General features: G+C 70.8%; 78 protein-coding genes. 47 read left to right on the top strand and 31 right to left on the bottom strand.

The genetic code is table 11. The annotated features are described in order from the left end of the window. The 3 genes from CcI49_RS35855 to CcI49_RS35845 form a co-directional block, all read left to right on the top strand. A partial coding sequence (locus CcI49_RS35855) for an SDR family oxidoreductase (RefSeq protein WP_116437590.1) occupies positions 1-507 on the top strand: 507 nt, incomplete at its 5' end. A gap of 176 nt (positions 508-683) precedes the next feature. Beyond that, a complete protein-coding gene (locus CcI49_RS35850) occupies positions 684-2,231 on the top strand; it encodes an MFS transporter (RefSeq protein ID WP_076833984.1) in 1,548 nt (515 codons plus the stop codon). Then, on the top strand, positions 2,215-2,817 hold the full coding sequence (locus tag CcI49_RS35845; RefSeq protein ID WP_076833982.1) for a TetR family transcriptional regulator: 603 nt from the start codon (positions 2,215-2,217) through the stop codon (positions 2,815-2,817). Before CcI49_RS35850 ends, CcI49_RS35845 begins: the two co-directional genes overlap by 17 nt. Positions 2,818-2,899: 82 nt before the next feature. Here the strand turns inward: CcI49_RS35845 and CcI49_RS35840 are convergent, their stop codons facing one another. Genes CcI49_RS35840 through CcI49_RS35830 form a run of 3 tightly spaced genes read right to left on the bottom strand, consistent with a single transcriptional unit; the run spans position 2,900 to position 6,803 of the window. Beyond that, a complete protein-coding gene (locus tag CcI49_RS35840; protein ID WP_076833994.1) occupies positions 2,900-4,486 on the bottom strand; it encodes an AMP-binding protein in 1,587 nt (528 codons plus the stop codon). A gap of 29 nt (positions 4,487-4,515) precedes the next feature. Further along, the gene (locus CcI49_RS35835) at positions 4,516-5,286 is read right to left on the bottom strand and encodes an SDR family NAD(P)-dependent oxidoreductase (RefSeq protein ID WP_054566411.1); all 771 of its coding nucleotides are present in this window, start codon (positions 5,284-5,286) and stop codon (positions 4,516-4,518) included. Beyond that, a complete protein-coding gene (locus tag CcI49_RS35830; RefSeq protein ID WP_076833980.1) occupies positions 5,283-6,803 on the bottom strand; it encodes an aldehyde dehydrogenase in 1,521 nt (506 codons plus the stop codon). Before CcI49_RS35830 ends, CcI49_RS35835 begins: the two co-directional genes overlap by 4 nt. Positions 6,804-6,978: 175 nt before the next feature. Between CcI49_RS35830 and CcI49_RS35825 the strand changes: the two genes are divergently transcribed. The 4 genes from CcI49_RS35825 to CcI49_RS35810 all read left to right on the top strand — a co-directional run bounded on the left by CcI49_RS35825 (position 6,979) and on the right by CcI49_RS35810 (position 10,573). Continuing rightward, a complete protein-coding gene (locus tag CcI49_RS35825; protein WP_054566413.1) occupies positions 6,979-7,626 on the top strand; it encodes a TetR/AcrR family transcriptional regulator in 648 nt (215 codons plus the stop codon). Positions 7,627-7,746: 120 nt separating this feature from the next. After that, the gene (locus CcI49_RS35820; RefSeq protein WP_076833978.1) at positions 7,747-8,862 is read left to right on the top strand and encodes an NDMA-dependent alcohol dehydrogenase; all 1,116 of its coding nucleotides are present in this window, start codon (positions 7,747-7,749) and stop codon (positions 8,860-8,862) included. A gap of 55 nt (positions 8,863-8,917) precedes the next feature. Continuing rightward, positions 8,918-9,334 (top strand): OB-fold domain-containing protein, encoded by a 417-nt coding sequence (locus tag CcI49_RS35815; RefSeq protein WP_054566415.1) that lies wholly within the window; start codon positions 8,918-8,920, stop codon positions 9,332-9,334. A gap of 36 nt (positions 9,335-9,370) precedes the next feature. Beyond that, positions 9,371-10,573 (top strand): thiolase family protein, encoded by a 1,203-nt coding sequence (locus CcI49_RS35810; RefSeq protein ID WP_076833976.1) that lies wholly within the window; start codon positions 9,371-9,373, stop codon positions 10,571-10,573. A gap of 80 nt (positions 10,574-10,653) precedes the next feature. On the opposite strand, the gene CcI49_RS43875 is transcribed toward CcI49_RS35810, so the two are convergent. Beyond that, a complete protein-coding gene (locus CcI49_RS43875) occupies positions 10,654-11,019 on the bottom strand; it encodes a roadblock/LC7 domain-containing protein (protein WP_006543903.1) in 366 nt (121 codons plus the stop codon). A 759-nt stretch (positions 11,020-11,778) separates the two neighbouring features. Between CcI49_RS43875 and CcI49_RS35800 the strand changes: the two genes are divergently transcribed. The 4 genes from CcI49_RS35800 (at position 11,779) to CcI49_RS35785 (ending at position 14,420) form a co-directional block, all read left to right on the top strand. Beyond that, entirely contained in the window at positions 11,779-12,141 is a 363-nt protein-coding gene (locus CcI49_RS35800; RefSeq protein WP_054566622.1) for a roadblock/LC7 domain-containing protein, read from the top strand. Between the two features lie 153 nt (positions 12,142-12,294). Beyond that, positions 12,295-13,116: a hypothetical protein gene (locus CcI49_RS35795; protein ID WP_076833974.1), complete on the top strand. Its 822-nt coding sequence runs from the start codon at positions 12,295-12,297 to the stop codon at positions 13,114-13,116. An 8-nt stretch (positions 13,117-13,124) separates the two neighbouring features. Beyond that, a complete protein-coding gene (locus tag CcI49_RS35790; RefSeq protein WP_054566417.1) occupies positions 13,125-13,721 on the top strand; it encodes an ATP/GTP-binding protein in 597 nt (198 codons plus the stop codon). Positions 13,722-13,862: 141 nt separating this feature from the next. Beyond that, positions 13,863-14,420, top strand: coding sequence for a hypothetical protein (locus CcI49_RS35785; protein ID WP_054566418.1), 558 nt, complete (start codon positions 13,863-13,865; stop codon positions 14,418-14,420). Between the two features lie 108 nt (positions 14,421-14,528). On the opposite strand, the gene CcI49_RS35780 is transcribed toward CcI49_RS35785, so the two are convergent. The 3 genes from CcI49_RS35780 to CcI49_RS35770 all read right to left on the bottom strand — a co-directional run bounded on the left by CcI49_RS35780 (position 14,529) and on the right by CcI49_RS35770 (position 17,417). After that, entirely contained in the window at positions 14,529-14,996 is a 468-nt protein-coding gene (locus CcI49_RS35780; RefSeq protein ID WP_054566419.1) for a 4-vinyl reductase, read from the bottom strand. A gap of 144 nt (positions 14,997-15,140) precedes the next feature. Beyond that, positions 15,141-16,340, bottom strand: a complete 1,200-nt coding sequence (locus CcI49_RS35775; protein ID WP_054566623.1) for a cytochrome P450 — start codon at positions 16,338-16,340, stop codon at positions 15,141-15,143. Between the two features lie 237 nt (positions 16,341-16,577). Continuing rightward, a complete protein-coding gene (locus CcI49_RS35770) occupies positions 16,578-17,417 on the bottom strand; it encodes a class I SAM-dependent methyltransferase (RefSeq protein WP_241840451.1) in 840 nt (279 codons plus the stop codon). Between the two features lie 239 nt (positions 17,418-17,656). Here CcI49_RS35770 and CcI49_RS35765 point away from each other — a divergent pair, with 239 nt between their 5' ends. From CcI49_RS35765 to CcI49_RS35740, 6 genes are all read left to right on the top strand, one after another. Next, the gene (locus tag CcI49_RS35765) at positions 17,657-19,282 is read left to right on the top strand and encodes a serine/threonine-protein kinase (RefSeq protein WP_076833970.1); all 1,626 of its coding nucleotides are present in this window, start codon (positions 17,657-17,659) and stop codon (positions 19,280-19,282) included. Positions 19,283-19,423: 141 nt separating this feature from the next. Next, positions 19,424-20,194, top strand: coding sequence for a phosphatase PAP2 family protein (locus CcI49_RS35760; protein ID WP_083749918.1), 771 nt, complete (start codon positions 19,424-19,426; stop codon positions 20,192-20,194). A gap of 70 nt (positions 20,195-20,264) precedes the next feature. Beyond that, complete coding sequence (locus tag CcI49_RS35755) at positions 20,265-21,017, top strand: hypothetical protein (protein WP_054566420.1); 753 nt, start codon at positions 20,265-20,267, stop codon at positions 21,015-21,017. 26 nt (positions 21,018-21,043) lie between these two features. After that, positions 21,044-21,499, top strand: coding sequence for a hypothetical protein (locus CcI49_RS35750; RefSeq protein ID WP_054566421.1), 456 nt, complete (start codon positions 21,044-21,046; stop codon positions 21,497-21,499). Between the two features lie 378 nt (positions 21,500-21,877). Beyond that, on the top strand, positions 21,878-22,267 hold the full coding sequence (locus CcI49_RS35745) for an adenine deaminase C-terminal domain-containing protein (protein WP_054566422.1): 390 nt from the start codon (positions 21,878-21,880) through the stop codon (positions 22,265-22,267). A gap of 37 nt (positions 22,268-22,304) precedes the next feature. Beyond that, a complete protein-coding gene (locus CcI49_RS35740; protein ID WP_076833966.1) occupies positions 22,305-23,279 on the top strand; it encodes a 2OG-Fe(II) oxygenase family protein in 975 nt (324 codons plus the stop codon). A 97-nt stretch (positions 23,280-23,376) separates the two neighbouring features. Here the strand turns inward: CcI49_RS35740 and CcI49_RS35735 are convergent, their stop codons facing one another. Then, positions 23,377-24,732, bottom strand: a complete 1,356-nt coding sequence (locus CcI49_RS35735; RefSeq protein WP_076833964.1) for an MFS transporter — start codon at positions 24,730-24,732, stop codon at positions 23,377-23,379. Positions 24,733-24,854: 122 nt separating this feature from the next. On the opposite strand from CcI49_RS35735, the gene CcI49_RS35730 reads away from it, so the two are divergent. Beyond that, entirely contained in the window at positions 24,855-25,784 is a 930-nt protein-coding gene (locus CcI49_RS35730; RefSeq protein ID WP_076833962.1) for a LysR family transcriptional regulator, read from the top strand. 116 nt (positions 25,785-25,900) lie between these two features. Here CcI49_RS35730 and CcI49_RS35725 read toward each other — a convergent pair whose 3' ends face one another. The 4 genes from CcI49_RS35725 to CcI49_RS35710 form a co-directional block, all read right to left on the bottom strand. Next, positions 25,901-26,467, bottom strand: coding sequence for a nuclear transport factor 2 family protein (locus CcI49_RS35725; RefSeq protein ID WP_235497864.1), 567 nt, complete (start codon positions 26,465-26,467; stop codon positions 25,901-25,903). After that, positions 26,458-27,390, bottom strand: a complete 933-nt coding sequence (locus CcI49_RS35720; RefSeq protein WP_076833960.1) for a TIGR03619 family F420-dependent LLM class oxidoreductase — start codon at positions 27,388-27,390, stop codon at positions 26,458-26,460. Before CcI49_RS35720 ends, CcI49_RS35725 begins: the two co-directional genes overlap by 10 nt. A gap of 387 nt (positions 27,391-27,777) precedes the next feature. Further along, positions 27,778-29,337, bottom strand: a complete 1,560-nt coding sequence (locus CcI49_RS35715; protein ID WP_076833958.1) for a flotillin family protein — start codon at positions 29,335-29,337, stop codon at positions 27,778-27,780. Between the two features lie 78 nt (positions 29,338-29,415). After that, the gene (locus CcI49_RS35710; protein WP_006541810.1) at positions 29,416-29,625 is read right to left on the bottom strand and encodes a hypothetical protein; all 210 of its coding nucleotides are present in this window, start codon (positions 29,623-29,625) and stop codon (positions 29,416-29,418) included. Positions 29,626-30,229: 604 nt separating this feature from the next. Between CcI49_RS35710 and CcI49_RS41205 the strand changes: the two genes are divergently transcribed. Together CcI49_RS41205 and CcI49_RS41805 are read left to right on the top strand one after the other, a co-directional pair. Further along, positions 30,230-30,601: a hypothetical protein gene (locus tag CcI49_RS41205; RefSeq protein WP_076833956.1), complete on the top strand. Its 372-nt coding sequence runs from the start codon at positions 30,230-30,232 to the stop codon at positions 30,599-30,601. A gap of 118 nt (positions 30,602-30,719) precedes the next feature. Further along, positions 30,720-31,220: a hypothetical protein gene (locus tag CcI49_RS41805; protein ID WP_131831273.1), complete on the top strand. Its 501-nt coding sequence runs from the start codon at positions 30,720-30,722 to the stop codon at positions 31,218-31,220. 11 nt (positions 31,221-31,231) lie between these two features. Here the strand turns inward: CcI49_RS41805 and CcI49_RS35700 are convergent, their stop codons facing one another. The 10 genes from CcI49_RS35700 to CcI49_RS35655 form a co-directional block, all read right to left on the bottom strand. Further along, positions 31,232-32,062, bottom strand: a complete 831-nt coding sequence (locus tag CcI49_RS35700) for an MBL fold metallo-hydrolase (protein ID WP_076833954.1) — start codon at positions 32,060-32,062, stop codon at positions 31,232-31,234. 137 nt (positions 32,063-32,199) lie between these two features. Continuing rightward, complete coding sequence (locus tag CcI49_RS35695) at positions 32,200-33,489, bottom strand: NtaA/DmoA family FMN-dependent monooxygenase (RefSeq protein ID WP_076833952.1); 1,290 nt, start codon at positions 33,487-33,489, stop codon at positions 32,200-32,202. After that, entirely contained in the window at positions 33,489-34,802 is a 1,314-nt protein-coding gene (locus tag CcI49_RS35690) for an NtaA/DmoA family FMN-dependent monooxygenase (protein ID WP_054566627.1), read from the bottom strand. Before CcI49_RS35690 ends, CcI49_RS35695 begins: the two co-directional genes overlap by 1 nt. A 231-nt stretch (positions 34,803-35,033) precedes the next feature. Next, a complete protein-coding gene (locus tag CcI49_RS35685; RefSeq protein WP_083749915.1) occupies positions 35,034-36,770 on the bottom strand; it encodes an ABC transporter substrate-binding protein in 1,737 nt (578 codons plus the stop codon). Positions 36,771-36,913: 143 nt separating this feature from the next. Continuing rightward, positions 36,914-37,837, bottom strand: a complete 924-nt coding sequence (locus tag CcI49_RS35680; RefSeq protein WP_054566433.1) for an ABC transporter permease — start codon at positions 37,835-37,837, stop codon at positions 36,914-36,916. Between the two features lie 2 nt (positions 37,838-37,839). Beyond that, the gene (locus CcI49_RS35675) at positions 37,840-38,877 is read right to left on the bottom strand and encodes an ABC transporter permease (protein WP_076833950.1); all 1,038 of its coding nucleotides are present in this window, start codon (positions 38,875-38,877) and stop codon (positions 37,840-37,842) included. 125 nt (positions 38,878-39,002) lie between these two features. Beyond that, positions 39,003-39,797, bottom strand: a complete 795-nt coding sequence (locus tag CcI49_RS35670; protein WP_083473194.1) for an ATP-binding cassette domain-containing protein — start codon at positions 39,795-39,797, stop codon at positions 39,003-39,005. 2 nt (positions 39,798-39,799) lie between these two features. Beyond that, a complete protein-coding gene (locus tag CcI49_RS35665) occupies positions 39,800-40,954 on the bottom strand; it encodes an ABC transporter ATP-binding protein (RefSeq protein WP_076833948.1) in 1,155 nt (384 codons plus the stop codon). Between the two features lie 379 nt (positions 40,955-41,333). After that, positions 41,334-42,569 carry a Bcr/CflA family efflux MFS transporter gene (locus tag CcI49_RS35660; protein WP_076833946.1) on the bottom strand — a complete coding sequence of 412 codons (1,236 nt, stop codon included), beginning with the start codon at positions 42,567-42,569 and terminating at the stop codon, positions 41,334-41,336. A gap of 142 nt (positions 42,570-42,711) precedes the next feature. Further along, positions 42,712-43,620: a GntR family transcriptional regulator gene (locus CcI49_RS35655; RefSeq protein ID WP_076833944.1), complete on the bottom strand. Its 909-nt coding sequence runs from the start codon at positions 43,618-43,620 to the stop codon at positions 42,712-42,714. Positions 43,621-43,909: 289 nt separating this feature from the next. Between CcI49_RS35655 and CcI49_RS35650 the strand changes: the two genes are divergently transcribed. Beyond that, complete coding sequence (locus CcI49_RS35650) at positions 43,910-44,362, top strand: VOC family protein (RefSeq protein ID WP_054566629.1); 453 nt, start codon at positions 43,910-43,912, stop codon at positions 44,360-44,362. Further along, positions 44,356-45,780 (top strand): amidase, encoded by a 1,425-nt coding sequence (locus CcI49_RS35645; protein ID WP_054566438.1) that lies wholly within the window; start codon positions 44,356-44,358, stop codon positions 45,778-45,780. The genes CcI49_RS35650 and CcI49_RS35645 overlap by 7 nt, the downstream gene beginning before the upstream one ends. Positions 45,781-45,923: 143 nt before the next feature. On the opposite strand, the gene CcI49_RS35640 is transcribed toward CcI49_RS35645, so the two are convergent. Beyond that, positions 45,924-46,583 (bottom strand): GntR family transcriptional regulator, encoded by a 660-nt coding sequence (locus CcI49_RS35640; RefSeq protein ID WP_076833942.1) that lies wholly within the window; start codon positions 46,581-46,583, stop codon positions 45,924-45,926. 253 nt (positions 46,584-46,836) lie between these two features. On the opposite strand from CcI49_RS35640, the gene CcI49_RS35635 reads away from it, so the two are divergent. The 13 genes from CcI49_RS35635 (at position 46,837) to CcI49_RS35575 (ending at position 61,789) form a co-directional block, all read left to right on the top strand. Then, entirely contained in the window at positions 46,837-47,973 is a 1,137-nt protein-coding gene (locus CcI49_RS35635; protein ID WP_054566630.1) for an LLM class flavin-dependent oxidoreductase, read from the top strand. Positions 47,974-48,101: 128 nt separating this feature from the next. Further along, positions 48,102-48,929, top strand: a complete 828-nt coding sequence (locus CcI49_RS35630) for a fumarylacetoacetate hydrolase family protein (protein ID WP_076833940.1) — start codon at positions 48,102-48,104, stop codon at positions 48,927-48,929. A 455-nt stretch (positions 48,930-49,384) separates the two neighbouring features. Then, the gene (locus CcI49_RS35625) at positions 49,385-50,494 is read left to right on the top strand and encodes a hypothetical protein (protein ID WP_076833938.1); all 1,110 of its coding nucleotides are present in this window, start codon (positions 49,385-49,387) and stop codon (positions 50,492-50,494) included. 99 nt (positions 50,495-50,593) lie between these two features. Next, entirely contained in the window at positions 50,594-51,049 is a 456-nt protein-coding gene (locus CcI49_RS35620) for a VOC family protein (protein ID WP_054566442.1), read from the top strand. Positions 51,050-51,150: 101 nt separating this feature from the next. Continuing rightward, positions 51,151-52,521 (top strand): Rieske 2Fe-2S domain-containing protein, encoded by a 1,371-nt coding sequence (locus tag CcI49_RS35615; RefSeq protein ID WP_076833937.1) that lies wholly within the window; start codon positions 51,151-51,153, stop codon positions 52,519-52,521. Beyond that, on the top strand, positions 52,521-53,318 hold the full coding sequence (locus CcI49_RS35610) for an SDR family oxidoreductase (RefSeq protein ID WP_054566444.1): 798 nt from the start codon (positions 52,521-52,523) through the stop codon (positions 53,316-53,318). The genes CcI49_RS35615 and CcI49_RS35610 overlap by 1 nt, the downstream gene beginning before the upstream one ends. A gap of 123 nt (positions 53,319-53,441) precedes the next feature. Continuing rightward, positions 53,442-53,861, top strand: a complete 420-nt coding sequence (locus tag CcI49_RS35605; protein ID WP_076833935.1) for a VOC family protein — start codon at positions 53,442-53,444, stop codon at positions 53,859-53,861. Positions 53,862-53,889: 28 nt separating this feature from the next. After that, entirely contained in the window at positions 53,890-54,615 is a 726-nt protein-coding gene (locus CcI49_RS35600; RefSeq protein WP_241840449.1) for an isochorismatase family protein, read from the top strand. After that, positions 54,612-55,466, top strand: coding sequence for a class II aldolase/adducin family protein (locus CcI49_RS35595; RefSeq protein WP_076833932.1), 855 nt, complete (start codon positions 54,612-54,614; stop codon positions 55,464-55,466). The genes CcI49_RS35600 and CcI49_RS35595 overlap by 4 nt, the downstream gene beginning before the upstream one ends. Next, a complete protein-coding gene (locus CcI49_RS35590) occupies positions 55,463-56,455 on the top strand; it encodes an FAD binding domain-containing protein (RefSeq protein ID WP_076833930.1) in 993 nt (330 codons plus the stop codon). The genes CcI49_RS35595 and CcI49_RS35590 overlap by 4 nt, the downstream gene beginning before the upstream one ends. Further along, entirely contained in the window at positions 56,452-58,797 is a 2,346-nt protein-coding gene (locus CcI49_RS35585; RefSeq protein WP_054566447.1) for a xanthine dehydrogenase family protein molybdopterin-binding subunit, read from the top strand. Before CcI49_RS35590 ends, CcI49_RS35585 begins: the two co-directional genes overlap by 4 nt. Beyond that, positions 58,794-59,396 carry a (2Fe-2S)-binding protein gene (locus CcI49_RS35580; RefSeq protein ID WP_076833928.1) on the top strand — a complete coding sequence of 201 codons (603 nt, stop codon included), beginning with the start codon at positions 58,794-58,796 and terminating at the stop codon, positions 59,394-59,396. The genes CcI49_RS35585 and CcI49_RS35580 overlap by 4 nt, the downstream gene beginning before the upstream one ends. After that, entirely contained in the window at positions 59,393-61,789 is a 2,397-nt protein-coding gene (locus tag CcI49_RS35575; protein WP_083749914.1) for a xanthine dehydrogenase family protein molybdopterin-binding subunit, read from the top strand. The genes CcI49_RS35580 and CcI49_RS35575 overlap by 4 nt, the downstream gene beginning before the upstream one ends. 153 nt (positions 61,790-61,942) lie before the next feature. Here the strand turns inward: CcI49_RS35575 and CcI49_RS35570 are convergent, their stop codons facing one another. Next, a complete protein-coding gene (locus CcI49_RS35570; protein ID WP_054566450.1) occupies positions 61,943-62,551 on the bottom strand; it encodes a DUF4190 domain-containing protein in 609 nt (202 codons plus the stop codon). Positions 62,552-62,826: 275 nt separating this feature from the next. On the opposite strand from CcI49_RS35570, the gene CcI49_RS40225 reads away from it, so the two are divergent. Further along, complete coding sequence (locus CcI49_RS40225; protein WP_241840447.1) at positions 62,827-63,654, top strand: TetR/AcrR family transcriptional regulator; 828 nt, start codon at positions 62,827-62,829, stop codon at positions 63,652-63,654. Positions 63,655-63,843: 189 nt separating this feature from the next. Here CcI49_RS40225 and CcI49_RS35560 read toward each other — a convergent pair whose 3' ends face one another. The 3 genes from CcI49_RS35560 to CcI49_RS35550 form a co-directional block, all read right to left on the bottom strand. Continuing rightward, positions 63,844-65,100: an ABC transporter substrate-binding protein gene (locus CcI49_RS35560; protein ID WP_076833923.1), complete on the bottom strand. Its 1,257-nt coding sequence runs from the start codon at positions 65,098-65,100 to the stop codon at positions 63,844-63,846. A gap of 103 nt (positions 65,101-65,203) precedes the next feature. After that, complete coding sequence (locus CcI49_RS35555; protein ID WP_076833921.1) at positions 65,204-66,433, bottom strand: CoA transferase; 1,230 nt, start codon at positions 66,431-66,433, stop codon at positions 65,204-65,206. Continuing rightward, positions 66,430-67,764, bottom strand: coding sequence for a CoA transferase (locus tag CcI49_RS35550; RefSeq protein ID WP_076833919.1), 1,335 nt, complete (start codon positions 67,762-67,764; stop codon positions 66,430-66,432). The genes CcI49_RS35555 and CcI49_RS35550 overlap by 4 nt, the downstream gene beginning before the upstream one ends. Positions 67,765-68,052: 288 nt before the next feature. Between CcI49_RS35550 and CcI49_RS35545 the strand changes: the two genes are divergently transcribed. After that, a complete protein-coding gene (locus CcI49_RS35545) occupies positions 68,053-69,768 on the top strand; it encodes a protein kinase (protein WP_076833917.1) in 1,716 nt (571 codons plus the stop codon). Between the two features lie 86 nt (positions 69,769-69,854). Here CcI49_RS35545 and CcI49_RS35540 read toward each other — a convergent pair whose 3' ends face one another. Continuing rightward, positions 69,855-70,469: a TetR family transcriptional regulator gene (locus tag CcI49_RS35540; protein ID WP_054566456.1), complete on the bottom strand. Its 615-nt coding sequence runs from the start codon at positions 70,467-70,469 to the stop codon at positions 69,855-69,857. Between the two features lie 95 nt (positions 70,470-70,564). Between CcI49_RS35540 and CcI49_RS35535 the strand changes: the two genes are divergently transcribed. Beyond that, the gene (locus tag CcI49_RS35535) at positions 70,565-71,020 is read left to right on the top strand and encodes an SRPBCC family protein (RefSeq protein WP_076833915.1); all 456 of its coding nucleotides are present in this window, start codon (positions 70,565-70,567) and stop codon (positions 71,018-71,020) included. A 10-nt stretch (positions 71,021-71,030) separates the two neighbouring features. Here CcI49_RS35535 and CcI49_RS42880 read toward each other — a convergent pair whose 3' ends face one another. Next, entirely contained in the window at positions 71,031-71,753 is a 723-nt protein-coding gene (locus CcI49_RS42880) for a hypothetical protein (RefSeq protein ID WP_198955734.1), read from the bottom strand. Between the two features lie 116 nt (positions 71,754-71,869). Between CcI49_RS42880 and CcI49_RS35525 the strand changes: the two genes are divergently transcribed. The 3 genes from CcI49_RS35525 (at position 71,870) to CcI49_RS35515 (ending at position 77,211) form a co-directional block, all read left to right on the top strand. Continuing rightward, a complete protein-coding gene (locus CcI49_RS35525; protein ID WP_063793049.1) occupies positions 71,870-72,856 on the top strand; it encodes a TIGR03668 family PPOX class F420-dependent oxidoreductase in 987 nt (328 codons plus the stop codon). Positions 72,857-72,984: 128 nt separating this feature from the next. After that, positions 72,985-74,712 (top strand): amidohydrolase, encoded by a 1,728-nt coding sequence (locus tag CcI49_RS35520; protein ID WP_158230868.1) that lies wholly within the window; start codon positions 72,985-72,987, stop codon positions 74,710-74,712. 222 nt (positions 74,713-74,934) lie between these two features. After that, positions 74,935-77,211 carry a serine/threonine-protein kinase gene (locus CcI49_RS35515; RefSeq protein WP_241840446.1) on the top strand — a complete coding sequence of 759 codons (2,277 nt, stop codon included), beginning with the start codon at positions 74,935-74,937 and terminating at the stop codon, positions 77,209-77,211. A gap of 623 nt (positions 77,212-77,834) precedes the next feature. Here CcI49_RS35515 and CcI49_RS43870 read toward each other — a convergent pair. Further along, positions 77,835-79,535: a toll/interleukin-1 receptor domain-containing protein gene (locus tag CcI49_RS43870; RefSeq protein ID WP_076833906.1), complete on the bottom strand. Its 1,701-nt coding sequence runs from the start codon at positions 79,533-79,535 to the stop codon at positions 77,835-77,837. A 159-nt stretch (positions 79,536-79,694) separates the two neighbouring features. Further along, the gene (locus tag CcI49_RS35505) at positions 79,695-80,267 is read right to left on the bottom strand and encodes a DUF6624 domain-containing protein (protein ID WP_054566459.1); all 573 of its coding nucleotides are present in this window, start codon (positions 80,265-80,267) and stop codon (positions 79,695-79,697) included. Between the two features lie 228 nt (positions 80,268-80,495). Between CcI49_RS35505 and CcI49_RS35500 the strand changes: the two genes are divergently transcribed. The 6 genes from CcI49_RS35500 to CcI49_RS42325 all read left to right on the top strand — a co-directional run. Beyond that, positions 80,496-81,284 (top strand): neutral zinc metallopeptidase, encoded by a 789-nt coding sequence (locus CcI49_RS35500; protein ID WP_054566460.1) that lies wholly within the window; start codon positions 80,496-80,498, stop codon positions 81,282-81,284. A gap of 495 nt (positions 81,285-81,779) precedes the next feature. Continuing rightward, complete coding sequence (locus CcI49_RS35495; RefSeq protein WP_076833904.1) at positions 81,780-82,505, top strand: hypothetical protein; 726 nt, start codon at positions 81,780-81,782, stop codon at positions 82,503-82,505. A 76-nt stretch (positions 82,506-82,581) separates the two neighbouring features. Beyond that, positions 82,582-83,259: an NAD(P)H-binding protein gene (locus CcI49_RS35490; RefSeq protein ID WP_083749911.1), complete on the top strand. Its 678-nt coding sequence runs from the start codon at positions 82,582-82,584 to the stop codon at positions 83,257-83,259. Next, complete coding sequence (locus CcI49_RS35485; RefSeq protein WP_158230867.1) at positions 83,210-83,734, top strand: sigma factor-like helix-turn-helix DNA-binding protein; 525 nt, start codon at positions 83,210-83,212, stop codon at positions 83,732-83,734. Before CcI49_RS35490 ends, CcI49_RS35485 begins: the two co-directional genes overlap by 50 nt. Positions 83,735-84,846: 1,112 nt before the next feature. Further along, entirely contained in the window at positions 84,847-85,389 is a 543-nt protein-coding gene (locus CcI49_RS35475) for a DUF4333 domain-containing protein (protein ID WP_235497869.1), read from the top strand. A gap of 676 nt (positions 85,390-86,065) precedes the next feature. Then, the coding region (locus CcI49_RS42325) for a type I polyketide synthase (RefSeq protein ID WP_158230865.1) at positions 86,066-91,701 on the top strand (5,636 nt) is incomplete at its 3' end.

The following is a 91,701-nucleotide window of genomic DNA, read 5'->3' as shown; positions in this document are numbered from 1 at the left end:
GGCTTCGTCGACGGCACCGACGTCGACCTCATCGGCGTGATGAACACCGTCGCGGTCAGCCTGCCGCATCTGAAGGCCGGAGCGTCGATCATCCTCACCGGCTCGACCGCCGGGATGATGAAGGGCACCACCGAGATGCTCGGCAACACCGGCGGCGTCGGCTACTCATGGGCCAAGCAGACCGTCGCCCGCTACACCGAGGTCCTCGCGCTGCAGCTCGCGCCGCACAACGTCCGGCTGAACGCGATCCACCCGACCAACGTCAACACGCCACTGATCCACAACGACCGGATCTACAGGACGTTCCGGCCGGACCTGGAGAACCCCACCCGGCAGGACGCGGAGCTCGCCCTCCCTGTCCTGCAGGCCATGCCCATTCCGTACATCGAGCCGGAGGACGTCAGCGCGCTCGTGCTGTTCCTCGCCTCCGACGACGCGAGGTACATCACCGGGCTGAACCTGCGCATCGACGCGGGCGGAATGCTGAAGGGCCAACCCGCCCTCTGAGCTCGCCGGAACCGCGTCTCCGCCCGACCGTCGGCAGCCCGCCGGCCCGCGGATGCGCGCCGGGCTGGCGAGTCGCACCCTGCGAACGCACCCGCTGGCACCGCCATGCCCACCCGCCTGCCAATGTGGGGGTTACTATCTTTTGGAGGTGACCTCTACTAGAGGGGGGCTGTCACATGGGCGAAGTTGGGGCGCGGCGGTGGTGGGCGTTGGGAGCGGTCAACCTGAGCGTTCTCGCCGTCGGCCTGGACGGCACGGTTCTGTCGGTGGCCCAGCCGACACTGGCGACGGCACTCGACGCGTCGCAGTCCGACCTGGTCTGGTTCTCATCCGGCTACCTGCTCGTGCTGGCGGCGGTGGTTCTGCCCGTGGGCCTCGTGGGTGACCGGTTCGGCCGTCGCGCGGTCCTGCTCGCCTCGTTGGCGCTGTTCGGGCTTGGGTCGGTGCTGTGCGCCTACGCCGCATCGGTCGGGATGTTCCTGGCGGGACGGCTGCTCCAGGGCCTGGCCGGTGCCGGCATCACGGTGATGGCCCTGTCTGCGCTGGTCGTCCTGTTCGACGAGCGGGAACGCCCGAAAGCCGTGGGTATCTACCAGGCGGCGACCTTCATCGCGCTCCCGCTCGGCCCGATTCTCGGCGGCTGGATGCTGTCGCGGTTCTGGTGGGGCTGGGTCTTCCTGCTCAACGTACCCGTGGTCGTGCTCGCCGCGATGGTCGGCTTCGCGCTGATCCCGGAATCACGGTCAACGCGACGTCCCGGTCTGGACCCGGTCGGCACGGCGACGTCCGCGGCAGGACTCGCGATGGTGATCTACGGTCTGGTGCGGGCCGGGGAACACGGCTGGGCTACGCCAGACGCGGTGGTGTCGATGGTCGTCGGAGTCGTCGCGGTGGCCGGGTTCGTCTGGTGGGAGCACCGGCTCGGTCGGCTGCCCGACGGCCAGCCGCTGATCGACCCACGACTCCTGCGGCCTGGGCCGTTCCTCTGGGGGGCGGCGCTCGCCGCGGTCGCCGGACTGGCGATGATCGGCGTGCTGTTCACGCTGCCCCAGTACTTCCAGGGTGTGCGGGGAACCGGCACCCTCGGCAGCGGCGTTCGCCTGCTTCCCCTCATCACCGGCATGGTGGTCGGCGCCGGACTCGCAGGCCACCTGGCGGCGGCGGTCACCGCACGGATGTCGGCCGCGCTGGGATTCGTCGTGCTTGCCGCTGGCCTCGCCCTGGGAGCCACCGTCACTCCCACCTCCAGCACCGCGTTCACCGCCGGCTGGACGGCGCTCGTCGGCGCGGGAACCGGGCTGGCCCTGGCCGCGGCGACCGCGGCGGCGTTGGCCGGGCTGTCGGCCGAGCGCAGCGGCACCGAATCCGCCGTCGTGCAGGCGTTCAACAAGGCCAGCGGTCCGCTCGGTACGGCGATCACGGGCAGCCTGCTCGTAGCGGTCTACCACGCCCGGCTCGACAGTGCCGGGCTGCCGGGAACGGTGACCGAGAGCGCGCGCAGGAGCCTCTACGAGGGTGCCGCCGCGGCGGCTGGCGTACCTGAACTGGAACAGGCGGTCCGCGCGGCGTTCGTCGACGGGATGAGTGCCGCATTGCTGGGGTCCACCGCGATCGCCGTGCTCGGTGCCGTCACGGCCGTGGCCGTCCTTCCCGGCCGGCAATCCCGTAGAACGGAGGCCGGCCAGCCGACCGAGGAAGGGACCATCGATGCCGTCGCGCACTGACCGGGCGACACCTGGGCTGCGAGAACGCAAGAAGGCGAGGACTCGGGCCGCCATCCAGACCCACGCCCTGCGGCTGTTCCGCGAGCAGGGCTACCAGGCCACGACCATCGAACAGATCATCGACGCGGCGGATGTCTCGGAGACGACGTTCTTCCGCTATTTCCCTACCAAGGAGCACGTCGTCCTCCAGGACGATCTCGATCCTCTGATCATCGAGGCGTTCCAGAACCAACCCCCGGAGCTCTCACCCGTGCAGGCGATACGCGCCGCGGTTCGTCACCAGTTCGACGCTCTCACCCCCGAGCAGCGACAGGCGGTACGGGAACGGACGTCGCTCATCGTCGGCGAGCCCGCCCTGCGCGCCGCCATGCTCGACCAGATCTCCCAGGCGATGCTCCTGCTCGCGGACGCCATCGCACAACGCACCGGGCGCCCGAAAGACGCTCTCGCCGTGCGCGCCATCGCCGGCAGCGCCGTCGGTGCCATGCTCGCCACGCTGCCCGCCCTGGCCGACGACCCGCACGCGGACCTGCCCGCCCTCGTTGACGAGGCCCTGGGCTACCTGGAGACCGGACTACCCGTCTGAGTCTCACCGAGCCGAACGCCCAGGAGGCAGACGGGCCGGCCGAGGGCTGACGCTCCCGGCTGGCCTTTCGCGGTCTACTGCCTCAGCCCACCCTGCGGTCGGCGTTGGACCAGTAGCGCGCGCGCAGCGCCTTCTTGTCCGGCTTTCCCACCGCGGTGAGCGGAAGGGTGTCGACGAAGTCCACGCCCTTGGGTGCGTGGTGGGAGCCCTTGTGTTCCTTCACCATTGCGGCCAGTTCCTCCGCCGCGACGGACGCGCCGGCCCGGAGCACCACGACCGCCCGGACGGCTTCGCCCCACCTGTCGTCGGGCACGCCGATGACCGCCGCCGCGGCGACCGCCGGGTGCGTGGAGAGGACGTCCTCGATCTCACGGGGGAAGACGTTGAAACCGCCGCTGACGATCATGTCCTTCTTGCGGTCCACGATCGTGTAGAAACCGTGCTCGTCCATGCGGGCGATGTCGCCGGTGTGCAGCCAGCCGCCGGCGAGCGCCTGCGCGGTCTGCTCCGGCTTGTTCCAGTAGCCCTTCATGACGAGTGGCCCCTGGACGCAGATCTCGCCGGGCTCGCCGTCGGGAACCGGCTCACCCTGGTCGTCGAGCAGAGCCACCCGCACCCACGACACCGGACGCCCGCACGAGACCAGCCGGGCCGGATCGTCCGGGTTGTGTTCTTCCTTGCGCAGGACGAACACGGTCTGCGGGGCCTCGGTCTGGCCGTAGAACTGGAAGAAGACCGGGCCGATCCGCCCGATCGCCTCCCGCAGCCGGCCCGGCGACATCGGCGAGGAGCCGTAGAACACCGTTTCGAGGCTGGAGAGGTCGGTCTCGGCGAACCGGGGATGGTCGAGCAGGGCGTAGATCATCGACGGCACCAGGAAAACCGACGTGATGCGGTGCGCCTCGATGGYCTCGAGCACCTTGCCGGCGTCGAACTTGGGCAGGACGACCACGGAGCCGCCCTGGTGCAGCACGGGAACGATGAACGGCGCGCCCGCGTGGCTCAGCGGTGTGCAGACCAGATGACGCAGTTCCTTCGGCCACTGCCATTCCGTGAGCAGGATCTGCGTCATCGCCGCGCTGCCGCGGTAGGTGGACATGACGCCCTTGGGCTGGCCGGTGGTGCCACCGGTGTAGGCGATCGCGGCGATCGCCTCCGGGTCGAGCCGGGGCGCGGTCAGCGGGCGTGGCTCGTAGCCTGCCGCCAGTGCGACCAGATCCGCGCCGACGTCGCTGGGCCCGAAGGACAGCAGCCGCCTCAGGGTCGGTACCCGCTCGCGCAGCGCGGCGGCACGCTCGGTGAAGGACGGGTCGAACACCAACGTCTCGATCTCGGCGTCGGCGAGCACATAGGCGTGGTCGTCGAGGGAGCCCAACGGGTGAAGCGCCGTGTTGCGCCCACCGGTGACCATGTAGGCGCCCATGGAGTAGAGGACCTCGGGCCGGTTCGTGGACAGCATGGCCACGCCACTGCCGGGCCGCACCCCCTGCGCCGTGTAGACCTGCGCGTACTGGCTGATCCGGGCGGCCAGCTCCCCGGCGGTGAGAACGCTTTCCCCGAGGTAGATGGCGGGCTTCGCCGGGTCGCGTCGCAGTGCGCCGATCAGAAGGTCCGGGAGGAACGCGCCGCGATAGAGGTCGTCCGCCGCCTCGGGTAGTCCGCGACTCATGATGGTCCCGCCTCCTGCCTCCAGGCCGCTCACTTGGCCGGGAATCGTTGTGCGCCGTCGAGCCGGATGTTCTCGCCGTTCAGGTACGGATTGCGCAGGATCGCCTCGACGAGCAGGGCGAACTCCGCCGGGTGGCCCATACGGTGCGGGAAAATGATGCTGGCGACGAGCTTGTTCTGCAGTTCTGCGGACGCGCTGCGCATCAGCTCCGTACCGATGGTTCCCGGGGCGATGGCGCAGACCCGGATGCCCAGCGGCGCCAGGTCGCGGGCGAGCGGCAGGGTCATCCCCAGGATCGCCGCCTTCGCCGACGCGTAGGCGACCTGCCCGGCCTGGCCCTCCAGCCCGGCCAGCGAGCCGGTGTTCACCACGACCCCGCGCTGGCCGTCCTCGTCGGGGGTGTTGGCGGCCATCGCGGCCGCGGCGAGCCGGGTCACGTTGAACGTCCCGACCGCGTTCTTCGCCATGGTGGCGACGTACGTCTCCAGGTCGTGCGGGCTGCCGTCACGGGCGACGGTGCGTGCCGGCCGGGTTCCGCCGCCGGCCACGTTGATGACGTACGACAGGGTGCCCAGCGACCGCGCCGCGGCGATGGCCGCCTGGACGTCCGCCTCGACGGTGACATCGCCGGGGACGGCCACGGTCATGCTTCCGAGCTCCGCGGCGAGGGCGGCGGAGCGCTCGCCGTCCAGGTCGACGATCGCCACGGCGACCCCCAGCCCGACGAGATGGCGGACGGTGGCCGCCCCCAGCCCGCCGGCCCCGCCGGTCACGATCGCCGACGCACCCTGCAATCTCATCGGCCGTCCTCTCCAACCTCTGTAACTGGTCCAGATGTTTCGGGTCGGCTCGGCAAGCCAGGCAAGCCAGGCAGCTGTGTGCCGGCCGGAACCGTGATGGTCTTCGGCTCCAGGTAGGAGCTCAGCCCTTCGGGCCCCAGCTCCCGGCCCAGACCGGACTGCTTCATCCCACCGAACGGCGCCGCCGGGTCCAGCGACAGGCCGTTGACCCCGAACGTTCCGCTCCGGATGCGCCGCGCGACCGCGAGCCCACGCTGGACGTCGTCCGTCCACACCGTGCCGTGCAGGCCGAACGGAGTCCCGTTGGCGATCGCGACCGCGTCGTCGATGTCCTCGTAGGGGATGAACGCGACGACCGGCCCGAAGATCTCCTCCTGCGCGATCCGCATGCTCGGGGTGACGTCACGGAACACGGTCGGTTCGACGTACCAGCCGGTTTCGAGGCCGTCCGGTACCCCGCCGCCGGCGACCAGGGTGGCGCCTTCGCGCTGCCCGGTCTCGATGTAGCCGAGCACCTTGTCCCGCTGGCGCTGCGAGATCAGCGGGCCGAGGAACGTCGTGGGGTCCGCCGGGTCACCGACCCGCAGCTTCGTCGTGATGGCGGCGAACCGCTCGACCGCCTCGTCGTAGCGCCGGGCGGAGACGAGGACGCGTGACTGGGCCGTGCAGAACTGCCCGCTCAGGAACAGGCTCACGGTCATCAGCCGGGCCATCGCCGCCTGCAGGTCGATGTCGTCGAGCACGATCGCCGCGGACTTGCCGCCGAGCTCGAGGGTGACCCGCTTGAGCTGGTCGCCGGCGAGGCTCGCGATGCGCCGGCCGACGGCGGTGCTGCCGGTGAAAGCGATCTTGTCGATGCCCGGGTGCGTGACCAGCTGCTCGCTGCCGCTCGGGCCGGCGGCGAGCACGTTCAGGACGCCCGCCGGCAGGCCCGCGGCGTCGGCGGCCGCCGCGACGATGTTCGCGTGCAGCGGCGTCTCGGGGGCGGCCTTGAGCACGACCGTGCAGCCGGCGGCCAGCGCGGGGGCGAACTTCATCGCGGCCAGGAAGAACGGGACGTTCCAGGGGACGATCGCGGCGACGGCCCCGACCGGCTCCTGGCGGACGACGACGGGGGAGTAGCGGCCCGCGCGCGGCGTCTCCACCGCCAGCGTCGCCGCGGCCTCGGTGTAGAAACGCAGGACGTCGAGGCCGTTGTCGACCTGGCCGGGCTTCACCAGCGACGTGGGGGTGCCGTTCTCCAGCGTGATCGTCCGCGCCAGCTCGTCGGAGCGTGTCTCCAGCTGGGCCAGGAACTCGGCCATGATCGCGGCTCGTTCGGCCGGCGGCAGGCCGGGCCACGGCCCGTGGTCGAACGCGTCGCGCGCCGCGGTGACCGCCGCGTGGACGTCGCCCGCTCCCGCGTCCGGGACCTGGGCGATGACCTGCCCGGTGCTCGGCGACCGGACCTCGAGCTGACGCTCCGACGTCGCCGGAACCCACTTCCCGCCGATGAACACCTCGTTGGCCGCCCGCATGCGCGTGCTCCTCTCGTCGCCCGGTGCCCTCTCGCCGTGGCCCATGACCTGTGACCCGCCGTGGACCCCTGACTTGGGACAAAAACTACTAGATGTCGCATGGCACGTCGAACTATTGCGGGTGTCTCATCCGCTTCACCCCAAAGGCCGGACCAGGCGGCTCTACGATGGCTCCATGACGGTGATCACGGGCGACGAGGACGGGGGTCAGCGCGCACCGGGGTGGTGGGGCAGTGACAGCGCGCTGCTCGACGACGAGGAGGCGCGGCGGCGGCTCGTCGCCGCGACGGTCCGCTGTGTCCTGCGGCGTGGCTCCGGCCGGATCCGGGTCGAGGAGGTGGCGGTCGAGGCAGGCGTCTCGCGGTCCACCGTCTACCGGTATTTCAAGACCCGTGACGAGCTGATCCTCGCCGTCCTGCTCAGCCGGGTCGACGCGGCCATGAGCGGGGTGCTGGGCGGTTTGCGTGACCCGAAGGATGCGGCCGGGTCGCTCGTGGCGGTGTTCGTCGACTCGATGGCCATGGTGAACAAGGACACCATCAGTGAGGCTCTGTTCTCCGAGGGCGGCCGTTCCGCGGTGGAGCTGCGGGAACTGACCGCTGAGCCCATCGTCGACGCGGTGTACCGGCACCTGGAGCCGCTGCTGAACCGGTGGAGCGAGAGCGGCCAGCTGTACGAGGATCTGGATGTGCGCGAGACCGTTCGATGGCTGATCGCGGTCGGGTCCATCCTGATGGTGCCGCCGTGGTCCACCTGGTCGCCGCAGCAGCAGCGCGTCTTTGTGAACACCCACGTCGTGCGCGCTCTCGTCAGGCCTTCCTGAGCAAGGCCTTCCTGGATGCGTCAAGTCAAACTTGACGTCAACCTCGACATACTTCTACGGTGCGGAAGCGCCCACTGCCCGGCCCGTCGAGGACGCGGGTTCACGAAAGGCGGCTGCCAGATGGTCAGTACACGCGCGGCGGTGCTCCACGGCCCCGGCCAGGATTTCAAAATCGAGACGGTCGAGATCGATCACCCGCGGGCTGGCGAGGTTCTCGTCGACCTTCGGGCCTGCGGCTTATGTCATTCCGACGAGCATGCCCGCACAGGCGACATGCCGATGCCGCACTATCCGCTGATCTGCGGCCACGAAGGCGCCGGCGTGGTGGAGGAGGTCGGCCCGGGGGTCACCTCGGTCCAGCCGGGGGACCACGTGGCGCTGTCGTTCGTGCCGTCCTGCGGAGCCTGCCAGTGGTGCCGGACGGGCCGGGCCTTTCTCTGTAACGACGGCGCGAAGATGTTCGCGATCGGAATGATGACGGACGGGCGTATCGCCCACCGCCTCGGCGATCAGCCGGTCGCCCGGTACACCCAGCTGGGCGCGTTCGCCGAGCGCCAGCTGCTGGCCGAGACGTCGATCGTCAAGGTCGACCCGGAGATCCCGTTCACGGCCGCCGCGCTCGTCTCCTGCGGGGTCGCCACCGGTTTCGGTTCGGCGGTGAACCGGGCCGAGGTGAGACCGGGGGACACGGTCGCCGTCCTGGGCATCGGCGGAATCGGCGTCAGCGCGGTCCAGGGCGCGCGGATCGCCGGCGCACGGCAGGTCTTCGCGGTCGACCCGGTCGAGTTCAAGCGCGAGCAGGCACTGCGCCTGGGTGCCACCCATGCGTTCGCCTCCCTGGCCGAGGCCACCGAGGAGATCAGGCGGCTCACCGACGGGGTCATGTGCACCTCGGTCATCTGTGCCTACTCCGTGATGCACTCCGAGCTGCTCGAACCGGCGCTCGCGCTGACCGCGAAGGACGGCACCTGTGTCATCACCGCGGTCGCGCCGATCACCCAGAAACAGGCCGATGTCAACCTGTTCATGCTCGCGATGTCGAACAAGCAGATCCGCGGCTGCCTGTACGGTTCCCAGAGCCCGCGGGTGGCGATTCCGAAGCTGCTCGACCTCTACACCGCCGGCATCCTCAAACTGGACGAGCTGGTCACCCGCACCTACACCCTTGACCAGGTGAACGAGGGCTACGCTGATCTGGCGGCCGGCCAGATCCTGCGTGGCGCGCTCGTCTTCTGAGCTTCCAGCTTCTGAGGTTCCTGAGCGCGCACCGAATCCACAACCGGGAGTAGGTATGACGTCCGAGCAGTCGTTGGCCGGCCGGCGGATCCCGCTGGTCGACTACCTGGTGCTGGAAGGTGAACCGCATCTGGTGGCGCATGAATGCGTCACCTGTGCGGCCAGGTATTTCGACCGGCGCAACGCCTGTGCCTCCTGTGAGCAGGCCGAGTTCCGCGTGGTGGATGTGCCCACCGAAGGCGAGCTGCGCGCGTTCACGATCGTCTCGTTCGCCGCGCCCGGGGTGCCGGTGCCGTTCGTGGCCGGGGTGGTCGACTGCGGCGGGACCACCGTCCGCGGCAACGTCGTGAACGTTGCGCCGGACCCGGAGCACATCCGGCTGGGAATGAAGCTGCGGCTGACCACGACGTCGCTCGGCACCGACGCCGCGGGCGTCGAGGCGATCGGGTACGGGTTCGAGCCGGCCGCCTGACGGCACACGCGAGAAGAGAACGAACGGGAGAAGCCGGTGGCGGAGAACGTCTGGATCCTCGGTATCCACATGACGAAGTTCGGTAAGCATCCGACGCTCGACCCGGTCGACCTCGGCGTCGAGGCGATCCGGGGCGCACTCGCCGACGCCGGGCTGCGCATGCGGGATGTCGGTGTCCTCGCGGCGGGCAACCTCATGGGCCGGGGCGGCTCCTTCGGCCAGCAGCTGCAGAAGCAGACCGGGCAGACCGGCATCCCGGTGTTCAACGTCGCGAACGCGTGCGCCACCGGCGCGACGGCGCTGCGGGTCGCCGTCATGGCGATCCGGGCCGGTGAGACGGAGGTGGGCCTCGCGGTCGGCGCGGAGAAGCTGTCGGGGGCGGGCCTGCTCGCCGGCGGCGCCCGCGAGGCGGAGGGCGACACCTGGGCGCCGAAGGGCCGGTTCGGCGCGGTCGCCGCGCTCGACGGCCGGGTCGGCACCGAGACGATGCCAGGCGTCTTCGCGCAGATCGGGATGGAGTACGGGCACAGGTACGGGGGCACCAGCTTCGAGCTGTTCGCGCGGATCTCGGAGAAGAACCACGCGCACTCCACGCTGAACCCGCTGGCCGCCTACCAGAAGCGGTTCACGCTTGAGCAGATCATGAACGACGTCATGATCGCGTACCCGAACACCCGTCCGATGTGCTCGGCGAACTGCGACGGTGCCGCCGCGGCCGTGGTCGTCAGCGAGACGAAGCTGCGCACCCTGTCACTGGAACAGCAGCGCCGCGCCGTCAAGATCAGCGCCTCGGTGCTGACCAGCGACCCCTGGCAGGAGGCCTGCCAGGTCCTGCCCGACGTCAACACGCTCACCCGCGTCGCCGCCGAGCAGGCCTACGAGCAGGCCGGCGTGGGCCCGGAGGATCTCGACCTCGTCGAGCTGCACGACTGCTTCGCCACCGCCGAGCTCGTCCACTACGACAACCTGAAGCTGTGCCCGCAGGGCGGCGCCGTGGACTTCTTCAACTCGGGCGCGACCTGGCGGGACGGCAGGACCCCGGTGAACGTGTCGGGCGGGCTGGAGTCGAAGGGCCATCCGATCGCGGCGACGGGCATCGCCAACGTCTGGGAGGTCGCCACCCATCTGCGCGGCGAGGCGGGCGATCGCCAGATCGCCGGCGCCCGGGTGGGCCTGGCCCACGTCATCGGCCTCGGCAGCGCCTGCGGCGTGCACATCCTCGAGAAGGCGGCGGCCTGACCCCCATGGGGAGCGCGCCGCCGTCACCCGCGGCCGGCCTTATCTGATCCTGATCCGAGGCCCGTCGGCCTCCGCCGCGCTCAGCTGAGCAGCTTGCTGATCTCGGTGGAGGCCGCGCGGGCCTCGATCCGCATCAGGCCCAGGTTGGAGTTGAACGGGCCGGACAGCACCAGCACCGCCTGTTCGCCTGCCGCGTACACCACCAGGTAGCCGTGGTCACCACGGACCACCGTCTCCTGCATCTCACCGAGTCCGGTCCGGTCCGAGATGCGCTTGCCCAGGCCGAGCGCCGTCGCTGCCATCGCCGCCATTCGTTCGGCGTCCGGCTCGGGGAAGTCGTGCGCCACGGACAGCCCGTCCACCGACGCCACCATGGCGCCGTTCAGCTCCGGAATCGACCGCCGCAGCTCCGACACCACGCGCGACAGCTCCGACTGAATACTCACCGATGCACCTCTGTCCTGAACGGTTTCGATTGACCTGGGTGGCTCTGGCGCCGTCTCCGGGGACGGGTCGTCCGGAGATGGATCGTTCGGGGACGGATCATCCGGCGGCACTGCTACGGCTGGCCGCACCCGCAAGGGCGTCGTGACATCCGCGAGGCGTGTACCGGGGACGGGCCGCGCCGCCTCGGCTGGCTGCCCCGCGCCGAGCGGCTGCCGGTCGGCGGGCGGCCTGCCGTCGTGGGCTTCCTCCTCGGAGGGCTGCGATGTCGTCGAGGTCGGGGCCCGGTTGCGCCACGACCGTTTCGACGTGCTGCGGTGCCGCGACGGACTGCCCCCCTCGTCCAGCATCGTGACCGGCCGCGTTCGTCCGCCAGAGACGTTCCGCGGAGGTCACGCTCGCCGAGCCGCCCTCGGCCGGTACCTGTCCGCGGCGGACAAACCGGCCTTGGCGGTCGACATTACCCGTCCGACTTCAACTTTCCGCCGGGGCCTTCCGCGGAGACGTCCCAGCCGCGCGAAGGCGCCGTGTTCGGCTGCCGCATGGCACGGCACCGGATGCGCCAGGAGGCCGCTTTCGCTGGTCAGCGGCCCCGAGAGCCACGGCGATCGGATAGCGGAATATTCTGCGTACGATGCCGACCAAGCCTGGCTGACGCCGGGAGAAGCGGTCAGCCGCACCACGGAACGACCGTCGGGTGTGACGCGGCGTGCGACTCCCGGGTTTCCCTGGACGGACCATCGACAAGGCTGGAGATGTACGTGCGGAAGCAGTCGGTGACCTCCATCCTGCGCGAGCTCATCGCGTCGTCCGAGGACATCGAGGCCTCCGCGCTGGTCTCGATGGACGGCCTGCTCATGGCGTCGATGCTGCCACCCGAGTTCGAGCAGGACCGCGTGGCCGCGATGAGCGCGGCGATGCTCGCCCTGGGCACGCAGACGAGCATGGAGCTCAACCGCGGCGCGCTCGACCAGATCCTCATCCGGGGCCAGCGCGGTCATGTGCTGCTCACCCGGGCGGGCCCGGAGACCGTTCTGGTGGTCGTCACCCGGCCGAACGCCCAGCTGGGCACGACGTTTCTCGACGTGCGCCGGGGCGCTGAGGCGCTGTCCGCGGCCCTTTAGGACCCATGGACCCATGGACCCTCTGAACCGCGTGCGCCGAACGGGCGGGACCGGCGCCGGGCAACGGCTGACAACAGCTGGGCTGACAACGGCCGGTGGGGGCGCAGCCGGCCGGCCCGCGTGCTGGATCACTACAAAGCAGGAGACGACGGGGTGGACGGCCACAGGGCGGACAGAGCGGAGCTCCGGGCGCCGCGACACGACGCCGGACCATTACGGCCGGCCCCGTACCCGTGGGCCGGTGCCGCGGCGTCGTCCCGCGGCGAACCGCCGATCACGGTTCGTCGCTATGACCCGGCGCGGTACCTGCAGGGACTGGTGGCGTCCGCGTGGCGCCAGGCAGCGGATCGGGGCCAGGCGGTGTACATCCAGGGCGACTGGCCGGGAATCGCCGTCTACCCGCGCAGTCTCACCGCCGTCGTCTACGGAGGCGAGGACAGCCTGCGGCCGTACGCCGGGACGGAGGACCTCCCACTGCGCGCAGGCCTGGTCTTCTCACGTGCACCCGAATACGACGTCAACCACCCGGGCATGGTGCCGCTCGACGTCCTGATGTGGAAGCTCGCGCTGGGAGCATCCCGGGGCCGGCTGCCGCTCGACACGCCCCTCGACACCCCGTGTGCCCTGTGGGAGTGGCCCAACTTCACCCGGCTGATCGTGACGCCGGGCGCGATGAGCGTGGCGGCGCTGTGGGCTCGACAGGTCTGTACGCTCAGCGAGACGATCAGCCTGTTGCGCCTGCCAGCCGAGGACGTCTTCGTCTTCTACAGCGCCGCCGTCGCGGTCGACCTCGTCCACCCGGAGCTCCCGTCGCGGCCGGCCCCGCTCCGCTCGTCCGCGCAGCTGCAGCCGCAGCCGCAGCCGCAGCCGGTCGATGCCCCGTCGCCAAGACGGAGCCTGTTGCGCAAGCTGTTCGACAGACTTCGCCCGCCCGACGGCCCCTCGGCCGACACCACCCCTTCGAGTCATCCGTAGAGACACATGTGACCCACAACAAGATCGTTTTCTCTGGGCCGGTGGGCGCGGGGAAGACCACCGCGATCGCGGCCATCAGCGACATTCCCCCGGTCACCACCGAGGCCCGGCCCACGGACGGGACCAGGGACATCAAGGCGACGACCACCATCGCCATGGACTACGGCGTCGTGCGGCTCGGCGGTGCCGAGCGGATCCACCTCTACGGCACCCCGGGTCAGGACCGTTTCACCTTCATGCGGCACATCCTCGCCGAGGGGGCGATCGGCGTCGTCCTCCTGATGACCAACACCCGGCCGACACCACTCGCCGACCTGGACGAGTTCGTCGGCACCTTCCGAGCGGTGATCGACGAAACGGCGCTGGCGGTCGGCGTCACCGGGATGGACCTCCGCCGTACGCCCGGTCTGGACGACTACCACCAGGTCCTGGCACGGGTCGGCATCACCGCGCCGGTCTTCGAGATCGACGCGCGGCGTCGCGGGGACGTCGCCCTTCTCGTCCAGGCACTGCTCCTGAGCGTCGACCCGGGACTCGCCGCGGAGATCGCCCCGCCCGGCACCGGGCCGGGAGCCTTCCAGCGTGCCGCCGGCGACTACTGGTGACGTCCCTGCGGCGGCTGCTGCCTGCCGACACCGGCGCTACCTGCGGATACTCGCTACCTGCGGATACTGTGGTCACCCGTCTCCGCGGCGTCTGTTCGTGACCGACGCGACGCCCACGGACCTCCTTCACGAAAGGCACCGATGACGCCGAACGGCCGCCAGGACAGCCACGTCGCGGCACCGGCGACAGCCCTGGTGCTGGGCGCGTTGGCCGGCACCCTCGCCAGCCGTCTTCTACGCCCCCGCTCCGCCGGCGGGCGAACACCCGAACTGATCGACGCCGGGACGTCCACCGGCCCGGCGACCGTGCCGGGACGACCGGACGAGAGCTCGGCGAGGCTGCGATCGGTGACCCGGCAGCTCGACGAGACCCGAGCCGCTCTCGCCGAGGCCCAGGCCGAGATGCTGCGGATGAGCGGCACGACCAAGGAGATGACCGACCGGGCCGAGACCGAGATGGGCAGAATGGAAAGCGCCGCCATCACCGCCCTGGAGTCGGCGGCGGCCTCGAACCGCCAGGAGGTCGCGGGCCTGCGGCGCAGCCTGGCCGCCGCCGAGGACGCCGCACGAGTGCTGCGGGGCGACCTTGACGCGGAGCGTCGACGGGCGGCGTTGATCGAGTCGGCGCTGGCCGGCCGGGACGCCCAGCTCGCGGACCTGCGTGCCAGCCTCCGCACCGCCGACGCCGACGAGGTCTGACAGCCCGGCCCGCGAGCACCGTGCCCGTCTGCCTGTGCCCGTCTGCCTGTGCCCGACAGCCGCGGATGTCGGGCACGCGCGACGGTGAGTGGCGTCAGATGAGCGGCGTCAGATGAGCGCCCGGTGCGGACGTATCTCGAAGGTGCAGGTCGGGTCACCGGCCCCCTCGCAGGCGGTCTCGGTCCCCTGCATGACGACGCCGGTCACCGCCTGCAGGGCCCCGACGAACACACCCAGCGTGTAGGCGCACATCGGCTCCGTCGTCTCCATCTGGTGGCTGCACGCCCCTTCGACCAGCCGCACCACATATGCCCCGGAGTCGTCCGACGTCACCTCGGTCACCAGGCAGAGCCGGGTGCCCTCGATACCGAACGTGTCGACGAACAGGCGCAGGAGCTTCTCGTCATCCAGCCGGGATCCGTCCAGGCCGAGATCGGAGATGACGCCCTGCCCGCGCATCCGGCCAGCGCCCAGGACGGGCCCACGGCCGACGAGATCCTCGGTGTAGACCCGCATCTGCTGCAGACAGGTGGCGGAGACCATCGGCCCCAACGTGGGACGCTGGTTGACAGGCATGGGAAAACTCCCGGTTCAGGGCACGCGTCGAAGTGACGGGCGCGAGCCAGCGGCGCGGCAGGCATGCGGCGCTCACCGCAGGTCAGGCGCCGACTCTACCCAGCCCGGAGCAAAGCCGAAGAACCCGGACCTTCCGGCGGGATCTCAGCCGAGGGTGACCGGCAGGCGTTCCCAGCCGCGGGCGGTGGAGGTGTGGGCCAGCTTCGCGTTGCCCCAGTCGACGTCCCAGTCGGTCCAGCGGTTCAGCAGCTCGTCGAGAGCCACCCGCCCCTCCAGCCGGGCCAGCGAGGCACCGAGGCAGAAGTGGATGCCGTACCCGAACGACAGGTGACGGTCGATCCGGCGGTGGATGTCGAAGATGTCCGGGTCGGGGAAATGCCGCTCGTCGCGGTTCGCGGAGGCGTTGAGCAGCGTCATGATGCTGCCCTCGGGAACGGTCTGCCCGTACAGCTCGACGTCCCGGGCGACGGAGCGGGCCTGGATCGGTGACGGCGCCTCGAAACGCAGGATCTCCTCGATCGCGTTCGGGAGCAGTGACCTGTCCCGGGCGATCTCCCGGCGCTGGTCGGGATGCTCGGCCAGCAGCTTCCCGGTCCAGCCGATCAGCCGGGTCGTGGTCTCGTTCCCCGCGCCGGCCAGCAGCGTGACGTAGGTGAGGATCTCCTCGCGGGACAGCCGCCGGACGGTGCCCGTCTCGTCCTCGAACTCGGTGGTGAGCATCTCGGTCATCAGGTCGTCCGACGGATGCTTCGCCCGCCAGTCGATGTACTCGGCGAACATGGAGCCGTCGAGGAACCCGTCGCTGTACATCTCCTCCGAGCTGGTCTCCTCCAGGTTCATGCCCTTGTCGAGGCGGTCACGGATCGCCTCCTGGTCGCTCTCCGGAATGCCGAGCAGGAAACCGATGGTGCGCATCGGCATCTGCGCCCCGAGCTGCCGGATGAGGTCGAACGTGCCCGCCCCGACCAGGGGGTCGAGGCAACGCACCGTGAACTCCCGGATCTTCGGCTCCAGCGCGCTCATCCGCTTCGGCGTGAACACCCGCGCGAGCAGCCCGCGGTGGATGTCGTGCAACGGCGGGTCCTCGAACAGGATCACCCCCGGCGGGATCTCGATGTTCGCCCGGATGACCTCCAGTACGGACCCCTTCCCGGACCGGTAGGTCTGCCAGTCGGTGAGCGCGGGTGCCACGTCGGTGTATCGGCTCAGCGCGTAGAACTCGTACCGCTCGTTGTAGTAGAGCGGAGCCTCGTCACGCAGCCGTCGCCAGACCGGATACGGGTCGTTGTCGATCTCGAAGTCGAAGGGGTCGTAGTAAAGGTCGTCCGCGCTGATGGTGGTCAACGGGCCCTGCCCTTCCACGTGCGGCTGTCGGACTATCCTGATCCCGAAGCCCAGCCCGGCTTCGGCACCCAGCGCCGGCCGGACGTCCGGGCACGCGACCACATACACGTACCTCGAACTTGACCTCGATATCAATTTTCCTAGTTTCCGGCGAACGATCCGAGACGTCAACCCATCCGGGCCCGCCCGCCGCCGGTCGCCAACCGAGAGCCGCTTCCGTGCCTGACCGCCGTCGGGCTAGGTCACGGCAGACCGACGCGGCTTGGCGGCCCGCAGCGAATACATGAGTGGCACCCGTGGTTGCCCTTCCGGCAGCCGGAAGCCATCCGGCCCACGGACCAGCGATGCGAACTGCTGGAACCCGGTTCGGTCGTGCTCGTGCAGGTGCTCGATCCGTAGTCCGGCGCCGGCGATCGCCGAGACAACGCTGCCCAGCCGATGCTCGTACTGGACGGTGGTGTTCTCGCTCGTTGCGGCGGCGCGATCGGCGTAGCTACCCGAACTGGCGCAGACGAACGGGCCCTCGTCGAAATAGTCGAACGTGACCGCCCGGCCCGTGGCCTCGTCGAGAGTGTGGGCGAAAGGATGGAACTCGACGAGGTACAGGAACCCGCCCGGTGCGAGTAGCTGTGCCACGATCTGGGCCCACCGGGTCAGATTCGGCAGCCAGCACAACGCCCCGAGCCCGGTGTAGACGACATCGAAGGTCGCGCCGCCCAGGGCATCCACCGCGTCGTAGACGTCAGCGGCCACGAAACGAGCCTCCAGCGCGACCTCGGCGGCAAGTGCCTGCGCCGCCTCGACCGCGGGGAGGGAGAAATCCAGCCCCACCACGTCGGCCCCCCGTGCGGCCCACGACAGGGAGTCCAGCCCGATATGGCACTGCAGGTGCACCAGTCGTTTGCCGGCTACTTCACCGACCTCGGTGACCTCAAAGCCGCGGAGCCGGTCGGGACGGGCCCGGAAGCCCGCCAGATCGTAGAAGTCACCGGCGAGGTGAAGCGGTACCCGCTCATCCCAGTTGGCACGATTCAGCCCTCRCCAGTCGAGCTCCGGATCGAGTCGCTGATCGCTCACGGCCCGACCATACATACCGGGCCGTCACGTCCGCCTCCGCCCATCCAGCGACGCTGACGGCCGACGCCGCGGCCACCATCGGACTGATGGGTGGGAAGAATCGGATGGCTGACAGCGACTGGACGCTGGATGACGTCGGATCCCGGCACGCCAGGCCTAGGATTACCTGGCACACAGGGGCTGTTGGGGGGACTCGCGATGGGCGCCGGCCGCTGGCGGTACTGCATGGCTCTGGCCACATGATCGAGGAGAAGGAGCGGATCGCCGCGTTGGTGCCCGGCTACGAACTCGGTGCCAGATTGGGTCGGGGGGCGTTCGGGCTGGTCCTGGCTGGTCGTCACCGGGAACTGCACCGTGACGTCGCGATCAAGATCCTTTTTGTTGGCCAGGAGGGCGACACCGAGCCGAACAAGGGTGAGGCGCGGCTTCTGGCCTCGTTGGATCATCCCCATATCGTCCGGGTCTATGACGCTGTCACCGCCGAAGACCTGCATCTGATCGTGATGGAGATGCTTGCCGGCGGAACACTTGCCCGTCGACAGCAAGATCTGACGGCCGAGGCCTCCTGCGCGGTTGGACTGGCGACCGCGACGGCACTGTCGGTCGCGCACGCCCGCGGGGTACTGCACCGTGATATCAAACCCGCCAACATTCTTTTCGACGCTGACAACCTCCTCAAGGTCACCGATTTCGGGATTGCGAAGATGGCGGAGGGAACGGCCACCACCGCCAGCGGGGTGATGGGAACTCCCCGGTACATGGCCCCGGAGCAGTTCCTGGTCGGTCAGCTGGGCCCGGCTACCGACCTGTACGCCCTGGGTGTGATGCTCTACGAGTTGCTCAGTGGGGAGCCGCCGTTTTTGGCACCGAACCCATTCGCGCTCGCACAACAGCACGTCACTGCGGTCCCACCACCCCTGACCGGCGTGGACGAGTCGCTGGCCGCGGTGGTGATGCGCGCGTTGGCAAAGGACCCCGCGGATCGTCCGGCGTCGGCGCATGCGTTCGCCCTGGAATTAGCGCGGGCCGCCACCGAGACATACGGGCCGGGGTGGGCTGGCGGTACCGGAATCAGGCTTCGGCTGGATGACGACATCCGCGCGATCGTCGAGCGGCCCGCCATGGTGGCTCCGGTGGTGCCGGCCCCCGTCACGTCGGCACCGCGAGCGCAAGCGCCGACGCCGAACGATGAGCTGCCAACTCAACAGTCCGATCTGCCGTGGTTCGTGTCCACGGATCGTGCGGTGGACGGCATCCCGCGCGTACAGCTGCCCGGAAAGGCATCGGCCTGGTCCCGGCGTCGTCAACGCGCCATTCACGCCCGGCCGATGGGAACCCCCTTCAGACACACCCACGGGGTGCACTCGGCGGCGTTTTCCTCCGATGGGCGCATGCTGGCCAGTGCCAGTCACGACACAGTGTGGCTGTGGAGCATATTCAACCCGGCCAGCGCACTCAATTCCTTCACGGTGCGCCCCAGTCGGGTGTGTTCGGTGGCGTTTTCGTCGGATGGGCGCATGCTGGCCAGCGCCAGCCACGACAAGACCGTGCTGCTGTGGAAGCGCACCGGTCTCGCGCTCAGCTCACCTCTCGCCGGCCATGCCGGGGAGGTGTGCTCGGTGGTGTTCGCGCCCGATGGGCGCACTCTTGCCAGTGGTGGAACTGACGCGAAGGTTCGACTGTGGGACGTCTCCTCGTGGAACACTCCTGGTCCCCTCGGTGATCCTCTCGCCGGTCACACTGGTGCGGTTTCCTCGGTGGTTTTCGCGTCGGATGGCGGCATTCTCGCGAGCGGCAGCGAAGACACGACGGTCCGACTCTGGAGGGTGAATCGTACATCCGCAGAAAGACGCCAGGAACGCTGATCCGGCCAAGTTCAGTCGGGCGGCGGGTGCGCGGGTCAGCCGATACCTGCTGGGGTGCCACGTGACGTGGCGAGGCACCGCTGTGTGCTGGAGTGGATGTCGCGTGATCCGATCCGAACCCGCGGAGGCGACCGGTCGACGATGAGAGCGGTGGGGAGATGTCTCATCAGGCTGGCGCCGGTGGCCGTGGCGCTCGTGTTCGTTCTGGTTGTTGCCGGTCGGCTGATCGTCGGTGGCGCCGGCGGCGTGCGGGCCGCGGACGAGGATGCGGCGCGTTGGCTCGCCGCTCACCGCGAGCCGTGGCTTCTCGAGGTGACCCGGTGGGCGACGTACCTGGCTGACCTGTGGGTCGTGGTGGGCGCCGGCGCGGTACTGGTGGCGATCACGGCCTGGTGGTCGCGTGGATGGTGGATGCCGGCCGGCGTCGTCGCGCTGACTGCCGGCGAGGCGGCGATCTACGAGGTGTCGAACACCCTTGTGGCCCGGCCGCGCCCGGCCGTCGCGCGGCTTGATCCGGGTGATCCGATGGCGAGTTTCCCCTCGGGCCATTCCGCGGCTTCGGTCTGCCTCTACGGTGGCCTGGCGTATGTGCTGCACGGCATCGCACGTCGCCGGGCCGCTGGTCCGTCCTCCGAGCGACCCGCGGCTGCCCGGCGTGGGGTCACGATCGCCCGGTGGCTGTGGCTGCCGGCCGCGGTCGGCGCCGCGGTGCTTCCGCTGGTCGTGGCCTTCTGCCGGACCTACCGGGGAATGCACTACGCGTCCGACGTCGTCGCCGGCCTGCTCCTCGGAAGCTGCTGGTTCCTCGCGGTCAGCGTGGTGGTGCTGTCCCGAGCCTGGCGCACCGGCTCCCCGGAAACCGCCGGCTGCCCGGAAACCGCCAGCTGCCCGGAAACGGGGACGTCGTTTTAGCGGGACGATCTCGGGTACCCGGCTTCTCGTGTCGCGATAGCTTCGCGAAGGCGCGAAAGGTCGGTGCGTTGTGTCCCTGCTTGCCTGGGCCATCCTGGTGGTCCTGCTTCTCGGTGCGGCCTATGCCGCGGCCGTTCTCGTCGACCGCTCCCGCTCCGCCCGGCTGCGAAGCAGATTCGGGCCCGAATACGAACGAACACTTCAGGAGTCCGGCGACCGGCGGAGGACCGAACGGCGCCTCGCGGGTATCGCGCGTCGCCGGGACAGGCTCGACGTCCAGCCGCTGGGGGCCCCGCGCCGGGCGGAGCTGAAGACGAGGTGGACCACCCTGCAGGCCCTGTTCGTGGACGAGCCGGTGACCGCCACCACCCGCGCCGACGAGCTGATCACCACTGTGCTGCGTGAGCGCGGGTATCCGACCGACGACCGTGCCGAGACCGCGGACCTGCTCGCCCTGGATGATCCTGCGCTGGCTGCCGGGCTCCGTAGGACGCACCACGGAACAGCCGGAACGGGCGCCCCTGGCGGCAGCGCCGGGGTGGGCCCGGCCGGGACCGGCACGGAAGCGATGCGGTTGCGATTTCTGGCACTGCGAGCGGTGTTCGACGGCCTCATCGCGCCGGCCGAGGAGCACTCCGCCGCTGGCCCGGTGGGCCTGCCTCGTTCGACCGACACGGGAAAGCGGGCCTCGGCCGGTGCGCCTCCCACAGGCGCCGGAACGGGCAGTGGTGAGGCCGGTGATCCGGCGCCTCACACGAATTCGTCCACCGACGGCCCGTCTGCGCGGGTAGCGGCGCTTCCCGGTCGTCGGCAGCGTTCCTGAGAGCTCTGAGAGTGGGAGGAAGTTCGATGAACCTCGACGATCGCTCAACCCGCACCGGTATGTATCCCGCCGTTCCAGGAGCCGTCGCCGACCGTCCGGCACACCGCCCGCCGGGCGTCGGCGCCGAAAACGCGGAGAGGGGGAAAGCGGAGACGGAGAAGGCGGAGAGGGAGAAGACAGCTCGGCCGGAGGGACCCGGCAAGGCCGAGAAGACGGAGGCGGAGGCGACCGCGTCCGGCCGGTTGCGGGAACGGTGGCAGGAGGCGCTGCTGTCGTTCGTCGACGATCCGCGGGAGGCGGTGCGGCAGGCCGATCTGGTGCTCGACGACGCGGTCAACCAGCTCACCGCGGCGGTGCGACGGGAGCAGGAGCGGCTGCGTGCGGCGTGGCGGGAGGACGGGGCCGCGTCGACCGACACGCTGCGCGAGGCGCTGCGCGGCTACCGAGACTTCCTGGAACGAGTGGTGGCGACGCCACGCTGAGGCGCTGCTCTCGCCGGGGATCCCATGACCTTCCGAGGTGGATTGGCCACGCTCGCGAAACGTGCTCAGCAGCGTCGGCTGTCACACCGAAAAAGATCGGTTAAATGTGATTCTCTTCTCACTTCCGGGTCGATGTCATCGTGTGAAACGATGGGCTAACGCAGGCGAGCTCCTTGTTTCCGCGAGGTCTCGGCGGGGAGTGCCGGAGAAAAACTGCAACGTAATGTGATCGCAAGATTCACGTTCACCCAGTAGTTCTCATGCTGGCAGTTCGGCATAGTACGGAGATCCCGAAACTCCGAGATTCGGACTTCTTCGGCCTCACTGGTGTCGCCGACTGCCAGTATGAAGATTTTCTGTGAGGGTGGGTGTGTTTCTGTGACGACTCACATCGAGCCGGTGGCGCCCGCTGTACGGCGGCGCGCGGTTCGGGCCGCCCAGGGCTTGGAGCCGTTCGACCCGCACGGGACGACGACGATCTTCACCGGTGCGGTGATCGCCGAGGTTCCGCTGCCGATCGCCGGCATTCTCAGTGACCGCCCGGCCGCCGAGGTCGCCGAGGTCGCCGAGCAGCAGCGCGCCACCCAGCGGGCCGCCATCGAGATCGGCATGCCGACGGCGCCGCTGACCCAGCAACCGCTCTTCCACGTCCTGGCTGCGACGCTGCCGTGCATTCCCGGGCCGCACCTGACCGATATCGGCGTCGTCGACGGCGACACGGGAACGATCGTGCCCTCCCTGCTTGTGTCTGCCGCGGCGAGCGCATGACCATCCATCGAGAACCGTTCTGGCGGGAGGTCAGGAAATGAGCGGTCCGGTTCCGGCCACGGCCGAGGAGACCGGGGTTCCGGTCATCGACATCGCGGGGCTCGCCGACCCCGAGCTCCGCCCGCCGATCGTCGCCTCGATCGGGGCGGCCTGCGAGCGCGTCGGCTTCATCGTGATCACCGGCCATGGTGTGCCGGGCGAGCTCATCGACCGGATGTACGAGGTCAACCGGGAGTTCTTCGAGCTGCCGCTGGAGCACAAGCTGCGGTCCGCCTCCGCGCGCGGCAACCTGTACCGCGGGTACGGGTCGGTCGAGGCCTTCGGTCGGGAGTCCGTCGTCGAGGGCTTCGAGAACGGCCGGTTCGACGACGCGGCGGACGTCGCCGCGGCGGGGTACGGCCCCGAATGGTCGGAGGACTTCGAGGGCAACATCTGGCCCGCGCGACCGTCGGCGTTCCGCCCGGTCTGGCGCGAGTACTACGCGGTGATGGAGGGGCTTTCGGCCCGGCTGATGGCCGCGTTCGCCGAGGCCCTCGACCTGCCGGCCGACTGGTTCGACGACAAGTTCGACCGGCACACCTCGTATCTGAACGCGAACTTCTACCCGGCCCAGCCCGAACCACCGGAGGAAGGCCGGATGCGCCGCGGTGCGCACACCGACATCGGCAGCCTCACCATCCTCTACCAGGACGGAATCGGCGGCCTGCAGGTCTTCGACCGCAGCGGCCGGTGGTGTGACGTCCCGCCGGTGCCCGGCTCGTACGTGATCAACCTGGGGGACATGCTGGCGAAGTGGACGAACGACCGCTGGGTCGCGACCGAACACCGGGTGGTGAACCCGCCGGCCGAGACCGCGCACCAGCCGCGCATGTCCATCCCGTATTTCCAGCACCCGAATTTCGACGCGCTGATCGAGTGCATTCCGTCGTGCACCAGTGCGAACAATCCGCCCCGCTACCGGTCGGTGCTGGCCGGCGACTGGTCGAAATACCGGATGAGCCTCGCCGTATGAAGAGGCCCGCCCGGCCCGGCTCGAACGGGCAAGCCCGCTCCGCAACTCCGCCGGCACGCCGGGGTGGCACCCACCGATCGACGAAGGCGCACCCTCATCACACCGAGACGGCTTTTCCGGCGTCAGGCGATGTGACCCGGCCGCCGTCGGCCGGCGCACCGACCACCGGATCGGGCAGGTGCGTCCGCCGGGGCAGGCACAGGGGAGTGCCGAGGAGGAGGACGCCGGCGGCGGTGATGGCGGTGAGGGGGGTGGTGAACGTGGCCAGGCCGCCCCAGATCGCCATGAGCGACGCCTGGGCGACCTTGCTGCTGATGCTCCATGCACTGAGGATCTGTGCGGTGTGGTCGGCAGGCGCACGCCGCAGGCGTTCTGTGGCGCTGATCGGGTTGAAGACGCCCATACAGATGATCAGCAGGGCCTCGATGATGATCACGATGAGGAGTCCGGCGACGCCCGGGCGGGTCAGGGCGAGGCCGAGCGGAAAAACCGAGCGCAGCCAGCCGGAAACCATCAGGACGCGGTACTGCCCGTAGCGGGTGACCAGTCGTGCGCAGCAACGGGCACCGGCGAGGCCGCCGAGGGCGGGGAGGCCGAAGGCGAGGCCGTACTGCCAGGCGGGCAGGTGGTATTCGTCCAGCAGAAGGACGGTGAGAAGCGGGCTGGTGGCCATGATCAGACCGTTGACGGTCATCGCGTTCAGGAACAGACGTCGAAGCGCGCGGTCGCGGAAGATGAACCGCCATCCGCTCAGCATGCCGAGGGCACGTGCGCTGGTGGCGGCCTCGTGGGCCGCGGCGGTGCGGCCTGGTGCGGTGCTGGGCACTGGGGTTCGGGGTGCTGGGGCGCGGGACGCTGGGGTGTGCTGTGCTGCAACGTCGCCGCCGCGGATGCGGAGGATTCCGAGCGCGGAGAGCAGATAACTGACGGCGTCGGCGGCGACGGTGATCACCGGGCCGAGCAGCCCGATGAGCGCGCCGCCGAGTGGCGGGCCGGCCGCGGTCGCCAGCCAGCTCGTGCCCTCGAACCTCCCGTTCGCGACGAGGAGATGCTCCTCCGGGCCTATGAGATGTTTCAGGTACGCGCCGGAGGCGGCGGTGAAGGCGATTCCCGCCGTCGTGGAGATGACGGAGACGGCCAGCAGCTGGCCATAGGACAACAGGTCGAAAAGGTAGGCGGCCGGAACGCTCGCCATGGCGAGGAAGCGAACCAGATCCATCGCGATCAGCACGGGGCGCTTGTTCCGGCGCTCGACCCATGGACCCAGCGGAATCGCCACCCCGGCGGCGACGACGAGGCTGGCCGCACCCAGAAGCGAGACAGCGAAGGCCGGCGAGTGCAGCACCCGGACCGCGAGGAGCGGGAACGCCCCGAAAGCGATCCACGTGCCGTAGGTGCTCACAGCGTAGGCCGCCCACAGCCAGCCGAACCCGGCCCCCAGTCTCGTGCGCACACGGCTCCTTCTGGCAACCAGCAGTTTGGACGCCCGAATCAGATCAGCCGCGCTACGAGACGATCAAACAACGACTTCTCGGCGTGTCACAACGATCGGTTGTGTGCTCCTAAGGTGAGCCGGTGGACACCGAGGCAGTGCGATCGTTCGTCCGGGCCGCCGAGCTGGGCCAGCTGCAGCAGGCGGCCGACGGGCTGGGCGTGACTCAGCAGGCGGTCTCGAAGCGGATCGCGGTACTGGAGCGCGAGCTGGGAGTCCGCCTGTTCACCCGCTCCGCCCGCGGGGTTGAGCTGACGCTCGACGGCCGGGCGTTTCTCCCGCACGCGCGGAGCATCGTCACCGGGGTCGACCGCGCCATCGCCGCGGTCAGGCCGGGCTCCCGGGCGCTGCGGATCGACGTCCTGGGCCTGCGAAGCGCGCAGGCCGTCGTCCTGCACGACTACTGGCGCTCGCATCCCGGGACCGACCTCGACGTGGTGACCCTCAGGGTCGACGACCCGCGGGTGGCGGCCGCCGCTGTCGGGACAGGCGAGATCGACGCCTCGTTCCGTACCGTCACCGACCAGGCCCTGCTGCCACCCGACGTGCGGATGATCCACGCGTTCGACTCGCCGCTGGAACTTCTCGTCGGCTCGAGACATCCACTCGCCTCCGCGCGGAGCGTGACACCGGCGCAGCTGCGCGGGCATCGGATCTGGATTCCGGGCATCGTGCCCGGCAGTGAATGGTCGGATTTCTACGACCAGCTCGCGGCCGACTTCGACCTGCGCATCGACGCGGCCGGCCCGCACTTCGGCGACGAGGTGCTCCTCGACGTCCTCGCGGATTCCGCCGACGCGGCCACTCTCGTCGGGGAACGCGACCGGTACATCTGGCCGACGAACCACGACCTGCGCCGCATCCCCATCGTCAATCCGACGCCTGCCTACCCGCTTTCGCTCATGCTCCCCAGCACGAATCCACACCCGGGGCTTCCTGCGATCATCACCCATCTCGGCAGCCTTCCGAGGCTCCCCGCGACGGCCTGGCGCCCGTCCTGGGCAGGACGGTGACGACGCCGGCCCAGTCCTCGACACCAGGTGGACGAGGGGCGATTGTTCGTTTCACTTCGTCGGGTCGTCGGGTCGTCCGGCGTCGGGGTGCGGCGTCAGCTCGTACGCCTCGGAAATCAGCCCGGGTCGGCTGACTCAGCCGGCTCGGCGACGGCGGCGGCCTCGTGGTCGAGCAGGCTGCCGGTGACGGGGTGCGTCGACTGCCAGAGCGCGGTCGCGGCCCGGTGGGCGAACCTCCACAGGCCGTCGTCGCCGCGTACGCAGTGGTCGGCGTAGCGGACGAGCATCCGAAGGTCGGTCGGCGTCCCGTCGGCCTCCCGGTACAGGTGGTGGGCGACGCAGTAGACCTCCGCGGTGGCGACATCGGCCGTCGCCGAGACCTGGGCGCGGTGGTTGCCGACGACGTGGAAGGTCGTCGTGAAGCGGGCCGCCAGGGCGCGCACCACGGCGGGCAGCCGTTCGGCGCCCGCGAACGTCGCGTACGGGTCGGCGTCCGGTGTCCCCTGGCGAACGGTCAGCGCCCCATCGGCGGTGAACAGTGCGACGAACAGGTCCGTGTCGCGGGCGTCGACCGCGGCGGCGTAGCTTTCGGCGAGGTCACGCAGCGCCAGCCGGTCGGCGATCGGCCCCGCCGACCGCCCCGTGAACCTGCCTGGAGCCGGGGTCGGTGAGGTCAGCCCCACAGCTTCTCCCAGCGGCGGCCGAGGTCGGCGACCCAGTTCGGAACCTCCGCCGGATCCCGGACGAACGCCGCGACCGGCACCGACACCTCGGTGACACCGGCCTGCGCCGCCGCCCCGGCACCCGCCAGCGTGCGGTCGAGGCTCAGCCCGCCGTCGCCGTCGCCGCCCCGTTCCAGGGGCAGGGTGTGCCGCACCCGCGGGACCTCGTCCCCGCGTCCGGCAAACGCCCAGCTTTCGCGGATCCGGGCCACACCCTCGGCGACGCCGGCCATCGGCTCCCCCATGATCGGGATCCAGCCGTCGCCCAGCTCCACGATCCGGCGAAGGTTCCGGCGGGTCAGCGGGCCGCCGAAGAGCACGGCCGGGCCACCCGGCGACACCGGCTTCGGGTCGCACCAGATCTTCTCGAAGGAGATCGTCGGCAGGTCGACGGCAGCACCACCGCCCGGTGCCCACAGTGCCCGGCAGGCCGCGACCGTGTCGTCGAGCAGCTGGGCCCGCGCACCGAAGTCGAGGCCCATGGTCTCGTACTCCTCTGGCTGCCAGCCGGTCCCGACACCGAGCTCGAGGCGGCCCCGGGACAGCGCGTCGAGGGTCGCCGCGGACTTCGCGAGCAGGGGCGCTCGACGCAGCGCGGCGATCAGGATTCCGGTCGACAGCCGCACCCGCGACGTCGCCCCGGCGATCACTGCCAGCGTGGTGAGCGGTTCCAGCCAGGGCGAGCCGTGCGGGTACTTGAACGTCCCGAACGGGTAGCGGTCGGTGCGCTCACCCATCACCAGGTGATCGCTCTGCACCAGGGTGTCGACGCCGGCGTCGTCGGCGGCCCTGGCGAGCTCGATGATCCGGTGCTGCTCGTCCGCGCTGTACACGGAGGTGGCGACCGGCAGCCCGAGCGCGAGCCGCGGGCGGGCGCCCGTCACGAGTGACACACTCGGAGAAAGATGTCTGTATATAGAGACAGTGTTCTCGTCACAAGACACCGTAGAGCGTGTCGTGAGGAGGCGTCAACGCCATGCCCACCCGGCCGGCACGCTCCGTCCAGCGGGCAGCGAAGGTCCTGAAGGTGCTCGCAGCCACCCCGGAGACCGACCGGTTGCCGCCTTCCACGGCGGCGGGGAATCGGTCKACCGATCAGGCGGGTCGTACGAGCCCCGTCTCCCTTCCGGTGTTTCTGCCCGCCATCCCGCGCCGCCTCACCTCGTGACGGGGCCGCTCACGGTCCGCTGTGCCCGGTGTGAGCGGCCGCCGGAACGGGCAGGCCAGGGCGCACCGCGAGGGCCTGCGCCGGTGGGCTGGGCAGCCGATTCCTACCGGCTGGGGTCATCCGGGCCGTCGGTCGTGTTCTGCTCGACCATGGCACCGGGCGACCGCACGGCCGGAACCGACGCCGTGTCGCTCCCGCCGGTCCCGGGACTGGTGCCGGTGCCGGTGCCGTCGGCGGTGGCCGCGGTCGACGGCTTACCGTCCGACGACCCGCCGCTCAGCAGGGAGCGGGCCAGCTGCAGGCCTGTCGCGCCCTGGGAGAGCGCGGCGGCGAGGGTCTCGCTCAGGCCGGCCGCCCCGTTCAGGACGATCAGCTGGTCGATCGCGCTGAACTGCTTGGCCGCGGCCTCCACGATGGCCGGCCACTGCTCGGCGAGCTGCTGGCCGATGACGGCTTCCTGATTCGTGGCGAGCGCGTCCGCGCGGGCCTTGATGGATTCCGCCTCGGCCAGGCCCCAGGCCCGCAGCGCCTCGCCTTCCGCCGCGCCGACGGCGCGGCGGGCATGGGCGTTCGCGTCACCGACCGCGCGGGTCGACTCCGCCTCGGCGGTCGCCAGCATCCGGATCTGGGCCGACCGGGCGTCCGCGTCGGTGCGGATCCTGGTGGCGTCGGCAGCGGCGGCGAGCTCGACCTCGCGGGCCGCGGCTTCCGCCGCGCTGATCTGCGCGTCACGGGTGGAACGCGCGAGTGTGGTCTGCTCGTAGGCGCGGGCATCGGCAGGCTTGCGGATCGAGGCCTGCAGCCGCTGCTCCTCCAACTCGGCCTCGAGCTCGGCGACCCTCGTCTGCTCCACCACGACCTGCTGGTGCGCGGCGGCCTCGGCCAGCGGGCCGGCCTGGGCGGCGCGGGCGGTGGCCTCGTCGATCTCGGCCTGGAAGCCGGACTGTTTGATGGAGCTGTTGCGCTGCGCCTCGGCCTTCAGCGCCAGCGCGATCTGCTCCTGCTCGGTGGCCTCGCGATCGGCCTCGGCCTCGGCGATCCGGGCCTGCGCTGCCACCGCGGCCACGTGCGGGCGGCCAAGGTTACGGATGTAGCCGGTGGGATCGTCGATTTCCTGGACCTGCAGCGAGTCGACGATGAGACCCAGCTTCTCCATCTCGGTGCCGGAGCTGGCCCGGGTCAGATGGGTCAGCTTCTCCCGGTCACGGATGAGGTCCTCGACGGTGAGCTGCCCGACGATGGCGCGCAGGTGGCCGGCGAAGACGTTGTGCACGCGGGTGTCCATCTTGTCCTGCTGGTCGAGGAAGCGGCGGGCCGCGTTCGCGATGGAGACGTAGTCGTCACCGACCTTGAAGATGACCACGCCGCGGATTCCCACCGGAATACCCTGCTGGGTGACGCAGTCGATGCCGAGCTGGGCGGCCCGCAGATCGAGCGACATCCGGCGCACGGTCTGGACGCCGGGCGGAACCAGCACACCCTTGCCGGTGACAATCTTGAAGCCGAGGCTTTCGGCCACGGCGTCGTCCGCGCCCTTCTGTGCCCGCAGGCCGGAGATAATCAGCGCCTCGTTCGGCTCGGCGACCCGCCACATGAGTTTGAAGAGCAGCACCCCCAACACCAGTCCGACCGCGACCACAATGATGATGGTTATGAGCGTCACGATGCCTCCGTCGTGCCCGGGAGAACCTGTGGGCCTGAGGTCCTGGGACTGTGGCCGATCGAGCCGGTGGTGCTGTCGCTACATTCGCACAACTGTCACCGTGCGTGGAGGAAAGTACTCGACAACGAGAACCCGGCATCCGACGGGAATCGTCGTTTCCGGGTCATCGGCATAGGCATGAAAAGCCTCGGAACCGCCGCGAACGGTGATCATTATCTCGCCGACCATGCCTGGAGCGATTTTTCCCGTCACCCGTCCTGCCTTGCCGATCACGGCCTGGTCGGCCATTCGGTCCTCCACACGACAATGGTTGATCGTAGACTCTTCTGCTCGCCTTGCAATGCCCCGTGATTGGCCGGAGCTGTCGCCCAGGCGACCCCCGGCGACCGCCATCGGGCAATCATCCCAGGTGGGCCGGGGCGTGGCAGTGGGCATTCACCGACACCTGGCGGCTGGCGCCGTGCCGGCGATCGCTGGCAGGGCGGATTGGAGTGCCCCTGAGGGGTTGTCGGCCGGTCGTCCGATGTCAGAGGATGCGGGCCGAGGCGGTGGGGCCCGGCGCGGCGGTACACCGCGGAGCCTCGTCTTCCGGCGGATCCGAGCCCGGCGGCCGGAGCGGCACGGGGAAGGGCGGGGGCATGCGGAGTGCGCGGGCGTCAGCCTTCCAGGACGGGCATCGCCTGTTTCGGTACGTGCCGAACATGGGCCCGGGATGATTCTCTGGGGCATCGCCGCTCCGGAGGCGCCCGTCCGGCTGGCAGCCCTGGATAACCACCGGCGATCTCGCATGGGTGCAGGGGCCCGGCATCCACCCTTGCGGTGTTTCTGCCGGATGTATCGTGTGTCGTCTCCACCATCGAGGGTGGCCAGGGGATATGGCCGGAGGCTCTGGATGGATCTGGCTCCCGCAATCGACGACGACGGTCGGCTGGGGTGCTGCACCCGCGGCGAGTACGCCGGGTGCCATGTGCTGGTTACCACCGAGACCGAGCATTCCTTCTACGCCTACATAAGTGATCAGCCGGACCTTCCCCGGGACGAGGCCCGGTTCGATGACTTCGCCGTTCACGAGGATGACCTCGAAAATGTAATGGCCGAGCTGGGCGTCGTCTGGATCCCACGCGAGGACGACGACGAGCTGGAACGCCAGATCTTCGACCTCAGGCGCGGGTGGTGCAGATGGCGGCGCCGCAGGCAGCGRCTTCACACGATCGCCAGGATCTTCGGTCGGATCCCGAGGAAGGGCGATGGCGGGACCACATGACCAGAAAGATTTCTTTGGGTGCAGCTTCGTTGGTACCCTGTGGATTCCTGCGGAAGCGTCGGAGGAGGAGGAATTCATCCTCCTGTTTTGTGGGAACGACTGACGGTCGGGAGCTGAGATGACCTCCCCGGTGTGGCGGGCTGGCGTTCCCGGGCGGATCCTGTCCGGAGAGTATGAGGGTCGCAGTCTTCTCGTCGAGCGGGACCGGGCGGGAACCGGTTGGCGCATCTACATCACGGAACAGTCGCCCGGTGTCCGGGGTGAGGGCTGGGATGTCTGGGCCGATGACGAGCATCAGATCGAGGAATGGATTCGCGATTTTGGTGCCATTGAATGGGAGCGCCCGGCTGACCGTGCTGGCCCATCTGATTTCGGGCCTGCCTGCCAGGACGGGGCTGTGGCTCCGGTGGTCCCAGAGCTGGCTCCGGGCCGAGTTCTGCGCCGGATGCTGYGCTCTCCTGTGCTCCTGGGGTACGTCCTGATCTGTGCAGCGCTCCATGTCTGGGTCGCCGGCATTTCACCCTGGCTGCTGATTCCGGTGATTCCTGTCCAGGGCTTCGGGTTGGGAATCTTGATGGCGAGAACCGTCAGAGGTGATATGTCCGGTCGCACCCGGTGAGATCGGGCGGGTCAGGACGGGTGGGCCGGATCGGCGACGAAGCGCAGGTAGCGGTCCGCGGAGCGGTGCATGGCGGCGTGGCCGTCGGTGCGGACGACGGTCTGCCAGAAGGCGCCGTAGATCGCCTCGAAGGCGAACGGCTCCAGCAGCCGGATGGCCCGGCGGACGGTCTCCGGGCGCTCCGGGATGTAGTTCGGGTACGAGTACATGAAGCTCACATACCGGCGGTCGAGAACGACCTGCAGGATATCCCCGGAGAACAGCGCCCCCTGGCCGTTCTCGCCGCCGGCGTGGTGCAGCACGGTGCCGCCGTCGAAATGCACGCCACCGTTGACGAGGGTGAGGCCCTCGCCGATGGTGAGGGTCTCACCCGTCCACAGGTCGACGGCGGGGGAGCGGCGGCCGAGCCACTGCTCGTCGGCGGCGTGGACGTAGACGGGTACATCCCCGAACGCGTGGCTCCAGTCGATCATCGAGCCGTAGAAGTGCGGGTGGCTGACGGCGATCGCGCTGATGCCGCCCAGGGCGTTGACCTGGGCGATCAGGTCGTCGTCGAGGTAGGGCACGCAGTCCCAGAGGATGTTGCCGCCCGGGGTGGTCACCAGCAGTGCCCGCTGGCCGATGGAGATCTTCGGTTCGGCGCCGATGCCGTACACGCCCGGGCCCTCGGGTTCCAGCCGGCCGCGGAAGCCCTCGGCGCGCAGCGTCCCCAGGGTGGTCCAACACTGACCGTCCCAGCCGACGTACTGGCGCTCGTCCTCACAGACCGGGCAGTCCGGCCGCGGCGCGTCGTACTGCACGCCGCAGGTGGCACAGATCGGCAGGTCGGTGGCGAGGTCCATGGAGTGCCTTCCGTACGGCGTTCGGCCGGGTGGATGGACAGGTCGATGGGACGACCGGCCCCGCAGTCAGATCCTGCCAGCGCGTCGCCGGCCAGAAGCCCGATCACGGTCCGGTGGGTCCGGCGGGGCGGCGTGGGTCAGAACTCCAGCAGGTTGTCGCGGAAGTGGGGGTAGGAGTAGCCGTCCCGGATGAGGCCGCGGCGGCGCAGCGCCGGAGCGAGGCCGTCGGTGATCTCGCTGATCGCGCGGCGGAACATCGGCTGCTGGATGAGGAAGCCGTCGCCGCCGACCTCGTCCATCACCTCGCCCATCTGGGCGGCGACCGCGTCCGGTGTGCCGACCAGTTCGACGGCGCCCCCGGACGGATACGAGGCGAACTCGCGCAGCGTCAGGCCGGTGCTTTTCGCCTGCAGGTTCTGCGTGGTGCTGCGGCTGGCGTTCGTGTGCATCTGCGGCATCGGGGCGTCCAGGTCGAACTTCCCGAAGTCGATGCCGCTGTAGTAGGACATCCAGCCCAGGTTCGACTCGATGTTCGCCTCGCGGGCGGCGACCGCCGCGGCGCGCTTCTCCTCGGCCTCCCGCTGGGTCTCCCCGAGTACCGGGGCGACGTTGAACATGACCTTGCAGGAGTCGGGTTTGCGGCCGAAGGTCTCCAGCCGGGCGACCAGGTCGTCACGGAAGGCCTTCATCGTGTCGATGCCGGTGACGTTGGTCATCACCAGGTCGACGTTGCGGGCGGCGAAGTCCTTGCCGCGGCCCGATCCGCCGGCCTGGGAGAACACCGGGCGCCCCTGCGGTGGGTGCAGCGAGTTCAACGGGCCCCGGGAACGGTAGAAGCGGCCGGAGAAATGGATTTCGTGGACCTTCGCCGGGTCGACGTAGACGCCGTTGTCGCGGTCGACGGTGAGCGCGTCGGCGTCCCAGGAGTTCCACAGCTCGGTGACAAGCTGCACCCATTCGTCGCCCTGGTCGTAGCGCAGGTCGTGGTCGGCCTGTCCGTCCAGGCCGAAGTTCTGCGCGGTGCGGTCGTTGTGCGACATGACCAGGTTGGCGCCGCCGCGCCCGCCGGAGAGGTGGTCGAGGGTGGCGAGCGTGCGGGCCGCCATGTAGGGCGGGTGGAAGGTGGTCGTCAGTGTGGGGAGGATCCCGAGGTGCTTCGTCGCGGTGAGCATGAACGGCGTCATCACGAACAGGTCCATCTTCGGCGCGTGGAAGCCGTTCTTCAGGGCGAAGTCGGTGTTGCCGCGGAAGACGCCGGGAACGAAGTGGGCGTCCTCCAGGATGATGCAGTCGAAACCGGCCCGCTCGACCGCCCGAGCCACGTCGATGTAGAGCTGTGGGCTCATCCAGTCGGTCGCTCCCTCGCCCGACCACATGTCCTTCCAGGACTGCACGCCGCATCCGGTGAACAGGCCGAGGTGGAACATCAGAACTCCAGCAGGTTGTCGCGGAAGTACTCGTGCGTGTACGACTCGCGGATCAGCCCGCGGCGCTTGAGGGCCGGGGCGAGGCCGTCGGCGATCTCGGCGATGCCGCGCCGGTCGAGCTCGTTGGAGATGAGGAAGCCGTCGCCGCCGACCTCCTCCATCGCCTCGCCCATCAGGGCCGCGACGGTGTCGGGGGTGCCGACGAGCTCGAGGGAGACGGTCGTCTCGTGGGTGGCGGCGAGCTCGCGCAGGGTCTTGCCGTCCTCGCTGTCCTTGGCGTAACGCGACATCGACGACTGGTGGCCGTTGACCTGGCCGGTCAGGTCGGGCAGCGGCTTGTCGAGGTCGAACTGGGAGAAGTCCAGCCCGGAGAAGTAGGACATGACGGCGAGCTGGGTGGCGACGGCGTCGTCGGTGCGCTGCGCGGCCTGGATGCGCCGGCGCTTCTCCCGGGCCTCGTCGTCGGTCGCGCCGAGCACCGGGCGCACGAGGTAGAGCACCTTGCAGTCGGACGGCTTGCGCCCGTTCGCGACGAGCCGGGCGGACATGTCGTCGCGGTAGGCCTTCATCGCCTCCACGCCCAGCGGCACGCAGATGACGGTGTCGGCGTTGCGGGCGGCGAACTCGCGGCCGGCGGGGGAGCCGCCCGCCTGGCAGATCACCGGGCGGCCCTGCGGCCCGGGCACGGCGTTCAGCGGGCCGCGGCAGCGGAAGAACTCGCCCTCGAAGTCGACGGTGTGAACCTTGGTGTGATCGGCGAAGGTGCCGGTCTCCTCGTCGAAGACGACCGCGCCCGGCTCCCACGACTCCCACAGCTTCCCGACGAGGTCGATCCACTCGTCGGCCATCCGGTAGCGCAGGTCGTGCTCGAAGTGCTTCTCGTAGCCGAAGTTCTGCGCGGCCCGGTGGCTGGAGGAGGTGACGAGGTTGCCGCCGACCCGGCCGTCGGTGAGGTGGTCCAGGGTGGCCAGCATCCGCGCCGCCATGAACGGCGGGTAGAACGACGTGGAAAGCGTGGGAATGAGGCCGATCCGGGACGTCGCCTGGCCGAGAATGCCGATGAGCGCGGTCGGGTCGTGCCGCGGGGACTCCATGTTGTACTTCAGGTAGGCCTGCATGTTCCCCTGGTACGCATCCGGGATCATGAGGCCGTCCTCGAAGATCATGTAGTCGAAGCAGGCCCGTTCCAGGGAGCGGGCCATGTCGACGTAGAGGTCGGGCTTCATCCATTCTCGGGCGCCGGAGCCGCCCCACGTGCCGCGCCACGACTGGACGCTGAAGCCTGACCCGACGAACCAGCCCATGTGGAACATGCTCTCTCCCTCGCCCGGGGCGTGACGCCCGTCCATCCGCGTGCCGCGCGGCCGTTTCTTCCTGCAGAAAACCCCGACCGTGTTTCGGCCGGGGTGCCGCCGGGTTCGTCGGGAATTACGCCGGCGGTCGTGGGTGGGGTGTGCGGTCCGGCCCGCTGTGTGGCCGAAAAGGAATCCGCCGTGCCGGCGAAATTGCGCCGGCACGGCGGAGGGAAAGCAGGGGCCAGGCGGCTACTGGGTCTTCGAGAGCGCGGCGAAGTCGATCGCGCTGTCCGAGCGGTAGTAGTAGCCGTCGATGCCGGCGCCGAAGACCACGTTCGGCTGGATGAACGCGACCGGAACGGTCGGCTGCTCGTCCTGCCAGATCTTCACGGCCTCGTTCCAGGCCGTGCCGGCTGCCTCCGACAGCGGGTCGCCGGCGGCGACGCCCTTGTCGACGGCAGCGTAGTAGGCGTCGTTCGCGAAGCCGGTGGCGTTGAGCGGGGAGCCCTTCGTGAACGCGAGCAGCAGCTCGTACGGCGGTGACTGGCTGATCGCCTTGTCGGTCACCAGCTGGATGTCGTACGTGCCGTTGGAGCGCTGGTCCTGCACCGCGGTGGCCGGCTGCTTGTCGATGGTGAAGTTGAAGCCGGCGTCCTTGGCGTACGACTGGATCTGGACCGCGGCCTCCTCCAGCGCCGGAATGCTGTTCTCGACGAGGATCTTCGCCGAGACACTGCTGACACCGGCCTGCGCGAGCAGGCTCTTGGCCTTGTCCGGGTCATACGAACCAGTCCGCAGGCCGTCGGTGGTGTATCCGGGGTAGCGGGGGTTGATGAAGCCGGTCATCGCGTCGGCACGGCCGAGGAAGACCTGCTTCATGATCTCGTCGTAGGGGATGGCGTAGCTCAGCGCCTGCCGCACGAGCTTGTCGTCGAACGGCGCCTTCATGATGTTGATGTTGGTGTTCAGGTACTCGATCGAGTCGATGTTGAAGGTCTGCAGGCCGTCATCGTCCTTCATCCCGTTGACGTCCTGCGGGCGAAGCTGGACGGCGATGTCGGCATCACCGTTGGTCAGCAGGTTGGTGCGGGTTCCGGGGTTGGCGACCACCCGCTGCGTGATCGTCTTGATCGCCGGCTCGCCCGCCCAGTAGTTCGGGTTCGCCTTCAGCGTCAGGCTCTGGCCGGACTTCCAGTTGTCCAGCACATAGGCGCCGTAGCCGAAGTTCCCGTTCTCGGCCGACCACTTGACCGCGTACGGATCGTCCGTTGTCACGTGCTGCTTGAGCAGGTCGCTGTCGAAGATGTCGCCGCTGACGTTGGCGAGCAGGGACAGCAGCGTGAAACCGTCACCGGCGCGGTCGATGGTGATCGAGACCGTGTAGTCGTCGATCTTCTTGAACTGCTTCGCCGGGTCGGTGATCGCCGGGGCCGAGATGGCCGGTGCCACCGACGTCGAGTTCCACTTCCGCTCGTACGACCAGAGCACGTCGTCGGCGGTGAGCTCGTTGCCGGCGAACGACTTGACGCCCTTGCGCAGGTGGAAGGTGTAGGTCAGCCCGTCGGCGCTGACGTCGTAGCTCTCCGCCAGCTCGCCCTCGAACTTGAAGAAGTCCTGCTCCTGCGACCCGTCTGCGCGGTCCGCCGTCACGATCGGGTTGCGGATGAGCTGCGCCTGGGTGTTGATCTGGAACTCGAAGCCCTCGTAGGTGAACGCGCCGGCGTCGTAGGCGAACGCGGTCGGCAGCGCGGCGACGGCCTCGACGATGCTGTCGGCTCCGTTTGAGGAGCCCTCGGACGACGAGGAGGTCGTCTCGCCGGAGCAGGCGGCGATGAGCGCGATCGCGACTCCGCCGGCGGTGATCGCGGCGCCCGCGCGGCGCAGGCGCCGCCCGTGCTGCGCTCGAGAGCTGGTCACGACGGGTGTGGCGACCGGATCACCGGCGCCATCATTACCCCCTGGTCGGGGGGTGTTGTGGGCAGGCATGAGAGAGCTCCTGTCGAGGGTGAGAGATCTGCGGTTGCCACCACGTCGGCGTAGTGGTGCTGCTGGACGGACGGCCGCCTGATCGGGAGGCAGCCGGTGGGGGTGCTGGTGGCTGGTGCGGTCCCGGCATCAGCCACCAGCCGCTAGCGACGGCGACCGAACAGTTTCGCGGCCGAGGAAGCCATGATCGCGACGGTGAGAATCAGGGCGATGGTGGGGAAGGTGGCGGGCCACCAGCGGCCGACGGCCGCGTCGGTCGCACCGCGGGAGATCATCGATCCCCACTCCGGATGGGGCGGGGGCAGCCCGGCGCCGAGGAAGCCGAGCGACGCGGTGAGGATGATGCTCACCGCGAAGATCACCGAGATGTTCTCCAGCGCCGGCCGGCAGGAGTTCGGCAGGACATGGCGCAGCGTGAGCCGCAGCTCGCTCAGCCCGGCGAGCCGGGCCGCGTCGACGTAGGCGTCCGACCGGACCCGCAGGACCTCGGTGCGTACCAGCCGCGCCTGCAGCGGCGCGAGCACGATCGCGAGGGTCGCGACCAGCGTGGTCAACGAGGCCCCGTAGAAGGCCACCGCGACCAGGCCGACCAGCATCCCGGGCACGGCCTGGACGAAGTCGACGGCCCGCCCGATGATCCGGGCCAGCACCCCGCGCGGGCCCCGCGACGACTCGTTCATCCCGGTCAGCAGGCCGAGGAACGCGCCGCCGACGGTGGCGAGCAGGACGACGACGGTGGCCACCCCGACGTTGGTCCGGGTCGCGGCGAGCAGCTGCGACAGGACGTCCAGCCCGGAACCGTCGGTGCCGAACCAGTGGTCGCCGCTCGGCCCCTTCGACGACGGCCCCGCGACCCGCTCGGGGTCGTAGGGCGTGATCCACGGGCCGATGACGGCGACGACGGCGAGCAGGACCAGCGGCAGCAGGCTGATCAGCAGGCGCAGCCAGCCCGGGCGCCCGCCGCCGGCGGCCACGGATGCCGCGTCGGTCGGAGCCGGGGCAGGAGCCGCGGAAGTCGCGTTGGTCGCGGGTGTCTCCGGACGATCGGCGGTGTCGACGACAGCCATGGTTACCCTTCCGCCCGCACGCCCGGCCGCCGGCGCGGGTCGAGCGTCATGTTGACCAGGTCGACAGCGAGGAAGACCAGCAGGGAGACAGCGGCGACGATGACGAGGAAGCCCTGCATCGCCGGGATGTCACCGGAGGAGACCGCGTCCGCGAGGTAGCCGCCGATCCCGGCGAAACCGAAGATCGACTCCATGATCACCGCGCCGCCGAGGGTGTAGCCGAACAGGGTGCCGCAGGTGGTGACCGCGGGCGGCAGCGCGCGGCGGAACAGGCTCGCCCGCACCGTCGCCGCCGAGGCGCCCGTCGCGATCCGGAACCGGGTCGGCGCCGAGTCGACGGCCTCCTCCAGCCMGGCCAGCAGCATCTTGATCAGCACACCGGACTGGCAGATCACCAGCACGCCCACCGGCAGCACCAGGTGGCCGAGCATCGACCAGGTCGCGTCGAAACGCAGTGTCAGGACCGTGTCGAGGAACGGCATCCCGGTGACCTTCGGAACCTCCGCGATGTCACCGGAGAGACGTCCGAGCGGGGCGGGTGCCCAGTGCAGGGTGGCGTAGAAGACGAACACGGCGGCGACGGCCACCGCGAACTCCGGCAGTCCACCGGCGATCCGGGCGAAGCCGCGGACCAGGTAGGCGAGCGGGCTCTTCGGGCGCATTACTGCCAGGTAGGCGAACGCCACCGCGACCACGATCGACAGCAGCACCCCCATCAGCGCGAGTTCGACGGTCGCCGGCAGCCGCTCACCGAACTCGTCGGCGACGGACTGCCCGGACATGATCGAGTTGCCCAGATCGAACTGCATGGCGTTGCCCAGGTAGTGCAGCAGCTGGTGGAGCAGGCTGCCGTCGAGGCCGAGCTCCTTCTCGATGGCGGCGCGGTTCTCCTCGGTGGCCTGCCCGCCGGTCAGCACCGCGACGGGATCGCCGGGAATGCTCTGGACCAGCAGGAACGACACCGCCGCGAACACCAGCAGTTGAAACGGCAGCGCGACGATGCGGCCCAACCACCACCGCTGTCGGCGCAGGATCTCCATATGGCCGGTGGTCCTTTCTCCGGACGGAACGGTCGGGCGAAGGGGGAGTGGAAGCGGAAGCGGACGGGACGAGCCGGGAACAGCGGCCGAAGCGGGAACCGGAGCGCGAACGGGAGCAGGAGTGGTCAGGCGGCGCTGCGGGCCCTGCCACCGCGGAAGGCGGCGAGCAGGCTGGCCGTGTAGGGATGCTTCGGCTCGTGCAGCACCTGCCGGGTGTCGCCGTGCTCGACGACCTTGCCGTGCCGCATGACGACGAGCTCCGAGCAGACGAACGCGGTTGCCGGCAGCCCGTGCGAGACGAAGACGAGAGCCGCCCCCGACTCCAGGCAGTACCGCTTGAGCAGGTTGAGGATCCAGCCCTGTACCGACACGTCGAGGGCGGAGACCACCTCGTCACACACCAGCAGCCGCGGACGGACGACGAGCGCCCGGGCGATCGCGAAACGCTGCCGCTGCCCGCCGGAGACCTCCGCGGGATGCCGGTCCACCAGCGCCGGCGCCAGGCCCAGCAGGGCGACCGTCTCGTCGACCTTCGCGTCGGCGTCACGGCTGCTCAACCCGAGCAGATGCTGCGCCGGCTGGCGGATCGAGTCGCGCAACGTGCGCAGCGGGTCGAACGACGACGTGGTGTCCTGCGCGACGAACTGCACCTCCCGGCGAAGCTCCACCCGTGAGGCCCGCATCCTCAGCAGGGTGCCCATTGCGACGCCGTTGAAGGAGACCTCGCCGGCCGACGGCCGCTCCAGGCCGACCATCATCCGCGCCAAGGTCGACTTCCCGGAACCGGACTCGCCGACGACGCCGAGGCGCTGGCCCGGCTCGACCGAGAGTGAGACGCCGTCGACGGCGGCATGCCGACTGCGGGCCGGCCCGAAGTACTTCACCACGGAGCTGACCGCCAGCTGCGCGAAGGCGTCCACTCTTACTGCCCTTCTCGGTGATCGGTACGGATGAGGGGGCGCCGCTGTGCGGGCGCCACGGGCGTGCGCGCGGGTGCGGACGCGGGCGGTGCGGACGCGGGCGGTGTGGACGCGGGCGGTGTGGACGCGGGCGGTGTGGACGCGGGCGGTGCGGGTGCCTTCACGACGGGTGTCGGTGCCGGTGCGGCGGGTGCGTTCGCGGCGGCGACGCTCGCCAGCGTCGGGAGCTCGTCGAGCTCGGCGCTGTCGAGCGTCGGTACGCACCGCAGGAGGCCGACTGTGTACGGATGGGTGGCCGTCTCGGCGAGTTTCGCCGAACCGCGCTTCTCCACGATCCGGCCGCCGTACATGACGAAGGTGCGGTCGGTGTACTCCTGTGCCAGCAGAATGTCGTGGCTGATCACCAGTACCGACGCGCCCGATTCCCGGGTGAGGCCGAGCAGCATTTCCATGGCGTCGCGGGCGAGGGAGGCGTCCAGTGCCGACGTGGGCTCGTCGGCGATGAGCAGCCGAGGCGAGCCGCACAGCGCGATGGCGATCATCGCGCGTTGCCGCATGCCGCCGGACAGCTCGTACGGGCGGGCTCGCAGCACCCGGTCGGTGTCGCGCAGACCGACCTTGTCCAGCCAGTGGCGCGAGATCTCACGGATGGCCGCCCGGTCCGCCCGCCGGTGCAGCCAGCGGTGGCCGGCGCCGGCACCAGCGTTGGCCCCGTTGGTGCCGGTGGCGCCGGAGCGCTGAGCCCGGATGACGGCGGCGAGCTGGCTGCCGATCGTCCACACCGGATCAAGGGTGGTCATCGCGTCCTGGAACACCATGGAGAGCCCGGGTGTCCGCACCGGCAGCCGGGTGCGGACCGTGCGGGAGACAGGCACGCCGTCGAATTCCAGCCGCTCGTGCGTGATGTGCACGGACGGCTGGGTGAGGAAACCCGCCAGCGCCAGCCCGAGCGTGGTCTTGCCGGAGCCGGACTCGCCGACGAGCGCGACCCGTTCGCCGCGGCCGAGCGAGAAACTCACGTCGTCGACGGCGACGACGTCGCCACGAGACGAGTCGTAGCGGACGGTCATTCCCTCGACGCGAAGAATCGGTGGGCCCGATTCCTCGGCGAGATCCTCCCGCCGTGCGGTGTCGCTGATCACGGTGCCAGTGGTCATCACGGGCCACCTTCCGGTCGATCGCTGCCCCGAAGCCGTCCCGGTGCCGGGCGTCGGAGGCCTATATTTCCGCCGCATTGTTTCTCTGCGGCGCGGGAGCGGTAACCCGCGCTTTGCGCCTCATGAAGTGTGGAGAAGTCTCTGGTACACAGGGTGATCCAGATGATTGCGCCGCCTGCCGGGTGCCTGCTGGGCGGTCGGGAGCCGGCCTGGAAGCATGATCGAACGAAGTATGGCGGGATGCTCATCGAAAGGCCGGGAATTTCGGCCTGGATAAGCCCTCCATACCCGGATGACGGAGATCCCGAAGGGGATTGGCGTCGGGTCGGCGAGGATTGCTGCCGGCCCTCGGAGGCGGATTGCCACCGGGCCGGCGAAACTATTGCGGTCGCGCGGTGGCGGCGGTGGCGGCGGTGGATCGCGGTCCGCTCGCCGACCGGGCGCACAACACGCATGCGGCGCAGAGCAGAACGCACATCGTCGCGCCCAGCGGCAGCGCGCTGGCGGACCCGAAGGCTCCGGCGATCGGGCCGACCAGACCTCCGAGCGCGAACTGGATGAGCCCGAGCAGCCCGGAGGCCGTCCCGGCGTTCGCGGACTGCGAGCGCATCGCCTCGGCGGAGGCGACCGGCATGCACATGCCGATCGACGCGACGGTGAACCACAGTGCGGCGATCACCAGCGCCGCCAGGTGCGTGGCCGCACCCACCATGATCAGGACACTGCCGAAGGTGGCTGTCGGCAGGCTGCGGGCCAGTGCGCCCAGCGAGCCGAACCGTGCCGACAGTGCGGCTCCGACCTGGCTGCCGCCCATGAATCCGAGCGCGTTCAGGGCGAACAGCAGCCCGAACTGGGTCTTCGACACCCCGTAGGCGTCGGTCAGCACGAACGAGGAGGACGACACGTAGGAGAACATCGCGCCGTAGGCCAGCCCGACGATCAGCGCCGCGGTGAGGAACGACCGGTCGCCGGCGATCGTCCGGTACGTGCGGTACGTCGCGACCGGTCGCAGCGGCACCCGCCGGGCCGGCGGCAGGCTCTCGCGGATGCTGACGGTGCTGGCGCCGGCCAGCACCACTCCGAGCAGCGCGAGCACCACGAAGACACCGCGCCAGTCGGTGACGGCGAGCAGCGCACCGCCGAGGTTCGGCGCCAGGATCGGGGTCAGGCCGCTGATGATCGCCATCCGGGCGAACAGGCGGACCAGGTGTTGGCCCTCGGCCAGGTCACGGATCGCCGCGCGGGCGATCGTCATGCCGAACCCGGCGAAGATGCCCTGCGCGCAGCGCAACGCGGCCAACGCGGGCACCGACCACATCAGCGCGCAGCCGGCGGACGCGGCGGCGTAGAGCGCCATCGCCGCCAGCAGTGGGCGGCGGCGCCCGGCCGCGTCCGAGATCGGCCCGGCGATCAGCTGGCCCATCGCGATCCCGACGACGCACGCGGTCATCGTCAGCTGGATGGACGGCTGGGAGGTGCGCAGGTCGTCGGCCATGTCGGGCAGGCCCGGCAGATGCACGCTCATCGAGAACGGGCCGAGCCCGGTCATCGCGCCGAACAGCACCAGCGCCGCCAGCGGGACGGTCCGCGCCAGCCCGGTCTCGCGTGCGGCCACCTTCGGCTGGGACGTCGCCTGTTGCCGGGAGGCCAGCCGCGGTCGGGACGTCGTCCGCGGGCACGCCACCCCGAATGCGGCGCCAGCCTCTGGTACCGCGCCAGCCTCGGGTACCGCGGCTGCCTCGGGTACCGCGGCCCCGTCAGGCAACGTCGGCCCGCGCGGACATCGTTCCCGCCCGCTGCGCGCCCGTAGCCGCCGCACCCGTCACGCGTGCGCTGGCCGCCGGGGCGCTCGCCCGTGCCGCCGTCGGCGCGTCGACACCGAAGGAGAGTGCGACGCGATCGCCGCGGAAATGGGTCCAGTGCAGGTCACGGGCACGTCCGCTGCTGTCGCGGACGACGACCTCCCGTAGCAGGACCGGGGTTCCCGGCGTGACGCCGAGCAGTCGCGCGGTGCGCTCCTCGCAGGGAACGGCCTCCACCACGGCCCGCCCGCCGCCGTACGGGGCGTCGAAGAGCTGCTCGAACAGGGCCTCGTAGCGCGGTGGGCGACGGTCGATGGCGACCACGTCGGCGAAGTAGCGCTCAGGTGTCGCGGGCAGCGGCACGTAGCCGGCCCGGACGCACAGCGGCTCACCGTCGAGGCGGAAGACCTGTTCGATCATGACCACCTCGGCGTCGTCGATCTCCAGCCGCTCACGCAGCAGCCGGGTCGTCGGGACGACGCACTGGCTGATCTCCTCGATCTCCAGCCGGCGCCAGCTCTCCTCCTCGTGCAGCTCGCGGGGCAGCATCTCGCCCTCGTGGACCTGGACGATGCCGCGCCGGACTGTGGTGCCCCGACGCGGGGCGCGGGTCACCAGGCCCTCGTCGGCCAGCATGGACAGGGCGCGGCGCACCGAGTTGCGGCTGATCCCGAGGGTGTTCACGAGGGTGTTCTCGGCGAGCTCCTCCGGGCCGTCGAAGTGCCCGGCGCGTAGGCCGGCGCGCAGCATCTCGTAGGCCCGCCGGGACGAGACCTGAAGCTGGCGCCCGGCGCTCTGCGCCCGTCGGGCCCGACTGAACTCGACTCGGGACCGCTCGATCTCCGCGGATCGGTCCGCTGCCATCGTGCCCTCCTGGTGCCTCGTCCTATCTGCCCTGCGCTACACACCGCTACCGATCCGTCCTCCATGCCTGGCGGCCCAGGTACGGCCCCAGGGCGGAAGAACTTCTCGACTTGCCGTCGACTGTATACGGTTGTGGCGTCACGGGGAATGTCGGGGGTTGGCGGGAATCGTGAAACATGCACGTCACAGCGCGTTTTCCCAGTGAACGGGCGGCTGTGGGGGTAGCGGTGGGATGGGGCAGTCGGTATACAGTCGACGAACTTCGTCGGAGGAGTCGGGAGGGTTGAACGTGACCGTGGGCGACACAGTCGAATCGCTGCCAGTAGTACGGCCACCGATCGTGACCAAGGCCTTCGACCACATCGTGTTGAACGTCGAAGATCCGGAGCGTTCGGTCCGGTGGTGGGTCGAGAAGTTCGGCATGCGCACCCACCGTCTCGAGGCCTGGCGCGAGGGCCGGGCACCGTTCCCGTCGGTCGAGGTGGCACCAGGAGTGATCATCGACCTGGACGCCCGCACGCCGCGGGGTGGCCCCGGTCGCAACGTGAACCACTTCTGCGTCGTCATCGAGCCGTGTGACCTCGCCGAGCTCGCCGCGTCCGGGGTCTTCGACGTCGTCGGTGGCCCGTTCCATCGCTACGGCGCCTACGGCAACAGCGATCTGCTCTACATCCGGGATCCCGACGGGAACGTCGTCGAGCTCCGTCACTACGGGCCGTCCCAGCTGGACGGACCGTGCTGAGCCAGCCGGCGGCGACCACCGAGGCCGCCTCCACGGAGGTGACCTCCGGCGGGATGGCCTCCGGCGGGACGGCCGCGCCCTGGGCCGGGGACGCGGTCGGGCTGGTGGACAGCTACCGGCGTGGGGACCGCGACCCGGTCACCGAACTGGAACGGGTGCTGGGCGCCCTGGAGCGGTCGCGGCTGGGCGCGGTGTGCCATGTCGACGCCGACGCGGCGCGCCGGGCGGCCGCGCAGGTGGATCTCGCCCTGCCGCTCGCCGGAGTGCCGTTCGCGGTGAAGGAACTGGAGCAGGTCGCCGGCTGGCCGCGGGCCGACGCGTCGGTGCCCTTGCGGGGGCGGCGGTCGACCCGCCACTCGACCCAGGTTCGGCGGCTCGTCGCAGCCGGGGCGATTCCGGTGGCGCAGACGACGTCCAGTGAGCTGGCCCGCGGAGCGCACACCGCGAGCCGCCTGCACGGCATCACCCGCAACCCGTGGCGGCTGGCGGCGTCCGCCGGCGGCTCGTCGGGTGGCAGCGCCGCCGCGGTGGCCGGTGGCCTGTTCGCGCTGGCGACGGCGACGGACGGCGGCGGCTCGACCCGTCAGCCGGCGGCGATGTGCGGCCTGCCCGGGCTCAAGGTCAGCTGGCGGATCGTGCCCGGTGGGCCGGAGCCGGTGCTGGAGCCGTTCACCGTGGTCACGACCACGCTGAGCCGCTCGGTACGCGACATCGCCCGCGCGCTCGACGTCACCGCCGGCTTCGACGCGCGTGATCCGTTCAGTGCCCCGATCTCCCCCCGGTTCGAGGCCGGTCTCGGGACGGTGCCCACCGCGGGCCTGCGGGTCGCCTGGCTGCCGGACCTCGGTGGCGCCGCGCACGACCAGGGCGTGGTCACCGTGGTGGAGCGGGCGCTGCGCGACCTCGTCGCGGCCGCGGGCCTGCGGCTGGCCGCGCTGGCGACCCCGGCGGTCCCCGGACCGTCGGCGGCGTTCGCGGCGATCGGCGCGCTGCGCATCCGGCGGTTCCTGGGCCCGTACTGGCCCGCGTGCGCGGACGAGCTCACGGCGGAGATCCGGGAGGTGATGGTGGCCGCGGACAGCCTCGACGCCCGGGTCCTCACCGAGCTGGACACCTACCGGATCGACGTCATCGAGACCATGGCGGCGCTGTTCGACGACGTCGACCTCGTGGCCTGCCCGACGACGGGGGAGGCCTTCGACGCCGAGACGGGCAGCCCCGCGCCGGGCCCGCTTCCCCTGGCGAACATCAGCGGCTGCCCGGCGATCTCCATCCCGGTGGGGACGGGCCCGACCGGCCTGCCGGTGGGCCTGCACCTGTTCGCGCCGCACCACCGCGACGACCTGCTGCTCGAGCTTGCCGCGGCGGTCGAGCGCGACCACCCCTGGCCACTCGTCGCGCCGGCCTCGCCATGGTGACGGCAGTTCGGTGCCGTCGCGCCGGAACCGGCAACCAGCGGATGTCTCCTGCGACGCTGATCTCCCGTGTGTTGACGTCTCGCGCGCTGCCGAGAACCCCGGCGGCACCGGCGCCCTCGGCGGTGCCGGTGCCGCCGGCCCGGCTAGGCCGGCGGCTTCTCCTTCTGGTAGCGGTGCGCCGCGCCGTTGATGTGTGCGCGCATCTCCGCCTCCGCCCAGTCCGCATCCCGGGCGCGAATCGCCTCCAGGATGCGGCGGTGCTCCTCCCAGGCACGCCCCGAGCGGCGCGCCACCCCGACGGAGAACAGCAGCTGCAGCCGGTTCTGCAGGTCACGCAGGACCTCGACGAGGTGGTTGTTGCCGCTGGCCCGCGCGAGCAGGTCGTGGAAGCGGGCGTTGAGCGCGGAGAGGCGCTCGTAGGCGCCCGCCTCGGTGACGCTCTCGCCCTCGACCAGCACCGCCTCGAGCTCTGCGTCGATCTCGGCGGTGATGCCCCTGGTCGCCGCCCGGCGTACCGCGGTGACCTCCAGCGCGGCGCGGACCTCGATGAGGTCGTCGGCCTCCTCGCCGCTGATCACCGTGACCATGACGCCCTTGCGCGGCGTGACCTCGACGAGGCCCTCCGACTCCAGCAGCCGGATCGCCTCGCGGACAGGGTTGCGGGAGACCCCCAGCTCCTCGGCGAGACGGTCCTCGATGACACGGCTGCCCTGGGTGAGCTCGCCGCGGAGAATGCGACCGCGCAGCTCGTCGGCGACGAGCTGCCGCAGCGGGCGGTAGGCCGCGCCGATCGTCGTCTTCATATCTCCCACCCGTACACCTCAGCAGCAAGATTGTGGACAGTATACAGAAATGAATCGACGCCGTCGTCGGCTGGAGTGAGCTCCTGCCCCTGGCCGTCGAAACCACCCTGACGCACCCGGCGGAAACTTCCGTTCCATGGCGGAAACATTTCGTCTGGAACAGTTTTCGCACGATAGCACAAAACTTCGCGCGAAGTGCGTTTTCGACCATGATCTTCGCGTCTACAGACGACATAGTTAGGTGGAGGTGCCGGTGCTCGCCGGAGTGAACTTCTTCCCCACGGTCTCGCCCGCCGAGAAGTCTGCTGTGCAGTTCTTCGACGAGGCTCTCGAACTGTCGATCCTCGCGGACCGCCTCGGCTACTCCTCGGTGAAGATCGTCGAACACTACTTCTATCCCTACGGGGGCTACAGCCCGGACCCCGTCACCTTCCTCGCGGCCGTCGCGACCAGGACCGAACGTATTCGGCTGATAACCGGCGCGAACATCCCGGCGTTCAACCACCCCATCAAGCTCGCGGGGCAGCTCGCGATGCTCGACAACCTGTCCCACGGCCGACTCGACGTGGGCTTCGCCCGCGCCTTCCTCCCTGGCGAGTTCGAGGCATTCGAAGTCGACATGGACACCAGCCGGGCGCGGCACCAGGAAGGTATTGCCGCGGTCCTCAAACTGTGGACCGAGACCGATGTGGTGTGGAACGGCACCTTTCACAGGTTCGGTCCGGTGAGTATGCTTCCCCTGACCTACCAGCGGCCCCATCCGCCGGTCTTCATCGCGGCGACGTCCACCCCGGAGAGTTTTGTCTGGGCGGGCAGCCAGGGCTTCAACCTGATGTTCATTCCGTTCACCTCGACGAACGAGAAGGTCGCCGGGCTGCTCGACCTGTACCGGAAGGCCCGGCTGGACGCCGGTTACCCGGCCGGCTCCGAGCGGATCCAGATGGGGATCCACTGCTTCGTCGACACCGACGGCGACCGGGCCCGGCGCAACGCCGCCGTCCACTACGCCGACTACGTCGACAAGATGGCCTCCACCTGGGAGGACTACATGGAGCGCAGCCCGTCGCAGTACGCGGGCTACGCCGACATGATCACCGGGATGCGTAGGAAGACGCTGGCCGAGCTGGAGGACAAGGCCCAGGTCTACGTCGGCACGCCGGCGGACGTCCGCCAGCAGGTGGCCTCGACCCTCGAGGTGTTCGGCGACGTCGAGCCCTCCATGCAGATCAACTTCGCGGCGACCCCGCTGTCGGACGCGCGCCGCACGCTGGAGCTCTTCGCCGCCGAGGTCATGCCCGCCTTCCCGGAGCCGGACAACGGGGTCGCGGCCGAGGCGTCGGCGGCGACCGCCGTCGCGGCGGCGTCGGTTCCGGCAGCCGCGAGCAGCTGAGCGCCGGAGCGCCGGAGCACCTGAGACCGGCTCCAGGAACAGATGAGCCATCCCAGCTCAGACGGCCCCGCATAACCCGAACAACCCAGCTGGCCCGACAGCCGGCTGAAGATACCTGAGGAGAAACCGTGCGCTTGTCCACTGTCCGTCGTCCCGGTGGCGTAACCGCCGCCGGTCGCGTCGAGGGTGATGAGATCGTCCTGCTCCCGTTCGCGAGCGTGGGCACTCTGATCGCCTCGGGCCCGGACTGGCGCCAGGCTGCCGCTGTTGACGGCGAGAGGATCGAGCGTGAGGGCGTCGACCTGGCGCCACTGGTGCCGCAGCCGCCCAAGATCGTCTGCATGGGCCTGAACTACGCGACCCACCTGAAGGAGATGGGGCGCACTCCGCCGACCCACCCGACGCTGTTCGCGAAGTACGCGAGCTCGCTGATCGGCGCGCACGACGACATCATCGTGCCGCCCGTGACGAACGAGGTCGACTGGGAGGGCGAGCTAGCCTTCGTCATCGGCTCGACGGTCCGTTTCGCCGACGAGGACACGGCCCGCGCGGCCATCGCCGGCTACACGGTGATGAACGACATCACCATGCGGGACTGGCAGTTCCGCACCCTGCAGTTCCTGCAGGGCAAGACCTTCGAGGGCTCCACCCCGCTCGGTCCCGAGCTGGTCACCCCCGACGAGCTCAACAATGTCGACGACCTCGCCCTGCGCACCCTGGTGAACGGTGAGGTGATGCAGAAGTCGCGTACCTCGGACCTGCTTTTCCCGCCCGCCACGATCGTGGCCTACGTCAGCCAGTTCATCACCCTGGTACCGGGTGACATCCTCACCACCGGAACCCCGGGTGGTGTCGGGCACGGCCGTGACCCGAAGGTCTATCTCGCCGACGGCGACGTCGTCACGGTCGAGATCGAGGGTATCGGCACCACCCAGAACACCGTCCGTTTCTCCTGATCTCCCGCCTTTTGCTTCCGTTCCTTTCGTCGGATCAATTCCGCGGGCGCGACCAGGTGTCGATCCGCCGCTGATCCGGCGCAGCACCTGGTATCGAGCAGGCCGCGATCCGGCGTGACGTATTTGTTGCCAGCGTGACCGGTCGCGGCGACTCCAGTTAGCGTCGATCTCCCGAACCGTCGCGCCGCCGTATCTCCGGAGCCTTCTGGAACACGATTTCATGGCTCCGAGACAGGCGGGATAAAACCCCGAAACATCGTGCACGGAGCATGAAAACCGCCGGTCGGGCGCCCGGTCGGCGGGGCTTCACGAATCCGGGCCGTGCCTCGGCACGCGGCGGCTCGTGGGCTCGTCCCGGCCCGACGGGGAGTCTCCCGGGACCGGCGCGCCGGGGGGAACGGAAGCGCCGCGGCATCGCGGCACAGCGGCAAAGCCACACCGGTGAGAGGTGCATCGTGCTCGTTCCCAACCAGGCCGCCGACGGCGGCACCCTCACAACCCTGTTCCGCCGTGCGCTGGAAGGCTGCGACGTGCGGCCCGGCGAGACGGTGGCCGTTCTCGGCAACGCCCAGTCGCCGCCGCTCTACCTGGAGACCACCGCGGCCGCGGCCGCGTCGCTGGGCGCCCGGGTCTTCACCGTCATGCTGCCGTCGATCACCCGATCCGCCGCCGCCGTCCCCGGGGTGGGCGAGGTGTACGGGCTGACCGGCCTGACCGGCCTGCGCCCGGTGGTCGAGGCGCTCAGGTCGGCCGACATGGTGGTCGACCTGTCGATCCTGCTGCATTCGGCGGAGCAGGAGGAGATCCTCGCCGCCGGCACCCGGATTCTCATGATCACCGAGCCGCCGGAGATCCTGGAGCGGCTGTTCCCGACGGACGACCTGCGCCGGCGGGTGCAGACCAGCGTGGCCATGCTCAGCGGGGGCAGCGAGCTGCGGATCACCTCGGACGCCGGCACCGACATCACCTTCGGCCTCGGCCAGTTCGGCGCCGGCGGCGGCTGGGGGTTCACCAGCGGCCCCGGCACCCACGCGCACCTCAGCGCCGGCCTCGCGGCGGCCTACCCGAACGAGGGCAGCGCCAACGGCCGGTGGGTGATCAACAGCGGCGACATCATCTTCCCGTTCAAGACCTACGTGAACGCGCCGATCACGATCGACGTCGTCGACGGGTTCATCCGCTCCATCGAGGGCCCCGGGGCGGACGCCGAGCTGTACCGGGACTACCTGGAGAGCTGGGGCGACCCCGAGGGCTTCGCGATGTCCCACATCGGGTGGGGTCTCAACGAGAAGGCCCGCTGGAACGCGCTGGCGCTGCTCGACCGCTCCGCCACCCAGGGCATGGACGGCCGCTGCTTCGCCGGCAACGTGCTGTTCTCCACCGGCCCCAACAACGAGGCCGGCGGCAGCCGGTTCACCCTCGCGCACTCGGACGTCCCGGTGCGCCGGTGCAGCGTGTGGCTCGACGGGCGGCAGATCCTCGACCACGGCCGTTTCGTCGTCGACGAGTTGCGGGTGGACGACGGGGCCGCCCGGCTCGGTGCCCCGCTCGTGGGCGCGCTCTGACCACCCGAGTGCCCGTTCGACCGCCCGGCTCGATCGCACGGCCCGGCGCGACTGCCCATCCCTGTCTCCGACTGCCCATCCCTGCCTGGAGGAGAGAACGTGACCGCGCAAGCCTTCGAAAGCCCCGCACCGGCCGCGTCCACCGGCGGGCCGCTGCTCGGGCCGCTGTCGTGGAACCTGGTGTACGTCGACGACCTCGCCGCCATGCGGGCGTTCTACGAGGGCGTCCTCGGCCTGCCGGTGAAGAACGCCTCGCCGTACTTCGCGGCGTACCACACCGGCGGCTGCACCCTGGAGCTGATGGCCCGCAAGGACAACGGGCCGGCCGCGGGTAGCCCGGCGCGGGGCTGGGACCGCAACCGCGTGCTGATGTCGTTCAAGGTCGAGAACATGACCGCGGTCGTCGCCGAGCTCACCCGGCGCGGCGCGACGCTGCTGCACGGCCCGTCACCGACGGTCTCCGCCGACGGGCTGCCCCCGGAGGGCCAGGTCGCGCAGTTCATCGACCCCGAGGGCAACATCTTCGAGCTCTGCGATGAGCCGCTGTTCTTCTGAGCTCCGCCGGGCTCGGCCGGGTCAGGCCGGGCTCCGCGAGCTCCGCTGAGCGTCTGCACCACCCATCTCGCCCCTTCGACCTCCCGCCGAGGAGTGATTACGTGAGCATCAGCGTTCCCGAGCAGGCCTCGGCGAGCGAACCGACCCAGACCCAGAGCCAGGCCCGGCACACCGAGCCGACCGCCGCGGGCATGGCCATGGCAAACGAGCTCGCCGAGCAGACCCGGGACCAGGTCGACCGGGTCGAGGCCCCGCCCCGCCGGGCCAGGCCCTGGCAGCGTTACCTGGAGGCGAACCTGGGCCTGCGCGAGTACTGGTATCCGGYGGCACTGTCCGACGCGCTGCCCGAGGGCGGCACCCACGCGGTGAAGATGCTCGGCGAGGAGATCCTGCTCGTCCGCAAGAACGGCAGGCTGTACGCGGTCGAGGACCGGTGCGCGCACCGCGGCACCCGTTTCTCCGAGCGCCCGCTGGTCCTCTCGGAGGACACGATCACGTGCTGGTACCACACGTGGACGTTCGACATGGAGAACGGCGACCTGCGCTGCATCCTCAACGAGCCGGAAAGCGCGCTGGCCGGCAGGACGGGCGTGCGCGCCTACCCGATCGTCGAGGCCAAGGGCCTGCTGTTCGTCTACATCGGTGACGAGGAGCCGCCGCCGCTGGAGGCGGACGTCCCGGCGAGCTTCCTGGCCGCCGACACGGTCATGCACTACGCCGAGCCGGGGATCATCCGGGCGAACTGGCGGCTGGCGCTGGAGAACTCGTTCGACCCGGGCCACCACTTCATCCACAACTGGTCGCCGTACGTCATCGAGTCGGGCTTCCCGATGACGTTCGGCTACGTGGCGAAGAAGGGCGAGGAGGCCGGCGAGACCACCTACGTCGTCGACGCCCCCGGCCCGAAGGGCTTCTCCCGCTGCACCGCGACCGCCGAGCTGATCTTCTCCGCGGTCATCCCGGGCAAGGACGGCCGCCCGGACACCACCTACACCGCGCCGGCGGCGGTCGGGAAGAGCCGGGAGGAGCTGATCTCCTCCTTCCTGGCGATGCCGCCGATCGAGGTCGGCATCTGGCTGCCGTCCTGCAACGAGACGGTGAACTTCCCGTCCGACATGATCACTTTTGACTGGCTGGTCCCGATCGACGAGAACCACACCCGCTCCTTCATGTTCGGCGCGAAGCCGTGTGCGACCGAGGAGGAGGCGGAGGCCTGGCGCGGGGAGACCGGCCACACCGAGTGGTACGTGCCCACCGTCGAGAAGTTCCTCATCGACGACAACAAGGCCCGGGAAAGCATGCAGACGTTCTACGAGAAGGAGAACGGCTGGGACCGGGAGCGGCTCTACCGCCCCGACCTGGAGATCACCATGTTCCGCAAGTTCTTCAGCGAGCACGCGCGGGACATCCAGACGCCCGACAAGCTGATCAAGCCGCGCAGCCGCCGGAACCCGACCCGAGGACGGTCCTGATGGCCACGGAACAGACCACCGCGGAGCCGATTCCCGGATCGCTGCTGGCCGGCAAGGTCGCCCTCGTCGTCGGCGGCACCCAGGGCATCGGCATCGGGATCGCGCGGGCCTACCTCGCCGCCGGTGCCCGGGTCGCCGTCGCCGGCCGGGACAAGGCCCGGATGGACGCCGTCGTCGAGGATCTCGCGAACGTCGCCGGGCCGGCGAACATCACCGGCATCCAGGTGGACGTCCTCGACGTCGCCGCGAACACCGCGGTCGTGCAGGCCTGCGTCGCCCACTTCGGCGGGCTGGACGTCTTCGCCGCCGTCGCCGGGGTGTTCCGCCCCGCCGAGCTGGTGGACGTCACCGAGGCCGACTTCGACGCGCAGATCGACCTCAACCTGAAGGGCACCTTCTTCGGTGTCCAGGCGGCGGCGCGGTACTTCCTCGCGGACCAGCGCCCCGGGAAGATCCTGACGGTGAGCTCGGTCGCCGGCAGGCGGGCGTTTCCCGGGTCGTCGGTGTACGGGGCGAGCAAGGCCGCCGTCGAGCACCTCACGAAGGTCTTCGCCGGCGAGCTGGCCCCACGGGGCATCAACGTGAACTGCCTGGTCCCGGGCAGCATCGAGACGCCGACGAACTGGCTGCTGAACAAGCCGGGCGCGGCCGAGGAGTCGGCCGCCGGCACGCCGGCGCGGCGCAACGGGCTGCTGGTCGACATGGGCGCCGCCGCGGTCTACCTCTCCTCCGGCGCGGCCGACTTCGTCCACGGCACCACGCTCGTCGTCGACGGCGGAGTCGCGGCCGTCGCCTGACCACCCCATCGCCTGACCACCCCGTCGTCTGACCACCCAGGTCCGTCGGTCGGTCTGCCCTCCCGGCCGGACCGGCGGGGTGGCTGCTTCCGTCCAACGCATCACAGAAAGAGGCCACCCGGCATGCCACTCGGAGCGATCAGCTGGAACCTCGTGTGGRCCCATGACATCAGCCTGATGACCGGCTGGTACCGCGACGGCCTCGGTCTCAAGGTGCTGTCGACCACCGAGCAGTCGGCGGTGTTCGACACCGGGCCCTGCATCCTCGTGCTCATCGGCCGGCACGACAACGGCCCGTCGGGCAACCCGGACCGCACGGGCTGGGAGCGTAACCAGGTCCTGTTCACCTTCAAGGTCGACGACATGGATGCCGAGCTCGCCGAGCTCGCCGAACGCGGCGTCGAGCCGATCCACGTCGCGCCGGTCGTCATCGACGGCATGGACGCCCCGCGCTGGCGGGTCGCGCAGCTGATGGACCCGGAAGGCAACATCGTCGAGCTGTGCGACGAGCCGGTTCGCTGGCACCCCCACATCTATGCCTGACCAGCCGCCTGTGCCTGACCAGCCGCCTGTGCCTGACCGGCCGCCGGGGAATCCGAGCCCGAACCCGGCCGCGGAGCCGGGAGCGGGCGCGGGGGCGGCGCTCGCCGAGCTCGACCGGCTCCGGGCCCGGTTCGAGGCCTCCGGGATGGTCGGCCGGGTCGGCTGGGGTGAGGCACCGGCCGTCGTGGTCGTGGACCTGATCCGCGGCTTCACCGACCCCGCGTCGCCGCTCGGCGGCGACCTCGGTGACGTGGTCGAGGCGACCGGCGTGCTCGTCGCCACGGCCCGGCGGGTGGGCGTCCCGGTCTACTGGGCGGAGGTCGCCTACGCCCCGGACCTGAGCGACGCCGGGGTCTGGCCACGCAAGATCAGCGCCCAGCGGCTGCTCGTCGAGGGCGGCGAGTGGACCGGCCTGGACGCACGGCTCACCCGCCGGCCGGGGGAGCCGCGGGTGGTGAAGAAGCACGCCTCGGCCTTCCTCGGCACCGACCTGGCCGACCGGCTGCGCCGCGACGGCGTCGACACGATCCTCGTCGCCGGCTGCACCACCAGCGGCTGTGTGCGGGCCACGGTGGTGGACGGGTGCGGGCTCGGGTTCCGCCCCATCGTCGTGCGTGAGGCGGTCGGCGACCGCTCGGCGCTGGTGCACGAGGTCAGCTTGTTCGACCTGGATGCCAAGTACGGCGATGTGGAGGACCTCGCCGCGGTGCTCGACACGCTGCTGGACGGCGCCCGCGACCGGGGCGCGGCGTGAGCCTGCCAGCCAGCTCACCGACCCTGCCCGCCGGGCCGGCCCGCGACGTGCTGGCTGGCGACGCGCTGGCCGGCGGGACGTCTGCCGGCCGGATGCCGGCTGGCGGGATGCCTGCCGGCGGGATGCCGGGCGGCGGGACGCTGCCCGGGCTGGTCGCGACGGCGTGCCGGGTGCTCGCGGCCGACGGCCAGGACCATTTCTGCTTCGGGCATGTGAGTGCGCGCGGGGCCGACGGTGGCCTGTTCGTCAAGGCGGTCGGCCCGTCGCTGGCCCGGGTCACCACCGCCTGGGTCGCCGAGATCAGCCCGGACGGATCACTGCGCACCCCCGGTCTGCGCCTGCACGAGGAGACCGCCCTGCACCAGGCCGTGTACGCCGCCCGCCCGGACGTCGGCGCGGTCGTGCACACCCATCCGCTCGCGGTGCAGAGCGCGACGACGCTCGGCCCGTTGCCGGACGGTGTCTTCAGCCAGGACGAGGTGCCGTTCGCCGCCGGGCTCGCCTGGTACGACGACGCGGACCTGGTCGCCGACACCGCCCGCGCGCAGGGGTTCGCCACCTGCCTCGGCGGCGCGCGAGGCGCGCTGCTGCGGGCACACGGCCTGGTGACGGTCGGCGCCGATGTCGAGGAGGCCACCGCGCTCGCGCTGCTGCTGCACCGGGCGGTGTCGGTGCGGCTCGCGGCGATGGCGGTGGGCCGCCCGCGCCCGCTTCCACCGGTGACCCTCGACCGGCTCCGCGGCGCTTTCGAAGCCGGCCACCGCGGCCGGATGACCGCCATCTGGGCGGACGCCTGCGCCGGCATCGGAGCCGCCGCGGGTGACGGTGAGGGTGACGGGGAGGACCGATGAGCACGACAGCCGCGACACCCACGGACACCGCGACAACCACGACACCCGCGACAACCACGACACCCACGGACGCCGCGCCGCCCACGGCACCGAAGGCACCGCCGGCGGCGTCGCCCGCGACCACCCGGTGGGCGCACCCGACATCGCTCGCCGAGGCGCTCGCCGAGCTGGCCGTGCCGGGCAGCGTCCCGGCCGCCGGCTGCACCCAGCTCGCCTTCGCGCTGGCCGACCCGCGCCGTCGGCCCGGCCGGCTGGTGGCGCTCGGGGGCGTCCCGGAACTGTCCGCCATCCAGCAGATGAACTGGGCGGACGGCCGGGGGACGGTGGTGCTGGGCGCCGCGGTCACCCACGCCCGGGTGGCCGCCGACGCCGACCTGCGGGCGGCCGTGCCGCTGCTCGGAGACGTCTTCTCCCGCGTCGGCAACGTCCGGGTGCGGTCCGTCGCCACCGTCGGCGGTGTCCTCGCCGGTGCGGTCTACGCGTGGGACCCCCCGACGGTGCTGCACGCGCTCGACGCGCGGGTGCGCCTCGATGGCCCGAACGGGCGGCGCACGGTGGCCGTCGAGGACTTCTACCCAGCCGCGGGCACCACCGTGATCGAGCCGGGGGAGCTGCTCACCTCGGTGGAGATCGACGTCCCGCCGCCGGGGACGGTGAGCCGCTACCTGACGCTGAAGACCCGCTCGGCGGAGGACTCCTCGGCACTCGGGGTCGCGGCCGTGCTCGGCTTCGACCCGTCCGGGGTGTGCGTGCGGGCCCGGCTGGCGCTGGGCAGCGCGACGGACCGCCCTGTCACCTTCGCCGACCTCGACGCGCTGCTGCTCGGTGAGGGCCCCGGCTCCACCTCGGCGAAGGCCGTCGCCGACGGGTATGCCGACCGGGTGACCTGCGTCGACGACCTGCGCGCCGGTGCCGCCTACCGGGTCGAGATGGTCCGGGTCTACGTCCGGCGGGCGATCGCCGCGGCCTACGAGGCGGGTGCGGCGTGATCGACCCGCGGACGAAGGTCGCCGGTGGGCTGCCAATGCTCGCCGACCTCATGGACGTCGGCCCGGGCCTGCTGCACGCCCGGCTGCTGACCGCCCCCGTCGCGCACGCCCGGCTCGCCGTCGACACCGCGGCGGCCCGGCTGGTGCCCGGGGCCGCGGCGGTGTTCTCCGGCCGCGAGCTGGAGGCGGCGCTCGGTGGACGTCCGCTGCGCTTCGGCCCGGTGCTGCGCGACCAGCCGCCGCTGGCCGTCGAACGGGTCCGCTACGCCGGGGAGCCGGTGGCGGTCGCGCTGGCCACCGACCCGGATGACGCCGACGAGGCGCTGCGCCACGTCACCGTCACCTACGACCCGCTGCCGCTGGTCACCGACCCGGTCGCGGCGCTGGACCTGCCGCCGTCCGGTGCGGTGCTGCACCCGCGCGACGCCGAGCCGTCTGCGGCGTTCCCCGAGATCCGGCTGCGCCGGGAGTCGGGCAGCAACCTGGTCAACCACTTCGTCATCCGCAAGGGTGACGCCCCCGGCGCGCTCGCGCGGGCCGACCACGTCTTCACCGACACCTTCACCACCCCGGCGATGCACCACGGCGCGCTGGAGAACCACATCGCGCTGGCGGTGCCCGACGCGGAGCGGCTCGTCGTCTGGTCGGCGACCCAGACGCCGTACAAGGTGCGGGTCCAGCTCGCCGAGATGCTCGGCGTCGCGCTCGACCGGGTGGCCGTACGTACCCTCTACCTGGGCGGTGCGTTCGGCGCGAAGTGCTACGCGAAGATCGAGCCGCTCGCCGCCTGCCTCGCCCGGGCCATGGACCGGCCCGTCCGGGTCAGCCTGGACCGCTCGCAGAGCCTCACCACCGTCACCCGGCACGCCACCCGCTCCACGATCGAGACCGGGGTCCGCGCCGACGGCCGCATCACCGCCCGGCACGTCACCGCCTGGTTCGACGCCGGCGCCTACGCCGACATCAGCCCGCGGGTGATCAAGAACGGCGCGTACGGCTTCGGCGGGCCCTACGACATCGACGACATCTGGGTCGACGTGTACGCCGTGTACACCAACCGGCCGCCGGCCGGGGCGTTCCGCGGGTACGCCTCACCGCAGGCCGCGTTCGCCTACGAGGGCCAGACCGAGCAGATCGCCCGCCGCCTGGGTCTGGACCCGCGCCAGGTCCGCCGGGTGAACCTGCTGCGCGACGGCTCCCGCAACGTCACCGGCGAGTCGATGACCGACTGCCACTACGACACCCTCCTCGACGTCGCCGAGAACGCGTTCGGGCGGGAGCCGATCCGCCCGCAGTGGCCGGGACCCGAGGTGCGGGAGGCCCGCGGCCGGGGGCTCGCGCTGACGGTCAAGGGCACCAACACCCCGTCGGTCTCCCAGGCCGCGGTGCTGCTCAACCGGGACGGCAGCCTGCAGGTGCTGACCAGCACCGTCGAGATGGGCCAGGGAGCCCACCTGGCGCTGGCCCGGCTCGCCGCCGAGGCCCTCGGCATCGGTGAGCGGATGGTGTCGGTCAGCCTGCCCGACACCGACGTCACTCCCTACGACCAGCAGACCAGCTCGTCGCGGTCCACGATCGCGATGGGCGGCGCCGTGCGGGACGCCTGCCGGAACCTGCGCGAGCTGCTCGCCCGCCTCGCCGCGGACCACTGCGGAGTCCCCGTCGAACAGGTCCAGGTGGGGGGTGGCCGGGTCCTGGCCGGGACGGCGGCGTTCGGCTACGGCGAGCTGGTCACCGTGCTGCGCGCCGGCCAGCTGCGCTGCGAGGGCGAGTACGCGTCGACCGGCGGCCTGGACCACGAGACCGGCCAGGGCATCGCCTCGTCCCGCTGGCACCAGGCCAGCGGTGCCGCCGAGGTCGCCGTCGACCTGGAGACCGGGCGGATCCGGGTCCTGCGCTACCACGCCGCGGTCTGGGCGGGCCGGGTCGTCAACCCGGTGGAGGCCCGCATGCAGGTCGAAGGCGCGGTGATCCTGGGCCTGGGCTCCGTCCTCGGCGAGGAGCTCGGCCTCGACCCGGCCGGCGGCCAGGCGCAGCGTGACCTGCTCGACTACCGGATGCCCACGCTGAGCGACCTCCCCGAGATCACCGTCGACCTGCTCGGCGGGCCCGACGACGAGATCTACGGCCTGGGGGAGACCGCGGTGCCACCGGTCGCGCCCGCCGTCGCCGCCGCCGTCGCGGACGCGACCGGCGTCGTCCTCACCGACCTGCCGCTGCGCCCGGAACGGGTGCTCGCCGCACTGCGAGATCCAGGCCCGTGCCAGCGCCAGCGCCAGCACCAGCACCACCGTGACAGCTCCCCGGGCGACCGGGCCGACTACGAGAGGATCGCGCGTTGACGGCCAACGACGACCCGCGACAGCCGCTGCGCCTGGTCGTGAACGACGACGAGGTCGAGGTCCGCCCGCGTGGCCACCACACCCTGCTCGACGTGCTGCGCCGCGAGCTCGACCTGTTCGGCGCCCGTCCCGGCTGCACCGCCGGGGCCTGCGGCTCGTGCACGGTGCTGGTCGACGGCGCTCCGGCGAGCTCCTGCCTGCTGCCCGCCCAGGTGGTCGGCGCCCGGCCGGTGCGCACCGTCGAGGGACTGGCCCGACCGGGGGAGCYGCACCCCGTGCAGCAGGCGTTCATCGACCACACGGCGTTCCAGTGCTCGTACTGCACCCCGGGGTTCATCCTGACCGCGGTGTCGCTGCTCGAGCGGGAGCCGGACGCCTCCCGCGACCGCATCCGCGCCGAGCTGTCCGGAAACCTGTGCCGCTGCGGCAGTTACGTCAAGATCATGGACGCGGTGCTCGACGCCCGTGACCGGATGCGCGGCCACCACGACGACGGCACCCCCTACACGGGCCCCACCGCCGGCTACGCCCGCTCCTCCGCCTCCTCCGCCGCCACCGCGGGCGCGGGCGCGGCCCAGGCCCAGGCGGCCCACCCGTGACCCCCGAGGCGGACACCGCCCTCCGCGCTCGGGCCGTTGGCCAGCCCGGGATGAAGGCCTCCGGGCGGCGGGTGGACGTCGGTGACGCCCGAGACCGCACGATCGGGCGGTACCCGTACGTCATCGACCGGGTCCCGGCCGGCTGCCTGCACGCGGTGCTGGTGCGCAGCCCGCACGCCCACGCCCACCTGCGCTCGGTCGACGTCACCGCCGCCCGGGCCACCCGCGGTGTGGTCGCGGTCGTCACCGGCGAGGACCTGACCCGCTGGCAGGAGCAGCCGGACGGGCCCTTCCCCTACTACGGGCCGGTGCTGCCCGACCGGCCCGTGCTGGCCATCGGCCGGGTCCGGTTCGCCGGCGAGCCGGTCGCCGCGGTCATCGCCCGCGACGTCGACGCCGCCCGCGAGGCCGCCGCCACCATCACCGTCGACTACGACGTGCTGCCGGCGGTGTTCACCCCCGACGCGGCGATGGCCCCCGACGCCCCGATCCTGCACGAGCACGTGCCGACCCGGGACGTCATGACCTTCCCCGACCTCGTCCTGCACACCGACGACGGCGGCAACGTCTGCAACCACTTCAGGCTGCGCCGCGGCGACGTCGACGCCGGTTTCGCCGCCTCCGACCACATCCTCTCCCACGAGTTCCGCACCCCCCAGCAGCAGCATGTGCCGCTGGAGCCGCACGTCACGATCGCGACGGTGCGCGGTGACACGGTCGACATCCAGACGTCGGCCGCCTCCCCCTTCACCGTGCGCAGTCAGGTCGCCGAGACGCTGAGGCTGCCCGAGAGCCGGGTGCGGGTACGGGTGCTCAATGTGGGCGGTGCCTACGGGGCGAAGACGTACCCGCGGCTGGAGCCGCTCGTCGCCGTGCTCGCCTGGGCGGTGCGCGGCCGGCCGGTGCGCGTCGAGCTGACCCGGGCGGAGGAGTTCGCCACCGTCGCCCGGCACAGCTCGGTGGTGCGCATCCGCACCGGCTTCCGCTCCGACGGCACCCTGCTCGCCCGCCGGGTGGAGGTGCTGTGGGGCGCCGGTGCCTACGCCGACATCTCCCCGCGGACCATCAAGAACGGCGGCTACAGCTCCGCCGGGCCCTACGACATCCCGAACGTGTCGATCGACTCCTACGCGGTCTACACCAACACCACCCCGTCGGGCGGGTTCCGCGGGTACGCCATCCCCCAGGTGGCCTGGGCGTATGAGAACCACACCGACCTCATCGCCGAGCACCTCGACCTCGACCCCGCCGAACTGCGCCACCGTGTCCTGCTCCGCCCGGGGGATGCGTTCGCCACCGGGCAGACCATCGAGGACTTCCACCTCGCCGCCCTGCTCGACACCGCCTGCGACCGCATCGGCTGGAAACCCGGCCCGGCGTCCGCCCGGCGGGTCGTCGTCGCCCCCGGGATCGTGCGCGGCAAGGGCGTCTCGACCATCCTGAAGACGACCGTGACACCGTCGACGTCCACCGTGGCGCTCAAGCTCGACGAGGGCGCCAACCTCACCGTCGTGTGCTCCACGGTGGAGATCGGCCAGGGCGCGCGGACGGTGCTCGCCCAGCTCGCCGCCGACGCGACCGGCGTCCCGCTCGAGCGGGTGCACGTCACCTACCCGGACTCGGCCGTCACCGCCTGGGACCAGACCACCAGTTCGTCACGCTCGACGCTGATGATGGGCGTGGCCGTCGAACGCGCCGGAGAGCGGCTGCGCGGAGAGCTCGCCCGCCGCGCCGGTGCGCTGCTGGGCGTGCCGGCGACCACGGTGGACGTGCGCGCCGACCGCGTCCGCAGCGGCCTCGGCCCCGGCCTGAGCTACGCCGAGCTGATCTCCCGGGCGAAGCTCGGCGGCGTCACCGTCTCCGAGGTGCACGCCAGCGACGGGGGCCTGGACCCCGAGACCGGTCAGGGCGTCGTGACGCCGCACTTCTACCATGCCGCCGCGGCCGCCGAGGTCGAGGTCGACCTGGAGACCGGCACGGTGCGCGTCGTCGACCTGCACGTCGAGTCGTACGCCGGGCGGGTCATCCACCCCACCTTCGCCGAGCTGCAGTGTGAGGGGAACGTCGCGTTCGGGATCGGGCAGGCCCTGTCGGAGGCGATGGTCTGGGGCGGCGAGTCGGGGGCGCTGCTCAACGACAGCCTGCTCGACTACCGGATCCCGTCGGTGCGTGACCTGCCGGAGACGTTCACCGTCGGCATGACCGAGGACCCGGCCGGCCTGGACGGTGCCCGCATCCACGGCCTGGGGGAGACCGGCTCCCCGGCGGTGCCCGCCGCGATCGGCAACGCGGTCGCCGAGGCACTCGGCACCCACATCCGCGAGCTTCCCCTGCACCCGGAACGCGTCTGGAAGGCCGTCCGGGCCGCCGCCGAGCCGTCAGCCGGGACGTGACTCACCCGGGCATTCGCCTCACCCGGCATCACCCCCCGCCGCCCGAACGCGGTCATCGCGCCAGATGACCGCGGTGCGAGGCCCCGGGCTCACGCTGATGATGCCGTCAGCGGGCACCGCCCGGGATGTGGCGCCATCTGGGTGGTGGCCCCGTCAGTTGCCGTTCAGGTCGTCCGCGAACTCCTGGGCGCACTGGTCCTGCGCGGTCTGGCTGGTGCCGGCATCGTCCAGGCAGGTCTGGAGGTCCTGAACCTCGTCGGAGATCGCGACAACCGCGATCAGGAAGATCACGGCGAGCACCGCGCCGAGCGCGCCGGTGATGATGCCGGCCAGCGCCATGCCGCCGTTGGTGGCCTCCTGGCGCTTCGCCCGGCCGCGGCCGAGGAAACCGCAGATCAACGCTGCGACGCCGAGCAGGATTCCGCCGACGACGGTCCAGCAGGTCAGGATCGCGATCACGCCGAGGACCAGCGCTGCGACGCCGAGACCGTTGCGGGGCTGCACGCCACCGCCGTAGGGGCCGCCGCCGTGGGGGCCGTAGCCCGGCGGCGGGTAGCCCTGACCACCGGGCGGATAGCCGAATCCCGGCGCCGGCTGGTTACCCGGAGCAGGCGACGGATATGCCGGATAGCCCGGGTTCTGCGGGTAGGCGGAACCGCTGTTCGTGCCCTGGTCCGGGTATGGCGGGTAGCCCCCGCCCGGCCCGCCCTGGCCCGGCGCCGCCTGGCCCGGGTTCCAGGGGGATCCCTTGTCGTCGCTCACGTGTCGTCCGGCTCCCCTCGTCGCGCCGCCCTCACCATCGCCGTGCGGGCGGCATCCGTGCCGGAATCCAACCATCTCCGCATGGAGCCGGTCAGCTGACCGGAGGAGTTTGCCGCTGTCACCGGCGGCTGTCGGCGGTTGGTTGTCGCCGGGCCGACGTGAAGGCGGTGTCCGGCCGGTCGTCATCGTCCGCCGGACAATGCCCGCCGCGCGGTGGTCTCCGTGCGGGCGGCGGCTTTCCGCATGTCGTCCACGGGCGGTGTGGCCGCGAGCGAGTGAATTTCGTATCAGGCTTCGACAAAGTGGCGAATCGCGGTGGGTATGCCGTTGCGGTAGACTGGTCGTTCGTGGCGCCTTCTCCTGATTCTTCGGACGTTCGCCCTGATGCACGTGGCGTCAACACCCGCCAGCAGCTGCTCAGGGTGGCTGAGCGACTGTTCGCTGATCAGGGAATCGCGCGGACCTCCACTCGGCAGATCACGGCGGAGGCCGGCGTCAGTCGGGACGCGATTCATTATCACTTCGGCTCCAAGGCCGGGTTGGTGAGCGCGATCCTCGAGGCCCGGACAGGAGGGCTCCGCGCCGATATCGAACGAATCTTCGCATTGAACGTCCCGGATCGGGATGTCAGTTTTCGTGACATCGCGAACGCGATGGTCGTCGCCGCGAACGAGATGGCCGGCCACGAGACCGGCCGGTTCTACCATCCGTTCCTGATCGCGGTGATGAATGATCCGGAATACCAGCATCTCACCACGTCGAAGGCCACCCCGCAGAGCGAGGCGGTCGTCGAGCTCCTCACCCCGCTCACGCCAGGGCTCAGCGAGACAGAGCGTCTTTACCGGGTGGCGAGCGCGCTGTTGTTGGTGTTGTTCGGAACCGGTGACGGCGGAGTTGTCAAATGGGTCAGCGCGCAGGTCGAGACCACGCCGGGAAACCTTGCGACGATGTTGACTGATGTGGTGGCCGATGTGCTCTCGGGTCGTGGCTCCGCCGCCGGTGGCAGTCCGGTGGGCCACCGGTGGCGGCAGGGAGCCGGTGACGATGATTCCATCGCGGCCGGTGACGCGGTGGTGGGAGCTTCTCCAGCCGCTGCGCGGTAGCGGCTTTCCGCATCCATATCCGCGTATCCGCCTATCCGTGTGTCCGCGATATCTGCGACCGCTGGTGAAGCGGTCCGTGAGCCGCCCGCACCACGCCGGTGCGGGCGGCTCACAGGGCCGGGCCGATGCCGCCAGCCCAACCGCCGGGCGTCATTCCTGTCGGATCACGCCGCGTTGCAGCGGCCGGGCTCAGTCCTCGATCGCGGAGACCCCGACCGGCGTGTAACCGCCTGGCTGGCCCTTGTCGTCCAGGGTCGCGACGAGCCCGCCGCGGACGCACACCGCGGGCTGCTCCGGGTAGGCCTTGCCGTTGCACCGGAAGCTCAGGCCCTCGGCGCCCGGCAGCTCCTGCGCCGGCATCGCCTTGATCGCGGCGGTGACGGACGCGGCCGTGACGTCCCCGGTGAGCTTCTCGACGGCCGCGCCGAAGGCGGCGACCACGGTGAACATGCTCATCGTGCCAGCCCGCCTGACGTCGATGTCGTGGCCGTAGGTGCTCACGACGGCCTGGAGCAGGCGGGTCGAGGGGTTGTCGGTGCCGATGGGTGCGGTCGCGCTGAYGGACATCCCCCTGAGCGTGGACGCCGGCACCGCCTTGCGTGTCGCGTCGGTGATGCACAGCCCGATGGCGACCGTCGGGCCTTCATAACCGACAGCCCGCAGGCCGTTCAGCGCGCTGATGCAGAACGAGTCGCCCCCGATGATCGACACCACGCCCGGATCGCCGGAAGCGATGTCCTGCATCTGCGCCGTCATGTCGGCCGTCCCGGCGGGAACGGCGACGACGTCGAGGGTGAGGCCCTTCTCCTCGAACATCCGCGGTGCGATCGACTTGTAGAAGGCCGTGGCGGTAGGAACGTCGATGACGACTGCGGTCACCTTCCTGACGCCGGCCTCCTTGGCCTTGTCGGCGGGGAGGTTGATCTGGCCGAAGTACGGGTCGGTCAGATTGAAGGTCGTGTCAGCGTCCTTCAGCGGCCCGGTGGCGGTCGTGTTGGCGAACATGAGCGGGATCTTCGCCTGGTGCAGCGGTTCCCAGATGCTTTCCCCGACCGAGGATGATCCGACGACGACGGCGACGACGTCCTCCTCCACCATCCGGTTCGCGCAGTCGGTTCCCTTGCCCGGGTCGGCGAGTGTCTCGCACTTGACCAGGCTGATGGGGCGTCCTGCGATCCCGGAATGATGTTCGTTCAGGTAGGCGATCGTGGCGTCGGCCACCCGGCTTTCGTAGGCGAGGTCCGAGACCGGGCCCTTGCCGTCGGAGATGATCCCGATCCGCACCGGGTCGCCCTTCGCCGGAGCGGACGGCCCGAGCACGTCCGAGGCGTCGGCGGTGCCGGCACCGCTGGTGGCCGTGGTGCCGCCCGAGTCGTCGTCACCACTGCCGCAGGCCGCGACCGTGAAAAGGCTCGCGGATAACGCGGCCACCGCGGCTAAGCGCACTCGCGTTCGGTGTCGAGCCGCTCTGTGACTGGGCACGGTCGGGCGAGAGATCCTGGTGCGCTTCATGATTCAGCCAATCTGGGGGAGGTTGGTCGGAAAAGGTTCATCCGGCGCCGTCGAGAACGGCGTCGGTGTGCTCACCGAGCCGGGGCGCGGGGCGTGAGATCCGCCAGGGGGTGCGGGTGAAACGGTAGGGCGCGCCGGGGTGTGTCTCCTCGCGGCCGGTATGCGGGTCGGTGACCTTCGTGGCGAAGTCGCGGGCGACCAGGTGCGGGTCGTGGATCACCGCCTCCGGGGCTGCGACGAACCCGGCGACCAGGCCGCGGCGCTGGCAGCCCAGGAAGTACTCGTAGGCCGGGATCCGCTCGGCCAGCAGCACCATGGCGTCCCGGGCGGCGTTCCAGATCTGCTGCGCGATCGGATCCGTCCCGAGCTCCACGACACCGACCCCGCCACGCTCGACGCCCATCTCCAGCAGCACGGCGTCCGGGAAGTCGTCGCGGATCCCGACGAGGTCGATCCATTCGAGGATGGACGCGTAGTCCTCGGCCGCGCGTGGCGGGAAGCCGAGCACCACGTAGTTGCCGTCGGCGGCGCGGACCTGGGTCGGCGCCGTCGGCGTCACCATCGCGTGCCGTCCGGTCTGGCGCTGCACGACACCACCGTCGGTGAGCTGGTGGGTGGTGGCGGTCTCGCAGGAGACGTTCAACGCCGCGTCGATGCTGACGTCGACGTGCTGACCACGGCCGGAGACGGTGCGGTTCAGCAGCGCGGTGAGGGCGGCCGTCACCGCGAACATCCCGCCGACGTGCACGCTCTGGTTGCCGCCGCCGCGGACCGGCGGCAGCGAGTGGTCGTCGTAACCGCAGGTGAGCACCGGCCCCCCGCCGGCCAGCAGGGTGAGATCGGTGGTGGGGACGTCCGGGGGCGCGCCGCGCCGGCCGAAGGGTGTCACCGAGACCCAGACAAGCGACGGGAAGGTGGCTGTGAACGTCCCCGGGTCAAGCCGGAGGGCGGCGGTGACCTCGGAGCCGGGCATTCCCTCGATGAGGACGTCGCACTTCGCGAGCAGGTGGTGGAGGCGCTCGCGGCCGGCGTCCTCGGTGAGGTCGAGGACGATCCCGCGTTTGGAGGTGTTGTAATGCCGCCAGTACAGGCTCGCCTCGGGCCCGGGCTGGTCGTCCGCGAACGGCCCCCGGGAACGGGTGGCCGCCCCGTGCGGTGGTTCGACGACGATGACGTCCGCCCCGAGGTCGGCCAGGAGCTTGCTCGGGTACGCGGAGAACTCCCCGGCGATCTCCAGGACCCGTAACCGGTCCAGCGGGCCGTTCATACGACGCCCTCCGCTGCCAGCTCACTCAGCTCGGCGTCGTCGACACCCAGCAGGTCACCCAGGACGTACCGGTTGTGCTCGCCGAGCCGGGGTGCGCCGCGACGCAGCGACCAGTCGGTCTCGGACAGGTGCACCGGGATCCCGTCGACCCGGGCCGGCCCGATGTCGGGATGCTGGACCGTCGGCCACAGGTCCCAGTCGGACGTCGCGGGCGTGCCGTCGGCGCGTTCGGCTGCTGTGCCGTCGATGCGTTCGGCCGGCGTGCGCACCGGGCTGGCCGGGATGCCGGCGGCAGCCAGCCGGCCGGCGAGCTCGTGGTTGTCGAAGCCGGCGGTCCAGGCGGCCAGCCGGGCGTCCAGCGTGTCCTGGCCGGCGAGCCGGGCGGCCAGCGTCGCCAGTTCCCCGGCGGTCGCCCACGGCTGGCCGATCTCGCCCGCCAGCAGCCGCCAGTCATGATCATCGCGGCAGGCCACCGCGATCCAGCGATCCTCCCCGCGGGCGGGGTAGATCCCGTGCGGCGCCATCGGGGAGTTGGCATCGCGGTTGGAGTCGACCGAGCCGGCGGCGCGGGGCGGCCGGCCGTTCAGATGATGATCCAGGATGTCCGGGCCGGTCAGAGCGAGTCCCGCCTCGACGCCGGACAGGTCGACCCACTGCCCCTCGCCGGTTCGGTCGCGGTGCCACAGCGCGGCCAGGATCGCGACCGCCATCGCGTAGGCGCCCATGTGGTCCATGTACGAGAAGCCCCAGCCGGTCGGCGGATGTCCCGCCAGCCCCGCGGTGAAGGTGAGGCCGCTGACGGCCTGCACGATCGGCCCCCAGGTGCGGAAGTCCCGGTACGGCCCGGTGGCCCCGAAGCCGCTGTGCGAGACGTAGACGATGTCGGGCCTGATCTCCCGCAGCCGCTCGTACGGGAAGCCGAGGCGGGCGAACACTCCGCCGGCGAAGTTCTCGGTGACGACGTCCGACACGGCGATCAGCCGGGTGAGCAGCTCCCGGCCGCGCTCGGTGCGCAGGTTGAGCGTGATTCCCAGCTTCTCGGTGTTGTGGTTGTTGAAGGTGGCGCCGAACTCGATACCGCGGCGATCGTCGTGGAACGGCTGGGCCCCGCGGACGATGTCCCAGCCGCCTCTGGTCGCCGGGTCCTCGACTCGGATCACCTGAGCGCCGAACGCGGCGAGGAGCCTGGTGGAGCCGGCCCCGGCGAGCTGGCCGCTCAGGTCGCACACCCGGATGCGTCGTAACGCGTCCGACCGTGCCTCGAGGTCAGGTGGGCACCCCGCCCACCGGTCGACCGCTTCTTCCGCGGGTCCTGACGACGGTCCGACCACGCGCTGCCTCCTCGGTGTGTACCTCGGCGGATCTGCGGAGCCAGTTTCTATCAAGCGCTTGACAGAAAAGTCCATAGGTCTGACCCAAATGCAGGTACACATCCAGATATGTCCGATCCTGGCGGCGTCCCATCCGGAGTAGCTCCATGACCGGCCACGCCGATGACCGCGGATCCGGTAGCCGTGAGCTGGGGATCGATTCACCTGTCGACTCGGCAATATGCTGGCGGCAGCGCCGAAGCGAGTCCGTTCTCGGTGATGTGTTGCGCCATCGGGGGGGCGGCCGGCATGGAATCGCTGCGCACTGACGACCCGGCCCGCATCGGCCCGTACCAGGTGGTGGGGCGGCTGGGCGCCGGTGGGATGGGCCGGGTCTACCTGGGGCGCACCGCGGCAGGGAGACTGGCCGCGGTGAAGGTCATCCGGCCCGAGCTCGCCGACAGTCCTGACTTCCGCGCCCGGTTCGCCCGGGAGGTGGCCGCGGCCCGTGCGGTAGGCGGCCGCCACACCGCGGCGGTCATCGACGCCGATCTTGACGCGACGTCCCCGTGGCTCGCCACCGCCTACGTCTCCGGCCTGTCCCTCGCCATGACGATCAGCCGCCATGGACCGCTCCAGGAAGCGGCGCTGACCACGCTTGCCACCGGGCTCGCGGAGGCGCTGATCGCGATACACGACGCCGGCATCGTGCACCGTGACCTCAAGCCGTCCAACGTCATGCTGGCGGTCGACGGCCCCAAGGTGATCGACTTCGGTGTCTCCCGGGCCGCCGACGCCAGCGTGCTCACCAGGACCGGTGCGATGATCGGCTCGCCCGGCTTCATGTCACCCGAGCAGATGACCGGGGCCGAGGCGGGCGCGCCCAGCGACGTCTTCTCCCTCGGCGCGCTCGTCGCCTATGCCGCGACCGGCCGCGAGCCGTTCGGTGTCGGCCCGACGCCCGCGCAGGTGTACCGGGTTGTGCACGCCGAGCCGGATCTCGACGGGATACCCGGCGCACTGCGCGGGATCGTCGCCGACTGTCTCGCGAAGGAGCAGGCCGCTCGGCCGACACCACGCGCGCTGCTGGCACGTCTGATCTCGGCCGACCAGGCGACGAAGGTGCTCACCGGTCCGACCTGGCCGCCAACCGTGCTCGCCGCCGCGCTGCGCGACGAGGACTCCATGGTGGCGACGGCGCTCGCGTCCTGCGTGACGGAGAACACGGAGCCCCTGGCCGGCGCCTCACCCACGCCCGCCCGACCCGGGGCTGCACCGCCTGCCGACCGGGTGCCGGCCGGCTGGTCGCCGCGCCGATGGAGCCGCGGCCGACGGGGGCGCCTCGCAGCGGGGTTCGTCGTGCTCGCGGTGGCGGCCATGGTCACCGCGTCCGTGGTGGTCGCGGGAGGGAAGCCGGATCATCTGACCGCCACCGCGAGTGTCGGCGCGCCGCTCTCCACCGCCACTGCCGCTGCCTCCTTCTCTGCCTCCACATCTGCCTCCTCCTCGGCCGCCGCGGGCCCGTCGGTGACGACATCCGGTCCCACGGCGGCCGTCCTGTCCCCGTCTCCCTCGACAGCCCCGCCGGTAGACGGGCCGCCGCGGGCGAACAACGAGACCGTGCCCGGGACAGCCCGCGGCACGGCCCACGCAGGGACCAGCCAGCCCCCGACCACGCGCGATGAAACGCCGGCCGCGCCGGGGCCGCCGGCGCAGACCGCCGCCCACGTCTTCTCCTTCAGCGGCTCTCTCGCGCGCCGGCCATGCGCGGACGAGGGCGCTGTCACCTCAGGTCGTACGACGACGGGTGTCCGGGTGACCTTCGTGAACCAGAGCCCGGAACCCGTCCGGATCTACTGGCTGGACTTCTACGGCGCGCGGGTGAGCTACGCGCCCGTCGTCGCGCCGGGCGAAAGCTACAGCGCCAACTCCTACCAGCAGCATCTGTGGCTGATCGCCCGTGCGACCAGCTGCCTGACCATCGCCGACGCGGGCACAGCGGGGGGATCCCTCACGATCAGCTGACGCCATCCACGGTCCGCGTGGCGCAGCTGGGCGGGCGCGTTGTCAGGATGGGCCCGTTTTCAGGGTGGGCGCGTTGCCGCCGGGCATCAGCGAGGCTCCCGGTCACCTGAGCGGGTGAGGTGGGTGAACAAGGTGAGCATGTGTTCCATGGCCTCGTCGACGCCTTCCTGGTCGCCGGTGGCGAGGAGGTCCAGGAGGAGCCCGCGGGTGGCGGCGAGTGAGAGGCGGGCCTGGGCACGTGCGGCGGTGGGCTCGAGGCCGTCGCGGGTGAGGAAGTCGGTCATCGGGCCGAGCCAGTCGTCGACGACTCCGTCGAGCAGCGGCTGGGCGTAGGCGCGGCCCTGCAGCGCCTGGGTGTAGATCTCGAAGAAGAGGCGCTCGAACGGCGCCAGCTCCGGCTGGCGCAGCTGTCGCCACATCCGGCGGCCCAGCTCGGCGGCGGACGTCGCCGGAACACGGCGCATCTCGGCGAACGCGGCGCGTTGCTGTTCCTCCATCGCACGTACGACCTCGACGAGGAGGCCGTCGCGGGAGCCGAAGTGGTAGATGAGCATGCGGTGGCTGGTGCCGATCGCGGTGGCCAGCTGCCGCAGGCTCACGTCGCCGATTCCGTGTGCGGTGAGGTGGGCGATGACGTCCCCCAGCAGGCGCTGTCGGGCGCTGTCGGGCGGGCTGTCCGATGGCGGACCTTGCGACGGCATGTACCGGATGGTACATGTACCACGTGGTACAGAAGCCGGGCGGCTGCGTGTCGCCGTCCGTGAGCCTTTGATCGCGTCTCCAGGAGGTATCCCCGATGTACTACGAGACCTCGGTGACCATCGACGCCGCCCCCGACGAGGTCTGGGCCGTGATGCGGGACGTCGAGCGCTGGCCCACCTGGACTCCGACGATGACCGCCGTCGAAGCCGTCGACGCCCCGGGCGGCGAGCTACGCGAAGGCGGAAAGGTGCGCATCCAGCAGCCCAGGCTGCCGGTGGCGACGTGGACCGTGACCGATCTGCTCCCGGGCGCGGGCTTCACCTGGACCTCCCGCACGACCGGAATGATCACCGTCGCCGACCACCGCATCACGTCCGACCCGAACGACGGCCCGGTCACGGTGCGGCTGAGCCTGCGCCAGAGCGGGCCGCTGGCGCCGGTGGTGGCCCTGCTCATGGGGCGGYTGGTGCGCCGCTACGTCGACACCGAGGCCCAGGGCCTGCGCACCCGCTGCGAGGAACGAACCGGCGCAGACCGAAGCGAAGCCTGATGCGTGCCGTTCACACGGGAGAGGACGCCGAGGAGTCGTAAAGCTCTTGTTGTTCTGGTCGTGGAATGTCTCGCAGCCGGGCGGCGAGGGCTCGCCCTGCGGGTGTCAGGAAAACCTGGTTCTGGCCCGTGCTGAGGTCGCGTGTGTCGTCGAGCAGGCCACGCATCTCCAGCTCGTGAAGGGCCTCGAAGAGCTCCAGCTGCCGGGCCCGCCAGACCCGATGCGCCCGGTTGCGGCCGTCCCCGACCGGTGGCGGAGGAGACAACGCGGCTCGGAGGTCGGTGGTGTCGACGCTGCCTGAACCGGCAACCAGGCGAAGTATCTCGATGTACGTCTCGTTCAGCGGCTCGGACGGCTCGGACGGCTCGGGTGGCGTGCTTGGTTCGGCCGGTTCCGGTTCCGGCTCCGGCTCCGGGTTTGGGTTTGGGTTTGGTTCCACGTTTGCTTCCACGTCGACGTCGCCTGGTGGCCGTGGCGTGGCGCGGGTGCGCAGCGTGGAGCTGGGCCTGGTCGCGAGCCAGCTCTCGAAGGTGCTGCGGCGCCATCGTGGCTGGCTGGGCACCGAGGCGTCGTCGGGGGCCGGCAGCTGTCTCAGTCGGCGGTACCTGCGAAGGGTGGCCGGGGTGACCCCGGCCCGCTGGGCCATCTCCTGGTAGCCGACCAGCGGATCCTCCGCCGACCCGGCGGGGCGGGTCTGCGCGGATTGTGTCGAGGCGTCGATCATGGCGGTCAACGTACCGGGTAATCCTGCGATATTTGCTGTGAAGCAAGTGGCCTTCATGGGTCTCGTCAGGTCTCGCGGTCGGCCGGCCGGATCGTTAGCGTGCACCGCGTGGACCTGAGCGAACAGTGGACCTGAATGAACAGGAGTGCCGCCGCCGGCTCGCGGCGGCGCGGGTCGCTCGCCTCGCGACCGTCGGAGCCGACGGCGCACCCCACCTGGTTCCGGTGACCTTCGCGCTGGCCGGCGATCAGGTCGTGACCGCTGTGGACCACAAACCGAAACGCACGGCGGCGCTGCGGCGACTGGCGAACATCGCCGCCAACCCGCGGGTCAGCCTCCTCGTTGATCAGTACACCGACAACTGGCCCGGCCTGTGGTGGGTCCGGGCCGATGGCCAGGCCCGCGTCGTCGACACGCCGGGCGGCGAGAGATCGGCGGCGATCCGGTGCCTGACGGCGAAGTACGACCAGTACCGGGCCGCCGTTCCAGCCGGCCCGGTGATCCTCGTCCAGGTCGAACGGTGGCGGGGATGGGCGTACGCCGACCGAGGAGTGAGCCGCGCCGCGGATCCGGCCGCTCCGACGGATGCCGTTCCAGACCGCCCCGCCCAGGTTCAGATAGGGGTCATCGGCCCCGGAGCCGGCGAGGCGACGCCGGCCCAGTACCAGCTTGCGCGCCAGGTGGGAAATCTGTTGGCGCACACCGGCGCGCGGGTGGTCTGCGGCGGCCGCGGAGGTGTCATGGAGGGCGTCGCGCTCGGCGTCCAGGAGGCAGGCGGCCTCTGCGTCGGCATTCTGCCCGGCCACGACCGGGCCGCCGCCAACCGGTACCTCGGTGCGGTGATCTGCAGCGGCGTCGGCGAGAAGCGGAACGAGATGGTCGTGGAATCGTCCGACGCCCTCGTGGTGATCGGCAGCAACGCGGGCACGGTCATCGAGATCCTGCTGGCGAAGAAGAACGGCGTGCCGGCCTTCGGCCTCGACTGCGCCCCTGTTTCCACCGGCGGAAGGCGACTTGACGCGGTCGTCATCGTCGACGACCCGGCGGAGGCCGTCACCCGAGCGGTCGAGACAGCCCGAGCCAGAGCCCACGCGCACCTTCACCCGGAGTGACCCCGACGGTGCATCGCATGCGTTCTTCGGACATGTCGGTTCCGCCGATGCGGTGAGGTCGCGGTCCCGCCCTGCGACTGAGAGCATGCGGGAAGTCGCGTCGCGTCAGCGTTGTGAAGGGTGGGCCTGTGGCGGTCAATACGGCGGCGGGCCGTGCGGTACCTGGTGTGGTGCCCGGCCACGCGGACGTCATCTTCTTCGGCGGGCCGATCGTCACCGTCGCGGACACCCCGGTGAACGCGGGTTCACCGGAGGCGGTGGTGGTGAAGGCGGGCCGGATCGTGTTCGTCGGCGACCGCTCCCGGGCGCTGGCGGACTGGCGGGGCGCGGATACCCAGCTGCGCGATCTTCGCGGCCGGGCGTTGCTGCCGGGCTTCATCGACGCACATGGTCACCTGACCGGTACCGGTTTCCAGGCGTCCGTCGCCAACCTGCTCGCCGAACCCGACGGGAATGTCACCACCATCGCGTCACTACGGGAGGCGCTGGCGGAGTTCGCGGTGAGCGAGGTGGGCCGGCGCTCCGAATGGATCATCGGTTTCGGATACGACGACTCGATGCTCGCCGAGACGAGGCATCCGACCCGTGACGAGCTGGACCTGGTGTCCACCGACCGGCCGGTCCTCGCCATTCATCAGTCGTTCCATCTGGGTGCGGTCAACAGCCGTGGGCTTGAGCTTCTCGGGTACGGCGCCGGCACGCCGAACCCGGCCGGCGGGGTGATCCGACGCCAAGACGCGGCGCCGCAGTACGGGACACCCGACGGTGTTCTGGAGGAGAACGCGTTCAACCCGGCCGCGGCCAGGGCGATCGCGGGCATGCACGCCGACGACCAGGCCCAGTTCCTGCCCAGGGGGCTGCGGAAGGCCGCGAGTTTCGGTTTCACCACCGTGCAGGAGGGGGCCGCCACGCTCGACCAGCTGGCCGCTATGCGCAAGGCCGCGACGGAGTTCCCCGCCGGGCTTCCCATCGACCTGGTCGTGTACGTCAAGGCGGACGAAGCCGTGCAGGATCCGGATCGGCTCCAGGAAGCCCAGGAATACAGTGCAGGCCTGCGGGCAGCGGGAATCAAGATGTTCCTGGACGGTTCGCCGCAGGGCCGCACCGCCTGGCTGACCAGGCCCTACCTCACTCCACCGCCCGGCACCGGCGCCGACTACGCCGGTTACCCCGTCATCACCGACGACGTGGCCGAGCGGCAGGTGCGGGCCGGTTTCGAGCGGGGCTGGCAGGTCCTCGCGCACGTCAACGGGGACGCGGCCATCGACCAGTTCATCACCGCCATACGGAATGCCACCGCGGCTCTGGGACCCGCCGACCGCAGGACGGTCGCGATCCACTCCCAGACCGCCCGGGCGGACCAGCTCGACGCGTTCGCGGAGCTCGGGATCATCCCGTCCTTCTTCTCCATGCACACCTACTACTGGGGCGACTGGTACCGCAGCACCGTGCTCGGTGAGCAACGCGCGGAGAACATCTCCCCGGCCAGGTGGGCGCTGGACCGTCAGTTGCTCTACACCAGCCACCACGACGCACCGGTCGCGTTGCCGAACTCGATCGCGATCCTGGCCAGCCAGGTCACCAGGGTCACCCGCTCGAACCACACCCTCGGCGCCCACCAGTGCGTGTCCGCCCTCGACGCGGTGAAGGCGATCACCATCAACGCCGCGCACCAGTACTCCGAACGGGACACCAAAGGCAGCATCGAGGTAGGCAAGGTGGCTGACCTCGTCATCCTCGACCGCAACCCCCTCACGGTGCCCGCGGAGGCCATCCGGGACCTCACGGTGGAGGAGACCATCAAAGCCGGGACCACCGTCTACGACAGCCACCGCGACGGGAACGCCCCGGACTGATCCGCCCACCGAAAGCTGGTGGTGCGCCGGCGTTCTGTCGGGCCGTGACGATGCCGCCGCGGGTCGGGATCCCAGCGCAGCAGTCTGTGGCCATCGGTCGGATGTGATCGGGATTGTGCCGAGGCCCGCTAGGATCGGACGCGTTGCGTGACGGTCCTTGGGGGGCGGAGTGGCGTACGAGGGCAGTTTTCCTCGATGCGAGGCCGGGGCCGGGGCCGCCTCGTGATTGAGGACAAGGCCCAGATCGCGGCGGCGTTACCGGGATACGAGATCGGGGGCCGGCTGGGGCGGGGTGCGTTCGGGCTGGTGCTGGCCGGGCGGCATCGCGAGCTGGGCCGCGAGGTGGCGATCAAGATTCTGCCCGCGGACCAGGGCGGCGTCGCCGGGCGTAGCTGGAGCGAGGCCCGGGTGCTGGCCTCGTTGGATCATCCACACATCATCCGGGTCTATGACGCCCTCACCGTTGGTGATCTTCATCTGCTGGTGATGGAGCTGCTGGCCGGTGGCCCGCTGACCACCCGCGAATACGACATGACGGTCGAGGCGGGCTGCGCGGTGGGGCTGGCGGTGGCGTCCGCCCTTTCCTACGCCCATGGGCGTGGGGTGCTGCACCGCGACATCAAGCCGTCGAACGTTCTCTTCGACGCGGCCGGCCGGCCCAAGGTGGCCGACTTCGGCATCGCCAAGATCGCGCAGGGGACGGTGACCACCGCGAGCGCGGTGAGCGGCACCCCTCGCTACATGGCTCCGGAGCAGATCCTCGGCGGCCAGCTCGGGGCGGCGACCGATCTCTACGCGCTCGGCATCATGCTCTACGAGTTGCTGGGGGACGATCCGCCCTTCGACCCGGCGCTGCCCGCCGCGGGGTTCATCCATCACCACCTCAACGTCATGCCCGCCCCGCCGGCGGGTGTGGCGGAACCGATCGCCGAGGTGGTGATGCGCTGCCTGGCGAAGGATCCGGCCGACAGGCATCCATCGGCGCACGCCTTCGCCCTGGACCTGGCCGCGGCGGCCGCCGCCGTGTGCGGCCCGGGCTGGTCCGACCGCGCCGGCATCGGACTCAGCATTGACGACGCTGTCCGAGCCGCGGCCGAAGCGCCCGCCACCCGGGTACTGGCGCCGCACATCCCGGACGCTGTCGAACCACAGCCGGACAGCACCTCGGACCTCCCCACCCAGCGGGCTGCCCACCCGTCCACCTCGGACGTCGCATCAAACTCGGACAGCGCATCAGACTCGGACGGGGTCCCGGACTCGGACGGGGCAACACGTGAAGCACGGACCTGGCGCCCCGGTCGATCCCTGCCCCGGCGGTTCCGCCTGCCCGCTGCCGCCGCGGCGGCCCTGCTCGCCATCGTCGGTGTCGTCCTCGCCCTGACCCTTCCCTCGGGCAAGGATCCCGCCGCACTCACGGTCGGAGATTCCACCGCCTCCGGTGCGTCGGCCGGCACACCCACCTCGACGACGCCCACGGCGTCGAGGCGATCGACGGCTTCCCAGGGGCCGACGGTGAACCCCGGGCCCATCGCCCCTCTCAACCCCCGCCCGGTGAGCTCCGCGCTCACCGGGCATACCAACGTCGTGTCCTCGGTGGCGTTGTCGCCGGATGGCCGCACCATGGCCAGCGCCAGCTGGGACAGCACGGTGCGGCTGTGGGACGTCACCGACCGGAGCGCGCCCCGCCCGCTGGGCTCTCCGCTCACCGGTCACACCGGCTACGTGTTCTCGGTGGATTTCTCGCCGGATGGCCGCACTCTGGCCAGCGCCGGTTGGGACAGCACGGTGCGGCTGTGGGACGTCTCCGACCGAGATGCGCCCCGTCCCCTGGGCGCCCCGCTCACCGGCCATGCCGAAGGGCTGTATTCGGTGGCGTTCTCGCCGGATGGGCGGACTCTCGCCAGCGCCAGTGACGACAACACGGTGCGGCTGTGGGACGTGACCGACGTGGCCGCGCCCCGGTTGCTGGAATCCGCGCTGACCGGCCACACGGACTACGTGTTCTCGGTGGCGTTCTCGCCGGACGGGCGGACCATCGCCACCGCCAGCGGCGACTACACGGTGCGGCTGTGGGACGTCACCGACCGGAACGCGCCTCGTTCGCTGGGTCCGGCGCTCACCGGCCACACCAACCCCGTGCGGTCGGTGGCGTTCTCGCCGGACGGGCATGTCCTGGCCAGTGCCAGCGACGACAAGACGGTGCGGCTGTGGGATGTGACCGACGTGAGTGCGCCCCGGCCGCTCGGGGCACCACTCACCGGTCATACCGAATATGTGTTCTCCGTGGCGTTCTCGCCGGATGGGCGAACCCTCGCCAGCGCCAGTGGCGACTTCACGGTGCGGCTGTGGGATGTCACAGAACCGGGGGTGCCTGTCCCCGTGGCGTCTCCGCTCACGAATCACGCCAGCTACGTCTACTCGGTGGCGTTCGCGCCGGATGGACGGACGATTGCCAGCGGCAGCGGCGACTTCACAGTGCGGCTCTGGGGCCTGAACTGACCGGGCCACCTCGGCGGCCAACGTGGTGGCCGCCCGCCCGGTCCGTCAGGTCGCCGGACTGTAGGAGCGGAGGCGGTGGCAGGGGAGGCGGCCTCTGCCGGAGCAGATTGTGCTGATTCGTCTTCGTCGGTGATCAGTGAATGCCTCGTCCGGTTCAGCGGAACCGGCGGCGCTCRCTCGCGTGTAGTCAGCCGGGCCGTCTTGTCGAGGGCGGGTTCCTCCGGGAAGGTGTCGAGTTTCTGGACGCCGGTGTGAGGCTCGTGCGGCTGCCAGGTTCCCTGTCCGGTGGGGCGACACGAAGGGTTCCTCGTTCCGGCGCTGGACGTCCTCGGCTAGCGCATGATCAACCCGCCGGACACGCCGGAAGGCGACATAGCCCCACATTTGGCCCACCTCGTCTTCGGCGCCGTGGCCGTGTAGGAACAGTGGGCGCTCGGCACACCGTGAAGCTGCCGTCGGGACACCTGCGGGCTAAATACGCTGGCCGTGTTCCTTCGCGGTGGTTGCCAACGCGTGCGGCAGTGTGTTTGCATGACGGCTACCCAGACTGTGCCGCTGGCCGGGCCCTAGTAGCGACGGAGCGTCGCGAGGGGGCAAGTCCGGCTGGCGGCGCACTGGCACGGTTAGCATGCTGGGCCGCCTGGATCTCCATCCAGCGCATAGAGGTAGCCATCGTCGCTGCCGATTACCAGGAGCGATCCGGCCGAAACGGGGGTGGAGTTCACAGCCCCACCGGTTTCGTGGCGCCAGAGTGAGTGGCCGTCACGAGCGTCGAGCGCATACAGAAAGCCGTCGCGAGCGCCTACGTAGACGACTGTTCCTCGTACCACGGGGGACGCCTTGATCGCGCTACCTACCTCGTAGGTCCAGCGTGACGCGCCGCTCTTCCTGTCCAATGCGTAGACGACACCGTCGTAGGACCCGAAGACCACGAGCTCACCGAAGACTGTAGGGGTTCCTTTGATCTGACCGCCAGCCGGGTAGTACCAATCGAGTCTGCCGGTAGCCCGGTCGAGTCGGTGCAGCCGGTGGTCGTAGCCACCGATGAACAGGCTGTCCTCATGGATTTCCGGTGGCGCGTCAAACCATTTACGGGCTCGGTACGCCCAAAGCTCCGCACCGTCGGCGGACCACGCTCGGACGTGGCAATCGTGCCCGCCGAAGTAGAGCGCTCGCCCATCCGTTGCTATCGGGCCATGTACTGGCTGGCTGAGTTCCTTCCGCCATCGCTGGATGCCGGAATGGAAGTCGAGCGTCGTCACACAGCCGTCCGCAGTAGGGACGACCACGGTTTTCCCTGCGACAGTAGGTGCCGCAGTGGGTATCGCCGGGAGATCAGCCTGCCAATGTGTCTCACCGGTTGTGACGTCGAGCGACCACAGACGACTGTCGCCGCCAGCGACCAGCGCGCTCTCGCCACTGATCGTGGGTGCGGATCCGCGGAGCACGGGGAAGTCGCGACGCCACCGAGGCTGGCCGCCGGACGAATCGAGCGCGACCACTTGGTCGACGTTCCCGGTGACCACTAGATACGGCGTCGCGTCCGCCGGTGCCGGTGTGCCACCCAGGTAGAACCGCCACGGCTCTGGCAGCCGACCGTCATCCGCAGGCGGGTTCTGCCGGCCATGACCCGTCTCGGCATGGCTGCCCTCGGGGCGACGCCGTTGGCGTTGTCGCGTCCGGGTCTGCTCGACTGTGTCGAGCGCCTGACGAGCGTCCTGGCGTTCGGCGGGTGCAGGTGCCTGTTCCGCGGAAGCGTCACGCAGCGCGCCGAGTGGAGATGCCCCCACGGTGACCCGTGGCGGCGACGGGGGGGAAACGGACTCGGCGACTGGTGGCGTCGTTCGCGGGGGAACTGGGAACTCCGGGGCTGTGGCAGGCTTGGCCCGGCCAGCCAAACTATGGCCTATCTGTTCGAGCAGGTAGACCCTGGCCGACTCCGCCGGCAGACCGAACAAGTCGAATCCGACCAGGGTGCGTAGCAGCCCTGGCCGGTCACAGTCCTCAAGTCGCACTGGGAGTAGCTTGCGTGCGAAGCCTTCCGGGTCTTCTGCCCGTACGGCCCGCCATTCCTGACCGCCGTAGACGGAACGTAGGTAGGCCGCCGACAGCAACGCCACCATCCGCCCAGCGTGCCTCACTCCCTGCTCCATGCTGGACATCCAGTCCGAACCCGGCACGAAGTCCCACGCCTGGATCAGGACCCGGTAGCCGGCGTCCTCCAGCTGCCAGGCCACCCACTCCGCCCACTGCCGGTCCACGGCCGTGTAGGAGATGAAGAAATCCCACGTCTGCGGCCTGCCCGCAGCCCCCGCATCCGGCACAACCCCAATCCTGGCACCGACACCTCCCTACTGGTAGGCCCCGCCCCTTCCAAACCGGGACCGCCGACAGGAGCGGGCTCTGGACGCACCCACCGTCCCACCCCGCATAGCACCGCGGGAACGCCCCGGGTCGACGGGACCGGCGGAACTGTGCAGTAGTTAGGCCGTCATGTGAGCCAGGTAGGTGGCGAAGGGTTCCAGGCCGGCCGCGGCACGGCGGGCGTCGAGATGTTCCGGGTCGGCGATGGGACGAGGGCCGAGGGCGTCGGTGCCCTGTGGTCCGCGCCAGAACTGGGTCCCGTAGATCTGTGGCTCGTCGCGGGCGCAGAGCACCCGATCGGTCAGGTAGGCGAGGTGCCTGGTGGATGCGTCCCCGGCCACGACCGCGGCCCGCAGCAGCTCCAGGCATTCCGCCTGGAATTCGGGGTCGTGGTCGGCGTGCTGGGCGATCAGCCAGGCGTCGCTCGCTCCGACCGGCCCGACCAGTGTCTCTCCCGGCCAGCCGTGCTCGGCGATGACTGCCCGCAGCCACGCGGTGTTGTCCGCGTCAATCTCTCGCATCCGATCAGCGAGCACCTCACGCTCGGCTGGATCGGCTGCGTCGGTGCCGGCTGCGCCGTCCCGGCCGGCGGGGTCGCTGTGCCGGGTTGAAGTGATGGCCAGCCAGGCGTTCCGCACTTGCTGGTCGGCCTCCGTCCGCCGTGCCAGTTCCTCCCGAAGATCCTCCCGCATGTGCTCATTGTGGGCGAGGCGGGAGGCGGCGGCGGCCCCATCGACTGCGAACGGCCGGGCTGGCTGCCGCCTGCCGCGTCGCACTCGCCGCGGCCTGACACGGTCGGATCGAGGGCGCCGAGCCGCGAAGCTGCTGCTGAGCCCGCAAGCGCACGCCCCGGCGGTCCGCTCTGTCCGTGTTCCGACGGACCGGGCGATCTGACCACCAGGATCTCTACGGTGAACGCTATGGGGATCAGGCACACGTTTCTGGCAGGCGCTGTCGCCACCGTGCTAGGGAGCGGACTGCTCACGGGCTGCGCCGGGCTGGACTCGACATCCGACTCGGACGGCATCGCGGCGTCCGCCGGCCAGCAGGCACTTCCCGCCGGAAGCTGCGGAGGCGCCGTCGAAACGGTGCAGGACGTCGAGGCGATCATCGTCGAGCCCGCGGGCTGCCCCGGCGCGGTGAACACCTACTGGGCCGGCGAGTTGGGCGAGAAGTGGACCCCACCGCGCTACATCTCCTACCGAGACGGGGAGATCCCACCGATCGCCTGCGCGCAGGGCGAATCCGACCCGGCCGCGTTCGCCGACAACGCCCTGTACTGCCCACTCGACGACACCATCGCGTACAGCGTCGACTTCATGACCGAGCTGCACGACACCGGTGGTCCGTCCTACCCGATGTATGTGCTCATGCACGAGCTGGCTCACCGGGCTGCCACTCTCTCCGGCCGCACCGGAGTGGTTTCCCGCGCGGAGGAGAACCAGGCCGACTGCCTTGCCGGCGGCCAGGCCCGCACGGCCGCTGACGCCGACCGGCTCGACCTCGGCGATGCCGTCTCCGGCGTCCTGCTGTTCTTCGGCCTCGGTGACAACCGTGACCGCGGCTGGTTCGACCGCGAGACCGCCACGTCGGAGGGCGCCCACGGCACGTCCCGCCAGCGCGCCCAGGCGTTCACCTTCGGCTATCTACGCGACAACGACACCTGCTTCCGCCTCGGTGAATCACCCACCGGCAGCGTGCTTTTCTGACCGTTGACGGCCTGACGGGTGGAGCATGGCGAGTTCCTGGCTGGTTCAGCCCGTGGCGGCCTCGGTGGCCCTGCGCAGCTGTTCGGCGTCAATGATCTGGCGTGCCAGCTCCTGCTCCGATACATCGACGGCGTCGGGGGTGCCCTCGGCCACGGCACTACGTGCCGGCCGAGTTCCCCACCGCCCGCGCCGTCGAGTTCACAGTGATCTGCCCCGGTCACCTGGGTGATGGGGCTGGCGGCGTGATGCCGGGCCCGCCACGGTGGCAGACGCCCCCTGGATCGGCGCTGCCTGAGCCCGGGGGATACCCTGACCCGCTCTTATTTGAATGAGCGTACGGGGGAAACAGAAATTGACAACGACATGCGGTCTGGCGGCGTGCGGGTGCCGAGGCCTTCTCGCAGGGAAACGAGGCACGCCCGATGGCGGTGTCCTCCGCATGAGTACGCTGGTCCGTCGCGGCCGGCCCGCTCGCCGCGGAAGTGAGGCCGAGCTGTGACGACGCTTCTCGCGTTCCTGGTGTTCTTCGCCCTGATCGGCTTCGTGGTGGGCCTGATCGCGTTCGCCCGGCGGGGACTCGCCTGGGCGCGGATCCGTGACCGCCGGACGGCCGCGGGCGTGACGGCCGTCGCCCTGCTCGTCTTCCTGGTGAGTGCTGCCCTGATGCCCACCGAGGAGGCGGACGAGAGTGACGGAGCTGTGGTCGCGGCCTCCGCGGTAGTGGGGCGGCCCAGCCCGCCCGCCACGACGTCCCCGAGCGCCGGTGGCACCCTCACGGCGACAGCCACGTCGGTCAGCCCGACGGCAGCCGTCGCGTCGGCGACGTTCGTGCCGCAGGCGCCCGCGAGCACGGCGGCCGGGAGGCCCTCCGCCAGGTCGGTGGCGCCGGCGTCGCCGCCGACCACCTCGACCGCGGCGGCTGTGGTCCAGCCTGCACCGGCTGTCGCGCCGCAGCAGCCAGCGGCGGTCGTCCAGCAGCCGACAGCCGCTGCCGCGCCGCCACAGGCCGCGCCGCCTCCGGCCGCGGCCCCCGCACCGGACCCGCGTGCCGGGTGCGAGTCGTCCTACCCGGAAACCTGCCTACGCAGCGGCATCGGCGACTACGACTGCGCGGGCGGCAAGGGCGACGGCCCGAACTACGTCCGTGGCCCGCTGCGCGTCACCCCGCCCGACCCGTTCGACCTTGACCGCGACGGCGACGGTTACGGCTGCACCAGCTGAGCCTCAGCCGCCGCCCGGTGCCCGCCCAGGCCGACTCCGAATGTCACGATCACGCGGTCTGCGTCGTCAGGTCAGCATGGATGAGATTGTGATCAACGGATCCACGGGTGTCATCGGGCGGCGGCTCGTCCGTGAGCTGCTCACCGCCGGCTACCAGGTCCGGGGGGTGACCCGTTCCGCCCGCGGTCGGGAGCGGCTTGAGCGCGTCGGGGCGCGGGCCGTCGAGGCGGACGTGTTCGACGAGGCGTCGCTGCGCCGTGCGTTCGACGGGGCGGACGTCGTCGTCAACCTGCTGACCCACACTCCCGGTGTTCAACGGATGGCCGATCCGACCGCCTGGGAGGAGAACGATCGGCTGCGTGTCGTGGCGTCGGAGGCGACCGCCCGCGCCGCCCAGGGCGCCGGGGCGCGCAGGCTGGTGCAGGAGTCGATCTCGTTCGTGTACGCCGACGGCGGCGACGGGTGGCTCGACGAGGACGCGCCGGTCGCCGGTGGTGGCCCGACGACGTCCGCGCTGACGGCCGAGCGCAACGCACGTGAGTTCTTCGAAGGCGACACCGTCGTGCTCCGCTCGCGCACGCCGCGAGACCTACGTCGGCCCGTGGCTGCCGGAGCCGCTGGGAACGCCGCATCCACGAGGGTCGGCGGCCGACCCGGCCGACCGGGTCTCGCTCGACGAGTCGGTCAGCTACGCGCTGCTGACCGTGCTGGAGCAGCTCTCGCCCGCGGAGCGCACCGCGTTCGTGCTGCATGACGTGTTCGACGTCCCGTTCGGTCAGGTCGCCGAGGTGGTTGGGCGCACACCGGAGGCGGTGCGGCAGCTCGCCTCGCGTGCGCGCCGCCATGTCCGGCGCGAACAGCCGCGTTTCGCCGCGTCGCCCGCCGAGCACGACCGCGCTGTGCGGGCGTTCGCGCAGGCGGTCGGCGAAGGCGACCTCGAGAGCCTCGTCTCCGTGCTGGACCCGGAGGTCGTCTGGACCTCGGACGGTGGCGGGCGTGCGACGGCGCTACGCAAGCCGCTGCACGGCCGGGAGCGGGTCGCGCGGGTGTGGGCGGCGCTCGGCCGGGAGTCCCCGCACCAGCCGGTCGAGATCACGATGAACGGCCAGCTAGGGCTGATGCTCCCCAGCGATGACGGCTATCGCGCGGTGTTGTCGTTCGTCGTCGGCGACGGTCGCATTGCCCGCATCGACACGGTTCGCAACCCGGACAAGCTGCGGCGGGTCTGAGGATACTTCTCTGGGCCTGCCTGGCGGTCGGATATTCGTCGTCAGACCGGAACGCATCGACCGCATGACCTGCTTATGAGAGATCGGTAGATGATCGGCAGACAGGCTCATGTATGTCGGCTCATGTATGCCGCATCGCGGTCTGTTTCGGCGGAGGTTCGGATGCCGAGCGGTTTCTACCTGGCCAGCGACAGCTGTTCCGAGCCGGCGGCGTTCGCGCCGGATGGGCGCCTGTGTGCTTTCGCCTGCGGTGATGGTCGTCTGCGGTCGCGGTTGTGGGACGTGCTGGACGGGACCGAGGCTCGGCAGCTGAGCCGCTCCTTTGCGGACCACACGGACGAGGTGTTCTCGGTGGCGTTCTCGCTGGATGGTCGCACTCTGGCCAGCGCCGGTTGGGATGGCGCGGTGGGCTGTGGAATCTGTGTTCGAAGCGAGCCGTGCCGGCCTGGTAAACCCCTGTGGCACCAACCGGGCGACGGTCGCAGTCGCGAGGGCTGCGTGGGCGCGATGCTCTTCTCGCCGGACGGCGAACATTCCTGCGAGTTCCACAGGGGATATCGCGGTGCAGTTGTGGGATGTTTCCATCCGGATTACCCCGCGCCCGCTCGGCCATGATCGTACCGGCGGCCGTCACGACGAGGCGCTGGCGGTGGCGTTCGCCTCGGACGGGCGCACGGTTGTCCGGGTCAGCGAAAAGAGCCTGCTGTGGATGCGGGAAGATGACTGGCCGCGGCGGCGTCGCCGGGTTGCGAGCCGGCCACCGGGCCGATTTCCTCGAAGGAGATGTTGTTCATCATGTCCGATGGCCTGGAGAACCCGGGTGGTCCACCGGGGCCGTGGCCTCCGCCTCCTCACCCGCCCGCGTCGCCCTTTGCTCCGCCGTCTCCGTCTCCGTCACCGTCTCCGTCTCGGCCGGCCCCGCAGCACCATGGCCGGAGCCAACGGGCCCGGTGATGCCAGGGCCTGCGCCGTCTGGGTTCACCGGGCCCGGACAGGTCTGGCAGCCCCCGCCGCCGGCGTCTGCGCGGACGCACCGCGGACCGGCCGCGCCGTCACCCGGGGGAACGTCGGGCGATTCCAGAGCCGAGGCCACCGCCTGGGTGGCGGCCTCGGTGCCGCTCGTCGGGCTGGTCGCCGCCGTGGTCGTCGGCGTGATGTTCCCGGGCCTCGGCATCGCCACCGCGGTATCGCTGGGACTTCTCGTCGGCTGGGGCTGTGGCGTGCTGGTCGCGGTCATCGACCGCCGGCTCCTGCGGGTGCTCGGGGAGGATCCGGCGCACTGGGCCTGGGCGTTGATCGCGCCCTGGGCGTATCTGTTGGCCCGCGCGCTCCGTCGGCGGCCCGCACCCCGGACGACCTGGGCCGCCCTCGGCCTGTGCGTCGTGCTGACGCTCCTGAGCGCTGCCCTCGCCATGCCGCTGACGAGGAGCGTGTGGTCGTCGACTGCCGTGTTCGACCGGGACCGGGTCCAGCAGGACGTCGCGGCGGAGGTGGAAAGACAGACCGGGATCCCGGTGATCGTGTCGTGCCCGGAGGACCCGCGTCTGTCGGCCGGCTCGAGCTTCCACTGCGCGGTCAGAGGCGACGATCTGGTCGCCGTCGCGGTGGTCACCATGGCGGACGACAGCGGTGGCTACACCTGGATTCTCATGTGATCGCCTACCGCACTTCGCCCAGGTCAGCGACGGTTTTCCGGTCGGATTGACCTTCGTCCGGGCGGCTCGGGCTCATTCGTCGATGCTGTCCGCGGGTGATGTCCGGGTGCGTAACAACGCGCGAACTTGCTTGCGGACGGCGTCGGCCTGTGCCTATCCTCTGGATGCCTTCCTACATGAGGCCCGGGCTGCGCGGTGGGCTGACATGCATGCGATGTGACTGTTCTCGGAACGATTGGAATGTGGACTGGGATGTCCATCCAACTGGTCGGGTCAGGTAACGCGAGGCGGGGGACTGAAAGCAGGTATGGAGCCGCGCGACGGGGATCCACTGCTCGCGGTGGCGTCGCGGGTTTAGGTGGTGCCGCGGGTTGATCCCGCTGTGGGACGTTGCCGGCCGGATCCCTGCCGATGATGTCGCGTTGACCGGCCGTTCTCCGCGGCGGCGTGCGCGCCGATTCGCACGGTACCTTGCCACCCCCTTGCCGCCCCCTTCCGCCGCCGGCCCGGTCATCTGAACGCCGACCGGACGATCGTGTTCTGTTCGGTCGACGGATCCTTGTACCCGGTCTGATTCCGTCGCCGTTTCTCTCCGCCTGAATTCCTGCACCTGGTCGGTGATATCCGCCGCCCGGGGCCTGTCCTCACGCGTCGGACCTTCATCCCGGGAGAATCGTTGGCCGGACAGCACCGTTCCACCTGGCGGGAGACGCTTCTCGGTCTTCCGGAGGTCGAACAGCACCGGGTCCTGCTCGACCTGCTGCGCCGAAACCTGGTCCGCGCTGTCGGCGACGAGGGCGAACGGGTCCCGTTCGACCCCCGTGTTCCGTTCACTCGGCTGGGGCTCGGCGGTGGAAGCACCGCCGGCTTCCGGGACGCGCTGAGCACGGAGCTCGGGCTGCCACTTCCCGCCACGCTGCTGTTCGACCATCCGTCGCCGGAACGTCTCGCGAGCTATCTGCGGGACCGGGTGCTGCGGACATCAGCGCCCGCCGGCGTCGCCGGCGGGTCGTCGCCCGGCGGCGAGGCACGGCCGGATCCGGTGGACGACCCCATCGTGATCGTCTCCATGGCGTGCCGGTTCCCCGGCGGTGTTCGGGGCCCCGAGGACCTGTGGGAGCTGCTTGTCGAGGGGCGTGACGCCGTCGTCGACCTGCCGACCGACCGCGGCTGGGATCTCGCCGCCGGCTACGACCCCGACCCGAGCCGGTCCGGCACCTTCTACACCAGCCAGGGTGGCTTCCTCGACGACGTCGCCGGCTTCGACGCGGCCTTCTTCGGTATCGCGCCCCGGGAGGCGCTGGCGATGGACCCGCAGCAGCGACTGCTGCTGGAGGTCTCGTGGGAGGCGCTCGAGCGGGCCGGCATCGACCCGTTCTCGCTGCGCGGCAGCTCGACAGGAGTGTTCACCGGTATCGCCGTCGCCGACTACAGCCCGCCGTGGCGGGCCGCCCCGGCCGCCGTCGAGGGCCACCTGATGAGCGGAACCCTGCCCAGCGTCGCCTCCGGCCGTGTCGCCTACACCCTCGGCCTGGAAGGGCCGGCGGTGACAGTGGACACGGCGTGCTCGTCCTCGCTGACGGCCCTGCACCTGGCTGCGCAGGCGTTGCGTGCTGGTGAGTGCACGCTGGCCATGGTCGGTGGTGCCACGGTGATGTCCACCACCGACGTGCTGGTGGAGTTCAGCCGCCAGCAGGGCCTGGCACCGGACGGTCGCTGCAAGTCCTTCGCCCAGGCGGCGGACGGCACCGGCTGGGCCGAAGGCGCGGCGGTGGTCGTGCTCGAACGGCAGTCGGACGCCCGCCGCAACGGCCATGCGGTGCTGGCGGTCGTCCGGGGCAGCGCGGTGAACTCCGACGGCGCCTCCAACGGGCTGACGGCGCCCAGCGGGCCGGCCCAGCAACGGGTGATCCGGGCGGCGCTGGCCGGGGCCGCCCTCACTCCGTCCGACGTGGACGCGGTGGAGGCACACGGCACCGGGACCAGGCTCGGTGACCCGATCGAGGCACAGGCGATCATCGCCACGTACGGGCAGGACCGCGCGGCCGACCGGCCGCTGTGGCTGGGCTCGCTCAAGTCGAACATCGGGCATACCGTCGCGGCAGCGGGCCTCGGCGGCGTGATCAAGATGGTGCTGGCGCTGCGACATGGCCTGCTTCCGCGCACGTTGCACGTGGACGCGCCGGCATCCCGCGTCGACTGGTCCGCCGGGCAGGTGCGTCTGCTGACCGAGCCGGTGCCGTGGCCACGGGCCGCCCGGGTGCGCCGGGCYGGTGTCTCGGCGTTCGGGGTCAGCGGCACGAACGCCCACGTCATCGTGGAGGAGGCGCCCCACGTCGCCGATGTCTCCTGCACTGGTGACTCCGTCGCCGATGACTCCCTGGCCGGAGTCTCCCCGGGCGGGGTCTCCGTGGCCGACGACTCGGCGGCCGATGGCGGGCCGGGTCGGCACCTGCCGTGGCTGCTCTCGGCCCGGTCGGAGCCGGCGCTGCGGGAGCAGGCGGCCCGCCTGCTGGCCCGGGTGACCTCCGAGCCCCGACCCGCCCTGGTGGACGTCGGCTGGTCCCTGGTGACCGGCCGCGCCGTACTGGAGCACCGCGCCGCCGTCGTCGCCGCGGACCTCGCCGGCATGCTGCGCGGGCTTGACGCGCTGGCGGCGGGGGAACCGTCCGCGTCGCTGATCCGGGGTGTGACCCGTCCCGCGCGCCACACCGATCGCCTCGCGTTCCTGTTCACCGGCCAGGGCGCCCAGCGGCTCGGCATGGGCCGCGAGCTGTACGGTCGCCACCGGGTGTTCGCCGAGTCCTTCGACGCGATCTGCGCCGCCTTCGGCCAGCATCTGACCCGCCCGCTGCGCGACGTCGTGTTCGGCACCGACCGCGTGCCGCCCGATACGGCGCTGGACCGCACCGAGTACACGCAGCCGGCGCTGTTCGCCCTGGAGGTCGCCCTCGTCGACCTGCTGGGCTCCTGGGGCGTTCGCCCGGACCTTCTGCTGGGCCATTCGATCGGCGAGCTCGCCGCCGCCCACGTCGCCGGGGTGTTCTCCCTGGACGACGCCTGCGCGCTGGTGGCGGCGCGCGGACGGCTGATGCAGGCGATGCCCGGTGGGGGCGCGATGGTGTCGCTGCGCGCGTCCGAGGCGCAGGCGCTCGACCTGATCGCCGTGTGGGGCGGGCTGACCGGCCCCGGCGCGGGCCGGGTGGACGTCGCCGCGGTGAACGGGCCGGAGTCGGTGGTCCTCTCCGGTGATGCCCGGGCCGTCCTGGAGATCGCGCAGCGGTGGCGCGCGGACGGCGGCAAGGCGAGCCGGCTGCACGTGTCGCACGCGTTCCACTCGGCGCATATGGACGGCATGCTGGCCGAGTTCGGTGAGCTCGTCCGTGGTCTGAGCATGCGTCCGCCGGAGATTCCTCTCATCTCCAACCTCACCGGTCAGCTCGCCGACCCGGACGAGCTCAGGTCCGCCGACTACTGGGTCCGCCAGGTCCGGTCCGCGGTGCGTTTCCAGGACGGCGTCGACCGGCTGCACGAACGGGGCGTGCGGACCTTCCTCGAGATCGGCCCGGACGCGGTGCTGACCGGAATGGGCCAGGAGTGCCTGGTGGGCGACGCCGACGCGGTGTTCGTCCCTACGCTGCGGCGGGACGCCGACGAGCACACGGCCCTGGCCCGCGCGCTGGCCCTGCTGGCGGTGAGCGGCGTGGACGTCGACTGGTCGGCGATTTTCGCCGGCACCGGCGCACGCCGGATGGATCTGCCCACCTACCCGTTCCAGCACCGGCGGTTCTGGCTCGGCGACATCCTCTCCGCCCCGGCGCTCCCCGGCGACCTGGCCGGCATGGGGGCCGGCACCAGCAGCGGCGTCGGTGCGGCGGGCGCGCAGGAACGGGCGGGTGAGGCCGGCGAGCGGACCTTCTGGGACGCGGTGGCGCGCGGCGACCTCACCGAGGTGCTGGACATTCCCGCGGACACCCCGTTGCACACTGTGCTGCCCGCGCTCGCGGCCTGGCGGGCGGACCGCCGCGGCCAGGAGGCCGTCGACAGCTGGAGCTACCGGGCGGTGTGGCGGCCGGTGGCGATGCCGCCTGTCGAAGGCACACCAGGCCGGTGGCTGCTGGTGGTCCCTGCGGACGGCGTCGGCGGCATGCCCGCGAACGACATGCCCGCGAACGGCACGTCCACGAACGGAGCGTCCACGAACGGAGCGGTTGTCGACGGCGCGGTCGTGGACGGGTGCGTGCGGGCCATCGAGGTGAGCGGCGGTCAGGTGATCGCGGTGCTCCCGGTAGGGACGGACTCCCACGAGGCTGAGCGCGACTCGACGGCAGCACTGCTGGCCGAGGTGGACACCGGCGGCGGTCCGCTGACCGGGGTGCTCTCGCTGCTCGCCCTGGACGAACGCGACCGGACCGACCATCCGGCCGTCTCCCGGGGCCTCGCGGCCACCCTGACGCTGCTCCAGGCACTCGGCGACGCCGGAATCGACGCGCCGCTGTGGTGTGCGACGCACGCGGCGATGCCAGCCGGCCTGGTCGGTGCCCATCCCGCCGACGGCGAGCCCGCTGACAACGACCCCGCCGCCGCCGAGAACGCGTCCGGTGTGGACGGGCCGTCCGCCACAGGCGACGCCGGTCCCACGGGCGATACCGCTTCCGGCACCGAACCCAGCACGGCTGCTGCCGGGCTCAGCGCGGTCCAGGCGCAGGTGTGGGGCCTGGGGCGGGTCGCCGCGCTGGAGCTGCCGCGCTCGTGGGGCGGCCTGGTGGATCTGCCGCCGGTTGTCGACGGCCCGGCGGCCCGCCGGCTGGCGGCGGTCCTCGTCGGCGCGACCGGCGAGGACCAGGTGGCGATCCGCGACTCGGGAGTCTTCGCGCGGCGGATCGTCCGTACCCGCCCGGACCCGGTCGGCGTCGGCTGGCGGCCCCGCGGCACCGTACTGATCACCGGCGGGACCGGTGCGTTGGGTGCCGCGGTGGCGCGTTGGTGCGCCGACCGGGGTGCCGCCCGACTCGTTCTCACCAGCCGACGGGGCATGGCGGCGCCGGGCGCGTCCGGCCTGGTGACCGACCTCGCCGGCCGGGGCGCCGAGGTGACCGTGGTCGCCTGCGACGCGGCGGACCGGGACGCGCTGGCGGCCGTGCTCGCGGCCGTCCCGGCGACCAGCCCGCTCACGGCGGTCGTCCACGCGGCCGGCGTTGCCGGGCAGTTCACGGGGCTGCCCGACATCGACATCGCCGAGTTCGCCGACGTGGTCACCGGCAAGGTCGCGGGGGCGCGGCACCTCGACGAGCTGCTGGGAGCCCGGGAGCTCGACGCGTTCGTCCTGTTCTCCTCCATCGCGGGCACCTGGGGCAGCGGCGGCCAGTGCGCCTACAGCGCGGCCAACGCCTGCCTCGACGCGGTCGCCGCGCACCGTGCGGCGCGCGGGCTGGCCGCGTCGGCTCTCGCCTGGGGGCCGTGGGCGGAGGGCGGCATGGCTGTCGACCCCGAGATCGCCGGCCACCTGCGGGAACGCGGCCTCCGCCCGCTGCGCCCGGAGCTGGCGGTGGCCGCGCTGGAGCGGGCCGGCGGTGCCGCGGGCGTGCGGACCGTGGCTGATGTCGACTGGGACCGCTTCGCACCGATCTTCACCGCGGCACGCCCGAGCCGGCTGCTGGCCGATCTGCCCGAGGCCGGTGCCGCACTGAGCCCGCGGGGAGCGAACGCGCAGGGAGCGCTCACCCCGTCGACCGCCGGAACGGCGGACACCGGTGGGGAAGCGGACCCGCTGCGCCGTCCGGCCGGGATGTCCGATCCCGACTGGCGCCGGCTGCTGCTCGCCATGGTGCGGGCGGAGACCGCGGCGGTGCTCGGCTACGACGAGGCCGACCAGGTCCCCGCCGACCGGGCGCTGAGCGAGCTCGGCTCGACCTCGCTCACCGCGGTGCAGCTGCGTGCCCGGCTGGCCGATCGGACCGGGCTGGCGCTGCCCACCACGGTGGTCTTCGACCATCCCACCCCGGCCGCGCTCGCCGGATTCCTGGCCGGTGAGCTCACGGGCGTGCGGCCGGCGAGGGAGCCGGTCGCCCCTGGCGGCGGCGCTGATCACACCCCTGGCGGCAGCGGGGATCACGGCGGGGACGCCGCCGCGGATCGTCCGCCGGTCGGTCCCGCGGCTTCTGCGGTGGCCCTGGCCCGGTCGCCGACAGCCTCCCGTACCGGGTCCGGTGACGACCCGATTGCGATCGTGGGTATGGGGTGTCGTTTCCCGGGTGGTGTGTCGTCGCCGGCGGAGTTGTGGGATGTGGTGGTGCGGGGTGGGGATGTGGT

Origin of the sequence: Frankia sp. CcI49, assembly GCF_001983215.1 — a bacterium.
GTDB lineage: Bacteria > Actinomycetota > Actinomycetes > Frankiales > Frankiaceae > Parafrankia > Parafrankia irregularis.
This window is presented reverse-complemented; position numbering and strand designations above follow the sequence as displayed.

Excerpts from the sequence above, each read along its gene's own strand:
- CcI49_RS35590 (WP_076833930.1), top strand. The coding sequence starts at position 55,463 with ATGAGCACGACAGCCGCGACACCCACGGACACCGCGACAACCACGACA.
- CcI49_RS35740 (WP_076833966.1), top strand. The coding sequence starts at position 22,305 with ATGAGCGGTCCGGTTCCGGCCACGGCCGAGGAGACCGGGGTTCCGGTC.
- CcI49_RS35830 (WP_076833980.1), bottom strand. The coding sequence starts at position 6,803 with ATGCGGGCGGCCAACGAGGTGTTCATCGGCGGGAAGTGGGTTCCGGCG.
- CcI49_RS35545 (WP_076833917.1), top strand. The coding sequence starts at position 68,053 with ATGGAATCGCTGCGCACTGACGACCCGGCCCGCATCGGCCCGTACCAG.
- CcI49_RS35665 (WP_076833948.1), bottom strand. The coding sequence starts at position 40,954 with ATGACCACTGGCACCGTGATCAGCGACACCGCACGGCGGGAGGATCTC.
- CcI49_RS35760 (WP_083749918.1), top strand. The coding sequence starts at position 19,424 with ATGAGAGCGGTGGGGAGATGTCTCATCAGGCTGGCGCCGGTGGCCGTG.
- CcI49_RS35845 (WP_076833982.1), top strand. The coding sequence starts at position 2,215 with ATGCCGTCGCGCACTGACCGGGCGACACCTGGGCTGCGAGAACGCAAG.
- CcI49_RS35610 (WP_054566444.1), top strand. The coding sequence starts at position 52,521 with ATGGCCACGGAACAGACCACCGCGGAGCCGATTCCCGGATCGCTGCTG.
- CcI49_RS35690 (WP_054566627.1), bottom strand. The coding sequence starts at position 34,802 with ATGTTCCACATGGGCTGGTTCGTCGGGTCAGGCTTCAGCGTCCAGTCG.
- CcI49_RS35700 (WP_076833954.1), bottom strand. The coding sequence starts at position 32,062 with ATGGACCTCGCCACCGACCTGCCGATCTGTGCCACCTGCGGCGTGCAG.
- CcI49_RS35710 (WP_006541810.1), bottom strand. The coding sequence starts at position 29,625 with ATGGCCGACCAGGCCGTGATCGGCAAGGCAGGACGGGTGACGGGAAAA.
- CcI49_RS35555 (WP_076833921.1), bottom strand. The coding sequence starts at position 66,433 with ATGAACGGCCCGCTGGACCGGTTACGGGTCCTGGAGATCGCCGGGGAG.
- CcI49_RS35680 (WP_054566433.1), bottom strand. The coding sequence starts at position 37,837 with ATGGCTGTCGTCGACACCGCCGATCGTCCGGAGACACCCGCGACCAAC.
- CcI49_RS35780 (WP_054566419.1), bottom strand. The coding sequence starts at position 14,996 with ATGCCTGTCAACCAGCGTCCCACGTTGGGGCCGATGGTCTCCGCCACC.
- CcI49_RS35695 (WP_076833952.1), bottom strand. The coding sequence starts at position 33,489 with ATGTTCCACCTCGGCCTGTTCACCGGATGCGGCGTGCAGTCCTGGAAG.
- CcI49_RS35685 (WP_083749915.1), bottom strand. The coding sequence starts at position 36,770 with ATGCCTGCCCACAACACCCCCCGACCAGGGGGTAATGATGGCGCCGGT.
- CcI49_RS35640 (WP_076833942.1), bottom strand. The coding sequence starts at position 46,583 with ATGAAGACGACGATCGGCGCGGCCTACCGCCCGCTGCGGCAGCTCGTC.
- CcI49_RS35490 (WP_083749911.1), top strand. The coding sequence starts at position 82,582 with ATGGATGAGATTGTGATCAACGGATCCACGGGTGTCATCGGGCGGCGG.
- CcI49_RS35850 (WP_076833984.1), top strand. The coding sequence starts at position 684 with ATGGGCGAAGTTGGGGCGCGGCGGTGGTGGGCGTTGGGAGCGGTCAAC.
- CcI49_RS35505 (WP_054566459.1), bottom strand. The coding sequence starts at position 80,267 with ATGCGGGAGGATCTTCGGGAGGAACTGGCACGGCGGACGGAGGCCGAC.
- CcI49_RS35500 (WP_054566460.1), top strand. The coding sequence starts at position 80,496 with ATGGGGATCAGGCACACGTTTCTGGCAGGCGCTGTCGCCACCGTGCTA.
- CcI49_RS35825 (WP_054566413.1), top strand. The coding sequence starts at position 6,979 with ATGACGGTGATCACGGGCGACGAGGACGGGGGTCAGCGCGCACCGGGG.
- CcI49_RS35765 (WP_076833970.1), top strand. The coding sequence starts at position 17,657 with ATGATCGAGGAGAAGGAGCGGATCGCCGCGTTGGTGCCCGGCTACGAA.
- CcI49_RS35750 (WP_054566421.1), top strand. The coding sequence starts at position 21,044 with ATGAACCTCGACGATCGCTCAACCCGCACCGGTATGTATCCCGCCGTT.
- CcI49_RS35540 (WP_054566456.1), bottom strand. The coding sequence starts at position 70,469 with ATGCCGTCGCAAGGTCCGCCATCGGACAGCCCGCCCGACAGCGCCCGA.
- CcI49_RS35815 (WP_054566415.1), top strand. The coding sequence starts at position 8,918 with ATGACGTCCGAGCAGTCGTTGGCCGGCCGGCGGATCCCGCTGGTCGAC.
- CcI49_RS35785 (WP_054566418.1), top strand. The coding sequence starts at position 13,863 with ATGACGCCGAACGGCCGCCAGGACAGCCACGTCGCGGCACCGGCGACA.
- CcI49_RS35835 (WP_054566411.1), bottom strand. The coding sequence starts at position 5,286 with ATGAGATTGCAGGGTGCGTCGGCGATCGTGACCGGCGGGGCCGGCGGG.
- CcI49_RS35655 (WP_076833944.1), bottom strand. The coding sequence starts at position 43,620 with ATGGCAGCGGACCGATCCGCGGAGATCGAGCGGTCCCGAGTCGAGTTC.
- CcI49_RS35820 (WP_076833978.1), top strand. The coding sequence starts at position 7,747 with ATGGTCAGTACACGCGCGGCGGTGCTCCACGGCCCCGGCCAGGATTTC.